We start from the raw sequence: 99,243 nt of genomic DNA, 5'->3' as shown, positions 1-99,243 counted from the left end.
CGCAGCCCGTCTCGGCGGCTGGAATTGCTACTACAAGCCACCCGGGCCAAAAACCATGCGCGACGGCTGGACCCGTCTCGCCGCAACTCTCGAGGGCTATGCACTTGCCGCTCAATGCTAAAATCCGGGAATCCCCTAGCTTGCGGGGGAGGGAGCCCTCGCAGCGTTCGTCCCTGACTTTCAGATTGCTTCTACTTGCTGCGTGATCGCGCGACATAATCGCGCAAGCGTCGCGTTTTGCTCATGGCCGCTCTCCGGGAAAAGGCCGCGATGCGGCTTGGGCGCGGCGGCGGATCATGTAGGATATCGGCCAATGACTCGCCGGCGGCAGCGCGGCGGCGGGTTCGCCGGGGATACGCCGCATGACCGAACACCTGATTGTCGCCGACGACCACCACGCGCGCGTCATCACGATGCGGCGGCCGGAGAAGAAGAACGCGATCACGCAAAGCATGTACCGCGCGATGAGCGATGCCATCGACACCGCGCAGAACAACCCGGACATCCGCTGCCTCATCATCACCGGCGGCAGCGGCGTGTTCACCGCCGGCAACGATCTCGAGGATTTCCTCAAAGCCGGCACCGCGAACGCCGACACGCCGCGCGCGTCGAACGCGCAGAAATTCCTCTATTCGCTGGCGCACAACACCAAGCCGATCATCGCCGCCGTCGACGGCGTCGCGATCGGTATCGGCACCACCATGCTGTTCCATTGCGACTATGTGCTGGCCAGCAAGACTGCGACCTTCGCCACGCCCTTCATCCATCTGGGTCTCGTGCCGGAAGGCGCCTCCAGCCTCCTGATGCCGCGCACCATGGGACACCAGCGCGCCTTCGCCACGCTGGTGATGGGCCGCACCATGCACGCCGACGAGGCGCGCGAGGCCGGCTTCGTCAACGAGGTGGTCGCCGCTGGCCACACCGAGGCCGAGGCGCGCAAGGTCGCGCGCGAAATCTGCGCGCTGCCGGCGGAAGCCGTCGCCATCTCGCGCAAGCTGTTGAAGCTGCCGCCGGAAGACCTGACCCGCCGCATCGACCAGGAAAGCCATTTGTTCGGCGAGCGCATGCGCTCGAAGGAAGCCGTCGCCGCGTTCCAGGCGTTCTTCAAGAGGAAGAGGGGCTGACCCCGTTGCCACACCCACTGCCCTCATCCTGAGGAGCGCGCCTCGGCGCGCGTCTCGAAGGATGGCCGCAGGCTGGATCGGGGCCTCGTGGTTCGAGACGCCGCATTGCGGCTCCTCACCTTGAGGGACTCTTCGTGAAATCGTCGCCGCGATGATTTAAGATGGCTTGATGATGCTCTCGCCTGCCAGACTCCTCGCCATCGTGAGCCTTGCCCTCGCCGCCTCCCCCGCCTTCGCGCAAGGCAAGGAGCCCGTCGACCTGCGCATCCTCGCCATCAACGACTTTCACGGCTATCTGCAGCCGTTTGCCGGCGGTATCCGCATCGACGATCCCGCCGACAGGACGAAGAAGGTCACCGTGCCCGCCGGCGGTGCCGAGCACATGGCGACGCTGGTGAAAGAACTGCGCGAGGGGCGCAAGCATTCGATCTTCGTCGCAGCCGGCGATCTGATCGGCGCCAGCCCCTTCCTGTCGGCGCTGTTCCACGACGAGCCGACCATCGAGGCGCTGTCGCTGATGGGGCTGGAGGTCGCCTCCGTCGGCAATCACGAGTTCGACGAGGGCAGGAACGAGCTGCTGCGCATGCAGGATGGCGGCTGCCACCCGACGGACGGCTGCCGCGGCCCGCACCGTTTCGAAGGCGCGAAATTCCGCTATCTCGCCGCCTCGACGATCGAGAAGAGCACGGGCAAGAGCCTGTTTCCGCCTTACGCGATCCGCGAGTTCGACGGCATCCCGGTTGCCTTCATCGGGCTGACGCTGAAGGGCACCGCCGGCATCGTCTCGCCGGCCGGCATCGCCGGGCTCGAATTCCGCGACGAGGCGGAGACGGTGAATGCGTTGATACCGGAGCTGCGCGCGAAGGGCGTCGAGGCGATCGTGGTGCTGATCCACGAGGGCGGATTTCCGACCGGCGACTATGACGGCTGCTCCGGCATTTCCGGGCCGATCGTCGAGATCGTCAAGAAATTCGACAAGGCGGTGGACCTCGTGATCTCCGGCCACACCCACCGCGCCTATCTCTGCGAGATCGACGGACGTCTCGTCACCAGCGGCGACAAATACGGCACGCTCGTCACCACCATCGACCTCAAGCTCGATCCGGCGACGCGCGACATCGTCGCCGCAAAGCCCGAGAACCACATCGTGCGCAGCGCGACGATCGCGAAAAATCCGGAGCAGACCGCGCTGATCGAGGCTTACGAGAAACTTTCGGCGCCGATCGCCAACCGGCCGGCGGGCGTCATCACCGAAACCCTGTCGCGCATGCCCAACGATGCCGGCGAGAGCATGCTCGGTGACATCATCACCGATGCGCAGCTGGCGGCAACCGACGGCGACAAGACCGGCGGCGCCGTGATCGCCTTCACCAATCCCGGCGGCATCCGCAGCGACATCGTGAAGACGGCCAATGGCGAGGTCACCTACGCCGACGTATTCGCCGCACAGCCTTTCCGCAACCAGCTGGTGACGATGACGCTGACGGGGCAGCAGATCAAGGACGCGCTGGAGCAGCAATGGGCGGACCCGAAACGTCCGCGCATCCTGCAGGTCTCCAGGGGTTTCGGCTTCGTCTGGGACGGCAGCAAAGGCGACGGCGAGCGCATCCCCGCCGAGCGGATGACCCTGAACGGCGCACGGATCGAGCCGGCCGCGCGCTATCGCGTCACCGTGAACAGCTACCTTTTCGACGGCGGCGACGGCTTTACGGCCTTTACCAAGGGCACCGACACGCTGACCGGCATCTACGATGTCGATGCATTATATGACTACTTCCTCAAGGCCAGCCCGATCGCCCCGGCCCCGGGCGGCCGCATCAGCAGAATCAATTGATTTGCAAGGCCCTTTTGGCCTACCTACCCTTTCTAACCTGCCGCTCTCGCCCTAGATTATCGCTCCATGACGCTTTTCCTCACCCACCAGGCCTGCCTCGATCATCTGACGCCGCCCGGCCATCCCGAACGGCCCGACCGGCTGCGCGCCGTCGATGAGGCGCTGGCGCAGGACAGATTCAACGCGCTGGTGCGCGATCAGGCGCCGGAGGGCAATCTCGACCAGGTGACGCTGTGCCATGGCGAGCATTACGTCACGGAACTGCGCCACATCGCGCCCACCTCGGGCATGATCTATATCGACGGCGACACATCGATGTCGCCGGGCACCTGGGAGGCGGTGATGCGCGGCGTCGGCGGCGCGGTGTCGGCCACCGATGCCGTGATGTCGGGCAACCATCCGAACGCCTTTGTCGCAGTGCGCCCGCCCGGCCATCATGCCGAGGCGTCGAAGCCAATGGGCTTCTGCTTCTTCGACAATGCCGCGATCGCAGCAAGGCATGCGCAGCGCAAATACGGCATCGCGCGCGCGGCCGTGGTCGATTTCGACGTCCATCACGGCAACGGCACGCAGGACATCTTCTGGGCCGACCCGACCGTGATGTACTGCTCGACTCACCAGATGCCGCTGTTCCCGGGCACCGGCGCCAAGGGCGAGCGCGGCGAGCACGACACCATCGTCAACGCGCCGCTTGCGGCCGAAGACGGCAGCGCCAAGTTCCGCTCGGCGTTCGAGAACCTCATACTGCCGCAGCTGACCAAGTTCAGCCCGGAACTGATCGTCATTTCCGCGGGCTTCGATGCGCATTATCGCGATCCGCTGGCTTCGCTGAACCTGAAGGCCGAGGATTTCGCCTGGGTCACGAAGAAGCTGCTGGACCTCGCCGACCAGACCGCCGGCGGCCGCGTCGTCTCCGTGCTGGAGGGCGGTTACGATTTGCAGGGACTGCAGGAGTCGGTCGCCGCCCACGTCACCGCATTGATGGGCGGCTAGAACGCCGCCACAATGGCGAAAACTCCTCTTGATTCCGCGTCCGGGCAATCCGGCGCATTGGGAAACCGCAGATGGCCGAGAACACGCAAGGCGACGTGAAGAAGCTCACCTTCGAGCGCGCGATCGAGGAACTCGAATCGATCGTCAAGCGGCTCGAGGAAGGCAAGGTGCCGCTGGAGGAGTCGGTCGCCATCTATGAACGCGGCGAAGCCCTCAAGCGCCGCTGCGAGGAGTTGTTGCGCCAGGCCGAGGCCCGCGTCGACAAGATCACCACCGATGCCTCCGGCCAGGCGACGGGGACCGAGCCGCTCGACGTGCAGTGACGGCGTTGCCCGCGGGGCTCCCTTCAAGCGCCATTCTTCAGCGACCGGCCGAATCCAGCCCCTGCCCCGGCGCGACCGAATTAGCTCTATCCGCCCGGTACGGCCTGCTATAGTCGCGCGGCCATGGGGAACAGACTTTAGTGCGCGTGAAGCACCGCCATATCATCTACATCCAGGGATACGATCCCCGCGGGCTGGCGCAGTACTATCGCATGTTCCGGACCGAGCTGCGCAAGTTCGCACGGCTCTACGGCATCTCCGCCACCACCACCCGGCCGCAAGCCGCCGACAGTGGCGAGATCGCCTCCTGGGCCATCGAGACCAAGGCGGCCGACTGGCAGACCAGAACCGATTACGACTTCCTGCGCTTCGAGGATTTCATCCAGCGCGACCTCGCCCAGCCGATCTGGCGCATCGTGTTTCACGCGGTGTGGATTTACTGGCGGCTGATCCTCCGCGGGACTGCGTTCCGCTTCTTTGCGACGAGCTGGCGTTTTGCCACCTTCATCACCTGGCCGCACATCGTGCTGCTGGCCGAAGCCATTTGCGTCGGCGCGATCGCCTTTGCGGTCGAATGGGGGCTCGCCGCACTCGGCGTCCCCCATCTCTTCAGCATCGCAGTCGCCGCCGCCGTCTTCGTTGCCGTGCTCGGCACCGTGCTGAAATACACGGAAAAGCGGACCTACGTGCTATATCTGCTGTCCGACACAATCTGGACCTGGCAATTCTCGCATCGCCAGCGCCCGGACTGGGACGCGCGCATCGACCGCTTTGCGCAGCATCTGGTGAAGGTCGCCGGTTCGAGCGAGGCGGAAGAGATCGTGCTGGTCGGCCACAGCTCGGGCTCGTTCCTCGGCGTCGAGATGCTCGCGCGTGCGCTGAAACTCGATCCTGTGCTCGGCCGTCACGGGCCGCGCATCGTGCTGCTCACCATCGGCGGCAATTTCCCGATCGTCGGCTATCATGCGGCCTCGCAGGATTTCCGCGACCACATGCGCATGCTTGCGGTCGAACCCTCGATCGACTGGATCGACTGCCAGGCCCGCAAGGACGTGATGAACTTCTTCCAGTTCGACCCCTTGGCCGCCCACGGCATCGACGTCGGCGCCGCGCGGCGCAACCCGACCATCGTGCCGGTGCGCTTCAAGGAGATCATCCTGCCCGAGCACTACAATTCATTCCGCCGGCAGTTCTTCCGCGTCCACTTCCAGTTCGTGATGGCCAACGAGGTGCCCCACGCCTACGATTTCTTCATGATCGTGTGCGGCCCGGTGCCGCTGACCGAGCGCATGGCGGTGCCGCAGGCCGCGCTGACGGTGGCGACCGGCGACCCGACCGCCCGGGAATGGGCATGGAAACAGCTGGAAAATGCCCGGTCCGGCCCTAAAGAAGCCGAGGAACCGGGCACGAATGAACCCATGGCCCGCCGCGCGGTTAATCCTTCCAGGCTCTTGTGACCCCTCGACGGCCGTTTCGAAACCCGGGCGGGTTGGCTTTGGCTGAGGCTTTGGTGTAAAGCTTGCGGTTCTATGGGCTGTTGGGGGCTGGTGTGCCACCGCCGGGTGTGGCGGCAAACGCTTCAAATGGCTCGCGAAAATTGACCGGGACGGGTGGAAGACGCCTTAGGTGATGAAAATCACATTGAACGATTTGGGTCGCCGCTAAGGCTAACCAATCAGGCTCCTCGCTGCGCGGTGGATGCGCAAACCCAATTCTCGTCGGACCTCGCGTTCCGACATGCAAAACTGGAATATCGCTGTGACCGCATTTAGTAAGACGCCGCTTCTCGACACCATCAAAACCCCCGACGATCTGCGCAAGCTCAAGATCGAGCAGGTGCAACAGGTCGCCGACGAGCTTCGCCAGGAAACGATCGACGCGGTCTCGGTGACCGGCGGTCATTTCGGCGCCGGCCTCGGCGTGGTCGAGCTGACCACCGCGATCCACTACATCTTCGATACGCCCCGCGATCGCCTGATCTGGGACGTCGGCCACCAGGCCTATCCGCACAAGATCCTGACCGGCCGGCGCGACCGCATCCGCACGCTGCGCACCGGCGGCGGCCTTTCCGGCTTCACCAAGCGCAGCGAGAGCGACTACGACCCGTTCGGCGCGGCGCACTCCTCGACCTCGATCTCCGCCGGCCTCGGCATGGCGGTGGCCCGCGACCTCTCCGGCGGCAAGAACAACGTGATCGCCGTGATCGGCGACGGCGCGATGAGCGCCGGCATGGCCTATGAGGCCATGAACAATGCGGGCGCGATGAATTCCCGCCTGATCGTCATCCTCAACGACAACGACATGTCGATTGCGCCGCCCGTCGGCGCGATGAGCGCCTATCTGTCGCGGCTCTATTCCGGCAAGACCTATCGCACGCTGCGCGAGGCGGCCAAGCAGATCAACAAGCGCCTGCCCAAGATCATCGCCAACCGCGCCAACCGGGTCGAGGAATATTCCCGCGGCTTCATGATGGACGGCGGCACGCTGTTCGAGGAGCTCGGCTTCTATTATGTCGGCCCGATCGACGGCCATAACCTCGACCATTTGCTGCCGGTCCTGAAGAACGTCCGCGACATGGAAGAAGGCCCGATCCTGGTCCACGTCGTGACCCAGAAGGGCAAGGGCTACGGTCCGGCGGAAGCTTCCGCCGACAAGTATCACGCGGTGGTCAAGTTCGACGTCGCCACCGGCACGCAGGCCAAGGCCAAGCCGAATGCGCCCGCCTACCAGAACGTGTTCGGCCAGAGCCTCGTCAAGGAAGCCGAAAAGGACAAGAAGATCGTCGCCATCACCGCCGCGATGCCGTCAGGCACCGGCGTCGACATCTTCAACAAGGCCTTCCCCGACCGCACCTTCGACGTCGGCATCGCCGAGCAGCATGCGGTGACGTTTGCGGCCGGCCTCGCCAGCGAAGGCTACAAGCCGTTCTGCGCCATCTACTCCACCTTCCTGCAGCGCGGCTACGACCAGGTCGTGCATGACGTCGCGATCCAGAGTCTGCCGGTGCGCTTTGCCATTGACCGCGCCGGCCTCGTCGGCGCCGACGGCGCGACCCATGCCGGTTCGTTCGACAACGCCTATCTCGGCTGCCTGCCGAACTTCGTGATCATGGCCGCTGCCGACGAGGCCGAGCTGGTGCACATGGTCGCAACCCAGGTCGCGATCAACGACCGCCCGAGCTCGGTGCGCTACCCCCGCGGCGAAGGCCGCGGCGTCGAGATGCCGGACGTCGGCATCCCGCTCGAGATCGGCAAGGGCCGCATCATCCGCGAGGGCAAGAAGGTCGCCCTGCTCTCCTTCGGCACGCGGCTGGCCGAATGCGAGAAGGCGGCCGATGAGCTCGCCGCCCATGGCCTGTCCGCCACCATCGCGGACGCCCGCTTCATGAAGCCGCTCGACGAGGAGATGGTCCTGAAGCTGGCGCGCGACCACGAGATCCTCATTACCATCGAGGAAGGCTCGGTCGGCGGCTTCGGCTCGCATGTCATGCAATACCTCTCCGACCGCGGCATGCTCGACGGCGGCCTGCGGATGCGCTCGATGGTGCTGCCCGACGTGTTTCTCGACCACGACTCGCCGAACGCGATGTATGCGCGCGCCGGCCTCGACGCCAAGGGCATCGTCGCCAAGGTGTTCGAGACGCTGGGCAAGGACTACAAGACCGAGAGCGTCAAACTCGCCTGAGCGCAGACCGGACACCAGACCCCACCTCTCCCGAAGGGAGAGGTCGGATCGCGCAAGCGATCCGGGTGAGGGGTTCAGGTGCCCATTTGAGACCACAACCCCTCACCCGGCGCTTTGCGCCGACCTCTTCCTATGGGAGAGGTGTTCGACCTCAGCCTCAGGTGACGCATGCATATCTATCTGGCAGGACCCGACGTGTTCCTGCCGGACGCACTCGATATCGGCAACAAAAAAACCGACATCTGCAGGCGCCACGGCGTAACCGGGCTCTATCCGCTCGACAGTGCGATTGATCCCGCCACGCACGACGCCTCGCTGCAGATCTTCAAGGGCAATGAAGCCATGATGGATGCGGCGGACGCGATCATCGCCAATCTCACGCCGTTCCGCGGCCCCGGCGCCGACCCCGGTACCGTCTACGAGCTCGGCTACATGGCCGGCCGCGGCAAGCTCTGCCTCGCCTACAGCAACGAGCCCTCGACCTATGCGGAACGCGTCCCGCACTTCACGAAGGTGACAAGAACCCTCGAAAAGCGCCTGATCGACAGCGACGGATTGACGGTTGAGGATTTCGGCCTGATGGATAATCTGATGATGATCCATGCGCTCGACCTGCACGGCTCGCCGCTGGTGATGCCGCAAGCAAGGCCTGCGGACATCTGGCACGACCTCACCGCGTTCGAGGCGTGCGTGCGCCTCGCGGCCAGGAAACCGGACTGATCGTGGCAAAGCAAGGCAACAGCGAAGCTTCCCGCAAGCGCGCCGACGTGGTGCTGGTGGAGCGCGGCCTGTTCGAGAGCCGGGCACGCGCCCGCGCGGCGATCGACGCCGGCCTCGTCATCGCCAATGACCGGCAGGTCGCGAAGGCTTCGGAAGTCATTCCGGCCGATGCGGTGCTGCAGGCGCAACCCGCGCACCCCTGGGTCTCGCGCGGCGGCGTCAAGCTCGCGGGCGCGCTGGAGACCTATCCGATCGAGATCGAAAATCACGTTTGTCTCGACATCGGCGCCTCCACCGGCGGCTTCACCGAGGTACTGCTGGCAAACGGCGCCGCGATGGTGTTTGCCATCGATGTCGGCCACGGCCAGTTGCACCACTCCCTGCACGGCCACCCCCGAATCGTGTCGATGGAAGGCACCGATATCCGCAAGCTGGAGAACACCCGCTTGCCGCTGCGGCCCGACGTGGTGACGATCGACGTCAGCTTCATCTCGCTGAAGGCGGTGCTGCCGGCGGCGCTGTCGCTGGCGGCCAGCCCGATGCACCTGCTCGCCCTGATCAAGCCGCAATACGAGGCGGAGCGGAAGAACTACAAGGGCGGCATCATTCGCAACGCCATGGTGCACCAGCAGGTCTGCGACGACATTACGGCGTTCGCAGCCTCGCTCGGCTGCACCGACATGCAGGTGTTCCCCTCCTCGATCCCCGGCGGCGACGGCAACATCGAGTTCTTCCTCGGCGCGCGGCGTGGCTGAGATCCTCTTCATCGATCATGTCGGCCATCGCGGCGACGGCGTGGCGCTGTCGCCCGGCGGCAACATCTACGTGCCGTACACGATAGGCGGCGAGACCGTGGAAGCGGCCGAGGTTCACGGCCACCCCGACCGCCGCCGCCTCGTCGAAGTCAGGCAGGCCAGCCCCGAACGTATCGCGCCGTTCTGCCCGCATTTCACCGTCTGCGGCGGCTGCGCCATCCAGCACTGGGATGAGGCGGCCTACCGCGCCTGGAAGCGCAACATCGCCGTGGAGACACTGGCGCAGACGGGCATCGCCGGCGACGTCGCGGCCCTGGTCGACGCCCATGGCAGCGGGCGACGGCGCATCACCCTGCATGCGCGGATGGGCACGCATGAGGTGCTGAAGGTCGGCTTTGCCGCAGCACACTCGCACGACATCATCCCGATCGACCGCTGCCCGATCCTCGATCCCGCGCTGGACGGCGCGCTCGATGCCGCCTGGGCGATCGCAGAGACCCTGAAGCCTGCGCGAAAGCCGCTGGACATCCAGTTCACGGCCACAAGCGGCGGCCTCGATGTCGATGTCCGCGGCTCCGGGCAGGTCACGATGGCGATGACGACAAAACTCTCCGCCATCGCGCAAGCGCACCGGCTGGCGCGGCTGACGCGCCATGGCGAACTGGTGCTGATGCGCAATCCGCCGGTCGTCACCATGGCGACCGCGCAGGTGACGCTACCGCCGGGCTCGTTCCTGCAGGCGACCGCTGCCGGCGAGGAAACGCTCGCCGCGCTGGTGCTGGACCATTGCAGGAAGGCCAAGCACGTCGCCGACCTCTTCTGCGGCGTCGGCCCGTTTGCGCTAAGGCTGGCTGCGACGTCGCGCGTGACGGCATTCGACAGCGATGCCGGTTCGGTGGCGGCGCTGCAAAAGGCGGCGACCACGACCTCCGGGCTGAAGCCGGTCAGAGCGGAAACGCGCGATCTGTTCCGCCGCCCGCTGGTGCCGCAGGAACTGCGCGATTACGACGCCATCGTGTTCGACCCGCCGCGACAGGGCGCGCAGGCGCAGGCCACGCAGCTTGCCGCGAGCAAGGTGCCGCTGGTGGTCGCGGTCTCCTGCAACGTCACGACCTTCGCGCGCGATGCGAAGATTTTGCTCGATGGCGGCTACCGGATCGACGGCGTCACGCCGGTCGATCAGTTCCGCCACACGCCGCATGTCGAGCTGGTGGCGCGGTTTTCACGATAGAATCGTAGATGGGTGGAGCGAAGCGAAACCCATCGACTGCCCCGCCACTGGCATGATGGGTTTCGCTTCGCTCAACCCATCCTACCTAGCCGTCGACCCGTCTCATGCCGCCGTCTATTCCGCAGCGATCGAGATGGGCACGCCGTTGACACGCGTTTCACCTCGCACATTGTCGACGGTGACATGCGTGTCATACCAGGTGAGCCGGGGACGGACACCGAAACGCTGCGTCAGTTCGGCGATCCGGGCCTCGGTAAACCATGCTTCGGCGGCGGCGCGGCTCTCCCAAAGATAGACGCCGCCGGTGCCAGTCTCTCCATTGAGGTAGTCCTTGCGGATCAAGCCTTTTCCGGCGAGCCCGCGATAGATCGGCGCCGAGCCGGTTCCACCGGCGACGGCCTGCTCCTGTGTACGCTTCGGTAGATCAAACTGAACGACGACGATGCAATTGCCCATGGTTGCGCCTTTCATGCCGTGCTGAGATCGCAGGAGGGGTAGAGCGCAGCGAAACCCATCGAATACTTGCCGTGAAGATGATGGGTCTCGCTGCGCTCTACCCATCCTACGGCAACATCACCGCCCCCACCGGTCCTGCCAGATTTTCTCGCCGATCAGGCAATTGACCCGCGGCTCCCTGCCCTGGGCGGCGGCCGGCACAACCGGGCGTTCCGGCGTGCGGCCGGCGACTTCGAGCAGCAGCTTGGTGCGGATCGCTTCCTTGAACTTGTCGCGGTCCTTGATGGTGACCACGAAGGAGCCGGGGCCGCCGATCACGCAGTCCTCGTAATAATAGTCGAGGTTGTCGATATCCATGGTCGAATAGGACGGCTCCTTCACCATGATCGGCAGGCCGTTGATGATGATGCCCTTCTCCAGCGCCGCGTCGCGCGCGGTAGTCACCGGTATGCCGTTGTTATTGGGGCCGTCGCCGGAGATGTCGATCACCCGCCTCAAGCCGCGATAGTTGTTCTCCTCGAACAGCGGCATTGCAAAACTGATTGCGCCGGAGATCGAGGTGCGCGAGGCGCGGCGGATCGGCGTCTTCATGATCTCTGCAGCGACGGCGTCCGCCGATTCCGGCCCGTCGATCAGCCGCCAGGGAATGATCAGCTTCTGGTCGGTCGAGGCGGCCCATTCGAAATAGGTAATGGCGATCTTGCCGTTCGGCCCGGCCTTCAGCGCCTGCAGGAATTCCTTGGAGATTATGGCCTGCGCATAGCCCTCGCGCTGGATCGCCAATTCATCCATGTCCATGGAATAGGAGACATCGACGGCGAGCACGAGCTCGACATCGACGGTGGCTTCCTTTTCCGCAAGACGGGGGTTGGTCTGGTTGCCCGGGCCGGGCGCGGCAACACCCGCCACGTCGCCGCCGGCCAACATGCCCGCGACAAGCACCGCTCCGATCGAGACATACCAGCGCATCGCGCCCCTCCCGATTAGGAAGCAATGGTGACACGCAAATCGCGGCGCGAAAAGCGGTAACGTGAATTGTCCATCACAATCGGTTTAGCCTGCCAGCAAATTGCCGGATTGCCTCGCATTTCGGCTTTGAAACTCTCGAATAATGCCCAGTTCCGGGACCCGGCCGGAGCCTGTAAACTGATCGAGACCGCGGTTTTCAGCGGCGATCAGGCCATGGCGCAGCGCCTTGCGGGGTGCCGCGGCAGCTGATCGCGGGTGTGCGCGGCGCGGGAGTTTGTGCCGTCATGACCGACACCGTCGTCAAGCCGAAAACCAGGGTCAAGACCAAGACCGAGCGGCCGCGCCTGCACAAGGTGATCCTGATCAATGACGACTACACGCCGCGCGAATTCGTCGTCACGGTGCTGAAGGGTGAATTCCGCATGACCGAGGACGAGGCCTACAAGGTGATGATCACCGCGCACCGCCGCGGCGTCTGCGTGGTCGCGGTGTTCACCAAGGACGTCGCCGAGACCAAGGCAACCCGCGCCACCGATGCCGGCCGCGCCAAGGGCTATCCGCTCTTGTTCACGACGGAGCCGGAGGAATAACGGATAACCCGAACGCTCAGGCCGCTTCCGCCGCCTCTTCGTCGAACAGGCCGTAGACGCGCTGGGCCTTGGCAAAACCCGCGATCGGAAACTCGCCGAGATCGCACCAGCCGCCGCTGCAGATGCCGGCAAAGCCTTCGGAAGCGACGATGGTGCGGCGCAGCCGGCCGGTGAGCTTTTCCAGCCGCGCGGCGAGATTGACGGCGGGCCCGATGCAGGTGAAGTCGAGCCGGCTGCCGCCGCCGATATTGCCGTAGAGGATCGGGCCGACATGCAGCGCGACGCCGAAGCGGAAGCGCTCGATGGTGTCGCCGATCCTGTACTGCATCGCCTCGACGCCTGAGCGCGTCTGCCGCGCGGCTTCCAGCACATGCGCGCAGACTTCCGGGGAATCGCCGACATATTCATCGATCGGAAACACCGCGAGCAGACCGTCGCCCATGTATTTCAGCACTTCGCCCCCATGCTCCTTGATGGCGGCGACCTGGCAATCGAAGTAGTTATTGAGAATGTCGACGACGGTTTCGGGCGGCAACCGGTCCGACAGCGCGGTGAAGCCGCGCAAATCGGACAGCCAGATCGCGGCGTTCATGCTCTCGGTGTGGCCGCGCCGGATCTGGCCGCCGAGAATCTTTTCGCCGGCGCGATTGCCGACGTAAACGTCAAGCAGCGTGGCGGCCTTTCGCTGAAGCGAGACGACCTCGATCAGCCGCGCCAGCGGCGCCAGGATCGAGCGCAGTGCATCGAGCTGTTCGTCGGTGAAACCGCCTTCCTGCCTGGTGCTCCAGCTCGTGGTATGTGCCGAGCCGTCGATGTAGCGGATCGGCCGCGCGATGTAGTCGGTGACGCCTTCGGCGCGCAGATCCTCGACGACGGGCCAGCGGCTGCTGTCGGGATCACTGACGCGCGCGCGTATCTCGCGGCCCTCGCGGGCCACGATGGAAATCGGGCTCGCATGGAACTGCGGCGTCTCCGTGATGCTGTGATCCGCCGTGCCGATCTGGATCGGCTCGCCCGGTTTCCAGATGAAATTCCGGCCGAAGATGTCGGGGTGCAGCGTGCGGATGTAGAAGGCGACGCGGAACAGCGGGATGCCGGCATCGATCAGCCGCCTGCACAGCTCGTCGATCATGTCGCCGGGAACGGGCGAAGAGCGCCCGCCGTCGATCAGCCATTCCCTGACGTCACTTACGTCAACCGCCATGCGGCCTGCCCTTCTCTCTGGCTGAGAATATGGGCGGCTTCGTGCGCGGAAGCTAGCCCGCTCAACCGACCTGGCCGCGGTGGCGCAGCAGGTGATCGGCCAGCACGCAGGCCATCATGGCCTCGCCGACAGGCACAGCGCGGATGCCGACGCAAGGATCGTGGCGGCCCTTGGTCATGATCTCCGTCTCGCCGCCCTGGCGGTCCACCGTGCGGCGCGGGGTGAGGATCGACGATGTCGGCTTCACTGCAAAGCGCACCACCACCGGCTGGCCGGTGGAGATGCCACCCAGAACGCCGCCGGCGTTGTTTGAGAGAAAACGCGTGCCGTTATTGCCGGTGCGCATCTCGTCGGCATTCTCCTCGCCGGACAATTCGGCCGCGCCAAAGCCGGCGCCGATCTCGACGCCCTTGACCGCATTGATGCTCATCATGGCCGAGGCCAGATCGCCGTCGAGCTTGGCGTAGATCGGTGCGCCCAGCCCCGGCGGCACGCCTTCGGCCACGATTTCGATGACGGCGCCGATCGAGGAGCCGGACTTGCGGATGCCGTCGAGATAGCTCTCGAAGAAGGCAGCCTTGTCCCGGTCCGGACAGAAGAACGGATTCTTCGCAATCTCGTCCCAGTCCCATTTCTCGCGGTCGATCTTGTGCGGGCCCATCTGCACCAGCGCGCCGCGCACCTTCACCTCGGGCAGGATTTTTCGCGCGATGGCGCCTGCCGCCACGCGCGTTGCAGTCTCGCGCGCCGAAGAGCGCCCGCCGCCGCGATAGTCGCGCAGGCCATACTTGGCTTCATAGGTGAAGTCGGCATGCCCCGGACGGAACTTGTCCTTGATCTCGGAATAGTCCTTGGAGCGCTGGTCGGTGTTCTCGATCAGAAGCGCAATCGGCGTGCCCGTCGTCACCTGTACGCCGGTCTCCGGATGCGCCATCACGCCGGACAGGATCTTCACCGCATCCGGCTCCTGCCGCTGCGTGGTGAAGCGCGATTGTCCCGGCCGGCGGCGGTCGAGATCGTGCTGGATGTCCTCGTTGGTGAGCGGGATCAGCGGCGGACAGCCGTCGACCACGCAGCCGATCGCAAGCCCATGGCTCTCGCCAAAGGTCGTGACGCGGAACATGTGGCCGAAGGTGTTGAAGGACATGCTTGCTCTGGAAATCCGGGATTGAGCCGTGTGGTAACGCGGGCGGTCCCCCCGGTCAATTTCGGCCTGCGCCTTAACTATATTTTCTGAGCGATCCGTCGCCGAACACGTAGACGGCGCCCTGCTCGATGTAGAGATCGGCCGCGCTTTGCGGCGTCTCATGGCCGAGCGCGACCATCAGGGCCCGGCAGGTCCCGCCATGGGCCACCGCGACGGTATCGGCCTTGATCGAATCGTACCAGTCGCGCATCCGGACCTGTACCGCCTCATAGGTCTCGCCGCCCGGCGAAGACATCGTCCATTTCTGCGTGAGGCGTTTGGCGTAGAATTCCGGGTCTTTCGCCTGCATCTCGGCGAGCGTCGAGCCCTCCCATTCGCCATAGCCGATCTCGCGCAGGCGGTCGTCGAGCGCGTATTCGCCCGCCGCCAGCCCAAGCGCCGCACGCACGAAATCCATCGTCGAACGGGCGCGGCCAAGGGGGCTGGCGACATAGACGAGTTCGTTCTTGTCGCGGCGGTCGCGCTCGAACAGGCCGGCAAGGACGTCGCCGGCGTGTGCCGCCTGCCTGCGGCCGAGTTCATTGAGGGGAATGTCGAGCGTGCCCTGCAACCGCCCCTCCGCATTCCACGATGTCTCGCCGTGGCGGATGTAATAGATGGTCGGCGCGGGCATGGCAGGCGGCAGCTATTCCTGCGTCCGCGAGATATCGGGCGCGTCGGGATGCTTCATGCCGACGATGTGGTAGCCGGAGTCGACATGGTGCACCTCGCCGGTGACGCCGCGCGACATGTCGGAGAGCAGATACAGCGCGCTGGCGCCGACCTCCTCCAGGCTCACGGTCCGCCGCAGTGGCGCGTTGAGTTCGTTCCATTTCAGCATGTAACGGAAATCGCCGATGCCTGCCGCAGCGAGCGTCTTGACCGGTCCGGCAGAGAGCGCGTTGACGCGGATGTTGTCCTTGCCGAGATCGGCGGCGAGATAGCGCACGCTGGCCTCGAGCGCCGCCTTGGCGACGCCCATGACGTTGTAATGCGGCATCCACTTTTCCGAGCCGTAATAGGTCAGCGTCAGGATCGAGCCGCCTTCCGTCATCAGCTTCTCCGCACGCTGCGCGATGGCGGTCAGCGAGTAGCAACTGATGAGCATGGTGTTGGTAAAGTTGTCGGCGGTGGTGTCGATGTAGCGGCCGTCGAGCTGGTCCTTGTCGGAGAAGGCGATCGCGTGCACCACGAAGTCGATCTTGCCCCACTGCCTGGCAAGTCCGGCGAAGGCGGCATCGATGGTGGCAGGATCGGTGACGTCGCAATGGCCGAGCAGAATACCTCCGATCTCCTCGGCCAGCGGCGCGACCCGCTTCTTCAGCGCTTCGCCCTGCCAGGTCAGCGCGATCTCGGCGCCGGCGGCGTGGCATGCCTTGGCGATGCCCCAGGCGATGGAGCGGTTGTTGGCGACACCGAGGATCACTCCCCGCTTGCCCTGCATCAGACCTGAAACTTGCGACATCGGATTCCCGGCTGCACGTGATCGGTGGTCTGGAGGTACACCAGCACTCCACGGCGGAAAAGCCCAAATCCGCGAATACCCATTAACGCTGTTCGCAAGTCCGGAAAGGACCGGAATAGTTCCGTCATTCGGGTGTTATGTTGGGAAGGTGCGCGCCTGTCGCGCCGACGTCAGCGGACCGATCGAAGCATGAGCCCGTTTCGCCAGAGTGTCGAAGCCATGATCCCGGCGCTGCGGCGTTACGCGCGGGCGCTCGCGCGCGACGCCGACATCGCCGACGACCTGGTGCAGGACACGCTGGTGCGCGCGCTGCGTTCGGAAAAGCTGTTCCTCGGCGGCGACGTGCGGAGCTGGCTCTACACGATCCTCACCAACCTGAACAAGAACCGGCGCCGCTCCCTTGCACGGCGCCCTCAGTTCATGCCGCTGCTCGACAACAATCCCGACGCCAGCGGCACGGAGGCCGAAGGCCGCGACATTGCGCGCGCGCTGGCGACGCTTGTGGAGGAGCAGCGCGCCGTGCTGCTGCTCGTGATGCTGGAGGGCCTTTCCTATCGCGAGGTCGCCGACATCCAGGGCGTGCCGATCGGCACCGTAATGTCACGGCTTGCCCGTGCGCGCGCCCATGTCAAAGCTGTTCTGGAAGGCGAGCGTACGGCGTTGCGTCGGGTCAAATAGCGGCAGCAAATTGCATCGAAGATCGAACAGGACTGGACAGAGACGACGACAATGACTGACCCAAGAATTCCCGTCACCGAAGACGAGCTTCATGCTTACGTCGACAACGAATTGCCGGCGGAGCGCCGCAGCGATGTCGAGGCGTGGCTGGCTGCGCGTCCCGAGGACGCGGCGCGGGTGCAATCGTGGCGCGCGATGGCCGAGTTGCTGCATGCCAGATACGACTCGGTGCTCGACGAGCCGGTGCCGAAACGGCTCGAGCTCGAGCGGCTGGCAAGTCCGCCGCGCCGCTGGATCTATGGTGCAGCGGCAGCCGCGCTGATCGCCTTCGTCGCCGGCGGCGGCGTCGGCTGGATCGCGCATGGCGCGGCGGCCACGCCCTCGGTGTTCCAGAACTTCACTGTGGAAGCGCTGGATGCACACCGGCTCTATGTCGTGGAAGTGCGCCACCCCGTCGAAGTGGCAGGCAGCGATCGCGCGCATCTGACGCAATGGCTGACCCGGCGTTGCGGCTGGAAGGTGCATGCGCCCGAACTGGATTCCGCAGGGCTGAAGCTGGTCGGCGGGCGGCTGCTGCCCGGCCCGGCGGGACCGGCATCGTTCCTGATGTATGAGGGACCGTCGGGCGAGCGCTACACGGTCTATGCCGCGAAGGCGACGGTGGAAACGACCCAGATGCGCTATGCCTCGCATGGCCGCGACAGCGCGCTGTTCTGGGCCGAGCGCGGCGTCGGATTCGTGGTCGCCGGTTCCAGCGACCGCGATCGCCTGACCCAGATCGCCAAGCTCGTCTACGACGAGAGCGAGAAACTCGGCGGCGACGTGCGTACGCGCTGAAGATTGTTGCGCGCGTCCGGCGAAAATCGTGCGGGATCAAGACGATCGGAGGCCGAATTGCGGCGTAACGCATTGTCCCAATTTGGACATTGAATATCTGGAATCAGACCACCGGCACGTCTCATTATCGCACCGGATGATCACGCGAAAATGAGTGGCGCTCGATCCGCCGATCGGCGCAAGCGGCCTCGATCGGGGTTTGGTACCGCGCTGGTCCCCCTTTCGAGGCCGCACCCCTTTCGGGGGACACGCCAACTGGCTCGCGCAAACCTCCAGGCTCACGCGATCGAAACGCAAGCTGACCCGCCAGAGTTCCTGCGTTGCGGAACCTGATGGTCAGCCGAGGTCGCTACGCGGATTGTACGGGTGTCCGTCGCGCCACTTCTGCATCAATTGCTCGAGCTCGCTGTCGTTCCCGTCAGGCAGGATGATTTTTGTGGTGACGAAGAGATCGCCGGCCCCGCCCGCCTTCGGCAGACCCTTGCCCTTGAGGCGGAAGGTTCGCCCGCTCGAAGTGTTCTTCGGGATCGACAGTTCCACTGCGCCGCCGAGCGTCGGCACGCGGACCTTGCCGCCAAGCACGGCCTCGTAGAGCGTGATCGGCAGATCGATGCGCAAGTCGCTGCCGTCGACCTTGAAGAAGGGATGCGGCGCGATGCCGACCGTGATCAGCACGTCGCCGGGACGATGGCCCGGCGCGGTCTCGCCCTGCCCCTTCAGCCGGATCTGCTGGCCCGCGGTGACGCCGGCGGGAATTTTGACATTGAGCTCCTTGCCGGTGGGCAGCCGCACGCGCTTCTCGGCGCCCTTGACGGCGTCTTCGAGCGAGACGGTGAGCGAGGCATTGACGTCGAGGTCGAGCCCGATGCCGCCATTGTCGAATTCAAACGGCCCGCCGCCGCCGCGCGCGCCACGGCCGGCTGCGCCACCGAACATGCTGTTGAGGATTTCCTCGAAACTGCCGCCACCGGAGCCGCCCGGTCCGCCGCCGCCGGAACGAAAGGTATAGGTCTCGAAGCCGCCCGGACCGGCGCGGCCGCGCGGGTCGCCGCCCGAAAAACCCTGGAAGCGCGGCTTGCCTTCGGCGTCGATCTCGCCGCGGTCGAATTGCTTGCGCTTGTCCTCATCACTGAGGATTTCGTTGGCCGTGTTGATCTCGGCAAAGCGCTCTGCGGCCTTCGGATCGCCCTTGTTGCTGTCGGGGTGATGCTTCTTGGCGGCCTTGCGAAAAGCGCTCTTGATGGCCGCAGCGCTGGCGCTCCGCGGCACCCCCAAGACCTCATAGGGGTCGCGCATCCGTCAAATCTCCTTATCGGGGGAATCGCGTCCGTCGAATTCGGACAGCATACCCATTTCCGCTTCATCTGGGGTGCCCGTTGCATTTTTGCAACTGGTCCTGCGGCGAGTTTAGCCCCGTCTCCACGGCTTTAGCGTATGAATTTCCCAGCGGCCATGGCCTGCCTTGCAGGCGGCGCCCTGCAGCCAGCTTTCGGTGCGGCCGTTGACATAGCTTGCCAGAAAGTCCCGGCAGGTGCGGCCTTCATTGCTGTAGGCTTGGGCGAGCGGGGTCACCGAGCCGCGGGCGCCGGTTTCCGGGTTCTGCCAGGGCTGGCTGGTGTCCTTGTCGCCCTTGGTCAGCACGTCGGAGGCTGCGGTGCGGGCGAAAGCCAGATCGCTTTCCGTCGGCACCGGCTCCTGCCCCGTGATCGAGCCGGTCACCACCTCGCCGTCATCGCCCTTGGATGAAAAGAACCCGCCGCCATCGCGGGAAAAGCTGCAGGCGCCCGAGCTGGCGCCGATCAGGAACAGGGTAACCATCGTGCCGAAGGGCCGGATCGCCGATAGGCCAACGCGTCCCCATGCCCTATATAGGCGGGGCTGCAGCGCGCTCTGGGACGCTGACCTACGCAACTCGGTACTCCGGCAATGACAGACACAACCTCCATCAAAACCCCAACACCGTTAACATCCGGTGATTTTACGGCCGCGGAGGAACCCTTCGCGCTGTTCGGGGAATGGTTCGCGGAGGCCGTGAAGTCCGAGCCGAACGACCCCAATGCGATGGCGCTTGCCACCGTCGACGCCGAGGGCCTTCCCGACGTGCGCATGGTGCTGATGAAGGGTTTCGACAGCGATGGCTTCGTCTTCTACAGCCACATCGCCAGCCAGAAGGGCCGCGAACTCGCCGCAAATCCTAAGGCCGGTTTACTCTTCCACTGGAAGTCGCTGCGCCGCCAGGTTCGTATACGCGGCCCGGTCACGCCGGTGACGGACGCCGAGGCCGACGCCTATTTCGCCACCCGGCCGAAGCAGGCCCAGATCGGCGCCTGGGCAAGCAAGCAGTCGCAGCCGCTGGAAAGCCGGTTCGCATTCGAGCAGGCCATTGCGCTGGTCGCCGCCAGGCATGTGATCGGCGAGGTGCCGCGCCCGCCGGGCTGGAGCGGCTGGCGGATCGAGCCCCTGCGCTTCGAGTTCTGGCACGACCGCCCGTTCCGCCTGCACGACCGCATCGAATTCCGCCGCGACGCGCCCAACCAGCCCTGGAGCAAGGTGCGGCTGTATCCGTGACGCCGAACGCCTGAAGGAATCCCATGCCGTCTTCCAACCTGCCGCGGCGTACGCTGCTCCTGACCGGCGCCAGCCGCGGCATCGGCCATGCCACCGTGATCCGCTTCTCCAGCGCAGGCTGGCGCGTGATCACCTGCTCGCGTCATGCCTTTCCGGAGGATTGCCCTTGGGATGCGGGGCCGGAGGACCATATCCAGGTCGACCTCGCCAACCCCGGCGACACCGTGCGCGCCATCGGCGAAATCCGCCAACGGCTCGAGGGCGGGACGCTGCACGCGCTGGTCAACAATGCCGCGATTTCGCCGAAGGGACCGGGCGGCTCTCGCCTGGGCAGCGTCGACACCGACCTCGACACCTGGACGCATGTCTTTCAGGTCAATTTCTTCGCTCCGATCATGATCGCGCGCGGGCTGATCGACGAATTGAAGGCCGCCAAGGGTTCGGTGGTGAACGTCACCTCGATCGCGGGGTCGCGCGTGCATCCCTTCGCCGGCGCCGCCTATGCGACGTCAAAGGCGGCACTCGCCTCATTGACCCGCGAAATGGCGTCCGACTTCGGCCGAGTCGGCGTGCGCGTCAACGCCATTGCGCCGGGCGAGATCGACACCTCGATCCTGTCGCCGGGCACCGAGAAGATCGTCGAACAGCAGATTCCGATGCATCGCCTCGGCACGCCGGACGAGGTCGCCAAGATCATCTATGTGCTGTGCACGGAAACCAGCTCTTATGTGAACGGCGCCGAAATCCACATCAACGGCGGACAACACGTCTGAGGGCAGACCGAGGGATCGGTCGTGACGCGGACCGGTCTCCGGTCACTGGTTTTTCGTTCGCAGCCCGCCCGCGCCTCGCGGGGGCAGACCTATTTTTCAAACCAGCTCGCGCAAAATCTGCGCAGCTTGCCAGCGTAGCTGGGCCGCCTCGACATTGAACGTGCTGGAGCACTCTTCCTCGCGCTCGCCCTCGGCCAGCACCGCGCCGCAGTGCCGGCAGGTACGCACCGAGATCGCGGGCGCCCGGGCGCCGATGCGCTCCCGGTAGCTCGCGAGGTCGATGACCGTGCGCGATTGAGTTGGAACTTTGTCAACCATTGTGCCCTCGCGGCGTGTGGGCAGCGTTATCGCAGACAACTTTCGACCAATGGTTCAACCCACAGTTCAAATTTTATCGGAGCGATGGCGAGCGGTGGAACCGGCTGCAAGCTTGACGAATTTGGCGTTACCACGACCGGGAACAGGTGGTTGCCGCCGGCTTGCCCGGTAACCATGGTGCGAGGGATGCGCGTTCACCCTTCGGAAACGCAAGCTCACAGCCACTTCTTCCACCGGAAGATCCAGTACGGCACGATCGCCGCGGCCAGCATCATGAAGACCGCCATCGGATAACCGAGCGCCCATTCCAGCTCCGGCATCTTCTTGAAGTTCATGCCGTAGATCGAGGCGATCAGCGTCGGCGGCATCAGCACAACCGCCATCACCGAGAACAGCTTGATGATGTTGTTCTGCTCGAGATTGACCACACCAAGCATGGCGTCGAGCACGAAGGTGATCTTGTTGGAGAGGTAGGAGGCATGGTCGGTCAGGGAAACGACGTCGCGCTGCATGGTCTTGAGTTGCTCGCGCATGTCCTTCGACCATTTGACGCCCTCCATGACCGCAGACAGGAAGGTGACCAGGCGGCCGATCGAGACCAGGCTTTCGCGGATCTTCGAGGCCAGGTCGCCCTTGCGGCCGATCTCGATCAGGATCTGGGAATATCGCTTGGCGTGGCCGTGACGCTGGCTCTCGGGTTCGAAGACGTCATGTGACACCTGGTCGATCTCGGCACCGCAGCGCTCGAGGATGTCGGCGCAGCGGTCGATCACGGCGTCCAGAAGCTCCATCAGCACCATCTCGCCCGATATCGACGGCGAGCAGGAGCGCGCGAGCTTGTTCTCCACCAACGCAAACGGTTTCGGGCTGTCGTAGCGCACCGTGACCAGGCGGTGGCCGGCGAGGATGAAGGTGACGGCCGTGGTGCGGGGCATGTCGGTGTCGGACTGGCACATCAGCGTCGCCGTCATGTAGCGCGCGCCGTTCTCGATATAGAGGCGGCTGGAGATCTCGATCTCCTGCATGTCCTCCCGGGTCGGCACCGCGATGCCGGCCACGCGCTCCACCGCCTTGTCCTCCTCCGGCGTCGGTCTGACCAGATCGATCCAGACCGCGTTTTCCGGCAGCGCGGCAAGATCGACGGCGACGGCTTTTTTGAGCGAGAATTCGGAGGGTACGAAAACCGAGAACATCAACAACTCCGTAACTTATTACCAAGAGCACACCGGCTTAACCCGATTCTGGCAAGCGCTTCATGACCGGCGCATTAACCGCCGCTCAGGATTTGTGGCGGTCAAGTGGCGGCAGTATGGCGCAGATACGGCCGATGTGGCCGTTTTGCCCAACAACTGGGCCGGTTTGACGCATGCTTGCGGCAGAAAGGACACAGCCGGCCGCCAACGGCACGGGATAAGTCCCTAAGTTCTGGAATTGTGAAGAGTTTCGGAGATAATGCGACCAATGAGTTCGGGCGTTTGCGGCGCATCGTTTGTACGCGCATGCAGAAAATCTCGATTGGAACTGGATATGTCGTCACTGAAGGCAAAGTTGGGAATTCTGATTGCCGGCCTGATGCTGTCGGGCTGCATGCAGACCGCCACCTATCAGGCGGCTCCCGAGGCAACGCTCAAGCCCGCCGACAAGGCGCAGCTTGCGAAGGCGCGCTACGAGAAAGTCGCCGTCGCCGAGCCGTTCCGCCGCGCCATCGTCGACTATCACCGCAAGGAAATGCCCGGCTCCATCGTGGTCGATTCGGACAACCACTATCTCTATCTGGTGCAGGATGGCGGCAAGGCCATTCGCTACGGCATCACCGTCGGCGAGGACGCGCTGGCGTTCTCCGGCATCGCCAAGGTCGGCAACATGGCGGAATGGCCGAAGTGGACTCCCACCAAGGACATTCACAAGCGCATCGAAGGCCTGCCGGCGTCGGTACCCGGCGGCGTCGACAATCCGCTCGGCGCGCGCGCGCTCTATCTCTTCCAGGGCGGCCGCGACACCATGTTCCGCATCCACGGCACCAACCAGCCGGAATATATCGGCGCCTCGATCTCCTCGGGCTGCATCCGCATGACCAACGAGGACGTCATCGACCTCTATAGCCGCGTGAAGGTGGGGACGATGGTGGTCGTGCTCGAACCCAAGCACGGCGACTCGCCCTATAATTCCAAGATGGCCCTGCAGGGCGGCTCCGGCCCCATGATGCAGTAAGTCTTCAAGCAGAACGAGACTGCAAGAGCGCCGGTTTCCGGCGCTTTTTTCGTGTCCTGATGTCGGGTGAGGTCCGAGGGCCAAAGATCCGCCGCCAGAGATTCCACATCCGACCTGCCCTGCCGCGAGGGCGCCGGTTATCACCGGCGCTTTCTTGCCGGGTTCGGCTTGGCTGGCGCGGGTCTTGCTTCGGCCTCCGGCTCTTCCTGATCGGATTTTCTCGCATCCGGTTTCGCAAGCCCGCCGGATTTGGCGGCAACCTCCCGCGGCGGCGCGTCCGCCGGTCGCTCCGCCGGCAACAGCGGCGGGATCTGCGGCAGCGGATCCCACACGTTCCACTGGCAAATCCGGTAATTGTTGCGCCGCTCGGCCACGTCGAGATGGATGTGGTCCTCGTGGTACCAGTCCGATCCCGGCCCCAGCACGGTGGAGAACCGCGCGCACACCGAATGCAGCACGGCTTCGCGCACTTCGCGCGCCACGGTGCGGTCGGTGAAAAAGATGGATTTGCCGTTCGCGAGCCTGACGGCGCGCACGTCGAGCGCATTGGCGCGGCCGTGCTCCGACAGCTGCGCGCCGACGACGCGGTTGCGGCCTCGGCATTCGAAGGAATCGAAATTGTCGAGGTCGCTGACCTGGCTTCCGAGCCGGGCCGCGATCGGAACCATGTCGGTGCGGATCCAGTCGGCAATTGCGCTCGCCATCCTGCAGCGGAGGATCGCCGCCGGCTTCACCGGGATCTTCCGCTTGTCCGGCAGCACGATCGCCTCCAGACGCACCAGGTCCTCGCCGCCGCAGCCGCCGGGGCCCTTGATGTCGGGGATGGAGGGGGCGACCGCGATCTCTTCCGTCAGCGCCAGCCGGCAGGCCGACGGCGGCGGCGGCTCCGCCGGTTTGGCGGGCTCGGATTTCTCCGCGGCCTCCTTGTCGGGATCGGGCTTTGCCCCGGATTTGGGTGCCTCGGCCGGGCGCGGGCGCGGCAGCGGGATCGCCGTGGTATGAACGGTGCCGCGCAGTTTTGGCGGCTTTTTCCCGGACAGGTCCAGCGGCGGGGCCAGCCTGACCTCGTGCGCCGGGTCCCGTGCCGGGTCCCGTGCTTTGGCCGGCACGGCGGCGGTCCATAGCGCAAGCGCCGCGGCGGTAACCATTGCCGCCAAGCGGCGGTCAAGGGTGCCAATATCCAATTTCCGGCTTGATTTCTCCGCGCTAAAGTTCATGACAATTCCAAATCTTACAGCCCATTCGCCCGTACTTTGGGGCGAAAGCGCGCAAGCACCATAACTATCAGGAGGGACGTTCGGATGCGTGGTTTGATGCAAGATTGGCCGTTGTTGTGCCACCGGATTATCGAGCACGCGGCCAGGTATCACGGAACACAGGAGGTCGTCACCCGCTCGGTCGAAGGCCCGATTGTCCGCACCACCTACGCCGAAATTCACAAGCGTGCGCTGAAGGTTTCCCAGATGCTGCAGCGCGACGGCATCAAGCTCGGCGACCGCGTCGCCACCATCGCCTGGAACACGGCGCGCCATCTGGAATGCTGGTACGGCATCATGGGCATCGGCGCGATCTGCCATACCGTGAACCCGCGCCTGTTCCCCGAACAGATCGCCTGGATCATCAACCACGCCGAAGACCGCGTGGTGATGACCGACATCACTTTCGTGCCGCTGCTGGAAAAGATCGCCGGCCAGTTGCCGAGCGTCGAGCGCTATGTGGTGCTGACCGACAAGGCCCACATGCCACAGACCACGCTGAAGAACGCGGTCGCCTACGAGGAATGGCTGGCGCAAGCCGACGGCAAGTTCGAGTGGCAGGACTTCGACGAGAATACCGCGGCCGCCATGTGCTACACCTCGGGCACCACGGGCGACCCCAAGGGCGTGCTCTACTCGCACCGCTCCAATGTCATTCACTCCTTCATGGCGAATTCGAAGGATGCGCTCGGCACCTCCTCGAGCGACGTCATGCTGCCGGTGGTGCCGCTGTTCCACGCCAACAGCTGGGGCATCGCGTTCTCGGCACCCGCGATGGGCACCAAGCTGGTGATGCCCGGCATGAAGCTCGACGGCGCCTCGGTCTATGAGCTCCTGGAAACCGAGAAGGTCACCCATACCGCCGGCGTGCCGACGGTGTGGCTGATGCTGCTCAACCACATGGCTGCCGGCAACCTGAAACTGCCGCATCTCGAATTCGTGGTCTGCGGCGGCTCGGCGATGCCGCGCTCGATGATCAAGGCGTTTGTCGACATGGGCGTGACCGTGCGCCACGCCTGGGGCATGACCGAGATGAGCCCGCTCGGCACGCTGGCTGCGCTGAAGCCGCCTTTCTCCGATTTGAAGGGCGATGCGCAGCTCGACGTGCTGCAGACCCAGGGCTTCCCGCCCTACGGCGTGCAGATGAAGATCACCGACGACGCCGGCAAGGAGCTGCCGTGGGACGGCAAGACCTTCGGCCGTCTCAAGGTCGCAGGCCCCGCGGTGGCAAAGGCCTATTTCAAGGTCGACACCAAGATCCTCGACGACGAGGGTTATTTCGACACCGGCGACGTCGCCACCATCGACCCGCACGGCTACATGCGGATCACCGACCGCTCCAAGGACGTGATCAAGTCGGGCGGCGAGTGGATTTCCTCGATCGACCTGGAGAACCTCGCGGTCGGCCACCCCGCCGTCGCAGAAGCTGCCGTGATCGGCGTCTTCCATCCCAAATGGGACGAGCGTCCGCTGCTGATCGTGCAGCTCAAGCAGGGCCAGTCCGCCACGCGCGAGGACATCCTGAAATTCATGGACGGCAAGATCGCCAAATGGTGGATGCCAGACGATGTGGTGTTCGTCGAAGGAATCCCGCATACGGCGACCGGCAAGATCCTCAAGACGGCGCTGCGCGACCAGTTCAAGGCCTACCGCTTCCCGAACGCGGCGGCCTGAGGCTTGAGGCGGGGCGCATTCAAACGGATGCGCCCCGTATCGTCCGGCATCACGTCGCCTGATGCCTGGCGGCCGCTACAGGCTTGCCGGCGAACACACCGGCGATCAGCGACAACACTGCCGTGCCCGAGGCCTTGATGGCCGCCGTCCGCGCACGGCGGGCCCTCTCCCTGTAAGCATCGAAATCGATACTGCCGTCGGGATGGCGCAGCGTGTCTTCGCCGGAAAACACCCTCGATGTGGCTCCGTTCAGACTGCCTTGGCGGAACATGGCGAATCTCCTTCTTTGAAGGAGCTTGATATATTATCCTCATGCTGTGCTATAATAGGTCAACTTTTCCGCTCATACGTGAACCTAATTCATGAATAGCGCAGCCTCCGCTGAGATGAACGCTTTTGTCCGGGTGGCCGAACGCGGCAGTTTCGCCGCTGCGGCGCTCGATCTGGGACTCACCCCCTCAGCCCTGTCCAAGCTGGTGACGCGGATCGAAGATCGGCTCGGCGTTCGGCTCCTGACCAGGACCACCCGCAAGCTCGCGCTGACTGCCGAAGGCGAGCTGTTCGTCGCCAGGAGCCGGGAAATCCTCACATCCATCGAAGCCGCCGAAGCCGAGGTGACGGCGGCGAGCGAGCGGCCGCGCGGCCATCTCAGGATCAGCGTCGGAACCGCCGTCGCCAAGCAGATTCTCGGCCCGGCGCTTCCCGTCTTTCTCGCCCACTATCCCGACATCACCGTCGAGCTTCATGTTTCGGACCGGCAAATCGATCTGGTCGCCGAGCAGGTCGACGTCGCCATCCGCTCCGGCGCGCTCGGTGATTCAACGCTGGTGGCGCGGAAGCTCGCCGAGGCGACGCGTGTGATCTGCGCCAGCCCGCGCTATCTGGAAAAGCAGGGGGCGCCCCGCGTGCCGGCCGACCTGCTGCAGCACAATTGCCTGACGTTGCCGGGGCCCGCATGGGCGCAATGGCCGTTCCACACCCATGAAGGCATCAACCGGCTGGCGGTCTCAGGCAGCTTCACCAGTGACAATGCCGACCTCTTGCTCGATATGGCGGTCGCCGGACTCGGCATCGCGCGGCTGGCGGATTTCATGGTCGAGCGCGCCGTGCAGCAGGGCGCGCTCGTTCCACTGCTGGCGGACTGCCATGTGCCGGAATCCTTTCCGATCCACGCGCTGACCGTCCCGGGCCGTCACCGCGCGCCCCGCATCAGGGCTTTCGTCGACTTTCTCGCCGGACAGTTCGGCCGCGCCGCATGATGTGCCACCCATCACGATTTGGGTCGATTTTCCGGCGCAAGCTGCTTTCCACGCGGCCGCAAAATGCGCTAGTTCGGGGCGCACCGGCCGTCCGCACCCGACTCGACCCGGCGCCCCAATTCTCGATGGAACGTTGACCGATGGCCCGCAGGTTTTCCGCCCCCTACCAGACGGAACCCGTGTCCGCACTTGCGACATGGTCGCGCAACCTGGCGGTCTTCTCGGTCATCACCGTGCTGGTGTCGATGATCATCGTCCACACCGACTTCCTCGAGATGAAGCCGGCGATGGTGACGTTCTTCGGCGGACTCGGCATCGCCGGTCTCTCGATCCTGGTCGGTCTCGGCGCGTTTGCAGCGATCTGGCAGAACGGCTCGCGCGGCATGAGCCGTGTCCTGCTTGCGCTTTTAATCGACGCGATGGTGCTGGCCTATCCCGCCTATCTCGGCCTGCAATATCGCAAGCTGCCGAAGATCCACGACATCACCACCGACCCGATCGACCCGCCGCGCTTCGAGGCGCTGGCACGGCTGCGCACCGGCGAAGGCGTCAACTCGGCGGTCTATGCCGGGCTCTATTCGGCCGAGCAGCAGCGCATCGCCTATCCGGAAATCGAAACGGTGGACCTGGAGTTGCCGACGAAGCGCGCCTATGAGGTCGCGCTGGCGATCGTGCAGAAGCGCAAATGGATCGTGATCGAGGCGCGCGAGCCGCAGCCGCCGCGCAATATCGGCCGCATCGAGGCGGTAGCGCGCACGCTGGTGATGGGTTTCCGGGAGGACGTGGCGATCCGCATCACGCCCGACGGCGAGGATTCCCGCATCGATATCCGCTCCTCCTCGCGCTATTTCGAAAGCGATCTCGGCAGCAACGCTGCGCGCGTGTCGAAGCTGATCGAGGACATCAACACGGCCGCCGAGGCCGCCGCGTTGAAGCCGGTCAAGAAGGCGCCGGCGCCGACCCCGAAGACCCAGGCGAAGAACGTGAAGAAGTGACGCTCTGGCGTCGTCCCGGGGCATCGCGAAGCGATGAACCCGGGACCTCGAAACAACGGAGTACGGTTCGAAATTCCGGGTTCGATGCTTCGCATCGCCCCGGAATGACGGCCCCGTTTCAAGAGGCCATCCTGTACGTGCCGCCGATCACGGGATCGCCGTCGGTCGCGACTACGCCGCGGGTGACCAGGTCCTCCAGATGGGCCAGCACCGAATAGCCGGCCGCATTGGTAAGGCGCGGGTCGATGCCGATATAGATCGCGCGCACCATGGTGGGGATGTCGGCCTCGCCCTTGGAAAGGCGATGCAGGATCGAGGCCTCGCGGGCGCGGCGGTGCCGTTCGAGGTAGCGCACATAGCGCGGGCCTTCCGGAATTTCCGGGCCGTGGCCGGAGAAATACAAATCCTCGTCGCGCCGCGCCAGCACATCGAGCGAAGCCATGTAGTCGATCATCGAACCGTCCGGCGGCGCCACGATCGAGGTCGACCAGCCCATCACATGGTCGCCGACGAAGCTGATCTTTCGCTCCGGCCAGGCAAAGGCGAGATGATTGGCGGTGTGGCCGGGCGTGGCGACGGCTTCGAGCCGCCAGCCTTTGCCCTCGATGACATTGCCGTCCTTCACCGCGATATCAGGCTTGAAATCGCGGTCGGCGCCGGATTCCGGATTGTGCTTCTCGCTCTCGAAACGCGGCCGCGAGGCGCGGTGCGGGCCTTCGGCATACACGGTACCTCCGGTGGCTGCCTTGATCCGAGCGGTGTTCGGCGAGTGGTCACGATGGGTATGCGTCACCAGGATATGCGTCACCGTCTCGCCGCGCACGGCCTCAAGCAACGCTTTCGCATGCGCCTCGTCATCCGGACCGGGATCGATGATCGCGACATTGCCCTTGCCCACGATGTAACTGACCGTGCCGGTGAACGTGAACGGGCTCGGATTGTTGCAGAGGATGCGGCGCACGCCGGGGCGAGCCTCCTCCACTGCGCCGGGCTTCAGGGGAAAGTCGCGGTTGAAGGGAATGTCGTCGTTGTCGGCCATGAGTACCTATATTGCGGTCTCGCAGGATGGGTAGAGCGAAGCGAAACCCATCATGCAACGCATGCAGCGAGAAGATGGGTTTCGCTGCGCTCTATCCATCCTACGTTGTCGGAATGACGAGCAAGTAGTTTACGAAAACGCCTGGATGCCGGTGATCGCGCGGCCGAGGATCAAGGCGTGGACGTCGTGGGTGCCTTCATAGGTGTTGACGGTTTCCAGATTCGCGGCGTGGCGCATCACGTGATACTCGATCTGGATGCCGTTGCCGCCGTGCATGTCGCGCGCCATGCGGGCGATGTCGAGCGCCTTGCCGCAATTGTTGCGCTTGACGATGGAGATCATCTCCGGCGCCATCTTGCCCTCATCCATCAACCGGCCGACGCGCAAGCTGCCCTGAAGCCCGAGCGCGATCTCGGTCTCCATGTCGGCGAGCTTCTTCTGCACCAGCTGGGTCGCCGCCAGCGGCCGGCCGAACTGCTTGCGGTCCAGCGTGTATTGCCGGGCGCGATGCATGCAGTCCTCGGCGGCGCCCATCGCGCCCCAGGAAATGCCGTAGCGGGCGCGGTTGAGGCAGCCGAACGGCCCTTTCAGGCCGGACACGTTGGGCAGCAGCGCGCTCTCGGGCACCACGACGTTGTCCATCACGATCTCGCCGGTGATGGACGCGCGCAAGCTGAGCTTGCCGCCGACCTTCGGCGCGGACAGGCCCTTCATGCCCTTTTCGAGGATGAAGCCGCGGATCTGGTTGTCATGCGCGGCCGACTTGGCCCAGACCACGAAGACGTCGGCGATCGGCGCATTGGATATCCACATCTTGCTGCCGTTGAGCCTGTAGCCGTCCGACACCTTCTCGACGCGGGTCTTCATGCCGCCGGGATCGGAACCGGCGTCGGGCTCGGTCAGGCCGAAGCAGCCGACCCACTCGCCGGTCGCGAGCTTCGGCAGGTATTTCTTGCGCTGGGTTTCGTCGCCATAGGCATAGATCGGATACATCACCAGCGAGGACTGCACCGAGTTCATCGAGCGATAGCCGGAATCGACGCGCTCGATCTCGCGCGCGACGAGGCCATAGGCCACGTAGCTCGCATTGGCGCAGCCATATTCCTCCGGCAGCGTCACGCCGATCAGGCCGAGTTCGCCCATCTCGTTGAAGATTTCGCGGTCGGTCTTCTCTTCCAGGTAGGCCTTGACGACGCGCGGCGCGAGCTTGTCCTGCGCGTAGGCCCGCGCGGTGTCGCGGATCAGCCGCTCGTCTTCGGTCAGCTGGTCGTCGAGCAGGAACGGATCATCCCACTGGAACGCAGCCGCGGCCGGCTTGTCCTTGGTCTGGGGGCGCACGCTCATGGGAGTTCCTTTCGCATATCTCAATTTCCTACAAACTAAAGCGCTAACGACACGAGCGCAATTGGGACCACGTCATTCCGGGATGGTGCGTAAGCACCAGACCCGGAATCTCGAGGTTCCGGGCTCGATGCTTCACATCGCCCCGGAATTGACTTCGTCAACCTTCAAGGCGCTCGTTGCCGACGATCTCGATGCCGAAACCCGACAGGCCCTTGTAGTCGTGCACCGACGAGGTGAGGTTGCGGATCGAGGTGATGCCGAGATCGCGCAGGATCTGCGCGCCGACGCCGACCTCGCGCCACTGCCTGTTGCGGTCGGCTTCCGCCGTCTTCTGCTCGCCGACCGGCTCGACCGGAACGCCGGCTGCACCGTCGCGCAGATATACCAGCACGCCGCGGCCGGCACGCTGGAAATGATCGAGCACCAGCCGCATGCGCTCCTGGCCCGTGAACAGGTCCTTCACGATGTTGGGCTTGTGCAGGCGGGTCAGCACGTTCTTGCCGTCGCCGACGCCGTTGTAGACGAAGGCGGCGTGCGCGATCTCGTCGAAGGGCGAACGATAGGCGTAGCCCTGCAGCGTTCCGATCGGGCTTTCGGTGAGGAAGGTCGAGACGCGCTCGATCAGCTTCTCGCGCGCCTGGCGATAGGCGATCATGTCAGCGATCGTGACGTGCCTGAGCTTGTGGGCGGCGGCGAAGCGTACCACCTGCTCGCCCTTCATAACGGTGCCGTCGTCGTTCATCAACTCGCTGATGACGCCGACCGGCGGCAAACCGCTGAGCCGGCAGAGATCAACCGCAGCCTCGGTATGGCCGGAGCGCAGGAGCACGCCGCCGTCGCGCGCGATCAGCGGAAAGATGTGGCCGGGCCGGGCGAAGTCGCTGGCGCCGACATTGGGATTGGCAAGCGCCCGGCAGCAGGAGGCGCGCTCGTCGGCGGAAATGCCGGTGCCGCCATCGGGCTTGTAGTCGATCGAGACCGTAAAGGCGGTGGTGTGACTGGAATCGTTGTGCGCCACCATCGGGTCGAGCCGCAGACGGCGCGCGTCGTCGGTGGTAATCGGCGCGCAGACGATGCCTGAGGTATGGCGGATGATGAAGGCCATCTTCTCGGCAGTACAGAGCGAGGCCGCGACGATCAGATCGCCCTCACCTTCGCGGTCGTCGTCATCGGTGACGACGACAAGCTCGCCCTTGGCAAAGGCTTGCAAGACTTCCTGGATCGTATCGGCCATTTCCTCAAAACCCGCTTCTTGTGCCGGGATGGATTACCCGGACTCTCGGGCCCGCGCCAGCAACATTACGCAGGGCGGCATGCCGCCCGCGGGGGCCTGAAGAACGATATTTTATGTGGGGTCGCCATGACGGGATGAAAGAGCCGCCGGCGGCTGGAGCGAGCGTTCCGCTCTACGGCAAAACCTCCTTGCGCTCGGCAAGCCGGGCATCCATCTCCGCGCGCTTGTCCTCCAGCAGGCCCGCGTCGGCCGCCTCGATCACGGAAAACAGCTCGGTGGCGTCGGTCAGGCGGGTGACGGTGACGTAGTCGGCGCCGGCGGCATAGAGGTCATTAACGTTGGAGAGCAGGTCGGCGGTCGCAACGATCCTGGCGGTGGGGTTGAGAGCGCGGACGTGGCGGACCAGCTTTTCATTGTTGGCGCCGACCAGAAGCGAATCCGGCACACTGAGGATGATGATCTCGGCCTTGCCGATGCCGGCATGCACCAACGTATCGACGTTGGAGATGTCGCCATAGATTACGTGCACGCCGCGCTCGTTCAGGATGCGAAACACGTTCGGATTGAAATCGATCACCGTGATCTGCTCCAGCAGCGACTCGTTCTGTTGTTCGATCTGGCTGAGCAGGGCGCTTGCAGCCCGGAAGAAGCCGAGGATGACGATGCGGTTGGTCTCGCCATGGCCGCCCTCGTGGCCCTCGGCGTGATGGACGTGGTCGAGATCGCGCAGGCCAACCTTCTTCAACGGCCCGATCAGGCCCTTGGTGATCCCTCCGCTGCGCGCCATGACGAAGGTCGAAACCACCGCCAGCACCACGAAAGCAAAGGAGACCGCGTGCGCAGTCTCGGTCTTGATGTGGCCGGCGGTGATGCCGGTCTGGATCACCACCAGCGAGAATTCCGAGATTTGCGCGAGGTTGATGGCCGGCAAGAGGCTGGCGCGCAGGCCCTGCTTCATCAGATAGAGCGGCGTGAAGGTGGTCACGACGCGGCTTGCCACCGTGAAGGCGGCGATGATCAGAGCCAGCACGATCACCGATCCGTTCGGAATTGGGATGGTCATGCCGAGGGCGACAAAGAACAGCGTGATGAAGAAGTCACGCAGCGTCGTCACTTTCGCCGTCACGTCGAGCGCATAGGGGAAGGTCGACAGCGAAACGCCCGCCACCAGCGAGCCCATCTCGCGCGACAGATGCAGCTTTTCCGCGACCTCGCCGATCAGGAAGCACCAGGCCAGCGCGCCGAGCATGAGCAGTTCGGGCCGCCGCGCGATCTGGTGGAACAGTCTTGGCAGCACATAGCGGCTCAGGATCAGCGCGGTCGCAACCAGTGCGCCGACCCGGGCGATCGAAAGCAGGATCACCGAGACCTGCAGGTTGGCGAGCGAGGGCTGCACCGCCAGGAACAGGATGGCGAAGATGTCCTGCAGCACCAGGATGCCCAGCGTGATACGGCCCGGCAGGGTATCCAGCTCACGCTTCTCGTAGAGCACCTTGACGATGATGACCGTGCTCGAGAGCGCGCAGGCCACCGTCAGATAGAGCGCATCGAAGGCGCCGCCCCCGAGCGAAAGGCCGATGGCCATGAAGAAGAGGACACCGAGCAGGCAGCCGCCGAGCAGCTGACCGCCGGCGGCAAACAGGATGACCGGGCCGGCGCGGATGATCTTCTTCAGGTCGATCTCCAGCCCGATCATGAACAGCATGAAGATCAGGCCGAGCTCGGAGATGACGCTGATCGATTCCTGGGACTTGACCCATCCCATGCCGAATGGCCCAATGAAAAAGCCGGCAACGAGGTAGGCGAGGATCAGCGGCTGGCGGGAAAAATGGGCCAAAAGCCCAAGCCCCCAGGCAAACAGGATGCTAAAAGTGATATCGCCAATGAGTTCGTGCATGAATCAAATGTACCTTCCGCCGCAACCTAGTGACAGGCGTTGCAGGCTTAAACAAGCAATCTGTCACACCCCGATCAAGGCCGTTTTTTCGGGGCTTCTGGCCTGCATGCTGCTGTTGCAGATTTCCGCTAGCCACGCCCAGGGAAGCAGCCAGGGCGGCGGCATCGAGCAGAATTTCGCCTCGTCCCTGACTGCCGTTCCCGCCGAGCCTCTCGCCGTTTCCGGCGCATTCTACGTCCCCGTCTATTCCAGCGTCTCGATGGCCCAGGGCAAGCTGCGGGCGGATTTTTCCGTCACGCTGAGCGTGCACAACGCTTCCGAAACACGGCCGCTGGTGCTGAAGCGGATCGCCTATTTCGACACAGCGGGCAAGATGGTGGAAAGCTACCTCAAGTCGCCGATTGCGCTGAAGCCGTTCTCCACCATCGAGGTCTTTATCCCGACGTCGGACGTGCGCGGCGGGACCGGCGCCAACTTCGTGGTCGACTGGGCCGCGGCCGGCGAGATCGCCGAGCCCGTCATCGAAGCCCTGATGGTCGGCGGCGTCGGCGCCGGACACTATGCCTTCATCAGCCAGGGGCGGCCGATCCGGCTGGTCGGCAAGAACTGACAAGAACCAAGGGAAGCGAAAGCAACCTGCTTCCTCAACAAGAAAACGAACGGGAGACGATGTCCATGACTTCAGCCCAATTCGACTATGCCCCGCTGCTGCCGGCCGGGCTGCCGGCGCCCGCGGCGCGGTGGACGGGCCTTGCCAAATACAGCTTCGTCGGCGGCAACAACGACCCCGACGGCGTGCCGGTGGAGGGGCTGATCGAGGCGGTCAATGCGGTGCTCAGGCGCGAGGGAAAGTCGCTCGCGACCTACGGCCTCGCCAGCGGGCCGCAGGGCTATCGCGCCCTGCGCGAATTCCTGGTCAGGAAGCTGAAGCGCGATGCCGGCATCGTCTGCACGGCGGACGACCTCCTGATCGTCTCCGGATCGCTGCAGGCGCTCGATCTCGTCAACAACACGCTGCTGGCGCGCGGCGACACCGTGCTGATCGAGAAGGAGACCTACCAGGGCGCGATCAACCGCCTGACGCGGCTCGGCGTCAAGGCGATCGGCATTCCCCTCGACGACCAGGGCATGCGCATGGATGCGCTGGCGAACACGCTTGCCGATCTCAAGAGCAAGGGCATCACGCCGAAATACATCTACACCATCCCCACGGTGCAGAACCCGACCGCCACCATCATGCCCGAGGAGCGCCGCGCGGAGATGCTGCGCCTGTCGCAGCAGTATGGCGTGCCCATCTTCGAGGACGACTGCTATGCCGACCTGACCTGGGACGGCAAACGGCCGCCCGCGATCTACGCCATGAGCAAGAGCAACAACGTCATCCATGTCGGCTCGTTCTCGAAGTCGATCGCTCCTGCCCTCCGCATCGGCTTCATCGTCGCACCCTGGGAGATGATGTCGCGCATGCTGGCGCTGAAGACCGACGCGGGATCCGGCGCGCTGGAGCAGATGGTGCTGGCCGAATATTGCGCTCCGCATTTCGAAAACCATGTGCCGAAGCTGACGCGCGGCCTGCGCGCCAAGCTCGACACCCTGATGGACGCGCTCGGCGAGCAGTTCGGCACCGCGGCCGAATTCGAAGAGCCGAAGGGCGGCATCTTCCTGTGGGTGAAGCTGCCCGACAATGTCGATACGCTAAAGCTGTATCAGGCCGCGCTCGCCGCAGGCGTCGCCATCAATCCCGGACCGGAATGGTCGGTCGACAAACCCTATGCGGGCTGCCGTCTGCGGCTCTGCTTCGCCAGCCCCTCGCATGAAGAGATCCGCGAGGGCGTGGCCGTGCTCGCCGACGTCTGCCGCAAGGAATTCGGCGTGCCGGCCCGCAGCGCCAATGTGGAGAAGCGCGCGCAGGTCTAGCCGCGTGGCTTGTGTCCGGGCAGCTCCGGAAGACGTAATCTTGCGCATGAGACCGATTGGCAGCAGTCGCTTGACTCAACGCCAGCTCCGATTGCGCAAGATCAAGACACGATCGGAGGGATGGAGCAGATTTCATATCTCACCGGCCGGGTAGCCGGTGCAGGATATTGGAGATGCCCATGCTCAAGATCGCGATCCTCATCTGGGTGATGCTCGGGACAGCAGTGGCAGGCACGGCCGTTACAGCGGTGCTGGCTGCGGGAATCGCTTCAGACTCCATGAGGGCAATACCGCTCGCGGCTCTGGCCGGTTTTGTCGTGGCGATGCCGTTATCGTATTTCGTCGCAGCCAAGATCGCGCGCGATCCGTCATCCAAGCGGATCGCCTGACTTGGGCCGCGATGTCCGCTTCCCGACAGGGGCGGACGCAGTCTCGGACCGATCGATTACGCCGCGACGTGAAACTCGACGTTGACCTGGCCGCTGCCGCTGGACGGGAAATAGTCGCAGAGCTGCTCCGCCCTGCCCTGGTAGCCGTACCAGCCGAGGGCGGCGAACAGCATGATGGTGTCGGCCATGCCGCCCTCGCCGTTGCACTTGGTGGCGTAGTCCGGGAGCATGTCGATGAATTCGCGGTAGCGGCCCTGCTGCCACAGCTCAAGCACGCGCAGGTCGACCTGGCGGTTGAATTCGCTGGCGACCGAGGTCCAGGCTTCCGGACCAAGCTTCCTGTTGGGCCACAGCCGGTGCGACAGCGATCCGCTGGCGATGAGCGCCACCCGCTCGCCGGACGCTTCGACCGCCCGCCGTACCGCCTCACCCAGGATGCGGCTCTCCTCCGGCGAGGTGAAGAGCGGCGTAGCCACCGACACAACTTTGGCGTGGCCGTCGGCGTTCATGTAATGCATGGGGACGATGGTGCCGTATTCGAGCCCGAGGCTCGCCACCTTGTGGGCGAGCACGTTCAGCCCGCCCTTGGCGGCTTCCGCGGCGATCGCTTCGGCGAGCCGGGGATCGCCGGGCAGATCATAACCCAGATCCTGGATCATCTGCGGCGCTTCGTGGCTGGTGAAGGCGCCGCGATGATGCGCATTGGCGTTGATGTGGTAGCCGAAGTTTGACAGCCAATGGGTGTCGAACACCACGAAGGTGGAGACCTCGCGCTCGCGGGCGCGGCGGCCGAGCTCGCGCAGCGCATTGACGGCGCCCTCGCGAGCGGCCTTCAGCGGGCTGCCCTCGGCCTCCGAAAGCATTAGCGATGGGACGTGGCTGACCTTGGCGGCGAGAACAAGCTGTCCCATCTATTTCCCTTCCCAGCCTGCGAACGGTTCGCAGCGGATAGCCTGGGCAAGCCGCAGCAGCAGCACGATCGAGACATTGCCCCGGCCGGCCTCGATCTGGGCGATGTAGCGTTCGGAGATGCCGGACTGGCGGGCCAGCTCCCGGCGCGACATTTCGCGCTGCGCCCGCGCGGTGCGGACCCGCTCGCCGAGCTGGCTCAAAAACTCGCTTTCATAGAGGGAAAGAACCGTGCCACCAGCCGAAATCACCCCGGACGGCTCGTCCGGGGGCGATTCATCGCGGAATTGTGCTTCGTTCCGTGCCACGCTTCGCATGATCGCCGGACACCGGCGGCGCCACATTGATCGAGCGCAAACTTGGGGAGATTTCCGCGGTAATCCACGGCCTTACCCGGGACTTCATCCTGAACGGCGGCCGTTGGGCCGCGCCTTGCGCTGCCCCGTTGGCGCCTCCTCGCGTTGAGGATTCAGGCCGTCACCGCACCGAGAAGGGCGCCTGGTAGGGCCGGCCGAACGGTACCCCGTTCACGACCGTCTGCACCGGCTTGAGCAGCAGCTTGCCGTCGCGCTTGTTGTTGCGGGTGTCGACGAAGGTCACCGGCCCCTCCGCCAGTTCCATGATCGCGACGTCGCCGGGTGCGCCGGCCTGGAGCGTGCCGAGCTTCGGCGCGCGGTTGATGATCCTGGCGGGCGCCGTGGTTGCCGCCGCCACCACCTGCTCCAGCGAGGAGCCCAGCGCCATGAACTTGCTCATCACGTTCGGCAGGTAGGGCATGCCGGGCGAATTGCCGGAGAAGACGTGGATGTCGGAGGAGATGGTATCCGGCGTGCAGCCGCCGGGGATCGCGACTTCCGCCACCGTGAAGTCAAAGCTGCCGCCGCCATGGCCGACGTCGAACAGCACCCCGCGCTGCTTGGCGGCGAGCGCCGCAGGAATGAGCTTGCCGTCCTGAACGATGTTGGTGAAGACCCCGGCCATGTTGGGGAACCCGGAATAGGCATGGGTCAGCACGTCGCCCGGCCGCATCAGGTCGAGAATCTGCGACATCAGCTCCTTCGTCTCGACGCCGCCGATATGCACCATCATCTTGGCCGGCCAGCCGCACGTCTCGCAGGCCTTGATGCCGCGCTTGAGCGGCTCGAGCCCGTGCTTGGCAATCACGTTCTCCGACATCCGCACCTTGACGCCGAGCAGGAAGTCCGGGTTCTCGGCCAGCGCCATCGCGCAGGCTTCAACTTGCGCATAATCGATGTTGTAGAGCTCGGCGACCGGGAAGCCCGACAGGCCGTTATTGGCGATGTGGATGAAGGCGTAGATGCGCGCCCGCGACTGCGCGACGATGTAGCGGCGCAGCGCCGCGATGTTGTTGACCCCGGCGTCACCTGCAGAAATCAGCGTCGTCGTGCACTGGAACTGGGCGAGTTCGTCGGCGGGAATGCCGATCGCCGAGCCGTAGGGAAAGACATGCGCGTGCAGGTCGATCAGGCCGGGGGTCACCAGCTTGCCCGTGGCGTCGATGGTTTTCGCAGCGCGCGCCGCCGGAATGTCGTTCTCGACCGCTTCGATCGTGCCCCAGCGGATGCCGATGTCGCGCTTGCCCCGCAGCGACTGGCTGGGATCGAGCACGTCGCCGCCCTTGATGACGAGATCGAACTTGTCGTTCGGCCCCATCGCGGCTTCGGCGCGTCCGGAGAGCGCGGCAGCGGCGACAGAACCGCTCAGGGTGAGGAAATTACGGCGAGACAATTCCGTCATGGCAGCGCTCCCCCAGAATGAATTTTGTTATGCCGCGATGATGCGCCGCTCGACCGTCTTGCGCAAGCCGCAACGAGATGGGCGCACGCCCATTTCGAGGGGGGCATTCTGCAACAGCATCGGCGCGCCCTCGGCCGCTGTGAGAAAAGAGCTCGTGATTGTCCATTGCTCAAGCACGAACCGTGTGAACAGCGGTTCAGGAAACTCCTCCGGTTCCAGCGGAACGTTCCTTTGTATCGGTCGTTTCATCCTCATCATGTGAGGAGGACATCATGAAGAAGTTTGCTTTTGTGCTGGCTGCTCTCGGCGCGATGGCAGTGGCGGTGCCGTCGATCGCCAGCGCCCAGACCATCGTCATCAAGCGCGGCCATGGTCATCATCACGGCTGGTACGGCGCACATGCGCGGATGCACCATGACCATGGCTTGCATCGCGGCTGGCGCCACCATCACCGCCATGGCGACCGCGTCGTGGTCATCAAGAAGCGCTATCACCGCTACTGACGGCCGACACAGGAAAATGGCTCCTCTAGTGAGGAGCCATTTTCTATTCCGTCATCCCTAGTCCCAATCCGGCCCAAAACCAGGATTCACGCAGCGCCTGTCTTTCGGCAGCGCGGCGATGGCCTTGCGGTCGTCGTCGTCGAGCACGACCTTCAGCGCGTCGAGATTGGCTTTCTGGCTCTCGGCGCGAGAGGCCTTCGGAATCGCGGCGACGCCGTCCTGGTCGAGCAGCCATTTCAGCGCGACTTGCGCAGCGCTTGCATTGTGCTTGCGGCCGATCTTCGCCAGCCGCTCCTCGGAGGCCGCGCGACCCTGTGCCAGCGGGCAGTAGGCGACCAGCGGGATGTCGTGCGCGGCGAGATATTTCCGCAGCTTCGATTGATCCAGCATCACGTGATATTCGACCTGGTTGCAGGCGATCGGCGCCCGCACCTGTTCGACCGCGACCTTCAGCAGCGCCGTGGTGAAATTGGCGACGCCGATGGCGCGCGTGCGTCCCTCCTCCTTCAGCTCCATCAGCGTCTCCAGAACGGCCGGCAGATTCATGTCGCGCGAAGGCCAGTGCACGAGATAGAGATCGATCCGATCGAGCCGCAGCTTTCTCATGGATGCGTCGAACGCCCGGCGGATGGCGTCCGGCGCCAGATTGTCGACCCAGACCTTGGTCGTCACGTGCAGTTCGCCGCGCGGCAGGCCGGAGGCCGCGATCGCCGCGCCAATCGGCTCCTCATTGCCGTACATCTCCGCGGTGTCGATGTGGCGGTAGCCGAGCGCAAGGGCGCTTTCTACCGCCGCGCGGCAGGTATCGCCCTGCATGCGGAAAGTGCCGAGCCCGAGTTTTGGCATGGCAATGCCCTGGGTCTTGATGGTCTGCATGGGTGCTCCAAACGGCTTTTGGACCGCCCGAGGGGCGGCCGGTAACAGTAGACAAAGGGGCTGGTTGATAGGCGGAATGAGACGGGGTAACAGCGATAGCCTGCCGGAAGCGGCTGGCGCAAATCAAGATCGAGTTAGGGAACCATGGCCAAGCCGGGCGATGCGCTAAAAAGATGGCTGGACACCAATGGATTGCTCGCGATCAGCCTCGGCGTGCTTGGCGTGGCGATCGCGCTATCCCTGCTGCTGGTCGTCGGCGGCTATTTTATTGCGTCATTCTACCAATAGGCCGCCGACCCGAGGCTCAGATGTGCTGCGCGACCAATAGTCCCGGCCGCGCGTCGGGTTGCGGCACAATGTCGACCGACCACAGGCTGGTGTCGTCGACGTCCTTCAGCGTCACCGTCATGACGCCGCTCCCGCCGTCGATATCGACACGGCCGAAGAACTGCATCCCGAAACAGGGCGCGAGATTCTCGCCGTCGCAGCCCTTCTGGTATATCGCCTTCGGCCCGAAGGTGTTGTCGAGCTTGCCCGGTGCCCAGGTGCCGGCATGCAGGGGACCGGAGACGAATTCCCAGAACGGCTCGAAATCCTGGAATACGGCGCGGCCGGGATCGTAATGGTGCGCGGCGGTGTAATGCATGTCGGCGGTGAGCCAGACGATGTTGCGCAGGCCAGCGCGCTTGATGAAGGACAGCAAGTCGGCGATCTCGTGCTCGCGCCGTTCCGGCGGCCCGTCGCCGAGCGCGATCGCATCCTCGCTGAAAAGCCCGATCGGCATATCGGCCGCTATTACCTTCCAGGTCGCATCCGAAGCGACCAGCTCGCGCTTCAGCCAGGCGAGCTGTGTAGCGCCGAAGATGCTGGTGTCGCGATCGTCACCGCTGTTGCCCGAGGAGTCGCGATAGCTGCGCATGTCGATCAGGAAGACGTCGAGCAGCGGGCCGTAAGCGATCTTGCGATAGATGCGGCCGTCCCGAGCCGGGATGCTGCGGATCGGCATGAATTCGTGAAAGGCGCGGCGGGCGCACGCCACCATCAGCGAGCTGCCATCCTCGGCATAACCGGTTGCGTCCGAGGTACCGAGCGGCGACCAGTCGTTGGTCACCTCATGGTCGTCCCATTGCGCCAGCATCGGCACTTGCGCATGAAAAGCGCGGAAATTCTCGTCCAGCAGATTGTACTTGTAGTTGCCGCGGAACTGCTCGAGGCTGTGCGCGACGACCGATTTCTCTTCCGTCACCAGATTGCGCCAGGTCCCGCCGTTCGGCAGCTTCAGCTCGCGCTCGATCGGACAATCCGCATAGATGTGGTCGCCGCAATGGATGAAGAAGTCCGGCCGGTTCTGCAGCATGGTCCGGTAGGTGCGCATGCCACCGCGTGCGGGATCGATGCCCCAGCCCTGCCCCGCAGTATCGCCGGACCAGAGGAAAGAGACCGAGCGCCGTTCCGATGGCGCGGTGCGGAAGCGCCCGGTCTGCGTCGCGCCGGCATGGCCGGCCTCGAAACCTTCGAAGCGCACCCGATAAAATATCTCCTGCCCCGCCGGCAGGCCATCGATCAGGAGCTTTGCGGTGAGGTCGCGCCCGGGGAGCGCGTCGATGGAGGCGGCGCGAACGATGCTGGCAAAGCTTTCCATCGTCGAGCATTCGACCCGCATGCGCGACGGCCGGTCGGCGCGCGCCCAGATCACGGCGGAGCCAGCCTCGACATCGCCTGACTGGATTCCGTCCGCAATCAGCGGGCGATCGGCGGCGCGGCTTAGATAGGGTTTTGCAATCGTACCGATGCCCGCAACGGCCATCGTCGAAGCGGATCGAGCGAGGAACTGCCGCCGCGTCAGCGGCCCCTGCCTCGCGCTGCGAATCGCATTCGCCATCCGGTACACCTCCGTCGAATCGCGACGGAAGGTGCCCGTTCATCTTGACTGCCGGTCGAAGGTTTCTTGACTCCCCGCCGAAGCTTTTGCGACGGGGAGATGACTCCTGGCGCGCGAGGAGATCAGCGCTTCCAGTTGCAGATGCCGCCGGACTTGCAGGGCCATGTCTGGATACGCGTGTCCATGGCCTGGGCGTCCAGCGGATTGCCGTGGCGGCGGGCCAGCCTGGTGCGTGCGGCGCCGCGCGGTTTCGCCACCGACGGCTGGGTCATTTTGCTCGTTCGTACCATAGGCTGACGCTCAGCCTGCGGTTCCGCGGCGACCTGCTTCGGATCGGTGCGGGCCTGTACCGGCACCGGCGCGAACTCGGCAGGCGGCCCAATGCGCTTCGGCGACAGCACCGCCTTCGACAGGTCGAGACTGAGCAACTCGCCGGCGCGATATTCGTTCGCGAGCGCAGGGGAGCCCAGCGCCAGCAGGGCGGAGGAGGCGATTGCAGCAAGAACGCGTTTCGGGGCCATGCGCGGCCTCCTGAACAACGAAAAAGGGAACCCTCATTATCTAGGAAGCAACCCCCGCAATTCCAGCGCCGGCCGCCGTCAAGGTTACCGGCGGCCGAAATAAATCACGGGCTTCCCAGCTTTTTTTTGGGCGCCGCCTGCGGCGGATCGTCATCGGCGATGGCGCGCCAGGCGGCACCGTCGAGATCGTCGTACTGGCCGCTCTTGAGCGACCAGAGAAAGCCCGCAAGCCCCAATGCGCCCAGTCCGAGCGCCAGCGGCACCAGATAGACCAATACCTCCATCAGCGCACCTCCTGCCCGGCGTGGCGGGCGCGTAGCGCGTTCAGCATGACCAGCACCGACGAGCCGGACATGGCGGCTGCCGCGATCAGCGGCGTCGCCAGGCCCACGATCGCCACCGGCACCGCAAGCGCATTATAGCCGACGGCGAGCCAGATGTTCTGCTTCATGAGGTATACGGCCTTGCGGGAATAGTCGATGGCCGCGACCACGGGGGACAGTTCCCTGCCGAGGAAGACGAGGTCGGCGGTGGCCTGGCTGAGATGCGTGGCGCTGACCGGAGACATCGACACGCTGGCGGCTGCCAGCGACGGCGCGTCGTTCATGCCGTCGCCGACCATCATCACCTTGCGGCCCTGCCGCTTCAGCTCCTCGATTCGCGCGATCTTTTCTGCCGGCGTGACGCCGGCACGCCAGATGCCGACACCGAGCGCGTTCGCGGCGTGCTGGACCGCGGGCTCGCGGTCGCCGGAAAGCAGCTCCACCACGATGCCGCGCTGCTTCAACGCTGCAATCGTGGCGACCGCATCCGGACGCAATTGCTGACGCACCGCGAAGACGTGGCATTGCGTGCCGCGGCGGAACGCCACAACCGAGACTTCGGGGTCGCGGCTCAGGATTTCATTGGCGAGGCCATCGGCATCGCAGAACGAGGGACTGCCAAGGCGGACCTCGACGCCATCGATCATCGCGCGCACGCCCTTGCCGGGCTCCTCCTGCGCGCCGGAAAGCGGCGCCCTCGCCTGCGCGGCGCGCGCCACGGCCGCGGCGACGGGGTGATGGCTTGCAAGCGCGAGGCGGCCGGCGAGGCTGAACACGTCAGAGGGGATGTTTTGCGCATTGACGACGTCGAGATCCGGCAGCGTCAGCGTCCCCGTCTTGTCGAACACGACGGTATCGACGTCGGACACGCGCTCGATCGCATCACCCGAATTGATCAGCACGCCGGCGCGGAACATGGCGCCCGCCACCACCGTCTGCACCGCGGGGATCGCCAGTCCCAGCGCACAGGGACAGGTAATGATCAGCACGGCAATCGCCGTGACGATGGCGTCGTGCCAGCTCGCGCCCCACGCGACCCAGCCGAGCATGGTCAGCGCCGCGGTGACATGCACCACCGGCGCATAGAGCCGCGAGGCGCGGTCGGCGAGCTGCACGTAGCGCGATCGCGCCTGCAGCGCGTTTTCCAGCAGCCGCGTGATCTCGGCAAGCAGCGTGCCCTCGGCCGCAGCCGCGACCTTGACCCGCAGCGCGCCCGAAACGTTCATCGTGCCGGCATAAACCGGCGTGCCCTTCTCCGCGGCGACATGCCGCGTCTCGCCCGTGATCAGGCTCTGGTCGATCTCGGAGCGGCCCTCGATCACTTCGCCGTCGACGGCCGAGCGCTCGCCCGGCCGCAGCAGCACGATGTCGCCGGCGCGGATGCTCGCCGCCGGCACTTCGCTGATCTCGTCGGGGCCGACGAATTTGGCCGCGGTCTCCGCTTTCAGCGCGGCGAGATTGCCGGCCACCGCGCGGGTCCGCCGCCGCATGTTCTGGTCGAGATAGCGCCCCGCCAGCAGGAAGGTGAGCAGCATCACCGCGGCATCGAAATAGGCGTGCTCGGCGTGATGAATGGTCTCTACCACGCTCATGGCGAGCGCAAGGATGACGCCGATCGTGATCGGCACGTCCATGTTGACCCCGCCGGCCCGAAGCGCGCGCCAGGCCGACAGGAAGAACGGCTGGCCGGCATAGGCCGCCGCCGGCAGCACGATCAGCGCCGACATCCAGTGGAAGAAATCACGCTGCTCGGGCAGCATATCGGAGACGTTGCCCGACCACACCGGGATCGACAGCATCATCACGTTCATGGCGGCGAATGCGGCGACGCCCAGGCAGCGCAGCAGGAAGCGCGACTGCTCGGCTTCGACGATCTCGGCGCGCACCGGCTCGAACGGATAGGCCTTGTAGCCGAGCTCGGCGAGCCGGTCGATCAGGGCCGCCGGGTCGACCGCCCCCTTCTTCCATTCCACCGCCAGCCGGCGATCGGTCAGGTTTACCCGCGCGCGGGTAACCTCGGGAATGGCGGAGAGGCCGCGTTCGATCTTGGCCATGCAGCCGGCGCAGCTGACGCCCTCGACCGCGAGGTCGAGATGGGCGATGCCGGTGTCCAGTTCCTTCACATAGTGGGAATAGTCGCGAGTCAGTGCCATCTTAACTTCCACTAATTGAGAATGACGCGGTTGCGCGACAGGAACAGCCGCGCGCCCCTCGCCTCGCCCTCGATCACGAGATCCCATTGCCCCGGCAGCACGTCGGTTGCGTTGCCGCGATAGACGCCAATGCCGGATTCGGCGAGTTCGACCGCGCGGTCGATCCGCTTGTCGGTCGGCCGCTCCAGCCGTCCGGAGAATTTCAACCCGGACAGCGGCGCGCCGTTGGCGTCGCGCGCATCGAGTCGCACCGTGGCTGCGCCGTCGGCCCGGCGCTCGACATGGGCATCGACCTTCCAGTTGCGCCGGTTCTGGTCTCGCGCCGCCGATATCTCGCCCGCATAGGCGAGGCTGGCGCGATAGGCGCTGTCGACTTCCGTCCCCGGCAACGTGTCGATGGCCAGTTTCATCATCACCAGGTTGACGCCGATGACGAGGGCGAAGAAGGCGACGAGATAGAACAGGACCCTTCGTCCCGTCAGCGGCCGCGGTGTACTGGGTGGGTTGCGCATCGGAAACTCCTGCCCGCTTCTCAAGGCGTCACAAAATTGTCTGTCGTGACCGCAGTCTCGCCGAGACCGATGTCGGTGATCCGGAACCGCACCGGTACCGACTTCTCGGTGTTGTTCTCGGCGGGTGCGGTGACCAGCACGCGCAGCTCTGTGGTCTGGTCGCGGCCGAGCACGATCATCGGCCGGTCCTGCGTCACCGAGTCGACGCCGACGACGTGGACAGTCGCATTGACGGGACCGTCGATGTCGATGGCGATGACACGGTCGAAGCCGCGCTTGTTGAGGAGGCGCATGGTATAGGCATTGCGGATCGAGCCGTCGCTCAGCTTCACCGCAACGGGGTTGCGGTCATGCAGCACGTTGACGTCGAGCAGCGAGCGCGTCAGCATTGCATAGAGCATGATGGCGCCGACGACGGCGATCAGGCCGCAGTAGATCACGGTACGCGGCCGGACCACACGGTAGATCTCCGGTTTTCCTTCGGTGCGGCGCTTGATGTTGATGTCGCTGTCATAACCGATCAGCCGCGTCGGCCGGCCGATCTTGGTCATGACCGTGTCGCAGGCATCGATGCACAGGCCGCACTGGATGCAGTCGAGCTGCGACCCGTTGCGGATGTCAATGCCGGTCGGGCAGACCGCAACGCATTGATAGCAGTCGACGCAATCGCCGACCGGCTCACCCCTGGCGCGCAGTTCCTTCGCCTTCTTCACCGAGGTGCGCTTCTCGCCGCGGTCGTAGCGATAGGTGACGTTGAGCGCCCATTCGTCGGTCAGCGCCGCCTGGATACGCGGCCACGGGCACATGTAGACGCAGACCTGCTCGCGCATCCAGCCGGCAAGCACATAGGTCGAGGCGGTCAGGATGCCGATCCAGATGTAGGCGAGCATCGGCGCCCGGAAAGTGAGGAGTTGCCACACCAGCGTCGGCGCGTCGGCGAAATAGAGCACCCAGGCGCCGCCGGTCCACCAGGCGATCATCAGCCAGATCGAATGTTTCAGGACCGTCTCCGAGACGCGCTCGAGGTTCCAGCCCGCGGCGTCTTTCTTCATGCGCTCGCGGCGATCGCCCTCGATCAGCCGCTCCACGGCGTAGAACAGATCGGTCCAGACGGTTTGCGGGCAGAGATAGCCGCACCAGATACGCCCGCCGATCGAATTGAGCAGGAACAGCACGAGAGCGGCGATGACCAGGAGGCCGGTGAAGTAATAGAGTTCCTGCGGCCAGATCTCGATGAAGAAGAAATAGAAGCGCTTGTTCGGGAAGTCGATCAGCACCGCCTGATCGGGTGCACCGAGGCCCCTGTTCCAACGCACGAAGGGCAGGAAGTAGTAGACACCCAGACAGAACCCCATCAGGCCCCATTTGATGCGGCGGAAGGTTCCGGAGACCTTTTGGGGGAACACTTTCTTGCGCGCCGCATAGAGCGGCCCGTAATCGAGGTCTATATCGTCCTGAACGCTGGTATTGCTCATCAAACCGGCCGATCTCGTGGGGGCGAAGGGAAATATATGTCCGCGCGCCCCCGCGAGACTTGATGCATCTCAAGGGAAGCGGCGGTTACTGACCGCCGCCCAGTGAATGCACGTAGACTGCCAAGGCCCTGATGGTTGCCGGGTCGAGCCGGCCGACCCAGGCCGGCATCACACCGGCACGGCCGTTGGTGATGGTCTCGACGAGGCTCGCCTCGTCCGATCCGTACAGCCAGATCTTGTCGGTCAGGTTGGGCGCGCCCATCTCCTGGTTACCCTTGCCGGCGTCGCCGTGACAGGAGGCGCAGTTGTCGGCAAAGAGCTTCTTGCCTGCCGCCGCGTCATAGCCGGCGCCGGTCGAAAGACCGGACAATGACCTGACATAGTTGGCGACCGTGACGATCTCGGCCGGCTTCAGCACGCCATCCTTGCCGAAGGCGAGCATGGCGCCCTCATGCGCCTTGGCATGCCCCGACCGCGCGCCGAACTGGATCGTCTTTTCGATCTGATCGGGCTTGCCGCCCCAGATCCATTCGTCGTCGTTGAGGTTGGGATAACCCTTGGCGCCGGCGCCGCCGGTGCCGTGACAGGGAGCGCAATTGTCGCCGAACGCCGCCTTGCCGCTCGCGCGTGCCAGCGCCAGCATCGCCGGATCCTTTTCGATCTCGGCAAGCGGCGTTGCCGCGAGCTTCACCATCTTCTCGCCCCGGATCTTCGCGAGGTTGGCGAGCTCGACGGCAACGTCAGCACGCGATGAGTAGTTGAACATGCCGGTAGTGTAGCTGCTGACCAGCGGCCAGGCCGGATAGACGATCCAGTAGCCGATGGACCAGAAGATGGTGGCATAGAAGGTCCAGACCCACCACCGTGGAAGCGGCGTGTTGAGCTCCTTGATGCCGTCCCATTCATGTCCGGTGGTGGATGTGCCGGTGACTTTGTCGATTTCGCTGTGATCGGTCATGGTTGATCAGTCCTCACGCAAAGGCATTTTCGACGCGGCGTCGAAGGTCGCCTTGTTCCGCGGCCAGAGCGCATAAAGCACAATGGCGATGAAAATTCCGACGAAGAGCGGCGTCCAGAGCGATGTCACGAATTCCGACACCGGATTCGAAGCGGTTAGGAGTGCTTTCATCTGACTGCCTTCAGCGCAAGTTGGCTTTTTCGTTGTAGAGTTTGAAGTCGACGAGCGTGCCGAGCATCTGCAGATATGCGACCAGCGCGTCCATCTCGGTCGGGTTGCCGCCGTTGTTGTCGAAATTGCGCACCACCGCCTTCGGGTAGCGTTTCGCAAAAGCATCGGCACCGGCGTTGTCCGGATCGGCCTGCGCCTTGAGATCGGCGGCGGCGTTGGCGATCTGGTCGTCGCTGTAGGGCACGCCGACCGTGCGGCTGGTGCGCAGGTGAGCGGCAACCGCCTCGGCATCCAGCTCGGTCTTCGCCAGGAACGGATAGCCGGGCATGATCGACTGCGGCACGATGGCACGCGGATTCTTCAGATGCGTGACGTGCCATTCGTCGGAATATTTGCCGCCGACCCGGGCCAGATCCGGCCCGGTGCGCTTGGAGCCCCACTGGAACGGATGGTCGTACATGCTCTCCGCTGCGAGCGAGTAGTGCCCGTAGCGCTCCACCTCGTCGCGCAGCGGCCGCACCATCTGCGAATGACAGAGATAGCAGCCTTCGCGGACGTAGATGTTGCGTCCGGCCAGTTCCAGCGGCGTGTACGGCCGCATGCCGTCCACCTTCTCGATGGTGCTCTTGAGGTAGAACAGCGGGGTGATCTCGACCAGGCCGCCGAAGGCAATCATCACGAGAATGCCGACGACCAGGATGATCGAGTTTTTCTCAAAGACTTGATGTCTTGTCCAGAATGACATTTCTCTTTCCTCACTCCGCCGGCTGCAGGGCGACCGGCGATGCGACTTCTTCTTCGCCCACGCGCACAGTCATCCATAGATTGTAAGCCATGATCAGCGAGCCGATCAGGAACAGCGCACCGCCCAGGGCACGGGTCACGTAGAAGGGATGCATCGCCTCGACGGTCTCGATGAAGGAATATTCGAGGAAGCCGAGCGCGGTGTAGGCACGCCACATCAGGCCCTGCATGATCCCGGACACCCACATCGCGGAGATGTAGAGCACGATGCCGAGCGTCGAGATCCAGAAGTGCCAGTTGACGAGCTTCAGGCTGTACAGCTGCTTCTTGTTCCACAGCCAGGGCACGAGGCAGTACAGCGCTCCGAAGGACACGAAACCGACCCAGCCGAGCGCGCCGGAATGCACGTGGCCGATGGTCCAGTCAGTGTAGTGGGAAAGCGAGTTCACCACCTTGATCGACATCATCGGGCCTTCGAAGGTCGACATGCCATAGAAGGCGACGGACACCACCAGCATGCGCAGCACAGGGTCCGTGCGCAGCTTGTCCCAGGCGCCCGACAGCGTCAGCAGGCCGTTGATCATTCCGCCCCAGGAAGGCATCCACAGCATGATCGAGAAGGTCATGCCGAGCGTCTGCGCCCAATCCGGCAGCGCCGTATAGTGCAGATGATGCGGCCCGGCCCAGATGTAGAGGAAGATCAGCGCCCAGAAGTGGATGATCGACAGACGATAGGAATAGATCGGCCGGTCCGCACGCTTGGGCACGAAATAGTACATGATGGCCAGGAAGCCGGCGGTCAGGAAGAAGCCGACAGCGTTGTGGCCGTACCACCACTGGAACATCGCATCCTGCACGCCACCCCAGGCGATGTAGGACTTCGAGCCCAGCAACGACACCGGCAGGCCCGGATTGTTGCCGAGATGCAGCACCGCGATGGTGACGATGAAGGCGAGGAAGAACCAGTTGGCGACGAAGATGTGCGGTTCTTTTCGCTTGATCACCGTGATCAGGAACACGAGGAGGTAGACGACCCAGACGACGGTGAGCCAGAGATCGGCATACCATTCCGGCTCGGCATATTCCTTGCCCTGCGTGACGCCGAGCAGATAGCCGGTGCCGGCGATCAGGATGAAGAAGTTGTAACCGAGCACGACGAACCAGGGCGCGAGGTCGCCGGCGAGCCGGACGCGGCAGCTCTTTTGCACCACGTAGAACGAACTTGCGATCAACACGTTACCGCCGAAAGCGAAGATGACCGCGGAGGTGTGCAGCGGCCGCAGCCGGCCGAAGCTGATCCACGGCAGGTCAAAATTGAGAACCGGAAACGCCAACTGCAGGGCGATGATCAATCCGACGAGGAAGCCGGCAATACCCCAGAACATGGCGATGGCCGCGGAGAATTTGATCGGACCGAAATTGTAGTTCGGCCGACCGTTGATCTCCTGCGGCGGCAGCGCCGCCGCCCGCGAGAAATAGCGATTGAAGATCGCAAAGCAGGCCCAGAGACTGAAGACGGCAAAGAGCGCGGCGTGGAAAGCAAAGGCGCCGTCGGCTGCCTTGGCGGCGACGAACACAAAAACAAAGGCGGACACGGCCGAAAGCGCTCCAAGCCCTGCTTCGCCCTGCGTCATCCATTTTGCGTTAGAGGATTGTGTCATTCTCGGATACTTTCGTGAGTGGCCCGCTGCCACAGATCACGCTTTCGCGAGTGCGAGATTGACCAAGATCAAGTCAAGCAGCATTTGCGCACTGTTCCGGGCACAGTGGAAAAGAGAGTGCTGCTGCCAAAAAAACAAATGCCGGCAGCAGCTTCGCTGGCCGGCATTCGCGGTCTTAGACCTTGGTCGAAGAGATCAGGCGCCGCAGGAACCGCAGCAGCACGAGTCGTTGTTGCGGCCCAAGTCTTCCTTGCGGCCCAAGTCTTCCTTGCTTCCCAAGCCCTCCTGTTTCAACGCATAGAGGGTGCCGGTGTTCGGACAATACTCGTCGCGGCCGGAATCCCTGTGCTCGGCGAAATCATCGGCGCAACGCGACGTGGTCGCGCAGGTGCCGCAGACCCGCTGCAGGTCCTGCAATACCTCCGGATGCTTGTTCGCCAGCAATTCCTCGGTGAGGCCGAATTCGGCGAGCCGCTGCTTCAGCAGGCCGCCGCTCGCCTTGTTGGCGCACAGCGTGAACAGCTCGGTGCGGGAAAGCCCGAACTCGTGCGCGAGCTCGTCGACCTGGCGGTCGCCTATGCTTCGCAGTTCCGACAATCCGTCGGAGCGGCCGGCAAGGCGCTTCACCCGCGCGATCAGTCCGCCGATAATGGAAAATTCTCCCGAATTTGGCGATGCCGCCATGGCTGGCCTCCGTCAGAAGCTGCGGCGCTTGGCCTTCGCGCTCTCGGCGCTCGCGGACAGATCGCGGGTCTGGCGGTCGCCCCAATACAGCACGCAGCCGAAAACCACGAATACGGAGATGATGAGTACAAAAACGATCATCGCGTCGGCAGGCATTCTTTTCCTCCTCTGGAATCGAGGAAAAGATGTCACGGGAATCCGGTCGCGTTTTTGAGCTGCATCAATTTTTTGCCGGCGGAAGCGGCCGGGCGGGGTCCGCCGTTGACCCAGATCAACGGCGGCGGCCGGCATCCGTGCAAAGAAAAAAACCGTCTGAAATCAACGAGCAGGGCGCACGCGATGCGATATTTTCCCGGTGGTCTGGCCGCCCTCCTCGTCATGACGGGTTCGGCGCTGGCGATCACCCCCGCCGAGCAGCGCGGCAAGAATTTCGTCCGCGTAAACTGCTCGCGCTGTCATTCGATCGACAAGGTATCCCCTAGCCCGCTGAAGATCGCGCCGCCCTTCCGCGACCTGCATCGGAAATATCCGATCGAGACGCTGCAGGAATCGCTGGCCGAGGGCATCTATACCGGCCACCCGACCATGCCGACCTTCAGGCTCGAACCCGACCAGATCAACGACGTGCTGGCCTACCTGAAGAGCCTCGAATAGCGCGATCTTCCGCTCAGAGCGTCTGCACCGTCCAGGCGATCAGTTCCCGGGCGATCTCGGCGAAGGCCTTGTCGAAGGCGGCGACCACCGCCGATGGCTCGACCTTCTCGACCGGTTGACCGGCGCTGAACACCTTTGCAGCGACGACCTTGCCCTGCTTGTTGAGGAGCCGCGCCGAGAAAGCTATCTTCGCCGCAGGCTGGGCGCCGCCCGCCACCAGAAACTCCCTGATGTCGATCAGCAGCTGATAGTCCACCTCCGCGCCGTCGGCGTTGCGCAGCGGCGCATGGGCGATGTCGTAGTTCTCGAAACTCTGGATCAATCTCGACTGCAACAGCCGCGGGATCGTATCGGCCCACTGGCTGTTGGCGAATTCCGGCGAGTCGTTGGCCGGCGAGAACAGGATGCGCTGCGTGTCGAACATGACGACGGTCGTGGGCTCGGCAACCACGAGCTGTCCCTTCAGCGGCTTGCCGGGGCTCGCGGGCGCGGCCGCCGCCTGCAGATTGTAGATGGTCTTGGGCGGCGGCGTGCTGGCTCCCGTCATCCGCTCGAGGCCGGCGACGATGCTGTCGAGCTTGCCGGTGTTGCGCGCCAGTCCGTCGGAAAAGGTACGGAAATTCGCGATCATGCCCTGCAGCGGCTCGGCATTCTCGGCGAGAATCGAATCGACGCGACGAAGCGCATCGCGCGCTGCCTGCGTCATGCTCTGCCCCGCACCGGGCTCGGCGATCAATGTCGGCACATTGCCTGAGGGCGCAATCTCCTTGCCGCCTTCCAGTGCCACGACCGGCACGCCGGTCAGGCCCTGGAATTCCAGCCCGACCTTGGTGTCGGCGCGCACCGGCGTGGTGGCGGCGACTGCAATCGTCGCATTGACGCGGCGCGGATGGTCGGTGGCGAGCTTCAGCTCGGTCACCTCGCCGACGCGGATGCCATTGAACAGCACGGAGGCGCCGACCAGCAGCCCCGGCACCGGCCCGTCGAATTGCAGGTAATAGGTGCTGCGCGCGCCCATCCCGGTCGAATTGTGCAGCCAGTAGACGAAGCCGAACGTGGCGGCGATGGCCGCGAGCACGAAGGCGCCGACGATGACGAAGGGAGCTCGGGTTTCCATATGCGTTCTCAATCCGGGTTCTTGTGCAGCATCAGCGAGCGCTTGCCGTGGAAGTAGGCCTTCACCCAGGGATGCTCGGAGTGCAGCAGATCGTCCATCGAGCCGATGGCGACGATCCCGCCGTCGGCAAGCGCCGCGACGCGGTCGCACACGGTCTTCAGGCTGGCAAGGTCGTGCGTCACCATGAAGACGGTGAGGCCGAGCGTCTTCTGCAGCGTCTTGATCAGCGCGTCGAAATCGCCGGCAGCGATCGGATCGAGGCCGCTGGTCGGCTCGTCGAGAAAGACGATCGCCGGATCCAGCGCCAGCGCGCGCGCCAGCGCCACGCGCTTGGTCATGCCGCCGGAAAGCTCGGCCGGCAGCTTGTCGCCGTCCTCGGGCGACAGGCCGACCATTTCCAGCTTGGCGTCGGCGATTTCGTCCATCAGCGATTGCGACAGCGAGAGATTTTCGCGCAAGGGAAACTGCACGTTCTGCCGCGCCGTGAGCGAGGAGAACAGCGCGCCCTGCTGGAACAGGATGCCCCATTTCGGGGCGCCGAAATGGCCATTGAGGGCGCCGGCCGCATCCGCATCCCAACCCATCACCTCGATGCGGCCGCCCATCTTCGGAATCAGCCCGATGATGGTGCGCATCAACACCGACTTGCCGCCGCCGGAGGCGCCGACCAGGCCGAGGATCTCGCCCCGCCGCACGTCGAGCGACAGATGATCGATCACGATGCGGCGGCCGAAGCCGACCACGAGATCGCGGACGCGGATCGCATATCGATCGGTCACGGCGTCCACGGCTCACATCCCGATCGAGGCGAAGAAGACGGCGAACAGGCCGTCGAGCACGATGACGAGGAAGATCGACTTCACCACCGAGGTCGTGGTCTGCCGTCCCAGCGATTCGGCGCTGCCCTGCACCTTCAGCCCCTCGCTGCAGGCGATGATGCCGATCACCAGCGCCATGAACGGCGCCTTGATCATGCCGACCTCGAAATGGGTGACCGATACCGCCTCATGCAGCCGCGCGATGAAGATCGCAGGCGACATGCCGCCATAGAGCCAGGCAATCAGGCCGCCGCCATACAGCGCAGCCATCGAGCCCAGGAAGGCAAGGATCGGAAGCGCGATGACGAGCGCGATGATGCGCGGCAGGATCAGCACCTCGACGGGGTCGAGCCCCATGGTCGTGAGCGCGTCGATCTCCTCGCGCATCTTCATCGAGCCGAGTTCCGCCGTGCAGGCGCTGCCCGAGCGGCCGGCCACCATGATGGCGACGATCAACACGCCGATCTCGCGCAGCACCAGGATGCCGACCATGTCCACGACGTAGGATTCGGCGCCGAACTTGCGGAAATGGAAAATGCCCTGCTGGGCGATGATCGCCCCGATCAGGAAGGTGATCAGCACCATGATCGGGATCGCCTGCCAGCCGATCCGCCATGTCTGGTAGACCAGCGAGGTCAGCCGCAGCGAGCGCGGGCGGCGAAGCACGCCGAGCAGCGCCCATCCGATCGCCCCCAGCATCTGCAGGAAGATAGCGGCCTCGCCGACGGCGCCGTACGCCGCGCGTCCGGCCTGCTCAAGCCGGGCCAGAACCGAGTTCTGCCGCGGCCGCGCCGCGCGCTCGCCGCGATTGACCTTGCGGACATCCTCGATCAATTCGGCGTGACGCTCGTCGATGCCGGTGACGGTGACGGGACGGCCCGCCTGCTCCGCCCCGCGCGAGATTTTTTCCAGCAGCCAGGCACCGAGCGTGTCGATCTCGCGGACGCCGGCGAGATCGACGCGCAGGCGCTTCGCCCCGGCGAGCTGCGGTGTCACCGCGTTGAAAAGGCTTTCCAGCAGGTTTGCATTGATCACCGTCCACGATCCGGTGGGACGGATTTCGAGCGTATCGCCGACCGTGGCGGCGTTGAGGAGCGGCGCGGAACTCACTGCTGCTGTCCATCCTGGCTGGGCAACCCTTCTTCTAGGGTTGCGAGGTGGCACCGGGGTTGACCTGCCTCAAGGCAGGCTGTCGCGCCTCGCCTTGAGGCAAATCAAGGCTGCACGCGGACACTGGCTTAACCTGATTTATACACTCCCTCAGGGAGATAACGCCATGCTGACATCCAACGAACTGCACGACGAACTGCTTGCCCTTAGGGCAGACGCCGCGCGCCTGCTCGGCACCGCTGGCGACGAGATGCTGAGGGCTTCGCGCGAGCGTGCGGACAACTTCGCCGAGCAGCTCAAGTCGGCACTGGATGAACTCGGCCAGAATCTTGGACAGGAAGAAAAGCAGATCGAAAAGCTCGTGATGGAGCGTCCGATCGCCGCGCTGGCCTGCGCCTTCGCGGTCGGGATCGTGGTCGGCTTTGCCTTGAGGAGGATCTGAGGTGAATTCGGAAAACATCGTCAAGAACCTGCGCCTGCTCTGGCGCACCGACCGCATCATCGCCGAGATGCGGCTGCGCCACATGCTGGTGGGCCTGAGCCTGCGCGCCTTTGCCGCGCTGATCGCGGCGTTCGGCCTCCTGATGTTCGAGCTGGCTGCCTATTTCGCGCTGGTGCAGGTCCTGAGCGCCATCGTCGCCGCGGCAATTCTCGGCGCCGTCAATCTGGCCATCGCGCTGATCCTCCTCTTCATCGCTTCGCGCCGCGGCCTTGGCCAGGAGCTGGCTCTGGCCAACCAGATCCACGATTCGGCCATCGACGCGCTGCAGCTGGAAGCGCAGGCCGCGCAGTCGCAGGTCAACCGCCTCTTGCATCACCCGCTCGAGGGCATGCTGCCGCTGATCGTGCCGTTGATCACCGCGGCGATCGGTCATTTGCGCAAGCCTGCCGCCGCCGAATAACGCCCGCTACAGGACTCCCGATGTCTTCCCCAACGTCCATTCTCAACGCCTCGCTGCCGTCGGCCTTCCGCCAGATCCGGATCGAGCTTGCCCGCGAGCGGGCACATCCCGAGGGCGCGCACGACATCGCCTATGTCCTCGTCGCGCCACTCGATGACGAGGGCCGTATCGATACGGAAGTGTGGCGACAGCATCGCGAAGCCTGCCGCGTGGCGCGACTGCGACCGGGTCAGGCGACGGCGCATGGCCATCTCGTGCACCGCCGCGGCGGCTCCTGGGCGTTCGCGTACGAGGCCAACCTGCCCGACGAGGCCGGCTATCACTTCAACGAGGAACGCTTCGTGCCGGGCGAATACGTCTCGGTGAACGAGGAAGGCCGCATGCATCCGTTCCGGGTCGTCTCCGTCGCGCGACTCTGACCGCGCGTCGCGCGTCAGCGATCCAGCGGCAGCGTCACGTCGAACAGGTCACGCTCGGTCGGATCCGGCTCGACCTTGAAGCCGAGGCTCCTGCACATATCGATCATGGTGGTGTTCTCGCGCAACACCTGGCCGTAGATCTGCTTCAGCCCTTCCGACTTCGCATATTCGATCAACAGCTGCATCAGCGCCCAGCCGAGCCCCCTGCCCTTGAGGTCGGAGCGCAGCAGGATGGCGTATTCCCCGGTCTCGTAGATCGAGTCGGAATGCAGCCGCACCACGCCGGCAAGCTCTCCGCTCGCCTCGTCGAAGGCGACGAAGGCCATGGCACGGGCATAGTCGAGCTGGGTCAGCCGCGCGATGAACTCGTGCGAAAAATGCTTCATCGGCGCGAGGAACCGCAGCCGCAGATCCTCCATGGTGACGTGCTTGAGGAATCCATGAATGAGCGGCTCGTCCTCGGGACGGATCGGCCGCACCAGAATGCGCCAATCCTTCTTCAGCGCGAGATGGCGCACCCATTCGGTCGGATAGGGCCGCACCGCAAATCGCGCATTGCCGGGACCGGCGAATTTTCGGTCAGGTGCTGCGACGGCGACGCGGGCATCGACGGCCAGCACGCCGGAGGCATCCGCAAGCAGCGGATTGATGTCCAGTCCCGTCACCTCCGGCAGGTCGGCGGCGAGTTGCGCCAGCTTTACCAGCGTCAGCGCGACGGCATCCTCCTTCACCGCCGGCACGTCGCGATAGGCGGAAAGCAGCCGCGACACCCGCGTCCGCGCGATCAGGCCGCGCGCCAGCGAAAGATCGAGCGGCGGCAGCGCCAGCGCCTTGTCGTTGATGATCTCGACCGCCGTGCCGCCGCGTCCGAACACGACGACCGGGCCGAAGGTCGGGTCGTCGGCAATGCCGAGAATCAGCTCGCGCGCTTTTGCCCGCAGCACCATCGGCTGCACCAGAACGCCGTCGAGCCTTGCGTCGGGGCGCAACGCCTTCGCCCGCCCCAGGATGTCGGCAGCGGCCGAGCGCACCTCGTCTGATGTCGCGAGGTTGAGCACGACGCCGCCGACGTCGGATTTGTGCGTGATGTCGCGCGACAGCACCTTCAGCACCACCTTGTTGCCCCGCGCGAACAGGGTCTCCGCGAAGGCAACCGCCTGCTCCGGATCGGCGACCTCCAGCGTCGGCACCATGTCGATCTGATAGGCGTCGAGCAGCCGCTTCACCTCGCCCGGATCGAGCCAGCGCCGTCCCTCCGCAACCGCGGTTCTGGCGATCGCGCGCGCCGCCTCGACGTCGGGCACGAAGTCCGCAGGCAGGCTGGTCGGAACGGCCGAAAGGGCTTCGCGGGCCTCGCGATGCTTCACGAGATGCATGAAGCCGCGCACGGCGTCGTCCTCGGTTGCGAAATTGGGAATGCCGGCAGCGTCGAACGTCTTCGATATCTCCGGCCCCGCACCGACCCAGACCGCCAGCACCGGCCGGGCCGGCCGGCGCTTTTCCCGGGTCGCCGCGACGACTCGCGTCACGGTGTCGGCAATGTCGCTTGCGGGAGCCACCGCCGTCTGCACGTTCATGACCAGCACGGCGTCGTTGCCGGGATCGGCGAGCAATATCTCCAGCGCCGCCGCGTAGCGTGCCGCATCGGCATCGCCGATGATGTCGATCGGGTTCGAACCCGACCATGTCGGCGGCAGCACGGCATTGAGCTGCTGGAGCGCCGCCGGCGACAGCGCCGCGGTGACGCCGCCGAGTTCGGTCAGCCGATCGACCGCCAGCACGCCCAGGCCGCCGCCATTGGTCAGCATCGCGAGCCGCTTGCCTTCCGGAGCCTTGAGCCGGCCGAGCGTCTCGGCGCAGTCGAACAGTTCGCGCAGGTCGAACACCCGCAGCATGCCGGCGCGGCGGAAGGCGGCGTCGTAGACGTCATCGGCTCCCGCCAGCGCACCGGTGTGCGTGGCCGCAGCGCGTGCGCCTTGCGCCATCCGGCCCGACTTCACCACCACGATCGGCTTGACGCGGGCCGCGGCGCGCGCCGCCGACATGAATTTGCGGGCATCGCGCACCGCCTCGATGTAGAGCAGAATCGCTCCGGTATCGCGATCGAGCGCGAAATAATCGAGCAAATCGGCAATGTCCACGTCGAGCTGGTCGCCGATCGAGACGACGCCGGAGAAACCCACCGACTTCTGGCCGGCCCAGTCCACCATGCCAGCCGCGATCGCGCCGGATTGCGAGATCAGCGCCAAATTGCCGCCACGCGGCATGTGCGCCGCAAAGCTCGCATTCAGCTTCACGCGCGGCATCATGATGCCGAGGCAATTGGGGCCGATCAGGCGCATGCCGTACACCCGCGCCGCGCGGTCGGTCGCCTCGGCGATCGAGCCCGGTCCGTGGCCGAGGCCGGCGCTAACGATGACCGCGCCCGCCGCGCCGCGCTTGCCGGCGGCGTCGATGATTTCGGGGATTTCCCGCGCCGGCGCGGTGACGACGACCAGCTCCGGCGCAAACGGCAGCTTGTCGATGTGGCCAAAGGTCTTCATGCCGGCAATTTCGCCATGGCGAGGATTGACGAGGCCGATCTCGCCGGCAAACCCGCCCTGGCGGATATTTTTCAGGATCGCCGCGCCCAGCGACCCCTGCCGCGGGCTCGCCCCCACCAGCGCCACCGATCGCGGCGCCAGCACGTTGCTCAATCGATAGGTGGACATGTCCCTTATGACCTCGCATGGCCCGAGGCCCGGATGTACGATAGAAAGTGCGGTTGAAACTAGTGCGACAGCATAACCCAGCAAGGCGGCTGGTTGATGACCGTGCGGGTCACCCCGCCCCAGACGTGCTCGCCGAGCCGGGAATGGCCAAAGCCGCCCATGACCAGCAGATCGATGGCGTTATCCTCGACATACTCCCCGAGCACCTTGCCGATCGAACTGCCGGCGACCTCAACGGTCTCGAACGCGGCGGCCAGGCCGTGCTCGGCCAGGTGACGCTCCAGCGCCGCTCCCGAGGCGAGCTGTGCCCCGCTCGCCGTGTCGGTCGCGGTGAGGATGCGCACGCGCGAGGCGTATTTGAGCAGCGGCATCGCATCGCCGACCGCGCGCGCGGCAGGCGCGGTGTGGTCCCAGGCAATCGCGACGTCGTTGAACGACGTATCGAGACTGTCTGCGATATCCTCCGGGCAGATCAGCACCGGACGGCCGGTCTCGAACAACAGCCGCTCGACCAGTTCCTCCGAGAACGAATCGCCGGACTTGACCAGCGCGATCGAGATGTCGTTCAGCCGCGCCCGGACCGCGACCGCATCGATGAGGGAAGCTCGCGTCGCGCGCTCCAGCCGTTGCTCGTTGCGCAGCGAGAGCCTGGTAGCCGCCGCACCGAAAGCCGTAAGCAGGGCATGCGCCGACGGCGCGGTCTGCACGATTTCGGTCGCGCCCAGCACGTCAGCCGGCGGCGCATTGTCCTCGGTTTCGATCGCCAGCGCGGTGACGCGGACATCAAGCCCCCGCGCCAGCGCGACGCATTTTTCAATCGCCAGCATCGTTGTTCGGGAGGAATGGCCGACCAGCGGCAGCAATATGTCCCGGATCGACATTGCTAGGCTCCCTGCTGCGCCTCGCTTTGCGCGCAGAATTCGAGCGCGCGGATGACGTCCTCGCGCGCAATGATGCCGACCAGGCGCGAGTCGGCGTCCAGGATCGGCAGGCTCCGCAGCCGGTGTTCGATCATCAGCTGCAGCACGCGGGTCAGCTTGGTATCGCGGCCGGCATAGATGAATTCGCGGGTCATGACGCTGGCCACCGCCCGCCGCATCAGATCGTCGTAACGCGGCACCATCCGCGCCGGGGTGAACTCGAAGCAGGCCAGATAGTCGAACTTGCTGACGACACCGACCACCTGGGAGTTGTCCACCACCGGAAAACTGTTGAAGTCGGTCTCCTTGAAGCGCTGTCCGAGCTCGCGAATCGACATGGTGGGCGCCACAGTCGCGACATCGCGCGTCATGTAGTCCGAGACGGTCTGTTCGAGAAATTTGTACAAGCTGGCCGCCCGATACCTGGGGTTGCGATTGCCCGGATGAATCAGGGCGCCACATTAAAAACCCGGCGCCGGCAAATGCCTTTGATCGAGGTCAACAATGGCGGCGGTTACGTAGTCAACCCTAAGGTCGGGTTCGGAATGTTGCAGTGCAGGACTATCGCGTAGGATCGTCGCCGGTCGAGGGAGGAAAGGCCATGCTGCGAAAGCTCGTCTATCTCGTGGTTGCAGGCACGGTCTTCCTGGCCGGCGTAACCGTGATCCTTCGCTACTTCTCCGACGTCCTGCCGCTGGCCTCGACCGAGCCGCCATCGGTCTGGCGATTCGAGCTCGCCTTCCTGCTCACCGCCGCACAATGGATTTCACTCATCGTGGTGGCGCTGGCCGCGATCTCCGTGGTCGTGCTGCTGCGAAGGTCGTCCCGCCCCGGCGCGCCATAATCGGCCCATCGGTCGTCAGGTCATCGCGGGGTACACGATTTCCCGGTGAATTTCCCTGCCGCTCTCGTCGGTGACGACGATGATGAGATCCTTGCGGTCCGGTTGCTGCTTCTGTCGGATGAGTCTTGCCAGCCGCTTGCTGTGCTCGATTGCCACCGAAGTATTCGCAAGCTCAAGTCCCTTTCGATCGCGAACCGGGACACCATCCTGTATGTCGAAGTAATAGGTCTGCACAGGCAAGCTTTCATTGCAATATTGAAGTCTTCTTGTGGCGGACGGGAGCCGACCCGGCAACCGTACGGGCATCGCAACTGCCGGGTAGCCTCGCCGGCGCTACTGCTTTCGTGAACTGGCGAGCAGCTGCGAGGTCGCCTCGACCAGCCGCTGGTTCCGCCGCACGAAGTTCTGGCTCTCCCGGCTGAACACATCCATCTGATGCTGGCCGCACTCTCGCAGCACCGTCCTGATGTTCTCCACCGAATGGGCCTCGTTGATCTTGGCTGCGAACTCGGCCGCCAGATGCATCTCGGCGCGCACGTCCTCGAGAATCTCGTCGCTGGCGGTCACCATTTCGCCCAGAATGACCCGCTGCGCATCGAACAGAAAATGCAGCGCCCGCTTGTTGAATTCGACAAGGGCGCCTGGCGCATCGCTGGGCAGCCGTCCTGTCACGGTTTCGGTCAAAGTTTCTGACATGGCAAACCTCCTGTTAGCGCCAATCTAACGCCGCAACTTCCGGGATCGTTGAGCTGCGTCAAAAAAAGTCAGCGCGACAGCAACGCGCAGCGGGCGGTCTGCCCGACGAGATGCTGGGTGACACCGCCCAGCACCCATTCGCGGAACCGCGAGCGGCCATAGGCGCCGGCCACGATGACGCCGGCGCCGTTTTCAGAGGCGATTCGGTCGAGTTGCTGCACCGTGTTACCGCAGCGCTCCGGCACCTGGGCGCGGGCCAGGATGCCATGGCGCGACAGCCAGTCGACCACATCCTGGGCCTGCCGGCGCACCGCCGCCTGCGTGCCCTCCTCCTCGGCGATGCCTGCAACCGTGACTTCCTTGACCTTGGCAAGCAGCGGCAGCGCATCGGCCACGGCCCGCCGCGACTCCGGGCAATCCTTCCAGGCCACCAGCGCGCTGCGCAAATCCAGCCATTTCACGCTTGACGGCACGACCAGAAGCGGCCGCCCGGCCTGCAGCACGAGGTCGCTCGGGCCGGCGGTCGCAAACGGGTCGAGGATCGCGTTGCCGTCGCCGCCGACGATGAGGAGATCGGCCGCGCGGGCTTCGCGTGCGACGTAACGCGCCGGCAGTTCCATGGCCGAGCGCCATTCGATTTCCTTGACGCGGCCGTGCATCGCCGCGCGGAACTTGCCTTCCAGCTCGGCCATGCGCTTGCTGATGGCGGCCTCCCCGTCCTCGATTAGCTGCTGGCTCGCCGCACCATCGAGGAAATACATCGGCGGGCTGAACATCGCGGCTGCAATGCCGATCACCTTCGCGGAAAACTGCGCGGCAAGCTGGCCGGACACTTCCAGCAATGCCTCGTTGGTCTGATCCACCGCCAGGCTGACCATCGCCGTCGCATACGTCATCGAATTCTCCCGCATCGTGCTGTCGCGCACGGTGCTTAGGCGAGGCACCGGCAAGTCGTGATGAGCTAAATCAAGCCCGCTACCCCCGCACGGTTTGACCTGTGTCAACCGCTGGCGCCCTCGCGCGGCCTAGCGTAGCATCAAATCGAAACACTCGGGAGCTTGTCAATGCGCGCCCATCAGGTCATGACCCGCAAGGTCATCACTGCCACGATCGACACCCCCATAGCGGATGCGGCGCGCACGCTGCTCGAGCACCACATCAGCGGCATGCCCGTCGTCGACGCCAAGGGAAAGCTGGTCGGCGTCGTGTCGCAGGGCGACTTCATGCGCCGCGCCGAGATCGGAACGCAGCGCAAGCGGTCGCGCTGGCTTAAAATGCTGCTCGGCCCCGGTCATGAAGCGGCCGACTTCGTACGCGAGCGCGGCCGCAAGGTCGGCGAAGTGATGAATCCCGCGCCCATTACGGTCGCCGAAGACGCCACGCTCGAGGAAGTCTCCGCGACCATGGAGAAGAACGACATCAAGCGCGTTCCGGTCATGAGCGGTGACAAGCTGGTCGGCATCGTCACGCGCACCAACCTGGTGCAGGCGGTGCTCGACCTCGCCCGCGAGGTGCCGGATCCGACCGCCGACGACGATCACCTGCGCAACCGCATCCACGCCGCGATCGAAAAGAACGACTGGAAGCCGCTGGGACTGAGCGTCGTCGTGCGCGACGGCATCGTGCATCTGAGCGGCATCATCACCGACGAGCGGTCGCGGCAGGCGACGGTGGTCGCAGCCGAGAACGTCACCGGGGTCCGCAAGGTGCACGATCACCTGGTCTGGCTCGAGCCGATGTCGGGCGTTTATGTCAATTCCGCCGAGGACGAGCAGGACGCCGCCGCCAAGGCAGGTTAGCCGCTCTTCCGAAGAGGCTTGAGCTTTGCGCTGCCATGGGACAAATAGACTGTTCCATGGCCGTTCTGTTGCGTCGCGGTAGCGCCGTAGCCCGCGGGCGGCCGACCAAGGGCCCGGCGTGACCAACTCCATCCAACCACAGGCTGACGACCCCGTGCGGGACCGGCGATTCCGCCTTGGAATCGAGCGATCGGGGGTCGGGACGTGGGACCTCGACCTGCTGAGCCGGGAAATGACCTGGTCGGAGAACGCGGGAGAGCTGTTCGGCGTCCCCGGCAAGCGCAACGTTGCCTACGACTTTTTCCTCTCTTTGCTCGATCCGCTCGACCGCGAACGGGTGAAGCGCGCAATCGGGCAAACCGCGGAAAACGGCACCAGGCTCGACGTCACCTTCTCTGTCGCCGACCAACCGGTCCGGCACTGGATCCGCCTGCGTGCCGGCCTGGTCCGCACCGAGGACGGACGCCCGCACCATCTGAGCGGCCTTGCACTCGACATCGACGAGCAGAAGCAGGTCGAGGAGGCGCTGCGCACGCGCGAGACGCATCTGCGATCGATCCTGGAGACGATCCCGGACGCGATGATCGTCATCGACAGCCGCGGCATCATGCAGTTCTTCAGCGATGCCGCGGAACGGCAGTTCGGCTACACCGACGAAGAAGCCATCGGCCAGAACGTCAGCATCCTGATGCCGGAGCCGGACCGCACCCACCACGATTCCTATCTCGAGCGCTATCGCGTCACCGGCGACCGCCGCATCATCGGCATCGGCCGCATCGTTACCGGCAAGCGCAAGGACGGCACGACCTTTCCGATGCATCTGTCGGTCGGCGAAATGCGCTCGGGCGGCGAGACTTATTTCACCGGCTTCGTGCGCGACCTCACCGAGCAGCAGCAGACCCAGCATCGCCTGCAGGAGCTGCAGTCGGAGCTCGTCCACATCTCGCGCCTGTCGGCGATGGGCGAGATGGCGTCCGCGCTGGCGCACGAGCTGAACCAGCCGCTCGCAGCGATCAGCAACTACATGAAGGGTTCGCGCCGGCTGCTCTCGGCAAGCACCGATCCCAACAAGGAGAAGATCGAGAGCGCAATGGACCGTGCGGCCGAACAGGCGATTCGCGCCGGCCAGATCATTCGCCGGCTGCGCGATTTCGTCGCGCGCGGCGAATCGGAAAAGCGTGTTGAAAGCCTGACCAAGCTCATCGAGGAATCCGGCGCGCTCGGCCTCACCGGGGCGCGCGAACAAGGGGTCAATTTGCAGTTCGAGCTCGACCGCAGGCACGATCTGGTCCTGGTCGACCGCGTCCAGATCCAGCAGGTGCTGGTCAACCTGTTCCGCAATGCGCTGGAAGCCATGGCGGCTTCGCCGCAACGCCGGCTGGTGGCCTCGGCGAAGCCGGTCGAGGATGACATGGTCGAGGTCGCCGTCGCCGATACCGGCCACGGCTTTGCCGATGGCGTCGAATCCAACCTGTTTCAGACCTTCTTCACGACCAAGGACACCGGCATGGGGGTGGGACTTTCGATCAGCCGCTCCATCGTCGAGGCGCATGGCGGGAAGATGTGGGCGGAAAACAACCCTTCCGGTGGCGCGACGTTCCGTTTTACACTGCCCGCCGCACCGAACGAAAGCCTGACTGATGCCTAGGGGAAGAGTCTACGTCATCGACGATGACGAGGCGATGCGTCATTCGCTGGAATTTCTGCTCAACTCCGCCGACTTCGAGGTCGCGCTGTTCGAATCGGCGGAAGCCTTCCTCGCCGGTCTCGCCGGTCTCGAATTCGGCTGCGTCGTCTCCGACGTGCGCATGCCGGGAATCGACGGCATCGAGATGCTGCGCCGCCTGCAGGGTCTGAACTGCCGCTTCCCCGTCATCATCATGACCGGGCATGGCGACGTGCCGCTGGCGGTGGAAGCCATGAAGCTCGGCGCGGTCGATTTCCTGGAGAAACCGTTCGACGACGATCTGCTGATCTCGATGGTCGATTCCGGATTGAAGCGTGCCGAGCCGGAGGCGCGGAACGAGGCGGCCACCCGCGAGATCGTCGAGCGGGTCGCGACCTTGAGCCCGCGCGAGCGCCAGGTGATGGACGGCCTGGTCGCCGGCCTCTCCAACAAGGCGATCGCGCGCGAATACGACATCAGCCCGCGGACCATCGAGGTCTACCGGGCCAATGTGATGACGAAAATGCAGGCCGGCAGCCTGTCGGAGCTGGTGCGGCTGGCCATGCGGGCCGGCGCGCTGAAGGGTTGAGGCAGATCAAGCAACCCGCCGCCGCTTCTGGCATAAAATCCGGATGCGTTTTTGCAGTGAACCCGGAACTTGCGGAAATCGGTGATGTCGGCCTCACCGACCAAAACGATGATCTATGTTGTCGATGACGATCTGGACGTGCTCGGCTCGCTGCAGTTCCTGCTTGAGACCGACGGCTTTGCCGTGCGCACGTTCAAGAGCGGCGCCGCGCTGCTGAATGACGCGGCCCCGGACAACGCCGATTGCTTCGTGATCGACTACAAGATGCCGAACATGAACGGGCTCGACCTGGTCAAGCGACTGCGAAATAAGGATATTTCAGCCCCTGTCATCCTCATCACGGGCTATCCGGACGAGCAGATTTCGGAACGAGTCGCAAGTGCCGGCGTCCACCATGTTCTGCGCAAGCCGCTGCTCGACGAGAGCCTGATCAGCCATATCAGGGGCGCGCTCGGGGACCGCGATACCCGCCACTGAATTTCCATTCGCAGCGGCTGCCTCCGGTAAACTACGTAAGGGGCTGCCCCTAAGGCATCGGACCAAATTTCACGCGTCCCGGTTCCTCTCTACGGTTTGGTCATCCCGGAACGAGGAGATGCCCAAATGCTCACCCAGTCGATCACCACCAGCACCATCGGCCGCAAGGTTGTTGCCCTTCCCTGCACGACCCCCGACGCATTCGGTGTCCTGACCGGGCATGCGGGCCTCGTCGCCACCGAGTTCACCTACCGCAAGGAAGAAGAGATCTACGGCGAGGATGAGCCGGCGGAATATGTCTACCAGGTGATCCGCGGTGCGGTGCGCACCTACAAGCTTCTCTCCGACGGTCGCCGCCAGATCGGCGCCTTCCATCTGCCCGGCGACGTGTTCGGCCTGGAATCCGGTGCGACCCATCGCCTCGCCGCCGAAGCCATCCTCGACACCACGCTGCGCCTGGTGAAACGCAAGAGCCTCGAACATTCCGCCCAGAACGACGTCCGCGTCGCCCGCGACCTCTGGTCGATCACTTCAGGCGAGCTGCAGCACGCCGAAAATCACATGCTGCTGCTGGGCCGCAAGACCGCCATGGAGCGCGTCGCCACCTTCCTGCTCGAAATGGACCGCCGCATCGCCAGGACCGGCATGATCGCGCTGCCGATGTGCCGCCGCGACATCGGCGACTATCTCGGGCTGACGCTGGAGACCGTCTCGCGCGCGCTGTCCGAACTGCAGCAGCAGGGCGTGCTCGGCCTCTCCGGCGCCCGCCAGATCGTACTGCGCAACCGCGAGCGGCTGGCCGACCTCGAGGCGTAGACTTCTCCTGGACCTAACCTCCCGAGCCTGAACCTGCCCGCCCCCCGGCGGGCAGTCTTTTTTCAAGCCGATGCAAACTCGGCAGGGTTCGCCGCCGAGGCCGGATCGGGCCTCAGCCGGAAATCGTGATGCAAATGGCAGTATGGCCGGCGGATGACGCGGCCGTCGGCCGCTTGGCCCGCCGGCTTTTCAGCGAATGCGCCGATCAGGCTGTCCTTTACGCCAAACACCACATCGGAATCCAGATAGCGATCGCCCGAAGCAAAGATGTGGGTGACGAGCTTCTCGTGGCCAGGCGCCGCGATCATGAAATGGACGTGCGCCGGACGCCAGGGATGGCGGCCCTGGGCTTCCAGCATCCGCCCGACCGGGCCGTCATGCGGAATGGGATAGGCCGCGGGCCTGATCGACCAGCACCGGACACCTCCGTTCTCGTCGGTGCGGAAGCGCCCGCGCATGGCGAGATCGCCGATCTCGTCGAGCTGCTGGACGTCGTAATAGCCGTCCGAATCGGAATGCCAGATATCGACGACCGCACCCGCCAGCGGCTGACCGTCGCTGCCGCGGACCGAGCCGGTGATCAACAAGGGCTCGCCGGGCATGCCGCCGGAAATGTCCGCACCCAGGGCACATTCAGGCGCATGCTGCACGAAGAACGGCCCGAGCACGGTGGTCTCGGTCGCAGCCTCCGCGCTGCGGTGGTTGATGGCGTCAACCAGCATGGAAACGCCGAGCGTGTCGGAAAGCAGGATGAACTCCTGCCGCTTGTCGTTGCAGAAGTGCCCGGTGCGGGTCAGGAAATCGATTCCCGCCTCCCATTCCGCAAAGGTCGGCTCGACCTCGCGGACGAAGGCATGCAGGTGCCGCACCAGCGCGGCGCTGATCTGATGCATGCGCGCATCCCTGGCGTCCTTGAGCCGCTCCATCACCGCATTAGTGATCGTGAATTCGTTGAAGTTTCGCATCGTCTTCTGCCCCGAGATCAGTTTGATAGCGGCCGCTCGCCCGACCAGGCACGCCGCAACAGATTGCGGATCTCTTCCTGCTCGATGGTCCGCGGATTCCAGTAGGGGTTTTTCACCGCAAGTTCGGCGGCGCGGCCGATTCCGCCCTCGGGCATGCCGATCTCGGCCAGCGACAGCGGCATGCCGAGCCGTCTCTCCAGTTCGAACACTCCGGACGCCGCGTCGCTCGCCCGGAGTGCGCTTGCGGCGCGGCCCAACGCATCGGACGCGGCCGGTGTGTTGTAGGCGATGGTATGCGGCAGCAGCACCGCATGCGTCTCGGCATGAGGCAGATCGAACAGCGCGCCGACCGTATGGCAAAGCTTGTGGTGCAGCGCCATGCCGACCGAGCCGAGACAAATGCCGGACAGCCATGCACCGTAGAGCGCATCGCTGCGTGCGCCGACATCCTTCGGGCGCGCGCTCACCTCGGGCAACGCCGCCGCGAGTCTTGCGATCGCCTCCTGCGCGAGCAGCGAGATCACGGGATTGCTGTCCCGCGCATAGAGCGCCTCGATCGCATGCGCCATCGCATTAAACCCGGACAGCACGGAAAACCGCGGCGGCATCGAGAGCGTGAGATTGACGTCGTAGATCACGGCCTCCGGCAGGATTCTTGGCGAGGATTGCGTGGTCTTGACGCCGTCGCTTGTCTCGCCGAGCACCGGCGTCATCTCCGAGCCGGCGTAGCTGGTCGGCAGGATCAGCTGCGGCAGATCGGTGCGCAGCGCGATCGCCTTGCTGAGGCCGGTAGCGGCGCCCGCACCGATCGCGACGATGCCATCCGGCTTCAGTTCGCGGACCGCCTGCATGGCGCGCTCCGTCACCGCCAGCGGCGTGTGCACGACCGCGCCGCCAAATACCCCGGCCATGCGCGTTCCGGTCAGCGCCGCAATGTCACCAAGCTCCGCCTGCTGTCGCGGCGTCGCCAGCACCAGCGCGCGGGAGATGCCGAGCCGCGACAGCTCGTCGGGAACTTTGCAAACGGTGCCGACTCCGAACACCACGCGCATCGCGTTCGCAGAATAGGTGAAGTCCTGCAACGTCGTTCCTCCGCTTCGCCGCGCCGGTTGACTGGCGCCAGGAGCCTAGCGCATGCCTGCCAGCGCCGCGATGGCGTTCACGTGGATTCGTCAGTCAGCTGCGACCGCCGCGCCGGGCGGCACCGCCACCGAAGCAGGCGCCGCAACCGCGCTCTCGACCGGCGGCGCCTTGGCGAACAGAATGACCGCGCCGGCGGCGATCGCCGAGAAGCCGATGGAAACGAACATCGGCGTCGGGCTCTGGTAGATCTGATGCAGCGTGCCCGCGACCAGCGGTCCCAGGATCGCGCCGACCCGCGCGATCGAGAGCTCCATGCCGACGGCGGTGGCCCGGGCGCTGGTTTCGTAGGATGCCGCGGTGAAGTTGTTCAGCACGAACTGCGCACCGATGATGCAGAAGCCGGCCAGCGCCACCGCCGTCACATTGACGAGATGGGTGTTGAAGGCGGCGAGCATCAGCACCGACGACCCGCCGACCGCCCACCACGACGCAATCAGGCCCCTGCTGCGGCCGAACCGGTCGATCAGGTGACCAAGCGCCAGCCCGCCGAGGAACGACATGACCTGCATCATCGCGCCGAAGCCGAAGCTTGCGGAAAACGTCTCGCCACGCTGCATCATGACGGTCGGGATCCAGCCGGTGAGTCCGAAGATGCAGAACAGGCTGAGGAAAGCCGACGACCAGATCGCCAGCGTCGTGCGACGGTAGTTCGCCTTCAACAGCAGGGCGATGGGATTTGCCTTCACCTGCGGCTGCATCACCGAGAAATCCGCCGATGCATAGATTACCGCGCGGTCGGGACGCAGTTTGCAGAGCAGCGCCTTGACCTCGTCGGAGCGTCCCCTGAGCATCAGGAATTTCGGCGATTCCGGCAGTTGCGCGTGCAGGAACGGCAGCAGCAGGAACGACAGCGATCCGATCCAGTACAACACCTTCCAGCCGAATACGGGCGTCAAGAACACGCCGACGAGGCCGGCCGCGGTGCCGCCGAGCGCCCAGCCGAGCGCGACGCCCCACAGCGCAAAGGTGTTGGCGACGCGGCGCGGCGCCAGCTCGTTGATGTAGGTGGTGGCGAGCGGCAGCAGCACGCCGAGTCCAAGGCCTGTCAGCAGACGCAGGATGCAGAAGGAGACGAAGGAGTCCGCCAATAGCGCCGTCAGCAGCGTGAAGATGCTGGTGATCCAGAGACCGCCGAGCAGCGTGCCGCGCCGGCCGAACCGGTCGGCAATGATGCCGTGCACGGCAGCGCCGATCAGGAAACCGACCAGCCCGCTCGAAATCAGGAGGCCAGCCTGGCCGCCCTTCAGCCCCCACGGACCGACGACGTAGTGGATGACGTAGGCCGGGTTGAAAGTGTCGTAGCCGTCGAACAGCGTCAACAGGCCCATGATCAGGCCAAGCCACACGTGGAATCCACTGACCTTTGCTTCGGCCAGCTCCTCATGCACATCGATTGCGCGATCGGACATCACGTCCCTCCCCTCGAGATTTGGTTGTTAGGTTAGACCGCTTATTCCGCGGCTTTGATGGAGATACTGCTGCGGAGCCTAGGTCGGCACGGCGCCGATTTGCTGCAACAACCCGAACAGATCGGGCTGACCATGCTCCTCGACGAATTGACCGCCGGATAATCGATAAATATTCATCGCCTTCACCTCGATCTGCTTGCCGGTTGGTGGAACACCAAGAAAGACGCCTTGATGCGTGCCTCGCATAGTGAAGCGTGCAGCGACCTTGTCAGCCTCGGAAACCATCTCTTCCAGCGTCCATCGGATGTCCGGGAAGCCCGCCCGCATCATCTGGATAATCGCGAGGTAGCCTGATGGACCCAGCATCGGCGTGTCGCAGCCGGGTACATGAAATACTGCATTCGGCGAAATAAGCTTCACCGCCAGCGCCTCGCTGGCGGTGTTGATGAACTCCGTGAATCGGCCCATCGCGAGCTTGTTCGCTTCGATCGTCATTGCGCTCCCCTTGGAACACTCATTCCGCGGCTTGACTTAGCTGGCCGGCCGCCCTCGCCGGCATGTCGAGCTTGAACAGGCTGGCCGCATTGCTCCGGCCGATCTTGAGCCGGTCATTCTCGCTGAGGCTTGCGCTGTTGAACCAGTCGGAAGCGTGATCGACGTTCTCGAACGGCCAGTCGACCGAGAACAGGATGCGGTCGGCGCCGATCTCGAGGATAGCGTCGATCAGCGTCTGCGTGCGGAAATTGCCCGAAGTGGTCAGGTAGAAATTCTCGTTGAAGTAATCGCGGATCTTGCGCTGCGCCTTGTGCTTCGGCGGCGCCTTCACCCAGCCATTGCGATGGTCGATCCGCCACATGCTGTAGGGCAGCCCCTCGCCCATATGGCCGAGCACGATCTTAAGTTTCGGATGTGCATCGAACAGCCCGGAGCCGATCAGGCGCAGCGCGTGCACCGCCGTCTCCTGCCCGAACGCCCAGGTCGGCCCCATCAGCCAGGGGTGGCCGTCATAGATGCGGCAGTCTTCCGGCAGCGGATTGCGCGGATGCAGATAGAAGGGAACGTCGAGCTGTTCGAGCCGTGCCCAGAACGGCCGATATTGCGGCAGGTCGTAGTAGAGCAGCGACTTGTGCGCCCCGGTCTGCGAAAATCCATTCACCAGCGCGCCGCGGAATCCGAGCATGGTAACGCAGCGCTCGAGTTCGCGGATCGCAAGCTCCGGGTCCTGCATCGGCAGCGCGGCAAAGGCCTGGAAGCGCGACGGGCGCTTCGCCACCTGCTCGGCGAGATAATCATTGGCGCGGCGCGCGATCTCGTCGGCCTTGCCGGTATCGGGGATGGCTTGCACCGCCGGCGCATTGAGCGACAGGATCATCATCTCGATGCCGTGCCGGTCCATCTCGGCAAGGCGGCGCTCCTGAATGTCGAGCAGCCGGCCCTTCAATTCCGGCCAGTAACTGTCCGGCACGAAGCCTGCCGAATCCATCAGCGTGTCCGGGATGGCGAAATGCTCTTCGAGCGCGATCTTTCCCTGCATGATTTCCTCCCGCGGTTCTCTTTCAGTATTGGCCTTGCGGCGTTAGCCCGAGCACCATCTGCCCGTACATGGTCCCGACCGCGTCCCAGTTCATGCTGATGTGGCGGCCGACCGCATTGGCATCGCGCCAGGCGCGCTGCACTGGATTGGCGAGGTCGAGGCCCAGCCCGCCGGTCGACGCGTTGAGCGCCTCGACCGCGCGAATGGCAAGGCCAACCGAGAAGGCCTGGCCGCGGCGGCTGGTGATCCTGTCCTCGACGGAAACCTCTATTCCGGCGCGCACTGTGCCGGCACGGTCGGCCAGATCGCGCAGCAAGGTGTGGCGCGCCGCGTCGACGGAAGCGGCAGCCTCCGCCACGCGCAGCTGGATGGTCGGAAACTCCGCCATCCTGTTGTTGCTGCCTGCAACCGCGCCGCGGGTCACTCGCTTGCTGGTGCGCGCGAGATAATCGTCCAGCGCACCGGCGGCAGCGCCGACCGCGATCGAGGCAAGACAAGACGGGATGTTGCACAGCATCGGGATAGAAAACGCGGGATTGCCGGCATAGATGCTTGCGCCGGGCGTCTGCCCACTGGTGGTCTCGGCAAAACCCAGGATGCGATGCGCGGGCACGAAGACGTCGTCGAGCACGAGCGTCTTGCTGCCGGTGCCGGCGAGCCCGACCACGTTCCAGGTGTCGTCGATGCTGTAGTCCGTGGCCTTCACCAGCAGGAACGCAGGCACGAGCTTGGTCTCGTCCGCCTCCGACGGCAACAGCGCCGCGCACAGGGACCATTGCGCATTGTCGCACCCAGAGGCGAACGCCCAGCGACCGGTCAGGCGCCAGCCGCCGTCCGCGCTCACCGCTTTCGCCGCCGGCGCATAGGAGCCGCAGGCGACCGCATCCGGATTGTCGTCCCAGACGTCGCGCTGCGCCGCTTCCGGGAAACCCGCGATCAGCCATTGATGCGCCGCGAGCAGACCGGCGACCCATGCGGTCGAGGCGCAGGATTTGGCCAGCTCGATGTTGAGGTCCACCAGCACGTCGAAATCATGCTCGTAGCCGCCGAAGCGCGCCGGTTTGACGATGTCGAAATAGCCGATGGCGCGGAGCGCTGCGATATTCTCCGCCGGGACGCGGCACGCTCGTTCCGTCGCCAGCGCGCGCGCCTCTATCTGGGGGCGCAGGCTTGCAAGCCGCGACTTCAATTCTGCGACGTCGGGGCGCGACGGTGCTTCGATGGCGTGTCGCTTGCGCTGTGCACTCGTGGCCATTTCCATCTCCTCTAGAAATTCAGTGATTGACGGCGCCGGCCTTGCAGGACGTCTGTCCCGCTGCTGCGCCTGCGAAGCAGTAGGTCGCGTCCTGATAGATCAGCGGCTCGATCGGATCGCACATGTTCACGGAATGCGCCTCGCCGATGAAAATCGTGTGCGTGCCGTAGGGAACGGCGGCAACCTTGCGGCAGAACACGTTGATCTGCGCGTCGGCGAGATAGTTCACGCCGTCAGTCGAAGTCAGCCATTTGCCCTGCGCGAAGCGCGCTTCCGGCGCCACCGCGCCCGAGAACGCGGAGGAGAGTTCGGCCTGGTCGCGGCGCAGCACGTTTACGCAGAAATGCCGGCCGTGCAGCATGATGTCGTGGAGCAGCGTCGTGCGGTTGATGCAGGCGATCAGCGACGGCGGGTCGAGCGAGAGCGAGGTGACGGCAGTTGCCGTCATGCCGTGGCGGCGGCCCTGATCCGCCGACGTTATGACCGTGACTGCGGCGGGAAAACGCCGCATCGCGAGCTTGAAGGAAGCCTTCAGCTCCTCGGACGTCATCGCCATGACTTCCTCCTACCCAAAGTGATTATTAATTGCAGCTAGAATAATTGCATTTGCAAATGTCTGTCAATGGAAAAATTGCAAATGCAAATTTCGTTTGGAGGCGGCGCCCGAATCCGGCTAGTGTCGCCGCGCAATTGTTGCATCGAGATGGACGGCAAGCCCTTGTACAGACTGACCTATGCCTTCCCCTATCTGCTCAACCGGGTTGGCGTCCGGATGGGAGAATTGTTCTCCCGGCGGATCGCCGGCTACGACGTCACGCTACCGATGTACCGCGTCATGGCGGCGCTCTGGGAGACGCCTGACCAGCGGCTGGGCGATCTCGCCGCGATGACATCGATCGAGGTGTCGACGCTGTCGCGCCTGATCGGCACGATGAAGCGCAAGGGCCTGGTTTCGCGCACGCGGCTGAAGGACAACGCGCGCACGGTTGCGATCAATCTCACGGCAAAGGGAAAGACGCTGGTCGAAGAGCTGATTCCGATCGCGATACATTTCGAGGAAGTCGCCGTGCGCGATTTCTCATCGAAGGAAATCGCCGAGCTGAAGGCCACGCTCGGCAAAATCTATACGAGTCTCGACACAATCGAGCCCGAGATCACGGAAGCCAACGCCAAGGTAGACGCCAAGGCAGGTGTCGGCCGGCGCCGCGCCGACCGCACGAGCAGCGGAGCCTAACCGCGCGCGGCTGCAGCGCTGGCCGCGCTGCTATTGTCGCGACGCTTCCCGGCGAGCATCATTCACAATGCTCTCCATGTGCGCAGACAAGGCGGACGCGATCGACTGATCGATCTGGCTGTCCTTGTCGCCATCCCTGCTTGCCGTTCCGTCCGCTTCGCGCGGCTTGACGGACGAGTCGTCCGCGGCGCGGGTAGCCGCAGGTTCCGGCTTCGGCGGGTTCTCGATCCGCACCCGGGCGCCGTCCGCCAGTTCCTTCCGCGCCGGCACGAGGAGCATCGTTCCCGGCGAGATGCCTCCGGTCACTTCCGTCGCACGGGAGCCGCGAACACCCGTTGAAACAGGGACGCGCTTGACCTCGCCATCACGTACGACCTGCACAGCGCCGCCCAGGATCGCTTCATTGGGAACGACGACAGCGGAGGGATTTTCCCGGAAGATGATGTTCACCTCCACGTTCATGCCGATTCTGAGCGGGGTATCGGACGGCAAGCGCAGATACACGCGGAACGACTTCTTGGTCGGATCGCCTTTGGGTGTGATCTGGGAGACCGTGGCGCGCATCGCCTGGTTGGCAAACGCTTCATTGGTCAAGAGCCCCGTCTGGCCCGTGGTGACGTGCATGATATCTTCTTCGTTTATCTCGGCCACGACCTGCAACGGCGATGCGGTTCCCACCCAGAACAGCACATCCGTCGGGCCAACGATCTCGCCGACCTCGCCGTCGCGGCGCAACACCATGCCGTCCATCGGCGCGCGAAGCACCAGCGTCTCGATTCGGCTCTTTTGAACGGATATCCGGGAGCTGGACTCCTCGATGGCGGTCCTGCGCTGCTCGAGTTCAGCTTTCGGGCGATCATCCTTATCCGCCCGGTCGAGATCCCTGATGAGCTGTTGGTGCCGCGCTTCCAGCTCCTTCAGCTGGCCGGTTTCCTCTGCGTCGTCCTGCTGTCCAAGAACCTGTCCCCGCTTGACCACAGAGCCTTCGCAATGACAGACGTGAACGAGACGGCGTCGCTGGGCCGGCACGACCTTCGCCCATTGCAAGGGCTCGACAGTCCCGCTCCCGTAGACGAATTCGGATACCGGCGCGAGCACGGCAGTCCCGACTTTCACAAGCGGCGGACGCCCATAGCGGTAGTAATAAGCGCCTCCTCCCGCGCCCGTCAGGACGATGAGGATCGCAAGCCAGCGAATTGCCTTTTTGGCGGTCTGCCGCATTCCACCAGTCCCGGTACCGGCCGCTGCGCATGGGCTGCCGCGAGGCAACCAAATCCGCCGGATCGCTCAATCTTACCCAGGCAGGGCATTCCGGCTTGAGGCAGATCAACGAGCCGCGCCGGCTAGGCGCGCGCGATTTGCGCAGCAGGGGCTTTCGCGCGCTCATTGACGAGCGCCTCGGCGATCTTCCCGTCCACGACGCTGACCCGGCGATCGGCGCGCGCAGCCAGACTGACGTCGTGGGTGACGACGATCACCGTCCTGCCGCTGTTAGCCACGTCACGCAGAATCGCAAACACCTGATCGGTCGATGCCGTATCGAGGTTTCCCGTGGGCTCATCCGCCATGATGATCGTTGGATCGTTGGCCAGCGCGCGGGCGATCGCAACTCTCTGGCGCTGTCCTCCCGACAGCTGATTCGGCTTTCGCGCCAGCTGCTCGCCGAGGCCCAGCGAAGTCAGCAGCGTCGCTGCCTTCTCGCGCATCTCGTCCATCGACAACCGGCCGAGTGTTCGCATGGGCAGCATGACGTTCTCGAGCGCCGTGAACTCCGGCAACAGGAAATGAAACTGGAACACGAACCCCAGCGTGGACAAACGCAGTTCGGCACGTTCCGAATCCGACATCGCGGAGGTGGGCTGCCCGCAGATGAAGATTTCCCCCTCGGTCGGCGCATCGAGCAGACCCATGAGGTAGAGCAGCGAAGACTTGCCGGATCCCGAAGGACCCGTGATGGCGAGAAACTCTCCCTTTGCCACCGCCAGATCGATGCCGTTGACGATGGCGGCCATCCCGTCACCGCTCTCGACGCGCCTGACAAGACCGACCGTTTGCACCACGATTTCGGTCACGATGCGCCACGTATGATATCTACCGGATGGACCCGGCTGGCCTTGCGCGCAGGCAGGAAGGCCGACATCAGGCAACATCCGAGAGTGATCAGGCCGATGACCGCGTAGTGCGTCGGAGAATAGTAAATAGCGATCGACTGGACTCCCTCCGTGATCGGATTCGAGTACTTGATCTGCGACATGGCCAGACACAGCAGGTATCCAATACCCCACCCGACGGGAACGCCGACGAGCCCGATGATACCCGCCTCGACGATGAAGATGCCCTGCACCAGGCCCTCCTTCATGCCGAGCGACTTCATGATTGCGATGTCGTTCCGCTTTTCGTTGGTGATGGTCGATATGATGCTGTAGATCGCGAAAGTGGATGCAAGCAGCATTGCCGCCATGATGACGTTTGTTATCGTTTCCTGGACCTTGAAGGTGGAGAGCAGGTCCGCGTTGGCCTCCTGCCAGGGTATTGCCCGATATCCGGTCTGTCCCTGGATCTGATCCGCAAGCTCCCGCGCGCCAAATGCATCGTCGAGCTGTATTCGCATTTCGTTGACCAGATCGGGCTGTCCGGCGAGCATCTGCGCAGTACGCATCAGGCTGTAGATGCGCCGCTCGTCGACGTCGCGCACACCCGACCGATAGATCCCCACCACGGGTGAGGAAACCGGCATTCCGCTCCCCGGTGTGATTGTCAGGGTGCTGCCGACGCGCGCTCCGATCTTTGTCGCAAGGGTTTGACCGATGATGACGGCGTTGGAGCCCCTGGCCAGATCGTAGATGGTGCCGCCGAGCATCTGGCTCGCGAGCTTTGACACCGACTCTTCCTGGCGCGGGTCAATGCCGGTCACCGTCACCCCGAAGCGGGCGCTTCCGGAGTTGACCATTGCAGTGACCTTGACCGAAGGCGTGATTGCGCCGGGCAACCATGGCCTGAGCGAGGACAGCACCAGATTGGCGTTGGAGATTCCGGCCCGCTTGTCGGCCGCGGTGAAGCCCGACCGCTGCGCAGCGCCATAGAGTTGCTCGGCAGGCTGAAGCGCGGTGGAGGTGCGCTCGTCCGTGATGGTGATGTGGGGCATCGCGTCGATCAGCGTACTGACGAAACGCCTCTGGTTCCCCTGCATGACGCCGGCGATCATGATGGTGAAACCCACGCCGGTCGCAACCCCGATGATTCCGATCAGGGTTTGCCGCAAGCGCGTTGTCACGTGCGCCCAAGCGATGAAGAAGAGAGGTCCGGTACCCATCTGGTTTTGCGCCCAAAGGTGACACGACAATTGTCTTGACGCGTGGGCTTCCTGCCTTGCGGTAGATCAAAATACCGCTGGCATCCGGGTTCTAATTTGGGTCTTTCTGGCCGCCATTCCCGCAGCGAGGTCGAGAAGAGACGTCTGGATGCTTAGGGCTCTCGCATTATCCCTGCTCATCGTGCTTTCGACCACGCGTATCTCTGTCGGGGGCCTGATTGCGAGCAACAAGTCCGACGTCGAGATGACGGCCAACTATCTGCGTCTGGCGAAGCAGGGAAACATCAAGGCTGAATTCTACCTGGGCGCGCTCTACGCCAACGGCGTCGGCGTGGCGCAGTCCGATACCGAGTCGTTTCGCTGGTTCCTGTCCGCGGCCGAGCACGGCCATTCGCAGGCGCGCATCATCGTGGGCGCAATGTACGCCGTAGGCAGAGGGGTCGGCAAAAGCAACGTCGAAGCCTACAAGTGGGCGTCGGTTGCCGCCACGACGGCGAAGTCCGAGGAAGACCGGGAACGCGCACGGCAGCTGCTCGAGATGCTGCCTGGCCGGATGACGACCGCCGAACTTGCCGAGGGCAAGCGGCTTGCCCAGCCACTGCTGTCCGCAGGCGGGCCATCGGCTGCAATTGTGCCGGCAAGACCCGCGGTGGCGACCGCGCGGCAATACGGCGCCGAATACGACAGGCTGACGGAGGCGATCAACGCCGCCCCGCAGGGTGCGGATGTCTTCTACAAGCGGGGCAATATTCTGGCACAGCAGCGGGAATACGAACTTGCCGGCCAGGATTTCAGCCGCGCGGTCGAACTCGATCCGGGACATGCGCAGGCATTCAACAACCGCTGCTGGGTGAACATGATTGTTGGCCACAGCCAGCTGGCGATCACCGACTGCGACCAGGCGCTCCGCCTCAAGCCGCAATACCCCGATGCTCTCGACAGCCGCGGCCTTGCCAATCTGAAGCTGGACCATCCTGATCGTGCCATTGCAGATTTCGATGCCGCGCTACGATTGAAGCCCGGGCTCGCGACCTCCCTTTATGGCCGTGGCCTCGCGCACAAGCGGAAGGGAGAGAGGAGAGCCGCACGGGCCGACATGGATGCGGCGATCAAGATCAATCCCGACGTTCAGCGTGAGCTCGAGACTTACGGAATCAAGTGAGCGCCTGCTGCCTGCGGCACGAGCGCGCCAATTCCGGGCCCGGCCCGGATGCATGATTGCCTTCCGGGAACATAGGGCCCATGCCCTCTGCGGGCATTATTCGGCATCGGCTGCGAGAGCAAGCCAGTCCGCTTCTGCCAGCCTGATCTCCTCGAGATTGTCGCCGGCGCCCTTGCGGTCGACGACAAGGAAGGGGCTCGCATCCGCGATGACCAGCAGCGGGTGATGCCAGATGTTGCGCGCATAGTTGACGCCCTGCCGCCCCGAGGCGGAGAACGCGCGGTAGCTTGCGGGCGCGCGGGGATCGGCGCAAACCACGACCAGCCAAGGCTGCTCGTTCAGCGGCATGAACAGCTGGCTGCCCAGCGGGTGCCGTTCCATGAGCTTGATGAGAATCGGGCCCGGTCGCACTGAACCCGAAAAGAGGCTGATGTTGACCGCCCCGCCCTCCGCGGCCACGTGGATATGCGCGAGGTCGTCGAAGCGCTGCGCGAAGCCGTCATTGATCAGCTTCGGCTTTGCGTCGCGGGTTTCTATCACCTCGCCGAACGGCGCAAAGGCCGCTTTGGTCAAGGGTGCAATCGAAAGCGTCAGCATGACCTGTTGATCCAGCCAGCCGCGGCGACAAGCCCGCCGCGGCTGTTCTTTAGCACGATCTTCTCCGAGAACCGGTTGCACTTTGCCTTGCCGCGGCGCCCGCCGAGGCAGGTCAGCCCAGGCCTGAGGAAAACTTCAAGCGGCGAACCGGCAAGGCGCACTATCGCGCCTGCCGCCAGCCCTGGCGCTTACCGGGCGCGCCCGCGAAATACGGATTGACGATGCACTGCGCCGCGCCGCCCGACGCCGAGAGGCGGCACTGCTCCATCGACGTGTAGCTGCATGAGATGTAGCCACCGTTGATGTCGTACGTCTGCAGGCAGACCGGGTAGGCCGGATCGTAGGTCTGGGCCCGGGCTGGCGAAGCCGCCATCATCGCGGCAATCGTCGCAACCAGCACCGCCATCATGCGCATCGCAATCTCCCCGGGTTTCTCGGATGCAGTTAAGCCCAGCTTAACATTCATTTCAACGTTCATGCGATGACGCGCGCTCGTGCGTTTCAGGAACCCGTCCTGGCGCGTATAATCGCGCCATGGCCAACAGCATATGGACAACAGAGCAATTCACCTGCCCCAGTTGCGGCATGAACTATACCGCAACCAGGGAAGCGCTGAACAACAAGCGTTCCGGAAGCTTCGCCTGCATCGTCTGCGACGCCGAAGTTCACAGATGGTCCGGCCGCCACGACTTTTTCGACTGGACGGCTCAAAGGATGGCCTCGCCCGTGTTCGGCCGGAAGCGCTGACACGCGCAAGCGGAAGCCTGGAGCATTTTCGGCTCTGATGAATCAGAACCGAAGCTCTCGCTTCTTGACTTGGCGCGCTTTCTTCACGCTAACCGGTACCCATTCCGCTTGAAGACGCTCTAGTTGCCGACGAACTTCATCCACCTGTCCAGCTGCGACGCGGGCAGCGCGCCCCTCTCCTGTTCCAGCTCGGCCGTGCGTTTGGTGGCGGCCGCCATCGCGACTGATGCGGCGTTGTAGCTGTCCGCGGTCGGCTGCAGGCGAAAGATGAACTGGCCGTTGGTTACCTTGTAGGAGCCGAATTCCCTGACCAGCAGCGCGGCGCATTTTTCGTAGGCGCTGTAATATTCCGTGCGCGCCGCCAGCGTCCTGGAGGCGAGCGCCGCGATATCCGCGTGTTGCGCATCGGCTGCGGCCATGAATCTCTTGACCGTATCGCTTTCGACGCCGAGCGCGCGGGCGCCGCTTTCCAGCTCGCCCCGCCGGGCCTTGATCAGCGCGGCGATGCGGGACGTGAGGGCGGAGACGTTGCCTTCCGCGGTCTTGAGGTCGCGGCGCAGCGCATCGAGATCGCTGCGGCTCGCCGCCGTCAGGTTGACGGGCCGTGCGAGCGCCGCGGGCGCGGCCTCGTCCAGCAGTTTTCGCATGGCGGCATCGAGGGCTTCCGAATCCTCCCTCGCCAGCGCCACCAGCTTGAGAATTCGGTTCGAAGGGTATCGCTTGAGCGCCTGCTCCAGTTGCCCGGGATCGTCGACATCGCGCAGCGCGGCCCGGCTTTCCCCGACCATCGCCGATTCCTGATACCGCGCCAAATCGCCGAGGAAGACGAGTGCGGCGAGGCAGGCGACCGCAAAGATGCCGAGCAGGATGAGCGGCAGTCGTCCGGGCTTCTTCTCCTTCCGATCCGCAAATGTCGTCACACCGCCAACTCCCGATCGTGCAGTCATCTTGTACATCGCTTTGCCGCGCTTGGCGATTTCGGCGGCTCACCGGCGAACGTCGGCGCATCGCGCAAATTAATTCTCGCCTCACGCTTTGCCATTTCCATGACAAAGGCGGGGCGTAGCGATAACCTCGCCACAACCAGAACGAAGGGGAGGATTGGCATGCCAGAGGCAGTGGTCGCATCGCGTGCTTCGAACGCGACGGGCAGCGCAACAACGCAACAGGTCGACGTCGCCGTGGTCGGCGCCGGATTTGCCGGCCTCTATCTTCTGCATCGCCTGCGCAAGGCGGGTTTCTCGGCTGTCGCGCTGGACGAAGCAAGCGACGTCGGCGGCACCTGGTACTGGAACCGCTATCCCGGCGCGCGCTGCGACATCCAGACCATCGATTACAGCTATTCCTTCGATCCGGAGCTGGAGAAGGCCTGGAAGTGGTCGGAGAAATACGCCACGCAGCCGGAAATCCTGCGCTATCTCGGCTTCGTCGCCGACCGCTATGACCTCAGGCGCGACATCCGCTTCGGCACCAAGGTCGTCTCTGCGACCTGGGATCAGTCCGCCGGACGCTGGCAGATCGCGACCGACAAAGGTGCAAGCGTTTCCTGCCGCCATTACATCATGGCAACCGGCTGCCTCTCCACGCCAAAGCCGCCGGAGATCGACGGCGTCAAGGACTTCAAGGGCGAGGTCCATTTCAGCGGGCGCTGGCCGCATGACGGCGTCAAGCTCGCAGGCAAGCGCGTCGCCGTGATCGGCACGGGATCGTCGGGCATCCAGGCGATCCCGATCATCGCCGAACAGGCCGCACAACTGACCGTGTTCCAGCGCACGCCGAACTTTGCGCTACCCGCCCACAACGGCGCACCGCCGGCCGAGCGCCTGGCTGCGCTCGAAGGCGACCGTGCCGCCTATCGCGAGCAGGCGCGCCAGTCGATGGCCGGCGTGCCATGGCCGCACAACACGGTGGTAAGCTGGCAACTGACCGACGCCGAGCGCCGCGAGCGGTTTGAAACCGCATGGGCCGCCGGAGACCTCGTCTATATTCTCAGCCAGCTCTGGGCCGATCAGGGCGTCGACGTCGATGGCAACAAGCTCGTCGCCGACCTGATCCGTGAAAAGATCCGTAGCGTCGTGAAGGATCCCGAGACCGCCGAAGAGCTGAGCCCGCACGATCATCCGTTCGGCGCCAAGCGTCCCTGCCTCGATACCAATTACTACGCTACCTACAACCGCCCCAACGTCACGCTGGTGAATTTGCGCTCCGAACCGATCAAGGCAATCACCGCCACGGGCATCACCACCGACAAGCGCAGCTTCGACGTCGACGTCATCGTGTTTGCGACCGGTTTCGACGCCATGACCGGCGCCATCATGGCCGTGCATCCCATCACCGGCCGCGACGGCAAGGCACTGTCCGACATCTGGAAGAACGGCCCGCAGACCTATCTCGGCCTCACCGTCGCGGGCTTCCCCAATTTCTTCATGATCACCGGACCGGGCTCGCCCTCCGTGCTGTCGAACATGGCGGTCTCGATCGAGCAACATGTCGACTGGGTGGTCGAGCGGATCGCGGCGTTGCGCGAGGCCGGCTTCACCGCCATCGAGGCGACCGAGACGGCGCAAGCGGGCTGGGCGCAGCACATGGCCGATTGCGCGGCGCTGACGCTGCATCGGCTGGCCAACACCTGGTACACGGGCGCCAACGTGCCCGGCAAGGCGCAGGGCGTGATGCCCTACACCGGCGGGGTCGGCCCCTATCGCAGCATCTGCAATGAAGTCGTCGCGCGCGGCATGCTGGGCTTCCGCCTCACCGGCCCGAATGTCGCCGCGCAATGCAACGACGGCGAAGTGGTGCGCCTTCAGCCGGACGTTCGCCTGGTGCTCGGCCTCCTTGCGTCGCTGAACCTGCCGCCGATCGAGACAATGGGCGCGCAGGGCGCACGTGACTTCGTCAACGAGTTCAACAAGGGCCGCCCCTTCGGCCGGCGCGTCGGCGAGGTCGGCGACGGCGTGCTGATGGGCGCCGACGGGCCGCTGCCGTACAAGCTGTACCGGCCGGCAACACCGGGGCCGCATCCGGTCCTGGTCTATTTCCACGGCGGCGGCTGGGTGCTCGGCGACCAGCAATCCGACGATCCCTTCTGCCGCGACATGTGCCGGCGCACCGACATGGTCATCGTCAGCGTCGGCTATCGCCATGCGCCCGAGCATCGCTTCCCGGCGGCCGCGGAAGACGGCTATGCCGCGACGCGCTGGATCGCCGATCACATTGCCGAGCTCGGCGGCAAGCCGGGACCGCTGCTGGTCGCCGGCTGGAGCGCCGGCGGCAATATCGCCGCCGTCACCTGCCAGCTCGCGCGCGACCGCGGCGGGCCCGAGATCGCGGGACAATTGCTGGTATGCCCGGTCACCGACTGCAGCTTCGACCGCCCGTCCTACATCGACAACGCGGCCAACTATTTCCTGACCCGCGGGCTGATGTTCTGGTTCTGGGATCTTTACTGCTCGCCGGCCGACCGCACCGATCCGCGCGTCTCGCCGCTGCGCGGCAAGCTCGAAGGCCTGCCGCCGGCCTTCGTGACGACCTGCGAGTTCGATCCGCTGCGCGACGAAGGCGTCGCCTATGCGGAAGCGATGGCTCAGGCCGGCGTGCCCGTGGAGCAGCTCAAGGCGCGCGGCCATTTCCACTCGTCCTTCACCATGGTCGATGTGGTGATCACCGCCGTTCCCGGACGCATCAGGATGGCCGAAGCGCTGCGGCGCTTTGCGGGGCTACCGCCGGAAGTGAAAATGCCGCCGCAGAAGCTGGAAGCGGCCGCGAGCTAGAGGCAACCCGGCTGCCGCTGCGCCAGGCCGTGGCGCAGCGGCTGATGCCGTCAGCACGGCCATGGTCAGGAATTGGCTCTGCGGGTATCGAGCAGTTCCTGCGCGAGCTGCACGCTCCGGGGCATTCCGGCCTTGTCTGTCCACAAGGGATGGGTCGTCTCCAGCGATAGAGGCACGTGATTCTTCTCGACGAGGACTGCGCTCGCAAGACGTTCCCCGAGCTGCGAAATCACCTTCTCCTTCGCGGTTTCGGTTTTCGCTTCCTTCTCGGCTTTTTCGGCCGCTTGAACCCGTTTGGCCTGCACGCCAAGCAATGCGCCTGCGGCCGCGAATGCAGCGGCTTCAATGGAGTGGAATATGACCAGATTGCGCGCCCATTTTGTTTCCGCGTCGTCGATGTGAACCCAAAGGAACCACAGCCCTCCGACCCAAAGGACAATCAGTCCAATTGCTATGACCGTACCCATGGCACCGAGAGCCTTGGGGGGATCGTCCTTGGCCGGTTTCCCGTCGCTGTTTCCGGTGGCACTGGCTGGCGTTACGACCTGGCTCATTGTTGCTCCCCATCGCTTGAGTGAACAACCGAGAATTGCACAACATTTGCATTGCTTCCAGAGCGTATGCCGGTCGAACGGAGCCTGGTTCAGCCCTTCTTTCTAATACGGGAAATGACCACCGGTAACGGCAGCCAGAAAGTTGGTTCCTTATCCCCAAATGCGCACGATTCGGTGCGGTCGCGATGGTTGCGACCGGAAAACCACTTGCGGAATGATCCGGCAACAGCCATGTATGAACAATCGAGTTTCGGCCGAAAGACTTGGCCTCGCCGCTGACAGCGCGCCTGACTGACGACCTTCCCTTGAATTCGAGCAAGCTCGCCGCGCTCTCGAGCGCGGGTCCAGACACCTTATTATCCTCAAGGACGATCCCAATGAATACGGGAACTGTGAAGTGGTTTAACAGCCAAAAGGGTTTCGGCTTCATTCAGCCGGACCAGGGAGGCCAGGATGTTTTCGTTCATATCAGCGCGGTTGAACGCGCCGGCATGAGCACCCTCAACGAGGGACAGAAAGTTTCCTTTGAAGTCGTTGCAGACCGCCGGACCGGCAAGTCTGCGGCGGAAAATCTGCGCGCCGCGTAAGCTGCCGCGATCGGTGCTATGTTGCTTTGACCACGGATGTACTGGCAAAGCTTCTGGTTTCGCGACCCCGCGACCGGTTTACCGGCGCGGGGTCTTTTCATAAATCGGTGCGCGATGCCTGCCGGAAACCCGGCTGTCTGCTAGCCCGTGATTGAAGGCAACTGAGCGTGTCTGACAACATCGATCAAGACCAGGAACACGACGACATCATGTATCCGCACGTCGTCCCGTTCCTGCTGGTCCACGCAGGATGCGTCGCGGCGATCTGGTCAGGCGTCTCCTGGCAAGCGATTGCGATCTGCGCGGTTCTATACTGGCTGCGCATGTTTGCGATCGGTGCCGGGTATCATCGGTACTTCTCACATCGCGCTTACGCGACGAGCCGGGTATTTCAGTTCCTCCTTGCATTCCTTGCCCAGAGCAGCGCTCAAAAAAGCGTACTGTGGTGGGCCGCGAAACACCGACATCATCATTTGCATTCAGATACCGAGGAGGATGTGCATTCACCGCGGCACAAGGGCTTCGTGTACAGTCATGTCGGCTGGATCTTCCATCGACGGCACGATGCAACCGATCTGGTGAAAGTGTCGGATTTTGCCTCGTATCCGGAGTTGATGTTGCTGCACAAGTTCGAGATCCTGCCGGCGCTCGCGGTCGCGGGTCTCTGCTTCCTCATTGCCGGATGGTCGGGGCTCGTGGTCGGCTTCCTCTGGAGTACGGTGCTTCTGTATCACGCAACGTTTTGCATCAACTCCCTCGCACATGTTCACGGACGCAAGCGGTATGTCACGGGCGATGACTCCCGCAACAACTGGCTGCTGGCCGTGTTTACGATGGGTGAAGGCTGGCACAACAATCATCACGCCTACCAGAGCAGCGCCCGGCAGGGCTTCCGCTGGTGGGAGATCGATGTGACCTATTATATCCTGATGGCCTTGTCCTGGCTCGGGATTGTCTGGGATGTAAGGATGCCGCCAGAGCCGGTTCTGCGCAATGAGCAGCGGTTGGGATCGCGAGTGGTAAGGCGAACGGCTGAGCAGCTTGCTCGACGATTCAATCCCGAAAACATCGCGCTGGCCATCAGATCTTCCGTCCATGAGACCGAACTGTCGGTGCGGGACGCGCTTTTTCTGTTGCAGCATCGGGCCGACTTGCGTCTGGCCAACATGCCGACCCGCGACCAGCTGCTGGCTGAAGCCCAGAGCATGTTCGCCAAGACGATATCCCTGGACGAGATCGTCGACCGTGCATATGAACTCCTGGTCGAATCCGTGTGCTTGCTTCTGGTCGTTCCGCCTCCGATGGTCGGTGCAGTTGCAAAATCCCAGGCGAACGCTGGCATTTACCTCGGCGCATCCCCACATAGATTAGATGGCTAACTGGCGAAAATCGAACACGCGGGAACCGCCGAGGACGAAGGCTGAACTCCGCCAGATGCTGACCGAGGCCGTCCGCAACACGCCCAGCCCGGACCAGGGGCCAAAGCACCCGGCAAAAGCCGAAGGGGTTGCGGTTGGAGCGCCCGGCGTCGATTAGATCTCCCGCGCTCACTCCCGGCGGTCAGCTCAACCCGTGATGCGACCGGTTTCATTCCGAACCAAATCGACAAACGATCAGCCCGGCGCGCGTTCGACGGCGTGGCGCAACCAAACCATGCCGCCCTCCAGCGTTTCGCAATGCGTGAGCCGCAGCGATTGTCCGGCTCCGGGGCGATCCCCCTCAGGTCCGTCATAGTCCACGATGCTTTGCCCGCCGGCCACGCCATCGACCGCCGGGCGGATCAAGGTGCTGAACTCGTCGATGAGCTTGTGTTTCAGGAACGCGCCGTTGATCCTGCCGCCGCCTTCGAGAAGAAGCGTTTTGACATCAAACAGCGAGGCGATCTCGTCGATTGCGCGCCGCAAGTCCTCGCCCTTGGGTCCGGCAAAGACATAGGACACGCCGTCCTCACGCAGTTCCGCGAGGTACGCATCCGACACTTCCTCGCCCAGGACGGCGACAACATGGTCGCCGCCGACATTGTCCTTGCCATAATGAACGCGGCCCGACGGATCGATGGCGATCGCGAGCTTGCGCCCGTTGCGCGCGGCGACATGCGCCTTGCGCGCAACCTTCGGCGCATCCTTCACCAGCCGCTCCGTTCCCTTTGCCATCTCGCTCATTGTCCTGCGGCCGACGATCCAGCCATCGGCGTCGAACTGGTCATGGACCCGCTCATAGTGTCCGCGCAGGACATCCTGGGAGATGCCCTGCGCCGGCAAGGTGAAGCGGCTCGGATGAAGGCGGCCGTCGATCGACGTGCCCATGTGGCAGATGATGTGGGGTCGCATGATTCTCTTCTTGGCTGGTCAGGCTGTTGATCGGCGCGCTCTAGTTCAACCTGAGCTCGGTGATGTGCCGCGGATCGGCCTTCAACTCGCCGCGCTCCACCTTGGTGACGAGGTCCGTCAGCACCGCGTTGGCGCGGCAGGCGATGCCGACCTTCTCGCCCTCGCGCACCACGAGGCCATTGAGGAAATCGATCTCGGTGCGGCGTCCCTTCTGCATGTCCTGGCCCATCGAGGGCCGCTGCTCCGATGACGTCCGCTTGCCGTCTTCAAGGCGCTGCGCGTCGCAGGCCTTCATCGCGGCCTCGTCGCCCTCGCCGGCGCGTGCGATCGTCTCCGGCGGCAGGTGCAATATCTCCTCGAGCTGATAGCCCTGCGCCTGGCCGACGCGGATCGCCTCGCTGCCGAGGCGCGTCGAGAAGCGGCGGATCGGTTCGCTCTCGAGCATCTGCCCGCCGGTGAGGCCGGTGCAGGCCGAGAGCCCGTTGCCCATGACGTTGGCGACGAGTTTCGACCAGCGCTCGCCCCACAGATTGTTGGTCACCCTGGCGCTGTCGGCATAGCCGACCAGCCGGCAGATTTCCTGCGCGCGGTCGGTGATCCGCCCGTGCACCTCGCCGGTACGGAACACGGTGTGCGCCGCCCCGCCCTTCCCCGCGCCGCGATGGATGTGGCCGGGCGCGGGCAGGTTCACGGTGATGCTGCTCGCAATGCAGCCCAGCGTCTTGCCCCAGCCGACAATGCCGGCGATGGTCTCCTCGTTCATGCAGTTCTGCAGCGAGACGACATAGCCGTCGGGCGCCAGATATTGCTTGATCATCATGGTCGCCCACGCCGTGTCGTAGGACTTCATGCAGACAAAGGCGATGTCGACCGGCTTCTCCTTCGACAACTGCTGCACGTCAGTCACATGCAGCGCCCGAACCGGCACCGCGAATTCCGCCACGTCCTTCGCATGGGTGACGCGCAGGCCGTGCTTGCGCATGTGCTCGACATGCTCCGGCCAGGGATCGATGAAAGTGACGTCCTCGCCGGCCTGCACCATATGCGCCCCGGCATAGCCGCCGACGGCGCCCGCTCCAACGATGGCGATCTTCCGGCCCATGCGTACCTCCCGGCGCTTCTTGGTTGCGCGAGCCTATCGCGCCGCCGGGCTGGACCACAAATGCAGGGCGACCATCCCTGCCCGCAACGCGCGCAGGGTTGCAGGCCCGCCGAAAACAGGCCAAAAAGCGCGCGATCGTGGCAGGAAATCGATGGTCGGAGTGGCAGGATTCGAACCTGCGACCCCTGCTTCCCGAAAGCAGTGCTCTACCGGGCTGAGCCACACTCCGACTAAGAACGCGGCTTATAGCCTCCGGCCTTCGCCACCGCAAGGCGCGGAATTGAGGAATTTGGTCCTAGTGAATCCCACCCTGGAAACCCGGATTTTGCCTGCCGGCACGGCCGCGGTCACCGCAGCAGTGCGCACGCTGGCCGCGGGCGGGCTGGTCGCCTTCCCCACCGAAACCGTCTACGGCCTCGGCGCCGATGCGGCCAATCCGGCGGCGATCGCCCGGCTGTACCAGGCCAAGGGCCGGCCCGCCTTCAACCCGCTGATCGCCCATGTCGGCGACCTCACGGCGGCGAGGAAGATCGCCCGCTTCGATGCGGCGGCGCTGAAGCTCGCGGAGGCCTTCTGGCCGGGGCCGCTCACCCTGGTGCTGCCGAAGTCGGAAAATTGCGTCGTCGCCGATCTCGCTACCGCCGGGCTCGACACGGTCGCGGTGCGCGTGCCCGCGCACGCGATCGCGCGCGACATCCTGCGCGCTTTTGGCGGGCCGGTAGTCGCTCCGTCGGCCAATCTGTCGGGCCATGTCTCGCCGACCGACGCCGCGCATGTCGAAAGCGATCTTGCAGGCAGGATCGATCTCATCGTCGACGGCGGACCGGTCGAGGTCGGCGTGGAATCCACCATCGTCGGCTGCTTCGAGCAGCCGATGCTGCTGCGCCCCGGCGGCGTGCCGCGCGAGGACATCGAGCGCGTGCTCGGCCGCGCGCTGCCGCAGCCGCCGCAGGAGGCGGAGAGCGACGGCGCGCAGCCGCTGGCGCCCGGCATGCTCGCCTCGCATTACGCGCCGCGCACGCGCGTGCGGCTCAATGCGGACAGCGTCGCGCCCGGCGAGGCGCTGCTGACGTTCGGATTGCACCGATTGCACGGAGAGGATGACGCGGTTGCGATCATGAATCTCTCGCCGAATAGCGATCTCGCTGAAGCCGCCGCCAATCTTTTCGGTTATCTTCGCGCTCTCGATGCCAGGGGAGCAACGACCATTGCCGTGATGCCGATCCCCAACGAAGGATTGGGTGAAGCCATCAACGACCGGCTGCGCCGTGCGGCGGTGGGACGAGCATGATCCCGAAAAGTGGGAACCGGTTTTCGGACGAGATCATGCTCAAGAAGAGAGAGAGACTAAGGGAAGAGAAGACGTGAACATCGTCCAGCAGGCCGTGCTGCCGCTATCGAGCGAGCTGATCGCAAAATTCCGCGCCATCGTTGGCGACAAATATGCCGTGACCGATCCGTCCGACATCGCGCCCTACACCACCGAAGAGCGCGACCTGTTTCGCGGCCACTCGCCGCTGGTGCTGCGGCCCGGCTCGACCGCGGAGGTCGCCGCGATCTGCAAGCTCGCCAACGAGCACCGCATCGCACTGGTGCCGCAGGGCGGCAACACGGGCCTGGTCGGCGGGCAGACGCCGCACAACGGCGAGGTCGTGGTCTCGCTGCGCCGCATGGACAGGATTCGCGAGGTCGACACCGCCTCCAACACCATGACCTGCGAGGCCGGGGTGATCCTGCAAAACGCGCAGCAGCGCGCCGCGGAAATCGACCGTCTGTTCCCGCTGTCGCTCGGCGCCGAAGGCAGCTGCACCATCGGCGGCAATCTCTCCACCAATGCCGGCGGCACCGCGGCGCTGGCCTATGGCGTGGCGCGCGAGATGGCGCTCGGCGTCGAGGTCGTGCTCGCCGACGGCCGCGTGCTCAACGCGCTGTCGAAACTGAAGAAGGACAACACCGGCTACGACCTGCGCAACCTCTTCATCGGCGCGGAAGGCACGCTCGGCATCATCACCGCGGCGACGCTGAAGCTGTTTCCGAAGCCGCATGCGGTCGAGACCGCCTATGTCGGCCTGAAGTCGCCGGCGCAGGCGCTGAGGCTCTTGGAGATTTCGCAGAACGAGGCGGGGTCCAGCCTCACCAGCTTCGAGCTGCTCGCCGATATTGCGGTGGATTTCTCGATCCGCCACGGCATCAATGTCCGCGATCCCCTCACCACGAAACACCCCTGGTATGTGCTGATGGAGCTGTCGTCGGTGCGCGACGACGCACGCGACGCGATTGAATCGATCCTCGCCAAGGGCATGGAAGCCGGCATCGTCGACGACGCCGTCATCGCCGCGAATTTGAGCCAGCGCCAGATGTTCTGGAAGCTGCGCGACGAGATGTCGGCCGCGCAGAAGCCGGAAGGCGGCTCGATCAAGCACGACATTTCCGTGCCCGTCGCCGCCGTGCCCGCCTTCATCGAGGAGGCCAACGCCGCCGTGGTCAGGCTGATCCCGGGCTCGCGGCCGGTGCCGTTCGGCCATCTCGGCGACGGCAACATCCATTACAATGTCAGCCAGCCCGTCGGCGGCGACACCGCCGATTTCATGGCGCGCTGGCACGAGGTCAACAAGGTCGTGTTCGACATCGTGCTGCGCATGGGCGGCTCGATCTCCGCCGAGCACGGCATCGGCGTCCTTAAGCGCGACGAGCTGCCCGACGTGAAGGACAAGACCGCCATCGAGCTGATGCGCAGCTTCAAGGCGCTGCTCGATCCCAACGGCATCATGAATCCGGGCAAGGTGCTGTGAACGCGCCCGCTGCCGTCGCCGCGCTCGCCATCGCCGATATCGCCGACGCCGATGTCGAAGCCGTCATCGCGCTGTGGCAACGCTGCGGCCTGACCCGGCCTTGGAACGATCCGGCCAGCGACATCGCGCTGGCGCGGCGGCGCGAGAATTCCACCGTGCTGGTCGGCCTCGCGGATGGCGCGATCGTGGCCACCGCCATGGTAGGCCATGACGGCCATCGCGGCTGGGTCTACTACGTCGCCGTCGATCCCGACCGCCGGAAGAAAGGCCTCGGCCGTGCCATCATGGACGCCGCCGAGCAATGGCTGCGCGCGGCCGGTTTGCCGAAGCTGCAGCTGATGGTCCGCCGCGAGAATGCGCAGGCCGGCGCGTTTTACCAGTCGCTCGGTTATGAAGAAGCCGACACCGTCGTCTACGCCAAGTGGATCGACGGCCGGACCAAATCATAGGAATCTTAGGGTGGGCAAAGCGTAGCGTGCCCACCTTCGCGACCGCACTGGAGAAGGTGGGCGCGGCGCAAGCGCGCCTCTGCCTACCCTGTGCACCGACCACGGAAAGGCTTCCATGACGATCTCCGACCGCATTCGCGTCAAAAGCGTCCGCAGGCTCTCCAACGGCCACTTCAAGCTGAATGCCGTCACCTTCGACTGGCGGCGCGACGACGGGCAATGGCAAACGCAAAGCCGCGAGGTGCTCGATCGTGGCGGTGCCGCCGTCTTGCTGCCCTACAACCTCGCGCGACGGACGGTCGTGCTGGTGAAGCAGTTCCGTTATCCCGCCTATGCAACCGGCTACGATGACCTCTTGATCGAGGCCGTCGCCGGCCTGCTCGACAACGCAGCCCCCGAAGAACGCATTCGCCTCGAGGCTGAGGAAGAGACGGGCTACCGGCTGCACGAGGTCCGGAAAATCTTCGAAGCCTTCATGAGCCCGGGCGCGTTCACGGAGAAGGGCCACTTCTTCGTCGCCGAATACGAGCCGACGATGCGCGTGTCCGCCGGCGGCGGCCTCGCCCACGAAGGCGAGGAGATCGAGGTGCTGGAGCTTTCGGTCGACGAGGCGCTCGCCATGATATCAGACGGCCGCATCATCGACGCCAAGACCATCATGCTGCTGCAATACGCGGCGCTGCAGATTTTCAGCTAGCGCGAGCGGACGTTCTATTCATTAATTCGATATGTCCACTCTACCCCAAGAGCGGACATGAAAGCGGACATAGCTCGTGTCGGTTTTGGGCTAAAAGCCGGAATGAACTGCCTCATTCGATCACGTCCGCGATGGCTAGCATCTGTGGTGGTACAGTGATCCCCAGTTCCTTAGCTGTCCTGAGGTTGATCACGAATTCATACTTAGCAGGTTGCTCAACGGGTAGATCAGCAGGCTTGCTGCCCTTGAGAAGTTTGTCCACGTAGCCGCCCGCATGAAGCCAAAGGTCGGGCCAATCAGGACCATACGAAACTAGTCCGCCCTCGATGGCGTGATCCTTGATGAGATAAGCTGATGGCAATCGATGCTTGGTCGCCAGCGCACCTAGTCGCGCCCGGTTGCGAAGGAACAAGGGATCACCCAAGATAACTATCGCATCGGCACGTTGGGCCACGACCGTGGCAAAAGCTGCATCAAGCTCCTCCGCTGTAGTCACCGCAACTATCGGAAGGTCCAAGCTCATCTGCCGGGCCGTTTGTGGCAATTCCTCGGTTGTTATCTTTCTATGCGATGGATTGCTGTTAGTAGTCAGGATCGCCACCTTCGACGCGCCGGGAACAAGCTCGCGAATTAGTTGGAGCTGCTTGCTGACAAAATGTCCGGGCACGAAGGACGCAAGGCCCGTGATGTTTCCGCCCGGGCGAGACAGGCTTTGGACGAAGCCGACCGCGACGGGATCAGCTACGCCTACGAATACAATCGGTATGCTAGAGGTCGCCGATTTCAGGGCTGCGGTTGATTGTGGGTTGCCCGCCATAATTAACTCGGGCCTGAGCGTTACCAGTTCGGCAGCTAGAGCAGGCAAGCGATCAGGTGATCGGCCGTAGCGATATTCAATAGTCAGGTTGCTTCCATCCACCCAGCCGTGGTTTCGCAGGCCGGTGAGCCAACCGCTCTGCCAACTTGGTAGAAGCTCATTGACTGCGAGAAAGCCAATGCGCCGACGTGTCTGCTGCGCGAACGAACGACGCGAGGAAACGAGCAACGTCGCAGCAGCTGCAAGAAACTCTCTCCGCCTCATGCGCTACCCCCGTGGATGACCGATCCAGCGTAGTCACCTTTACCCACCAGTCCATGCGGCTGAATGTCTGTTTCGGGTCAAAAGTCGAAATCGTCAGGGCGGGCAAGAACGACTGCTCTGCGCCCGAAAGCGGACGTTGCGCTCACCAGTACACGCCCTAGAACAAGCTCCCCTGCCCGTCATCGCCGCCGCTTGCTGCCCTCTTCACCGCCGCCCGCTTCGGCTTCGGCGCCTCGGCCTGCCGCTGCTCGTCCGTGATCGGCAAGATCAGCTGCGCATCGTCATTGGCGACGCGATTGACCCGCGTCGACACCTCGTGCCAGGCGAACTCGCCTTCATGCGGCCCCGTCAGCTGCGATATCACGCCTTCGGCGGAATCCGAGGAGCAGTCGAGCCAGCGCTCGAAAGCATCCTCGGCAATCGTCACGGGCACGCGGTGATGCAGCACGGCAAGGTCGGGGCTTGCCGGCGCGGTGACGATGGCGACCGTGTCGACCTCCTCGCCGTTCGGCCCGACCCAGGTCTCCGCCAGCCCGGCAAAGCCGATCGGCTTGCGGTCGGCGCGATAGATGAAATACGGCCGCTTGCGGTCGGCGGAGACATGCCATTCGTAATAGCCGTCGGCCGGGATCAGGCAGCGCCGCCGCCGGATCGCGTTCTTGAATGCCGGCTTGTCCTGCACGGTCTCGCTGCGCGCATTGATCAACAGCGTGAACTTTCTGGGGTCCTTCACCCAGGCCGGCACCAGCCCCCAGCGCATCAGCCGGAAATGCCGCGCGCCGCGGTCGAGGATGATCACCGGAACGGGTTGGGTCGGGGCAACGTTAAACCTCGGCGGGAAATTCGGCTGTTCGGCGTAGCCAAATACCTGCCGGATCGCCGCCGGAGGGGATGTAATCACGAAGCGTCCGCACATTCTGCAACCCAGACAGGTACTTGTTCAGTTCCCTTTAACTCCAGACGTTAACACTACGCGAGATGAGTGCAGGGGCCTCAGCATCCGCGCGTTCCAATCCGACGGGCATCGACGAGGCCCGCGCGGCACAACTGCGCGCGGCCAACATCAACCCGCGCACGGGGCTAGCCACCGACTACCTCAATCATTTCAACGAAGCCATCATGCTTCTGGAAATGATCCCCGACATGCCCGAATGCGCCGAAGACTTTCTGCTGTGGTGCCCTTTGACCTACGCCGAGCATTTCACCGCCTCCAACTTCAAGGCGCGCGACCTCGCCATCGAGGCCTATGAGCAGGCCCATCCCGCGGTCCGCGGCGAATTCGACCGCCTGACCTCCACCATGACCTCGATCCTGACCGCGGTGGGCCAGGCCATGCGCGAAGTCTCCCAGGACAAGACCCGCGCCACCCTCGCCGAACAGGCGACCGGCTGGGTCAAGCCGCTGGTGTCGCTCGCCGGCGGCGTCATCAACGGCGGCAGCGAGTCCGACATCGATACCATCATGGCGGGCTGAGCACGGCCCGACGCGGCGCGTTTGCGCGGAGCCCATGCTCCAACTATAAGCTGCCGCCGTGACCGCCATCGATCATCCAAAGCATCCGCAGCTCGCCGTCAGCGCCGCGATCTTCCGCGACGGCAAGGTGCTGCTGGTGCGCCGCGCCCGCTCCCCGGGCATGGGCTTCTACTCGCTGCCGGGCGGCCGGGTCGAATTCGGCGAATCCCTGCACACGGCACTGCACCGCGAGGTGGATGAAGAGACCGCCATCAAGATCGACATCGTCGGCCTTGCCGGCTGGCGCGAGGTGCTGCCCTCGGCCGCCGGCGGCGGGCATTATCTGATCATGTCCTTTGCCGCGCGCTGGAAGGCGCTGGAACCGGTGCTCAACCACGAGCACGACGACTTCAAATGGCTCGAGCCGGATGCGCTGGGCGACCTCAGGATGACCGGCGGCCTTCAGGAAGTGGTTCAGGCCGCCTGGCGCATCGTTAACGCCTAGAACCAGCCGCTTACGCCTTGCTTCGAACCCAATGAGGGGGCATATCGGGCTCAACTATGCCCAAGCATCTCGCAGCCATTTTCCTCTTGATTTCGGCCGTTCTGACCGCGCCCGCGCGGGCCCAGGATGCGGCCGCGCCCTTCGACGGCGACCTGCAGCGGCTGGCCGAGATCCTCGGCACCCTGCACTATCTCAGGGGCATCTGCGGCAACAATGAAGGGCTGAAATGGCGCAACGAGATGCAGGCGCTGATCGATGCCGAGACCCCTTCCGGCGACCGCCGCGCCCGCATGATCGCCGCCTTCAACCGCGGCTATAACGGCTTTCAGCAGACCTACCGCAGCTGCACGCCGGCGGCCAACGTCGCGGTCCGCCGCTACATCGACGAAGGCGTGAAAATCTCGCGCGACCTGACCGCGCGCTACGCGAACTAGCGAGCATACGCGAGCTATTTGGGCGGCTGTCGAGCGGGCGGTCATTCAAAAAATCCGCACAGCCTCGCGTTCGATGTCGGAACGTAGCAGCGGATGCAATCCCTTGCGCGTGCCATAGTCCACGTTTTGGCCTACCGCATGCTGGATCGCTTCGAAGGCGTCCATGAAAGGCAGGAAGCCGAACGCCTGGCCCGGCGCGGGATCGACAAACACGTCAATGTCGGAATCAGGCCGCGCATCGCCGCGCGCATGCGACCCGAACAGGTACAACGCGGTTACGCCAAGCCCGCGCAAGGCAGGCTCGGTTTTCTTGAGCTTTGCTATGACTTCATCGCGGCGCATATCACCTATATAGCCCGCGGCCGATGAATTTTCCATTTGCCGATGGATAGCCTAATCCAGCCTGAAAACAATGACTTAAGATTCCAGCCCCGCGGGCGCCGGACGACATCGAACCTTTCGCCCCGGTCCGCAACCGCTGCTTTCAACGGATCGGCAAACAAGATAGTCCGATGGACATGGACACCATCTTCTTCGACCTCGACGGCACCCTCACCGACCCCAAGCCCGGCATCACCCGCTCGCTCCAGTACGCGCTGGAGCGGCTGGGCCGCCCGGTGCCGGCGCAGGACGAACTCACCTGGTGTATCGGTCCGCCGCTGCGGACGAGCCTGGTGAAGCTGCTGGGCGGCGAGGAGGATGCCGACCGCGGCGTGGCCTTGTATCGCGAGCGTTTTGGCGATGTCGGCCTGTTCGAGAACAGCCTCTATCCCGAGATCGAGGCGACGCTGGCCGCGCTGAAACCCCGCGCACGGCTGTTCGTCGCCACCAGCAAGGCGCATGTCTATGCCGACCGGATCATCGACCATTTCGGGCTGCGCCCCCATTTCGAATATGTGTTCGGCGCCGAGCTCGACGGCACCCGCGCCCACAAGGGCGATCTCCTGGCCTTTGCCCTCGAGCGCACCGGCACCGATCCGGCGCGGGCGGTGATGATCGGCGACCGCAGCCACGACATCGTCGGCGCCAGGGTCAACGGCATTGGCGGGATCGGCGTGCTCTATGGCTATGGCAGCCGCGAGGAACTGACCGAGGCTGGCGCGGCGCACCTGTGCGCCACGCCGCGCGCGATCCGCGACCACCTCCACGCTGGTCCCGGCTGAAGCCGTTTCCCTGCAAAAGGAAGAACCGCGTTAACCTTTCCTAAAGAACTGCCCTAGGCGGGGCAGAGGCCCGTGCTACACAGCCTTCGCCAGATGCGTTCCGGGGAGCGCGTCAAGAATCCGTTGAGTGCAATGAGCCTGCCTGCGCCCTATTCCATCGCCCGCGAACCCTTGCCTGACCACGAGCAGAAACAGGCGGCGCTGAGCTACCTCAACGAAGCCTGGGCCGAAGCCCGCCACGAGGGTGTCGACGGCGACTGCCTGGCGCAGGCCAGCATGTTCGCAGCGCTCGCCGAGCTGGTGACCACCTACGGCGAGGACGCCGTGGCCAAGTTCGCCGAAGGCCTCCCCTTGCGCGTGCGCAACGGCGAGTTCTCGCTGAAGCTGGCGAAGCAGTAAGCGGCTCTCCCCATTCGTCATTTCGGGGCGCCGCGGAGCGGCGAGCCCGGAATCCATACCCACAGGCCATAGTTGCTTCAAAAAAAGTCGTCGGCCGGTCTCCAAGGCAACGACCGTCTCGGCGTATGGATTCCGGGCTCGCGCCTTCGGCGCGTCCCGGAATGACGCCGTTGCGTGTTGCAAATTCGGCACGGCGGGCAAATCACTTCGGTTTGACGGAATCGTGTCAAGTCCGGAAAGCAAAAATATTTCGCTTTACAAGAATTCTGATTTACTGCATCTATCGTCCATCCCGTGCCGCACGAGGGGACGTATCGCGATCGTCACGACACGTCGGCGCGGGCTGCGATGGACGCTGCGGCGTCAGGTGCTGAATTTCTGCACCGGACGGAACGCCCGCGGCGTACGGCGAAATCGTGTGGTCCTGGCGCCGCGACCCTGGCGCTACGCCGGTGGGGAGCTCTTTCCATCGGCAACGGGGGCAAGAAAGGCCGCTCCCCGGGGAGAGTACGTATAAGCCGTAAAACCGTTGCGCGGGGAAGGCCGGGATGTCCTGGCTGTACCTGTCAAACCCGTGTGCATTTCTATCGCTACACACCGCACACGGCGATGCGGGTGCCGCCGGCACCCGGCCTTCCCTGCGCCCTCTTCGAGGAAGGGGGCCAACGAAGACACAAAGCTCAGGCAAAAATCGCGCCGTGAGAATGAGAGCGCTTGCCTCAAGCACACCTGTCGTCCCGGACAAGCGAGCGCAGCGAGCGCCGATCCGGGACCCATAACCACAGGACAGTGTTTGGCGAAGACTGGGGTTCCACCTCGTTCTTACAACGCAACCCTGTGGTTATGGGTCCCCTGAGTTCACAAACGAAGTGCAACACTTCCTTAGGGAGGTGTTGCCATGGGGCGGAGTTACGATCAGCTTTCCCTGGACGATCGATGCGAGATTGCCCGCCTTTCGGCCAATGGCAGCTCGATTCG

The 99,243-nt window shown here is 64.4% G+C and carries 110 protein-coding genes and 1 tRNA gene; 49 read left to right on the top strand and 62 right to left on the bottom strand.

Annotation, left to right across the window (positions count from 1 at the left end):
• Positions 1-362: 362 nt before the first annotated feature.
• The 9 genes from HZB49_RS14495 to HZB49_RS14455 all read left to right on the top strand — a co-directional run bounded on the left by HZB49_RS14495 (position 363) and on the right by HZB49_RS14455 (position 10,664).
• Positions 363-1,124 carry a crotonase/enoyl-CoA hydratase family protein gene (locus HZB49_RS14495; protein WP_291612460.1) on the top strand — a complete coding sequence of 254 codons (762 nt, stop codon included), beginning with the start codon at positions 363-365 and terminating at the stop codon, positions 1,122-1,124.
• Between the two features lie 172 nt (positions 1,125-1,296).
• Positions 1,297-2,958, top strand: a complete 1,662-nt coding sequence (locus HZB49_RS14490; protein WP_291612475.1) for a bifunctional metallophosphatase/5'-nucleotidase — start codon at positions 1,297-1,299, stop codon at positions 2,956-2,958.
• A gap of 66 nt (positions 2,959-3,024) precedes the next feature.
• Positions 3,025-3,951 (top strand): histone deacetylase family protein, encoded by a 927-nt coding sequence (locus tag HZB49_RS14485; RefSeq protein ID WP_291612458.1) that lies wholly within the window; start codon positions 3,025-3,027, stop codon positions 3,949-3,951.
• A gap of 71 nt (positions 3,952-4,022) precedes the next feature.
• Entirely contained in the window at positions 4,023-4,274 is a 252-nt protein-coding gene (locus HZB49_RS14480) for an exodeoxyribonuclease VII small subunit (protein ID WP_291612456.1), read from the top strand.
• Positions 4,275-4,414: 140 nt separating this feature from the next.
• The gene (locus HZB49_RS14475) at positions 4,415-5,731 is read left to right on the top strand and encodes a hypothetical protein (RefSeq protein ID WP_291612453.1); all 1,317 of its coding nucleotides are present in this window, start codon (positions 4,415-4,417) and stop codon (positions 5,729-5,731) included.
• Between the two features lie 301 nt (positions 5,732-6,032).
• Positions 6,033-7,958 carry a 1-deoxy-D-xylulose-5-phosphate synthase gene (gene dxs / locus HZB49_RS14470; protein WP_291612452.1) on the top strand — a complete coding sequence of 642 codons (1,926 nt, stop codon included), beginning with the start codon at positions 6,033-6,035 and terminating at the stop codon, positions 7,956-7,958.
• 168 nt (positions 7,959-8,126) lie between these two features.
• Positions 8,127-8,678: a nucleoside 2-deoxyribosyltransferase gene (locus tag HZB49_RS14465; protein WP_291612450.1), complete on the top strand. Its 552-nt coding sequence runs from the start codon at positions 8,127-8,129 to the stop codon at positions 8,676-8,678.
• A 2-nt stretch (positions 8,679-8,680) separates the two neighbouring features.
• The gene (locus tag HZB49_RS14460; RefSeq protein WP_291612448.1) at positions 8,681-9,433 is read left to right on the top strand and encodes a TlyA family RNA methyltransferase; all 753 of its coding nucleotides are present in this window, start codon (positions 8,681-8,683) and stop codon (positions 9,431-9,433) included.
• Positions 9,426-10,664: a methyltransferase gene (locus tag HZB49_RS14455; RefSeq protein WP_291612446.1), complete on the top strand. Its 1,239-nt coding sequence runs from the start codon at positions 9,426-9,428 to the stop codon at positions 10,662-10,664. The genes HZB49_RS14460 and HZB49_RS14455 overlap by 8 nt, the downstream gene beginning before the upstream one ends.
• A gap of 114 nt (positions 10,665-10,778) precedes the next feature.
• Here the strand turns inward: HZB49_RS14455 and HZB49_RS14450 are convergent, their stop codons facing one another.
• Positions 10,779-11,135 (bottom strand): monooxygenase, encoded by a 357-nt coding sequence (locus tag HZB49_RS14450; protein ID WP_291612444.1) that lies wholly within the window; start codon positions 11,133-11,135, stop codon positions 10,779-10,781.
• Positions 11,136-11,237: 102 nt separating this feature from the next.
• On the bottom strand, positions 11,238-12,089 hold the full coding sequence (locus HZB49_RS14445) for a DUF1194 domain-containing protein (protein ID WP_291612442.1): 852 nt from the start codon (positions 12,087-12,089) through the stop codon (positions 11,238-11,240).
• 66 nt (positions 12,090-12,155) lie between these two features.
• Here HZB49_RS14445 and HZB49_RS14440 point away from each other — a divergent pair, with 66 nt between their 5' ends.
• On the top strand, positions 12,156-12,338 hold the full coding sequence (locus HZB49_RS14440) for a hypothetical protein (protein WP_291612440.1): 183 nt from the start codon (positions 12,156-12,158) through the stop codon (positions 12,336-12,338).
• A gap of 35 nt (positions 12,339-12,373) precedes the next feature.
• Positions 12,374-12,679 carry an ATP-dependent Clp protease adapter ClpS gene (gene clpS, locus HZB49_RS14435; RefSeq protein ID WP_291612438.1) on the top strand — a complete coding sequence of 102 codons (306 nt, stop codon included), beginning with the start codon at positions 12,374-12,376 and terminating at the stop codon, positions 12,677-12,679.
• Positions 12,680-12,695: 16 nt separating this feature from the next.
• Here clpS and HZB49_RS14430 read toward each other — a convergent pair whose 3' ends face one another.
• From HZB49_RS14430 to fabI, 4 genes are all read right to left on the bottom strand, one after another.
• Entirely contained in the window at positions 12,696-13,883 is a 1,188-nt protein-coding gene (locus HZB49_RS14430; RefSeq protein ID WP_291612436.1) for an adenylate/guanylate cyclase domain-containing protein, read from the bottom strand.
• A gap of 61 nt (positions 13,884-13,944) precedes the next feature.
• On the bottom strand, positions 13,945-15,030 hold the full coding sequence (gene aroC / locus HZB49_RS14425) for a chorismate synthase (RefSeq protein ID WP_291612434.1): 1,086 nt from the start codon (positions 15,028-15,030) through the stop codon (positions 13,945-13,947).
• A 73-nt stretch (positions 15,031-15,103) separates the two neighbouring features.
• Positions 15,104-15,703, bottom strand: a complete 600-nt coding sequence (locus tag HZB49_RS14420; RefSeq protein WP_291612432.1) for a histidine phosphatase family protein — start codon at positions 15,701-15,703, stop codon at positions 15,104-15,106.
• A gap of 12 nt (positions 15,704-15,715) precedes the next feature.
• A complete protein-coding gene (fabI, locus tag HZB49_RS14415) occupies positions 15,716-16,534 on the bottom strand; it encodes an enoyl-ACP reductase FabI (protein ID WP_291612430.1) in 819 nt (272 codons plus the stop codon).
• A gap of 189 nt (positions 16,535-16,723) precedes the next feature.
• Here fabI and HZB49_RS14410 point away from each other — a divergent pair, with 189 nt between their 5' ends.
• Together HZB49_RS14410 and HZB49_RS14405 are read left to right on the top strand one after the other, a co-directional pair.
• Positions 16,724-17,212 (top strand): RNA polymerase sigma factor, encoded by a 489-nt coding sequence (locus HZB49_RS14410; protein WP_291612428.1) that lies wholly within the window; start codon positions 16,724-16,726, stop codon positions 17,210-17,212.
• 51 nt (positions 17,213-17,263) lie between these two features.
• Positions 17,264-18,049, top strand: coding sequence for an anti-sigma factor (locus tag HZB49_RS14405; RefSeq protein ID WP_291612427.1), 786 nt, complete (start codon positions 17,264-17,266; stop codon positions 18,047-18,049).
• Positions 18,050-18,385: 336 nt separating this feature from the next.
• On the opposite strand, the gene HZB49_RS14400 is transcribed toward HZB49_RS14405, so the two are convergent.
• Positions 18,386-19,345, bottom strand: coding sequence for a DnaJ C-terminal domain-containing protein (locus HZB49_RS14400; RefSeq protein WP_291612425.1), 960 nt, complete (start codon positions 19,343-19,345; stop codon positions 18,386-18,388).
• 111 nt (positions 19,346-19,456) lie between these two features.
• A complete protein-coding gene (locus HZB49_RS14395) occupies positions 19,457-19,867 on the bottom strand; it encodes an RT0821/Lpp0805 family surface protein (protein ID WP_365857887.1) in 411 nt (136 codons plus the stop codon).
• A gap of 108 nt (positions 19,868-19,975) precedes the next feature.
• On the opposite strand from HZB49_RS14395, the gene pdxH reads away from it, so the two are divergent.
• Positions 19,976-20,617: a pyridoxamine 5'-phosphate oxidase gene (pdxH, locus tag HZB49_RS14390; RefSeq protein ID WP_291612421.1), complete on the top strand. Its 642-nt coding sequence runs from the start codon at positions 19,976-19,978 to the stop codon at positions 20,615-20,617.
• Between the two features lie 23 nt (positions 20,618-20,640).
• Positions 20,641-21,390, top strand: a complete 750-nt coding sequence (locus HZB49_RS14385; RefSeq protein WP_291612419.1) for an SDR family oxidoreductase — start codon at positions 20,641-20,643, stop codon at positions 21,388-21,390.
• Positions 21,391-21,486: 96 nt separating this feature from the next.
• Here HZB49_RS14385 and HZB49_RS14380 read toward each other — a convergent pair whose 3' ends face one another.
• Both HZB49_RS14380 and HZB49_RS14375 read right to left on the bottom strand, forming a co-directional pair.
• A complete protein-coding gene (locus HZB49_RS14380) occupies positions 21,487-21,708 on the bottom strand; it encodes a hypothetical protein (protein WP_291612417.1) in 222 nt (73 codons plus the stop codon).
• Between the two features lie 215 nt (positions 21,709-21,923).
• Positions 21,924-22,901, bottom strand: coding sequence for a magnesium transporter CorA family protein (locus HZB49_RS14375; protein WP_291612415.1), 978 nt, complete (start codon positions 22,899-22,901; stop codon positions 21,924-21,926).
• 334 nt (positions 22,902-23,235) lie between these two features.
• Here HZB49_RS14375 and HZB49_RS14370 point away from each other — a divergent pair, with 334 nt between their 5' ends.
• Entirely contained in the window at positions 23,236-23,919 is a 684-nt protein-coding gene (locus HZB49_RS14370; RefSeq protein ID WP_291612414.1) for a L,D-transpeptidase, read from the top strand.
• Between the two features lie 140 nt (positions 23,920-24,059).
• On the opposite strand, the gene HZB49_RS14365 is transcribed toward HZB49_RS14370, so the two are convergent.
• Positions 24,060-25,067 carry an extensin family protein gene (locus tag HZB49_RS14365; RefSeq protein WP_291612474.1) on the bottom strand — a complete coding sequence of 336 codons (1,008 nt, stop codon included), beginning with the start codon at positions 25,065-25,067 and terminating at the stop codon, positions 24,060-24,062.
• A 153-nt stretch (positions 25,068-25,220) separates the two neighbouring features.
• Between HZB49_RS14365 and HZB49_RS14360 the strand changes: the two genes are divergently transcribed.
• Positions 25,221-26,849: a fatty-acid--CoA ligase gene (locus tag HZB49_RS14360; protein WP_291612412.1), complete on the top strand. Its 1,629-nt coding sequence runs from the start codon at positions 25,221-25,223 to the stop codon at positions 26,847-26,849.
• Positions 26,850-26,898: 49 nt separating this feature from the next.
• Here HZB49_RS14360 and HZB49_RS14355 read toward each other — a convergent pair whose 3' ends face one another.
• Positions 26,899-27,120 (bottom strand): hypothetical protein, encoded by a 222-nt coding sequence (locus HZB49_RS14355; protein ID WP_291612410.1) that lies wholly within the window; start codon positions 27,118-27,120, stop codon positions 26,899-26,901.
• 115 nt (positions 27,121-27,235) lie between these two features.
• On the opposite strand from HZB49_RS14355, the gene HZB49_RS14350 reads away from it, so the two are divergent.
• Together HZB49_RS14350 and HZB49_RS14345 are read left to right on the top strand one after the other, a co-directional pair.
• Positions 27,236-28,108 (top strand): LysR family transcriptional regulator, encoded by an 873-nt coding sequence (locus tag HZB49_RS14350; protein ID WP_291612409.1) that lies wholly within the window; start codon positions 27,236-27,238, stop codon positions 28,106-28,108.
• Between the two features lie 140 nt (positions 28,109-28,248).
• The gene (locus HZB49_RS14345) at positions 28,249-29,103 is read left to right on the top strand and encodes a DUF1499 domain-containing protein (RefSeq protein WP_291612407.1); all 855 of its coding nucleotides are present in this window, start codon (positions 28,249-28,251) and stop codon (positions 29,101-29,103) included.
• A gap of 118 nt (positions 29,104-29,221) precedes the next feature.
• Here HZB49_RS14345 and HZB49_RS14340 read toward each other — a convergent pair whose 3' ends face one another.
• The 4 genes from HZB49_RS14340 to HZB49_RS14325 form a co-directional block, all read right to left on the bottom strand.
• Positions 29,222-30,142 (bottom strand): MBL fold metallo-hydrolase, encoded by a 921-nt coding sequence (locus HZB49_RS14340; RefSeq protein WP_291612404.1) that lies wholly within the window; start codon positions 30,140-30,142, stop codon positions 29,222-29,224.
• Between the two features lie 129 nt (positions 30,143-30,271).
• On the bottom strand, positions 30,272-31,486 hold the full coding sequence (locus HZB49_RS14335; protein WP_291612403.1) for an acyl-CoA dehydrogenase: 1,215 nt from the start codon (positions 31,484-31,486) through the stop codon (positions 30,272-30,274).
• A gap of 157 nt (positions 31,487-31,643) precedes the next feature.
• A complete protein-coding gene (gene ribB, locus HZB49_RS14330) occupies positions 31,644-32,720 on the bottom strand; it encodes a 3,4-dihydroxy-2-butanone-4-phosphate synthase (RefSeq protein WP_291612400.1) in 1,077 nt (358 codons plus the stop codon).
• Between the two features lie 172 nt (positions 32,721-32,892).
• Positions 32,893-34,617, bottom strand: a complete 1,725-nt coding sequence (locus tag HZB49_RS14325) for a cation:proton antiporter (RefSeq protein WP_291612399.1) — start codon at positions 34,615-34,617, stop codon at positions 32,893-32,895.
• A 106-nt stretch (positions 34,618-34,723) separates the two neighbouring features.
• On the opposite strand from HZB49_RS14325, the gene HZB49_RS14320 reads away from it, so the two are divergent.
• From HZB49_RS14320 to HZB49_RS14310, 3 genes are all read left to right on the top strand, one after another.
• Positions 34,724-35,227 carry a DUF3124 domain-containing protein gene (locus HZB49_RS14320; protein WP_291612397.1) on the top strand — a complete coding sequence of 168 codons (504 nt, stop codon included), beginning with the start codon at positions 34,724-34,726 and terminating at the stop codon, positions 35,225-35,227.
• A 65-nt stretch (positions 35,228-35,292) separates the two neighbouring features.
• Positions 35,293-36,534 (top strand): PLP-dependent aminotransferase family protein, encoded by a 1,242-nt coding sequence (locus HZB49_RS14315; RefSeq protein ID WP_291612395.1) that lies wholly within the window; start codon positions 35,293-35,295, stop codon positions 36,532-36,534.
• 179 nt (positions 36,535-36,713) lie between these two features.
• Positions 36,714-36,923: a hypothetical protein gene (locus tag HZB49_RS14310; protein WP_291612393.1), complete on the top strand. Its 210-nt coding sequence runs from the start codon at positions 36,714-36,716 to the stop codon at positions 36,921-36,923.
• A 56-nt stretch (positions 36,924-36,979) separates the two neighbouring features.
• On the opposite strand, the gene hpaD is transcribed toward HZB49_RS14310, so the two are convergent.
• From hpaD to HZB49_RS14290, 4 genes are all read right to left on the bottom strand, one after another.
• Positions 36,980-37,834 carry a 3,4-dihydroxyphenylacetate 2,3-dioxygenase gene (gene hpaD / locus HZB49_RS14305; protein ID WP_291612391.1) on the bottom strand — a complete coding sequence of 285 codons (855 nt, stop codon included), beginning with the start codon at positions 37,832-37,834 and terminating at the stop codon, positions 36,980-36,982.
• Entirely contained in the window at positions 37,835-38,149 is a 315-nt protein-coding gene (locus HZB49_RS14300; RefSeq protein WP_291612389.1) for a helix-turn-helix domain-containing protein, read from the bottom strand. It lies immediately after the preceding gene.
• A 160-nt stretch (positions 38,150-38,309) separates the two neighbouring features.
• Entirely contained in the window at positions 38,310-39,590 is a 1,281-nt protein-coding gene (locus tag HZB49_RS14295; protein WP_291612388.1) for an amidohydrolase/deacetylase family metallohydrolase, read from the bottom strand.
• 27 nt (positions 39,591-39,617) lie between these two features.
• Positions 39,618-39,848 (bottom strand): hypothetical protein, encoded by a 231-nt coding sequence (locus tag HZB49_RS14290; RefSeq protein WP_291612386.1) that lies wholly within the window; start codon positions 39,846-39,848, stop codon positions 39,618-39,620.
• Between the two features lie 14 nt (positions 39,849-39,862).
• Here HZB49_RS14290 and HZB49_RS14285 point away from each other — a divergent pair, with 14 nt between their 5' ends.
• Complete coding sequence (locus tag HZB49_RS14285) at positions 39,863-40,093, top strand: hypothetical protein (protein ID WP_291612384.1); 231 nt, start codon at positions 39,863-39,865, stop codon at positions 40,091-40,093.
• A gap of 57 nt (positions 40,094-40,150) precedes the next feature.
• Here HZB49_RS14285 and HZB49_RS14280 read toward each other — a convergent pair whose 3' ends face one another.
• Positions 40,151-40,969: an aldo/keto reductase gene (locus HZB49_RS14280; RefSeq protein WP_291612382.1), complete on the bottom strand. Its 819-nt coding sequence runs from the start codon at positions 40,967-40,969 to the stop codon at positions 40,151-40,153.
• Between the two features lie 144 nt (positions 40,970-41,113).
• Here HZB49_RS14280 and HZB49_RS14275 point away from each other — a divergent pair, with 144 nt between their 5' ends.
• Positions 41,114-41,257, top strand: a complete 144-nt coding sequence (locus tag HZB49_RS14275) for a hypothetical protein (protein ID WP_291612380.1) — start codon at positions 41,114-41,116, stop codon at positions 41,255-41,257.
• A 16-nt stretch (positions 41,258-41,273) separates the two neighbouring features.
• On the opposite strand, the gene HZB49_RS14270 is transcribed toward HZB49_RS14275, so the two are convergent.
• The 12 genes from HZB49_RS14270 to HZB49_RS14215 form a co-directional block, all read right to left on the bottom strand.
• Positions 41,274-42,851, bottom strand: coding sequence for an alkaline phosphatase D family protein (locus HZB49_RS14270; RefSeq protein WP_291612378.1), 1,578 nt, complete (start codon positions 42,849-42,851; stop codon positions 41,274-41,276).
• 122 nt (positions 42,852-42,973) lie between these two features.
• A complete protein-coding gene (locus HZB49_RS14265) occupies positions 42,974-43,372 on the bottom strand; it encodes a hypothetical protein (RefSeq protein ID WP_291612376.1) in 399 nt (132 codons plus the stop codon).
• A 104-nt stretch (positions 43,373-43,476) separates the two neighbouring features.
• Positions 43,477-43,656 carry a cbb3-type cytochrome oxidase assembly protein CcoS gene (gene ccoS, locus HZB49_RS14260; protein ID WP_291612374.1) on the bottom strand — a complete coding sequence of 60 codons (180 nt, stop codon included), beginning with the start codon at positions 43,654-43,656 and terminating at the stop codon, positions 43,477-43,479.
• Complete coding sequence (locus tag HZB49_RS14255; protein WP_291612372.1) at positions 43,656-45,848, bottom strand: heavy metal translocating P-type ATPase; 2,193 nt, start codon at positions 45,846-45,848, stop codon at positions 43,656-43,658. Before HZB49_RS14255 ends, ccoS begins: the two co-directional genes overlap by 1 nt.
• 11 nt (positions 45,849-45,859) lie before the next feature.
• Positions 45,860-46,360: a FixH family protein gene (locus HZB49_RS14250; protein ID WP_291612370.1), complete on the bottom strand. Its 501-nt coding sequence runs from the start codon at positions 46,358-46,360 to the stop codon at positions 45,860-45,862.
• Between the two features lie 20 nt (positions 46,361-46,380).
• A complete protein-coding gene (gene ccoG, locus HZB49_RS14245) occupies positions 46,381-47,835 on the bottom strand; it encodes a cytochrome c oxidase accessory protein CcoG (RefSeq protein WP_291612368.1) in 1,455 nt (484 codons plus the stop codon).
• 85 nt (positions 47,836-47,920) lie between these two features.
• Positions 47,921-48,793: a cytochrome-c oxidase, cbb3-type subunit III gene (ccoP, locus tag HZB49_RS14240; RefSeq protein ID WP_291612367.1), complete on the bottom strand. Its 873-nt coding sequence runs from the start codon at positions 48,791-48,793 to the stop codon at positions 47,921-47,923.
• Positions 48,794-48,799: 6 nt separating this feature from the next.
• A complete protein-coding gene (locus HZB49_RS14235; protein WP_291612365.1) occupies positions 48,800-48,964 on the bottom strand; it encodes a cbb3-type cytochrome c oxidase subunit 3 in 165 nt (54 codons plus the stop codon).
• 10 nt (positions 48,965-48,974) lie between these two features.
• Positions 48,975-49,709 (bottom strand): cytochrome-c oxidase, cbb3-type subunit II, encoded by a 735-nt coding sequence (ccoO, locus tag HZB49_RS14230; RefSeq protein ID WP_291612363.1) that lies wholly within the window; start codon positions 49,707-49,709, stop codon positions 48,975-48,977.
• Between the two features lie 10 nt (positions 49,710-49,719).
• Entirely contained in the window at positions 49,720-51,369 is a 1,650-nt protein-coding gene (gene ccoN, locus HZB49_RS14225; protein WP_291612361.1) for a cytochrome-c oxidase, cbb3-type subunit I, read from the bottom strand.
• Positions 51,370-51,564: 195 nt separating this feature from the next.
• Positions 51,565-52,053: a hypothetical protein gene (locus HZB49_RS14220; protein ID WP_291612359.1), complete on the bottom strand. Its 489-nt coding sequence runs from the start codon at positions 52,051-52,053 to the stop codon at positions 51,565-51,567.
• Between the two features lie 12 nt (positions 52,054-52,065).
• Positions 52,066-52,209: a hypothetical protein gene (locus HZB49_RS14215; protein ID WP_291612357.1), complete on the bottom strand. Its 144-nt coding sequence runs from the start codon at positions 52,207-52,209 to the stop codon at positions 52,066-52,068.
• 183 nt (positions 52,210-52,392) lie between these two features.
• Here HZB49_RS14215 and HZB49_RS14210 point away from each other — a divergent pair, with 183 nt between their 5' ends.
• A complete protein-coding gene (locus HZB49_RS14210; RefSeq protein WP_291612355.1) occupies positions 52,393-52,707 on the top strand; it encodes a cytochrome c in 315 nt (104 codons plus the stop codon).
• A 13-nt stretch (positions 52,708-52,720) separates the two neighbouring features.
• On the opposite strand, the gene HZB49_RS14205 is transcribed toward HZB49_RS14210, so the two are convergent.
• From HZB49_RS14205 to HZB49_RS14195, 3 genes are read right to left on the bottom strand one after another with little or no spacing between them, the layout of a single operon-like run.
• Positions 52,721-53,824 (bottom strand): ABC-type transport auxiliary lipoprotein family protein, encoded by a 1,104-nt coding sequence (locus tag HZB49_RS14205; RefSeq protein WP_291612353.1) that lies wholly within the window; start codon positions 53,822-53,824, stop codon positions 52,721-52,723.
• Between the two features lie 8 nt (positions 53,825-53,832).
• Positions 53,833-54,612, bottom strand: a complete 780-nt coding sequence (locus HZB49_RS14200; protein WP_291612351.1) for an ATP-binding cassette domain-containing protein — start codon at positions 54,610-54,612, stop codon at positions 53,833-53,835.
• A 3-nt stretch (positions 54,613-54,615) separates the two neighbouring features.
• Positions 54,616-55,752: an MlaE family lipid ABC transporter permease subunit gene (locus tag HZB49_RS14195; protein ID WP_291612349.1), complete on the bottom strand. Its 1,137-nt coding sequence runs from the start codon at positions 55,750-55,752 to the stop codon at positions 54,616-54,618.
• Between the two features lie 166 nt (positions 55,753-55,918).
• Here HZB49_RS14195 and HZB49_RS14190 point away from each other — a divergent pair, with 166 nt between their 5' ends.
• The 3 genes from HZB49_RS14190 to HZB49_RS14180 are packed head-to-tail and all read left to right on the top strand — an operon-like array spanning position 55,919 to position 57,073.
• Complete coding sequence (locus HZB49_RS14190) at positions 55,919-56,194, top strand: hypothetical protein (protein ID WP_291612347.1); 276 nt, start codon at positions 55,919-55,921, stop codon at positions 56,192-56,194.
• Position 56,195: 1 nt separating this feature from the next.
• Entirely contained in the window at positions 56,196-56,654 is a 459-nt protein-coding gene (locus tag HZB49_RS14185; RefSeq protein WP_291612345.1) for a phage holin family protein, read from the top strand.
• Positions 56,655-56,674: 20 nt separating this feature from the next.
• The gene (locus HZB49_RS14180) at positions 56,675-57,073 is read left to right on the top strand and encodes a hypothetical protein (protein ID WP_291612343.1); all 399 of its coding nucleotides are present in this window, start codon (positions 56,675-56,677) and stop codon (positions 57,071-57,073) included.
• A gap of 14 nt (positions 57,074-57,087) precedes the next feature.
• On the opposite strand, the gene HZB49_RS14175 is transcribed toward HZB49_RS14180, so the two are convergent.
• From HZB49_RS14175 to HZB49_RS14165, 3 genes are read right to left on the bottom strand one after another with little or no spacing between them, the layout of a single operon-like run.
• Positions 57,088-59,784 (bottom strand): bifunctional acetate--CoA ligase family protein/GNAT family N-acetyltransferase, encoded by a 2,697-nt coding sequence (locus HZB49_RS14175; RefSeq protein ID WP_291612341.1) that lies wholly within the window; start codon positions 59,782-59,784, stop codon positions 57,088-57,090.
• A gap of 59 nt (positions 59,785-59,843) precedes the next feature.
• The gene (locus tag HZB49_RS14170; protein ID WP_291612339.1) at positions 59,844-60,665 is read right to left on the bottom strand and encodes a universal stress protein; all 822 of its coding nucleotides are present in this window, start codon (positions 60,663-60,665) and stop codon (positions 59,844-59,846) included.
• Between the two features lie 2 nt (positions 60,666-60,667).
• Positions 60,668-61,111 (bottom strand): CBS domain-containing protein, encoded by a 444-nt coding sequence (locus tag HZB49_RS14165; protein ID WP_291612337.1) that lies wholly within the window; start codon positions 61,109-61,111, stop codon positions 60,668-60,670.
• A 194-nt stretch (positions 61,112-61,305) separates the two neighbouring features.
• Between HZB49_RS14165 and HZB49_RS14160 the strand changes: the two genes are divergently transcribed.
• Positions 61,306-61,548, top strand: a complete 243-nt coding sequence (locus HZB49_RS14160) for a hypothetical protein (protein ID WP_291612336.1) — start codon at positions 61,306-61,308, stop codon at positions 61,546-61,548.
• Between the two features lie 15 nt (positions 61,549-61,563).
• On the opposite strand, the gene HZB49_RS30050 is transcribed toward HZB49_RS14160, so the two are convergent.
• The 3 genes from HZB49_RS30050 to HZB49_RS14145 form a co-directional block, all read right to left on the bottom strand.
• Positions 61,564-61,704 carry a hypothetical protein gene (locus HZB49_RS30050; protein ID WP_365857857.1) on the bottom strand — a complete coding sequence of 47 codons (141 nt, stop codon included), beginning with the start codon at positions 61,702-61,704 and terminating at the stop codon, positions 61,564-61,566.
• Positions 61,705-61,881: 177 nt separating this feature from the next.
• Complete coding sequence (locus HZB49_RS14150) at positions 61,882-62,244, bottom strand: hypothetical protein (protein ID WP_291612334.1); 363 nt, start codon at positions 62,242-62,244, stop codon at positions 61,882-61,884.
• Positions 62,245-62,312: 68 nt separating this feature from the next.
• Positions 62,313-63,140, bottom strand: a complete 828-nt coding sequence (locus HZB49_RS14145; RefSeq protein ID WP_291612332.1) for a universal stress protein — start codon at positions 63,138-63,140, stop codon at positions 62,313-62,315.
• A gap of 168 nt (positions 63,141-63,308) precedes the next feature.
• Here HZB49_RS14145 and HZB49_RS14140 point away from each other — a divergent pair, with 168 nt between their 5' ends.
• From HZB49_RS14140 to HZB49_RS14120, 5 genes are all read left to right on the top strand, one after another.
• Entirely contained in the window at positions 63,309-64,043 is a 735-nt protein-coding gene (locus tag HZB49_RS14140) for a CBS domain-containing protein (RefSeq protein WP_291612330.1), read from the top strand.
• Between the two features lie 118 nt (positions 64,044-64,161).
• Complete coding sequence (gene fixL / locus HZB49_RS14135; protein WP_291612328.1) at positions 64,162-65,691, top strand: sensor protein FixL; 1,530 nt, start codon at positions 64,162-64,164, stop codon at positions 65,689-65,691.
• On the top strand, positions 65,681-66,298 hold the full coding sequence (gene fixJ, locus HZB49_RS14130; RefSeq protein ID WP_291612472.1) for a response regulator FixJ: 618 nt from the start codon (positions 65,681-65,683) through the stop codon (positions 66,296-66,298). Before fixL ends, fixJ begins: the two co-directional genes overlap by 11 nt.
• Positions 66,299-66,382: 84 nt before the next feature.
• On the top strand, positions 66,383-66,775 hold the full coding sequence (locus HZB49_RS14125; RefSeq protein WP_291612326.1) for a response regulator: 393 nt from the start codon (positions 66,383-66,385) through the stop codon (positions 66,773-66,775).
• Positions 66,776-66,901: 126 nt separating this feature from the next.
• On the top strand, positions 66,902-67,591 hold the full coding sequence (locus HZB49_RS14120; RefSeq protein WP_291612325.1) for a helix-turn-helix domain-containing protein: 690 nt from the start codon (positions 66,902-66,904) through the stop codon (positions 67,589-67,591).
• A 62-nt stretch (positions 67,592-67,653) separates the two neighbouring features.
• Here HZB49_RS14120 and HZB49_RS14115 read toward each other — a convergent pair whose 3' ends face one another.
• The 7 genes from HZB49_RS14115 to HZB49_RS14085 all read right to left on the bottom strand — a co-directional run bounded on the left by HZB49_RS14115 (position 67,654) and on the right by HZB49_RS14085 (position 74,453).
• Positions 67,654-68,556, bottom strand: a complete 903-nt coding sequence (locus tag HZB49_RS14115) for an intradiol ring-cleavage dioxygenase (RefSeq protein WP_291612323.1) — start codon at positions 68,554-68,556, stop codon at positions 67,654-67,656.
• A gap of 17 nt (positions 68,557-68,573) precedes the next feature.
• Positions 68,574-69,608 carry a maleylacetate reductase gene (locus HZB49_RS14110; RefSeq protein ID WP_291612471.1) on the bottom strand — a complete coding sequence of 345 codons (1,035 nt, stop codon included), beginning with the start codon at positions 69,606-69,608 and terminating at the stop codon, positions 68,574-68,576.
• Positions 69,609-69,728: 120 nt separating this feature from the next.
• Entirely contained in the window at positions 69,729-71,108 is a 1,380-nt protein-coding gene (locus HZB49_RS14105; protein ID WP_291612320.1) for an MFS transporter, read from the bottom strand.
• A gap of 78 nt (positions 71,109-71,186) precedes the next feature.
• Complete coding sequence (locus HZB49_RS14100; RefSeq protein WP_291612319.1) at positions 71,187-71,603, bottom strand: ester cyclase; 417 nt, start codon at positions 71,601-71,603, stop codon at positions 71,187-71,189.
• 19 nt (positions 71,604-71,622) lie between these two features.
• Positions 71,623-72,642, bottom strand: a complete 1,020-nt coding sequence (locus HZB49_RS14095; RefSeq protein WP_291612317.1) for an amidohydrolase family protein — start codon at positions 72,640-72,642, stop codon at positions 71,623-71,625.
• A gap of 22 nt (positions 72,643-72,664) precedes the next feature.
• Positions 72,665-73,897: a flavin-dependent monooxygenase gene (locus HZB49_RS14090; RefSeq protein ID WP_291612315.1), complete on the bottom strand. Its 1,233-nt coding sequence runs from the start codon at positions 73,895-73,897 to the stop codon at positions 72,665-72,667.
• A gap of 19 nt (positions 73,898-73,916) precedes the next feature.
• Positions 73,917-74,453, bottom strand: coding sequence for a flavin reductase family protein (locus HZB49_RS14085; protein WP_291612313.1), 537 nt, complete (start codon positions 74,451-74,453; stop codon positions 73,917-73,919).
• A 162-nt stretch (positions 74,454-74,615) separates the two neighbouring features.
• On the opposite strand from HZB49_RS14085, the gene HZB49_RS14080 reads away from it, so the two are divergent.
• Complete coding sequence (locus HZB49_RS14080) at positions 74,616-75,131, top strand: MarR family transcriptional regulator (RefSeq protein WP_291612312.1); 516 nt, start codon at positions 74,616-74,618, stop codon at positions 75,129-75,131.
• 30 nt (positions 75,132-75,161) lie between these two features.
• Here the strand turns inward: HZB49_RS14080 and HZB49_RS14075 are convergent, their stop codons facing one another.
• The 3 genes from HZB49_RS14075 to HZB49_RS14065 form a co-directional block, all read right to left on the bottom strand.
• Positions 75,162-76,352 (bottom strand): efflux RND transporter periplasmic adaptor subunit, encoded by a 1,191-nt coding sequence (locus tag HZB49_RS14075; protein ID WP_291612310.1) that lies wholly within the window; start codon positions 76,350-76,352, stop codon positions 75,162-75,164.
• Between the two features lie 122 nt (positions 76,353-76,474).
• A complete protein-coding gene (locus tag HZB49_RS14070; protein ID WP_291612470.1) occupies positions 76,475-77,143 on the bottom strand; it encodes an ABC transporter ATP-binding protein in 669 nt (222 codons plus the stop codon).
• 56 nt (positions 77,144-77,199) lie between these two features.
• Positions 77,200-78,444, bottom strand: a complete 1,245-nt coding sequence (locus tag HZB49_RS14065) for an ABC transporter permease (RefSeq protein ID WP_291612308.1) — start codon at positions 78,442-78,444, stop codon at positions 77,200-77,202.
• A 148-nt stretch (positions 78,445-78,592) separates the two neighbouring features.
• Here HZB49_RS14065 and HZB49_RS14060 point away from each other — a divergent pair, with 148 nt between their 5' ends.
• Positions 78,593-79,606 (top strand): tetratricopeptide repeat protein, encoded by a 1,014-nt coding sequence (locus HZB49_RS14060; protein ID WP_291612306.1) that lies wholly within the window; start codon positions 78,593-78,595, stop codon positions 79,604-79,606.
• Positions 79,607-79,702: 96 nt separating this feature from the next.
• On the opposite strand, the gene HZB49_RS14055 is transcribed toward HZB49_RS14060, so the two are convergent.
• Complete coding sequence (locus HZB49_RS14055; RefSeq protein ID WP_291612304.1) at positions 79,703-80,203, bottom strand: ureidoglycolate lyase; 501 nt, start codon at positions 80,201-80,203, stop codon at positions 79,703-79,705.
• Positions 80,204-80,363: 160 nt separating this feature from the next.
• Positions 80,364-80,681: a DUF3551 domain-containing protein gene (locus HZB49_RS14050; RefSeq protein WP_365857844.1), complete on the bottom strand. Its 318-nt coding sequence runs from the start codon at positions 80,679-80,681 to the stop codon at positions 80,364-80,366.
• A gap of 107 nt (positions 80,682-80,788) precedes the next feature.
• Here HZB49_RS14050 and HZB49_RS14045 point away from each other — a divergent pair, with 107 nt between their 5' ends.
• Positions 80,789-80,950, top strand: coding sequence for a hypothetical protein (locus HZB49_RS14045; protein ID WP_365857841.1), 162 nt, complete (start codon positions 80,789-80,791; stop codon positions 80,948-80,950).
• A 119-nt stretch (positions 80,951-81,069) separates the two neighbouring features.
• On the opposite strand, the gene HZB49_RS14040 is transcribed toward HZB49_RS14045, so the two are convergent.
• Positions 81,070-81,870, bottom strand: coding sequence for a hypothetical protein (locus tag HZB49_RS14040; RefSeq protein ID WP_291612300.1), 801 nt, complete (start codon positions 81,868-81,870; stop codon positions 81,070-81,072).
• Between the two features lie 186 nt (positions 81,871-82,056).
• On the opposite strand from HZB49_RS14040, the gene HZB49_RS14035 reads away from it, so the two are divergent.
• Positions 82,057-84,720 (top strand): alpha/beta hydrolase fold domain-containing protein, encoded by a 2,664-nt coding sequence (locus HZB49_RS14035; RefSeq protein WP_291612298.1) that lies wholly within the window; start codon positions 82,057-82,059, stop codon positions 84,718-84,720.
• Between the two features lie 65 nt (positions 84,721-84,785).
• Here the strand turns inward: HZB49_RS14035 and HZB49_RS14030 are convergent, their stop codons facing one another.
• Positions 84,786-85,274, bottom strand: a complete 489-nt coding sequence (locus tag HZB49_RS14030) for a hypothetical protein (protein WP_291612296.1) — start codon at positions 85,272-85,274, stop codon at positions 84,786-84,788.
• A gap of 377 nt (positions 85,275-85,651) precedes the next feature.
• Between HZB49_RS14030 and HZB49_RS14025 the strand changes: the two genes are divergently transcribed.
• Together HZB49_RS14025 and HZB49_RS14020 are read left to right on the top strand one after the other, a co-directional pair.
• On the top strand, positions 85,652-85,861 hold the full coding sequence (locus tag HZB49_RS14025; protein WP_291612294.1) for a cold-shock protein: 210 nt from the start codon (positions 85,652-85,654) through the stop codon (positions 85,859-85,861).
• Positions 85,862-86,070: 209 nt separating this feature from the next.
• Positions 86,071-87,240, top strand: a complete 1,170-nt coding sequence (locus HZB49_RS14020) for an acyl-CoA desaturase (protein WP_291612466.1) — start codon at positions 86,071-86,073, stop codon at positions 87,238-87,240.
• A 234-nt stretch (positions 87,241-87,474) separates the two neighbouring features.
• Here the strand turns inward: HZB49_RS14020 and HZB49_RS14015 are convergent, their stop codons facing one another.
• The 3 genes from HZB49_RS14015 to HZB49_RS14005 all read right to left on the bottom strand — a co-directional run bounded on the left by HZB49_RS14015 (position 87,475) and on the right by HZB49_RS14005 (position 89,522).
• Positions 87,475-88,191, bottom strand: a complete 717-nt coding sequence (locus HZB49_RS14015) for a RibD family protein (protein WP_291612292.1) — start codon at positions 88,189-88,191, stop codon at positions 87,475-87,477.
• 40 nt (positions 88,192-88,231) lie between these two features.
• The gene (locus HZB49_RS14010; protein ID WP_291612290.1) at positions 88,232-89,293 is read right to left on the bottom strand and encodes a 2-dehydropantoate 2-reductase; all 1,062 of its coding nucleotides are present in this window, start codon (positions 89,291-89,293) and stop codon (positions 88,232-88,234) included.
• 152 nt (positions 89,294-89,445) lie between these two features.
• Positions 89,446-89,522 (bottom strand) — tRNA-Pro (locus HZB49_RS14005).
• Between the two features lie 69 nt (positions 89,523-89,591).
• Between HZB49_RS14005 and HZB49_RS14000 the strand changes: the two genes are divergently transcribed.
• From HZB49_RS14000 to HZB49_RS13985, 4 genes are all read left to right on the top strand, one after another.
• On the top strand, positions 89,592-90,584 hold the full coding sequence (locus tag HZB49_RS14000) for an L-threonylcarbamoyladenylate synthase (protein ID WP_291612288.1): 993 nt from the start codon (positions 89,592-89,594) through the stop codon (positions 90,582-90,584).
• Positions 90,585-90,657: 73 nt separating this feature from the next.
• Positions 90,658-92,085: an FAD-binding oxidoreductase gene (locus tag HZB49_RS13995; protein ID WP_291612286.1), complete on the top strand. Its 1,428-nt coding sequence runs from the start codon at positions 90,658-90,660 to the stop codon at positions 92,083-92,085.
• A complete protein-coding gene (locus HZB49_RS13990) occupies positions 92,082-92,534 on the top strand; it encodes a GNAT family acetyltransferase (RefSeq protein WP_291612285.1) in 453 nt (150 codons plus the stop codon). Before HZB49_RS13995 ends, HZB49_RS13990 begins: the two co-directional genes overlap by 4 nt.
• A gap of 115 nt (positions 92,535-92,649) precedes the next feature.
• Positions 92,650-93,231, top strand: coding sequence for an NUDIX domain-containing protein (locus HZB49_RS13985; protein WP_291612284.1), 582 nt, complete (start codon positions 92,650-92,652; stop codon positions 93,229-93,231).
• Between the two features lie 112 nt (positions 93,232-93,343).
• On the opposite strand, the gene HZB49_RS13980 is transcribed toward HZB49_RS13985, so the two are convergent.
• Together HZB49_RS13980 and HZB49_RS13975 are read right to left on the bottom strand one after the other, a co-directional pair.
• Positions 93,344-94,312 (bottom strand): ABC transporter substrate-binding protein, encoded by a 969-nt coding sequence (locus HZB49_RS13980; protein WP_291612282.1) that lies wholly within the window; start codon positions 94,310-94,312, stop codon positions 93,344-93,346.
• 157 nt (positions 94,313-94,469) lie between these two features.
• Entirely contained in the window at positions 94,470-95,228 is a 759-nt protein-coding gene (locus HZB49_RS13975) for an SOS response-associated peptidase (protein WP_291612280.1), read from the bottom strand.
• A gap of 62 nt (positions 95,229-95,290) precedes the next feature.
• On the opposite strand from HZB49_RS13975, the gene HZB49_RS13970 reads away from it, so the two are divergent.
• Genes HZB49_RS13970 through HZB49_RS13960 form a run of 3 tightly spaced genes read left to right on the top strand, consistent with a single transcriptional unit; the run spans position 95,291 to position 96,703 of the window.
• Positions 95,291-95,785, top strand: coding sequence for a hypothetical protein (locus HZB49_RS13970; protein WP_291612278.1), 495 nt, complete (start codon positions 95,291-95,293; stop codon positions 95,783-95,785).
• A 58-nt stretch (positions 95,786-95,843) separates the two neighbouring features.
• A complete protein-coding gene (locus HZB49_RS13965; protein WP_291612276.1) occupies positions 95,844-96,269 on the top strand; it encodes an NUDIX domain-containing protein in 426 nt (141 codons plus the stop codon).
• Positions 96,270-96,325: 56 nt separating this feature from the next.
• Positions 96,326-96,703 (top strand): TIGR02301 family protein, encoded by a 378-nt coding sequence (locus HZB49_RS13960; RefSeq protein ID WP_291612274.1) that lies wholly within the window; start codon positions 96,326-96,328, stop codon positions 96,701-96,703.
• A 45-nt stretch (positions 96,704-96,748) separates the two neighbouring features.
• On the opposite strand, the gene HZB49_RS13955 is transcribed toward HZB49_RS13960, so the two are convergent.
• Positions 96,749-97,081: a nucleotidyltransferase family protein gene (locus HZB49_RS13955; RefSeq protein ID WP_291612271.1), complete on the bottom strand. Its 333-nt coding sequence runs from the start codon at positions 97,079-97,081 to the stop codon at positions 96,749-96,751.
• A 140-nt stretch (positions 97,082-97,221) separates the two neighbouring features.
• Between HZB49_RS13955 and HZB49_RS13950 the strand changes: the two genes are divergently transcribed.
• Together HZB49_RS13950 and HZB49_RS13945 are read left to right on the top strand one after the other, a co-directional pair.
• Positions 97,222-97,866, top strand: a complete 645-nt coding sequence (locus tag HZB49_RS13950; RefSeq protein WP_291612464.1) for an HAD family hydrolase — start codon at positions 97,222-97,224, stop codon at positions 97,864-97,866.
• Positions 97,867-97,998: 132 nt separating this feature from the next.
• The gene (locus tag HZB49_RS13945) at positions 97,999-98,265 is read left to right on the top strand and encodes a hypothetical protein (protein ID WP_291612462.1); all 267 of its coding nucleotides are present in this window, start codon (positions 97,999-98,001) and stop codon (positions 98,263-98,265) included.
• Positions 98,266-99,243: the final 978 nt, after the last annotated feature.

The sequence above is a fragment of the Bradyrhizobium sp. genome (assembly GCF_016219575.1).
In the GTDB taxonomy this organism is placed as follows: Bacteria; Pseudomonadota; Alphaproteobacteria; order Rhizobiales; family Xanthobacteraceae; genus Bradyrhizobium.
The sequence above is the reverse complement of the archived record's forward strand: the minus strand, read 5'-3'. Positions and strand labels throughout refer to the sequence as shown.

Excerpts from the sequence above, each read along its gene's own strand:
- HZB49_RS14300 (WP_291612389.1), bottom strand. The coding sequence starts at position 38,149 with ATGCGAAGCGTGGCACGGAACGAAGCACAATTCCGCGATGAATCGCCC.
- HZB49_RS14310 (WP_291612393.1), top strand. The coding sequence starts at position 36,714 with ATGCTCAAGATCGCGATCCTCATCTGGGTGATGCTCGGGACAGCAGTG.
- HZB49_RS14050 (WP_365857844.1), bottom strand. The coding sequence starts at position 80,681 with ATGAACGTTGAAATGAATGTTAAGCTGGGCTTAACTGCATCCGAGAAA.
- ccoS (WP_291612374.1), bottom strand. The coding sequence starts at position 43,656 with ATGGAGGTATTGGTCTATCTGGTGCCGCTGGCGCTCGGACTGGGCGCA.
- HZB49_RS14450 (WP_291612444.1), bottom strand. The coding sequence starts at position 11,135 with ATGAAAGGCGCAACCATGGGCAATTGCATCGTCGTCGTTCAGTTTGAT.
- HZB49_RS14250 (WP_291612370.1), bottom strand. The coding sequence starts at position 46,360 with ATGCGCAACCCACCCAGTACACCGCGGCCGCTGACGGGACGAAGGGTC.
- HZB49_RS14020 (WP_291612466.1), top strand. The coding sequence starts at position 86,071 with ATGTATCCGCACGTCGTCCCGTTCCTGCTGGTCCACGCAGGATGCGTC.
- HZB49_RS14465 (WP_291612450.1), top strand. The coding sequence starts at position 8,127 with ATGCATATCTATCTGGCAGGACCCGACGTGTTCCTGCCGGACGCACTC.
- HZB49_RS14100 (WP_291612319.1), bottom strand. The coding sequence starts at position 71,603 with ATGACGATCGAAGCGAACAAGCTCGCGATGGGCCGATTCACGGAGTTC.
- HZB49_RS14235 (WP_291612365.1), bottom strand. The coding sequence starts at position 48,964 with ATGAAAGCACTCCTAACCGCTTCGAATCCGGTGTCGGAATTCGTGACA.
- HZB49_RS14410 (WP_291612428.1), top strand. The coding sequence starts at position 16,724 with ATGAGCCCGTTTCGCCAGAGTGTCGAAGCCATGATCCCGGCGCTGCGG.
- HZB49_RS14070 (WP_291612470.1), bottom strand. The coding sequence starts at position 77,143 with ATGGCCGCCATCGTCAACGGCATCGATCTGGCGGTGGCAAAGGGAGAG.
- HZB49_RS14115 (WP_291612323.1), bottom strand. The coding sequence starts at position 68,556 with ATGCGAAACTTCAACGAATTCACGATCACTAATGCGGTGATGGAGCGG.
- HZB49_RS14205 (WP_291612353.1), bottom strand. The coding sequence starts at position 53,824 with ATGGAAACCCGAGCTCCCTTCGTCATCGTCGGCGCCTTCGTGCTCGCG.
- HZB49_RS14375 (WP_291612415.1), bottom strand. The coding sequence starts at position 22,901 with ATGTTCTCGGTTTTCGTACCCTCCGAATTCTCGCTCAAAAAAGCCGTC.
- HZB49_RS14445 (WP_291612442.1), bottom strand. The coding sequence starts at position 12,089 with ATGCGCTGGTATGTCTCGATCGGAGCGGTGCTTGTCGCGGGCATGTTG.
- HZB49_RS14315 (WP_291612395.1), top strand. The coding sequence starts at position 35,293 with ATGACTTCAGCCCAATTCGACTATGCCCCGCTGCTGCCGGCCGGGCTG.
- HZB49_RS14325 (WP_291612399.1), bottom strand. The coding sequence starts at position 34,617 with ATGCACGAACTCATTGGCGATATCACTTTTAGCATCCTGTTTGCCTGG.
- HZB49_RS13970 (WP_291612278.1), top strand. The coding sequence starts at position 95,291 with ATGAGTGCAGGGGCCTCAGCATCCGCGCGTTCCAATCCGACGGGCATC.
- HZB49_RS14160 (WP_291612336.1), top strand. The coding sequence starts at position 61,306 with ATGCTGCGAAAGCTCGTCTATCTCGTGGTTGCAGGCACGGTCTTCCTG.
- HZB49_RS14145 (WP_291612332.1), bottom strand. The coding sequence starts at position 63,140 with ATGACGTATGCGACGGCGATGGTCAGCCTGGCGGTGGATCAGACCAAC.
- HZB49_RS14400 (WP_291612425.1), bottom strand. The coding sequence starts at position 19,345 with ATGCGCGACCCCTATGAGGTCTTGGGGGTGCCGCGGAGCGCCAGCGCT.
- HZB49_RS14360 (WP_291612412.1), top strand. The coding sequence starts at position 25,221 with ATGCGTGGTTTGATGCAAGATTGGCCGTTGTTGTGCCACCGGATTATC.
- HZB49_RS14120 (WP_291612325.1), top strand. The coding sequence starts at position 66,902 with ATGCTCACCCAGTCGATCACCACCAGCACCATCGGCCGCAAGGTTGTT.
- HZB49_RS14215 (WP_291612357.1), bottom strand. The coding sequence starts at position 52,209 with ATGCCTGCCGACGCGATGATCGTTTTTGTACTCATCATCTCCGTATTC.
- HZB49_RS14110 (WP_291612471.1), bottom strand. The coding sequence starts at position 69,608 with ATGCGCGTGGTGTTCGGAGTCGGCACCGTTTGCAAAGTTCCCGACGAG.
- ccoO (WP_291612363.1), bottom strand. The coding sequence starts at position 49,709 with ATGTCATTCTGGACAAGACATCAAGTCTTTGAGAAAAACTCGATCATC.
- HZB49_RS14090 (WP_291612315.1), bottom strand. The coding sequence starts at position 73,897 with ATGGCCACGAGTGCACAGCGCAAGCGACACGCCATCGAAGCACCGTCG.
- HZB49_RS14335 (WP_291612403.1), bottom strand. The coding sequence starts at position 31,486 with ATGAGCGTGCGCCCCCAGACCAAGGACAAGCCGGCCGCGGCTGCGTTC.
- HZB49_RS14175 (WP_291612341.1), bottom strand. The coding sequence starts at position 59,784 with ATGTCCACCTATCGATTGAGCAACGTGCTGGCGCCGCGATCGGTGGCG.
- HZB49_RS14085 (WP_291612313.1), bottom strand. The coding sequence starts at position 74,453 with ATGGCGATGACGTCCGAGGAGCTGAAGGCTTCCTTCAAGCTCGCGATG.
- HZB49_RS14395 (WP_365857887.1), bottom strand. The coding sequence starts at position 19,867 with ATGGTTACCCTGTTCCTGATCGGCGCCAGCTCGGGCGCCTGCAGCTTT.
- ccoP (WP_291612367.1), bottom strand. The coding sequence starts at position 48,793 with ATGACCGATCACAGCGAAATCGACAAAGTCACCGGCACATCCACCACC.
- HZB49_RS14140 (WP_291612330.1), top strand. The coding sequence starts at position 63,309 with ATGCGCGCCCATCAGGTCATGACCCGCAAGGTCATCACTGCCACGATC.
- HZB49_RS14265 (WP_291612376.1), bottom strand. The coding sequence starts at position 43,372 with ATGGCCCCGAAACGCGTTCTTGCTGCAATCGCCTCCTCCGCCCTGCTG.
- HZB49_RS14095 (WP_291612317.1), bottom strand. The coding sequence starts at position 72,642 with ATGCAGGGAAAGATCGCGCTCGAAGAGCATTTCGCCATCCCGGACACG.
- HZB49_RS14295 (WP_291612388.1), bottom strand. The coding sequence starts at position 39,590 with ATGACGGAATTGTCTCGCCGTAATTTCCTCACCCTGAGCGGTTCTGTC.
- HZB49_RS14210 (WP_291612355.1), top strand. The coding sequence starts at position 52,393 with ATGCGATATTTTCCCGGTGGTCTGGCCGCCCTCCTCGTCATGACGGGT.
- HZB49_RS14255 (WP_291612372.1), bottom strand. The coding sequence starts at position 45,848 with ATGGCACTGACTCGCGACTATTCCCACTATGTGAAGGAACTGGACACC.
- HZB49_RS14380 (WP_291612417.1), bottom strand. The coding sequence starts at position 21,708 with ATGGTTGACAAAGTTCCAACTCAATCGCGCACGGTCATCGACCTCGCG.
- HZB49_RS13985 (WP_291612284.1), top strand. The coding sequence starts at position 92,650 with ATGACGATCTCCGACCGCATTCGCGTCAAAAGCGTCCGCAGGCTCTCC.
- HZB49_RS14060 (WP_291612306.1), top strand. The coding sequence starts at position 78,593 with ATGCTTAGGGCTCTCGCATTATCCCTGCTCATCGTGCTTTCGACCACG.
- HZB49_RS14340 (WP_291612404.1), bottom strand. The coding sequence starts at position 30,142 with ATGGCCGACAACGACGACATTCCCTTCAACCGCGACTTTCCCCTGAAG.
- HZB49_RS14055 (WP_291612304.1), bottom strand. The coding sequence starts at position 80,203 with ATGCTGACGCTTTCGATTGCACCCTTGACCAAAGCGGCCTTTGCGCCG.
- clpS (WP_291612438.1), top strand. The coding sequence starts at position 12,374 with ATGACCGACACCGTCGTCAAGCCGAAAACCAGGGTCAAGACCAAGACC.
- HZB49_RS14045 (WP_365857841.1), top strand. The coding sequence starts at position 80,789 with ATGAACTATACCGCAACCAGGGAAGCGCTGAACAACAAGCGTTCCGGA.
- HZB49_RS14275 (WP_291612380.1), top strand. The coding sequence starts at position 41,114 with ATGGCCAAGCCGGGCGATGCGCTAAAAAGATGGCTGGACACCAATGGA.
- HZB49_RS14370 (WP_291612414.1), top strand. The coding sequence starts at position 23,236 with ATGTCGTCACTGAAGGCAAAGTTGGGAATTCTGATTGCCGGCCTGATG.
- HZB49_RS14480 (WP_291612456.1), top strand. The coding sequence starts at position 4,023 with ATGGCCGAGAACACGCAAGGCGACGTGAAGAAGCTCACCTTCGAGCGC.
- HZB49_RS14345 (WP_291612407.1), top strand. The coding sequence starts at position 28,249 with ATGGCCCGCAGGTTTTCCGCCCCCTACCAGACGGAACCCGTGTCCGCA.
- hpaD (WP_291612391.1), bottom strand. The coding sequence starts at position 37,834 with ATGGGACAGCTTGTTCTCGCCGCCAAGGTCAGCCACGTCCCATCGCTA.
- HZB49_RS14280 (WP_291612382.1), bottom strand. The coding sequence starts at position 40,969 with ATGCAGACCATCAAGACCCAGGGCATTGCCATGCCAAAACTCGGGCTC.
- HZB49_RS14075 (WP_291612310.1), bottom strand. The coding sequence starts at position 76,352 with ATGCGGCAGACCGCCAAAAAGGCAATTCGCTGGCTTGCGATCCTCATC.
- HZB49_RS13980 (WP_291612282.1), bottom strand. The coding sequence starts at position 94,312 with ATGAGGCGGAGAGAGTTTCTTGCAGCTGCTGCGACGTTGCTCGTTTCC.
- HZB49_RS14485 (WP_291612458.1), top strand. The coding sequence starts at position 3,025 with ATGACGCTTTTCCTCACCCACCAGGCCTGCCTCGATCATCTGACGCCG.
- HZB49_RS14030 (WP_291612296.1), bottom strand. The coding sequence starts at position 85,274 with ATGAGCCAGGTCGTAACGCCAGCCAGTGCCACCGGAAACAGCGACGGG.
- HZB49_RS14010 (WP_291612290.1), bottom strand. The coding sequence starts at position 89,293 with ATGGGCCGGAAGATCGCCATCGTTGGAGCGGGCGCCGTCGGCGGCTAT.
- HZB49_RS13950 (WP_291612464.1), top strand. The coding sequence starts at position 97,222 with ATGGACACCATCTTCTTCGACCTCGACGGCACCCTCACCGACCCCAAG.
- HZB49_RS14355 (WP_291612410.1), bottom strand. The coding sequence starts at position 27,120 with ATGTTCCGCCAAGGCAGTCTGAACGGAGCCACATCGAGGGTGTTTTCC.
- HZB49_RS13945 (WP_291612462.1), top strand. The coding sequence starts at position 97,999 with ATGAGCCTGCCTGCGCCCTATTCCATCGCCCGCGAACCCTTGCCTGAC.
- fabI (WP_291612430.1), bottom strand. The coding sequence starts at position 16,534 with ATGTCGCAAGTTTCAGGTCTGATGCAGGGCAAGCGGGGAGTGATCCTC.
- HZB49_RS14365 (WP_291612474.1), bottom strand. The coding sequence starts at position 25,067 with ATGGTTACCGCCGCGGCGCTTGCGCTATGGACCGCCGCCGTGCCGGCC.
- HZB49_RS14405 (WP_291612427.1), top strand. The coding sequence starts at position 17,264 with ATGACTGACCCAAGAATTCCCGTCACCGAAGACGAGCTTCATGCTTAC.
- HZB49_RS14490 (WP_291612475.1), top strand. The coding sequence starts at position 1,297 with ATGCTCTCGCCTGCCAGACTCCTCGCCATCGTGAGCCTTGCCCTCGCC.
- ccoN (WP_291612361.1), bottom strand. The coding sequence starts at position 51,369 with ATGACACAATCCTCTAACGCAAAATGGATGACGCAGGGCGAAGCAGGG.
- HZB49_RS13960 (WP_291612274.1), top strand. The coding sequence starts at position 96,326 with ATGCCCAAGCATCTCGCAGCCATTTTCCTCTTGATTTCGGCCGTTCTG.
- aroC (WP_291612434.1), bottom strand. The coding sequence starts at position 15,030 with ATGTCCTTCAACACCTTCGGCCACATGTTCCGCGTCACGACCTTTGGC.
- HZB49_RS14125 (WP_291612326.1), top strand. The coding sequence starts at position 66,383 with ATGTCGGCCTCACCGACCAAAACGATGATCTATGTTGTCGATGACGAT.
- HZB49_RS14180 (WP_291612343.1), top strand. The coding sequence starts at position 56,675 with ATGTCTTCCCCAACGTCCATTCTCAACGCCTCGCTGCCGTCGGCCTTC.
- pdxH (WP_291612421.1), top strand. The coding sequence starts at position 19,976 with ATGACAGACACAACCTCCATCAAAACCCCAACACCGTTAACATCCGGT.
- ccoG (WP_291612368.1), bottom strand. The coding sequence starts at position 47,835 with ATGAGCAATACCAGCGTTCAGGACGATATAGACCTCGATTACGGGCCG.
- HZB49_RS14015 (WP_291612292.1), bottom strand. The coding sequence starts at position 88,191 with ATGCGACCCCACATCATCTGCCACATGGGCACGTCGATCGACGGCCGC.
- HZB49_RS14320 (WP_291612397.1), top strand. The coding sequence starts at position 34,724 with ATGCTGCTGTTGCAGATTTCCGCTAGCCACGCCCAGGGAAGCAGCCAG.
- HZB49_RS14270 (WP_291612378.1), bottom strand. The coding sequence starts at position 42,851 with ATGGCGAATGCGATTCGCAGCGCGAGGCAGGGGCCGCTGACGCGGCGG.
- HZB49_RS14220 (WP_291612359.1), bottom strand. The coding sequence starts at position 52,053 with ATGGCGGCATCGCCAAATTCGGGAGAATTTTCCATTATCGGCGGACTG.
- HZB49_RS14035 (WP_291612298.1), top strand. The coding sequence starts at position 82,057 with ATGCCAGAGGCAGTGGTCGCATCGCGTGCTTCGAACGCGACGGGCAGC.
- HZB49_RS14420 (WP_291612432.1), bottom strand. The coding sequence starts at position 15,703 with ATGCCCGCGCCGACCATCTATTACATCCGCCACGGCGAGACATCGTGG.
- HZB49_RS14495 (WP_291612460.1), top strand. The coding sequence starts at position 363 with ATGACCGAACACCTGATTGTCGCCGACGACCACCACGCGCGCGTCATC.
- ribB (WP_291612400.1), bottom strand. The coding sequence starts at position 32,720 with ATGGCCGATACGATCCAGGAAGTCTTGCAAGCCTTTGCCAAGGGCGAG.
- HZB49_RS14385 (WP_291612419.1), top strand. The coding sequence starts at position 20,641 with ATGCCGTCTTCCAACCTGCCGCGGCGTACGCTGCTCCTGACCGGCGCC.
- HZB49_RS14025 (WP_291612294.1), top strand. The coding sequence starts at position 85,652 with ATGAATACGGGAACTGTGAAGTGGTTTAACAGCCAAAAGGGTTTCGGC.
- HZB49_RS13955 (WP_291612271.1), bottom strand. The coding sequence starts at position 97,081 with ATGGAAAATTCATCGGCCGCGGGCTATATAGGTGATATGCGCCGCGAT.
- HZB49_RS14190 (WP_291612347.1), top strand. The coding sequence starts at position 55,919 with ATGCTGACATCCAACGAACTGCACGACGAACTGCTTGCCCTTAGGGCA.
- HZB49_RS14350 (WP_291612409.1), top strand. The coding sequence starts at position 27,236 with ATGAACGCTTTTGTCCGGGTGGCCGAACGCGGCAGTTTCGCCGCTGCG.
- HZB49_RS14430 (WP_291612436.1), bottom strand. The coding sequence starts at position 13,883 with ATGGCGGTTGACGTAAGTGACGTCAGGGAATGGCTGATCGACGGCGGG.
- HZB49_RS14065 (WP_291612308.1), bottom strand. The coding sequence starts at position 78,444 with ATGGGTACCGGACCTCTCTTCTTCATCGCTTGGGCGCACGTGACAACG.
- HZB49_RS14170 (WP_291612339.1), bottom strand. The coding sequence starts at position 60,665 with ATGTCGATCCGGGACATATTGCTGCCGCTGGTCGGCCATTCCTCCCGA.
- HZB49_RS14150 (WP_291612334.1), bottom strand. The coding sequence starts at position 62,244 with ATGTCAGAAACTTTGACCGAAACCGTGACAGGACGGCTGCCCAGCGAT.
- HZB49_RS14290 (WP_291612386.1), bottom strand. The coding sequence starts at position 39,848 with ATGATGAGGATGAAACGACCGATACAAAGGAACGTTCCGCTGGAACCG.
- HZB49_RS13975 (WP_291612280.1), bottom strand. The coding sequence starts at position 95,228 with ATGTGCGGACGCTTCGTGATTACATCCCCTCCGGCGGCGATCCGGCAG.
- HZB49_RS14105 (WP_291612320.1), bottom strand. The coding sequence starts at position 71,108 with ATGTCCGATCGCGCAATCGATGTGCATGAGGAGCTGGCCGAAGCAAAG.
- HZB49_RS14285 (WP_291612384.1), top strand. The coding sequence starts at position 39,863 with ATGAAGAAGTTTGCTTTTGTGCTGGCTGCTCTCGGCGCGATGGCAGTG.